Annotated in this window: 95 protein-coding genes and 1 tRNA gene (1 of these 96 running past the window's edge); 62 read left to right on the top strand and 34 right to left on the bottom strand. The window is 71.1% G+C overall.

What is annotated here, in order from left to right:
* The 5 genes from M1E25_RS12625 to M1E25_RS12605 all read left to right on the top strand — a co-directional run.
* Positions 1-1,745, top strand: partial view of a cation-translocating P-type ATPase gene (locus M1E25_RS12625; RefSeq protein ID WP_251414299.1) — the 3' portion only. It extends 1,015 nt beyond the left edge of the window; the window shows 1,745 of its 2,760 coding nt (coding positions 1,016-2,760); its start codon lies off the left edge, out of view; its stop codon occupies positions 1,743-1,745.
* 187 nt (positions 1,746-1,932) lie between these two features.
* The gene (locus M1E25_RS12620; RefSeq protein WP_251414297.1) at positions 1,933-3,021 is read left to right on the top strand and encodes a LacI family DNA-binding transcriptional regulator; all 1,089 of its coding nucleotides are present in this window, start codon (positions 1,933-1,935) and stop codon (positions 3,019-3,021) included.
* A gap of 87 nt (positions 3,022-3,108) precedes the next feature.
* Positions 3,109-4,431, top strand: coding sequence for an MFS transporter (locus tag M1E25_RS12615; RefSeq protein ID WP_251414294.1), 1,323 nt, complete (start codon positions 3,109-3,111; stop codon positions 4,429-4,431).
* Positions 4,428-5,486: a ketopantoate reductase family protein gene (locus M1E25_RS12610; RefSeq protein ID WP_251414292.1), complete on the top strand. Its 1,059-nt coding sequence runs from the start codon at positions 4,428-4,430 to the stop codon at positions 5,484-5,486. Before M1E25_RS12615 ends, M1E25_RS12610 begins: the two co-directional genes overlap by 4 nt.
* Positions 5,479-6,405: a beta-keto acid cleavage family enzyme gene (locus M1E25_RS12605; protein WP_251414290.1), complete on the top strand. Its 927-nt coding sequence runs from the start codon at positions 5,479-5,481 to the stop codon at positions 6,403-6,405. The genes M1E25_RS12610 and M1E25_RS12605 overlap by 8 nt, the downstream gene beginning before the upstream one ends.
* A 134-nt stretch (positions 6,406-6,539) precedes the next feature.
* Here the strand turns inward: M1E25_RS12605 and M1E25_RS12600 are convergent, their stop codons facing one another.
* Positions 6,540-8,021: a condensation domain-containing protein gene (locus tag M1E25_RS12600; RefSeq protein WP_251414288.1), complete on the bottom strand. Its 1,482-nt coding sequence runs from the start codon at positions 8,019-8,021 to the stop codon at positions 6,540-6,542.
* A gap of 746 nt (positions 8,022-8,767) precedes the next feature.
* Between M1E25_RS12600 and M1E25_RS12595 the strand changes: the two genes are divergently transcribed.
* Positions 8,768-9,064 carry a GYD domain-containing protein gene (locus M1E25_RS12595; protein WP_251414285.1) on the top strand — a complete coding sequence of 99 codons (297 nt, stop codon included), beginning with the start codon at positions 8,768-8,770 and terminating at the stop codon, positions 9,062-9,064.
* A gap of 82 nt (positions 9,065-9,146) precedes the next feature.
* Here M1E25_RS12595 and M1E25_RS12590 read toward each other — a convergent pair whose 3' ends face one another.
* Positions 9,147-10,211, bottom strand: coding sequence for a hypothetical protein (locus M1E25_RS12590; RefSeq protein ID WP_251414283.1), 1,065 nt, complete (start codon positions 10,209-10,211; stop codon positions 9,147-9,149).
* Between the two features lie 544 nt (positions 10,212-10,755).
* Here M1E25_RS12590 and M1E25_RS12585 point away from each other — a divergent pair.
* Entirely contained in the window at positions 10,756-11,127 is a 372-nt protein-coding gene (locus tag M1E25_RS12585) for a VOC family protein (RefSeq protein WP_251414281.1), read from the top strand.
* Positions 11,128-11,278: 151 nt separating this feature from the next.
* Here M1E25_RS12585 and M1E25_RS12580 read toward each other — a convergent pair.
* Positions 11,279-11,350 (bottom strand) — tRNA-Arg (locus M1E25_RS12580).
* A gap of 496 nt (positions 11,351-11,846) precedes the next feature.
* On the opposite strand from M1E25_RS12580, the gene M1E25_RS12575 reads away from it, so the two are divergent.
* The 25 genes from M1E25_RS12575 to M1E25_RS12455 all read left to right on the top strand — a co-directional run bounded on the left by M1E25_RS12575 (position 11,847) and on the right by M1E25_RS12455 (position 38,528).
* Complete coding sequence (locus M1E25_RS12575) at positions 11,847-12,398, top strand: response regulator (protein ID WP_251414279.1); 552 nt, start codon at positions 11,847-11,849, stop codon at positions 12,396-12,398.
* A gap of 153 nt (positions 12,399-12,551) precedes the next feature.
* Positions 12,552-13,748, top strand: coding sequence for an ArgS-related anticodon-binding protein NrtL (nrtL, locus tag M1E25_RS12570; protein WP_251414277.1), 1,197 nt, complete (start codon positions 12,552-12,554; stop codon positions 13,746-13,748).
* Between the two features lie 14 nt (positions 13,749-13,762).
* Positions 13,763-15,154: a diaminopimelate decarboxylase gene (lysA, locus tag M1E25_RS12565; RefSeq protein ID WP_251414275.1), complete on the top strand. Its 1,392-nt coding sequence runs from the start codon at positions 13,763-13,765 to the stop codon at positions 15,152-15,154.
* A gap of 165 nt (positions 15,155-15,319) precedes the next feature.
* The gene (locus M1E25_RS12560; RefSeq protein WP_251414273.1) at positions 15,320-16,666 is read left to right on the top strand and encodes a homoserine dehydrogenase; all 1,347 of its coding nucleotides are present in this window, start codon (positions 15,320-15,322) and stop codon (positions 16,664-16,666) included.
* 5 nt (positions 16,667-16,671) lie between these two features.
* Positions 16,672-17,778 (top strand): threonine synthase, encoded by a 1,107-nt coding sequence (thrC, locus tag M1E25_RS12555; RefSeq protein WP_251414271.1) that lies wholly within the window; start codon positions 16,672-16,674, stop codon positions 17,776-17,778.
* 234 nt (positions 17,779-18,012) lie between these two features.
* Positions 18,013-19,002 carry a homoserine kinase gene (gene thrB / locus M1E25_RS12550; protein WP_251414268.1) on the top strand — a complete coding sequence of 330 codons (990 nt, stop codon included), beginning with the start codon at positions 18,013-18,015 and terminating at the stop codon, positions 19,000-19,002.
* 357 nt (positions 19,003-19,359) lie between these two features.
* Positions 19,360-21,345: a transcription termination factor Rho gene (gene rho, locus M1E25_RS12545; protein WP_251414265.1), complete on the top strand. Its 1,986-nt coding sequence runs from the start codon at positions 19,360-19,362 to the stop codon at positions 21,343-21,345.
* A gap of 386 nt (positions 21,346-21,731) precedes the next feature.
* Entirely contained in the window at positions 21,732-22,874 is a 1,143-nt protein-coding gene (locus M1E25_RS12540) for an LCP family protein (RefSeq protein ID WP_251414261.1), read from the top strand.
* Between the two features lie 123 nt (positions 22,875-22,997).
* Positions 22,998-23,222, top strand: coding sequence for a 50S ribosomal protein L31 (rpmE, locus tag M1E25_RS12535; RefSeq protein WP_251414258.1), 225 nt, complete (start codon positions 22,998-23,000; stop codon positions 23,220-23,222).
* Between the two features lie 135 nt (positions 23,223-23,357).
* A complete protein-coding gene (gene prfA, locus M1E25_RS12530; RefSeq protein ID WP_251414255.1) occupies positions 23,358-24,437 on the top strand; it encodes a peptide chain release factor 1 in 1,080 nt (359 codons plus the stop codon).
* A gap of 71 nt (positions 24,438-24,508) precedes the next feature.
* Positions 24,509-25,354 (top strand): peptide chain release factor N(5)-glutamine methyltransferase, encoded by an 846-nt coding sequence (gene prmC, locus M1E25_RS12525; protein ID WP_251414252.1) that lies wholly within the window; start codon positions 24,509-24,511, stop codon positions 25,352-25,354.
* A gap of 103 nt (positions 25,355-25,457) precedes the next feature.
* Positions 25,458-26,105, top strand: coding sequence for an L-threonylcarbamoyladenylate synthase (locus M1E25_RS12520; RefSeq protein WP_251414248.1), 648 nt, complete (start codon positions 25,458-25,460; stop codon positions 26,103-26,105).
* Between the two features lie 163 nt (positions 26,106-26,268).
* Entirely contained in the window at positions 26,269-26,862 is a 594-nt protein-coding gene (locus tag M1E25_RS12515; RefSeq protein ID WP_251414336.1) for an arsenate reductase/protein-tyrosine-phosphatase family protein, read from the top strand.
* A gap of 108 nt (positions 26,863-26,970) precedes the next feature.
* Positions 26,971-28,299, top strand: coding sequence for a serine hydroxymethyltransferase (gene glyA / locus M1E25_RS12510; protein WP_251414234.1), 1,329 nt, complete (start codon positions 26,971-26,973; stop codon positions 28,297-28,299).
* 216 nt (positions 28,300-28,515) lie between these two features.
* Positions 28,516-29,847: an MraY family glycosyltransferase gene (locus tag M1E25_RS12505; protein ID WP_251414231.1), complete on the top strand. Its 1,332-nt coding sequence runs from the start codon at positions 28,516-28,518 to the stop codon at positions 29,845-29,847.
* A gap of 258 nt (positions 29,848-30,105) precedes the next feature.
* Complete coding sequence (locus M1E25_RS12500) at positions 30,106-30,543, top strand: Cg1360 family ATP-synthase-associated protein (protein WP_251414229.1); 438 nt, start codon at positions 30,106-30,108, stop codon at positions 30,541-30,543.
* A gap of 258 nt (positions 30,544-30,801) precedes the next feature.
* A complete protein-coding gene (atpB, locus tag M1E25_RS12495) occupies positions 30,802-31,611 on the top strand; it encodes a F0F1 ATP synthase subunit A (protein WP_251414227.1) in 810 nt (269 codons plus the stop codon).
* Between the two features lie 74 nt (positions 31,612-31,685).
* A complete protein-coding gene (gene atpE, locus M1E25_RS12490; protein WP_251414225.1) occupies positions 31,686-31,922 on the top strand; it encodes an ATP synthase F0 subunit C in 237 nt (78 codons plus the stop codon).
* Positions 31,923-31,962: 40 nt separating this feature from the next.
* Positions 31,963-32,514 carry a F0F1 ATP synthase subunit B gene (locus M1E25_RS12485; RefSeq protein WP_251414215.1) on the top strand — a complete coding sequence of 184 codons (552 nt, stop codon included), beginning with the start codon at positions 31,963-31,965 and terminating at the stop codon, positions 32,512-32,514.
* Complete coding sequence (locus M1E25_RS12480) at positions 32,511-33,326, top strand: F0F1 ATP synthase subunit delta (protein ID WP_251414213.1); 816 nt, start codon at positions 32,511-32,513, stop codon at positions 33,324-33,326. The genes M1E25_RS12485 and M1E25_RS12480 overlap by 4 nt, the downstream gene beginning before the upstream one ends.
* A gap of 131 nt (positions 33,327-33,457) precedes the next feature.
* On the top strand, positions 33,458-35,029 hold the full coding sequence (gene atpA / locus M1E25_RS12475) for a F0F1 ATP synthase subunit alpha (protein ID WP_251414211.1): 1,572 nt from the start codon (positions 33,458-33,460) through the stop codon (positions 35,027-35,029).
* Positions 35,030-35,031: 2 nt separating this feature from the next.
* Positions 35,032-35,949 carry a F0F1 ATP synthase subunit gamma gene (locus M1E25_RS12470; RefSeq protein WP_251414208.1) on the top strand — a complete coding sequence of 306 codons (918 nt, stop codon included), beginning with the start codon at positions 35,032-35,034 and terminating at the stop codon, positions 35,947-35,949.
* Positions 35,950-35,953: 4 nt separating this feature from the next.
* Positions 35,954-37,408: a F0F1 ATP synthase subunit beta gene (atpD, locus tag M1E25_RS12465; protein WP_251414206.1), complete on the top strand. Its 1,455-nt coding sequence runs from the start codon at positions 35,954-35,956 to the stop codon at positions 37,406-37,408.
* 123 nt (positions 37,409-37,531) lie between these two features.
* Positions 37,532-37,909 (top strand): F0F1 ATP synthase subunit epsilon, encoded by a 378-nt coding sequence (locus M1E25_RS12460; protein WP_251414203.1) that lies wholly within the window; start codon positions 37,532-37,534, stop codon positions 37,907-37,909.
* Between the two features lie 154 nt (positions 37,910-38,063).
* The gene (locus tag M1E25_RS12455) at positions 38,064-38,528 is read left to right on the top strand and encodes a DUF2550 domain-containing protein (protein ID WP_251414334.1); all 465 of its coding nucleotides are present in this window, start codon (positions 38,064-38,066) and stop codon (positions 38,526-38,528) included.
* Positions 38,529-38,644: 116 nt separating this feature from the next.
* Here the strand turns inward: M1E25_RS12455 and M1E25_RS12450 are convergent, their stop codons facing one another.
* Positions 38,645-39,217: a cob(I)yrinic acid a,c-diamide adenosyltransferase gene (locus M1E25_RS12450; RefSeq protein ID WP_251414200.1), complete on the bottom strand. Its 573-nt coding sequence runs from the start codon at positions 39,215-39,217 to the stop codon at positions 38,645-38,647.
* Positions 39,218-39,458: 241 nt separating this feature from the next.
* On the opposite strand from M1E25_RS12450, the gene M1E25_RS12445 reads away from it, so the two are divergent.
* The 3 genes from M1E25_RS12445 to M1E25_RS12435 all read left to right on the top strand — a co-directional run bounded on the left by M1E25_RS12445 (position 39,459) and on the right by M1E25_RS12435 (position 43,552).
* Positions 39,459-40,307 carry a 3-hydroxyacyl-CoA dehydrogenase family protein gene (locus M1E25_RS12445; protein WP_251414197.1) on the top strand — a complete coding sequence of 283 codons (849 nt, stop codon included), beginning with the start codon at positions 39,459-39,461 and terminating at the stop codon, positions 40,305-40,307.
* Positions 40,308-40,441: 134 nt separating this feature from the next.
* Complete coding sequence (locus M1E25_RS12440) at positions 40,442-40,801, top strand: STAS domain-containing protein (RefSeq protein WP_251414194.1); 360 nt, start codon at positions 40,442-40,444, stop codon at positions 40,799-40,801.
* A 210-nt stretch (positions 40,802-41,011) separates the two neighbouring features.
* Positions 41,012-43,552, top strand: a complete 2,541-nt coding sequence (locus tag M1E25_RS12435) for an ATP-binding protein (RefSeq protein WP_251414192.1) — start codon at positions 41,012-41,014, stop codon at positions 43,550-43,552.
* 78 nt (positions 43,553-43,630) lie between these two features.
* Here the strand turns inward: M1E25_RS12435 and nucS are convergent, their stop codons facing one another.
* A complete protein-coding gene (gene nucS / locus M1E25_RS12430; RefSeq protein ID WP_251414189.1) occupies positions 43,631-44,293 on the bottom strand; it encodes an endonuclease NucS in 663 nt (220 codons plus the stop codon).
* 268 nt (positions 44,294-44,561) lie between these two features.
* On the opposite strand from nucS, the gene M1E25_RS12425 reads away from it, so the two are divergent.
* Positions 44,562-44,954, top strand: a complete 393-nt coding sequence (locus M1E25_RS12425; protein WP_251414185.1) for an SCO5389 family protein — start codon at positions 44,562-44,564, stop codon at positions 44,952-44,954.
* 74 nt (positions 44,955-45,028) lie between these two features.
* Here M1E25_RS12425 and M1E25_RS12420 read toward each other — a convergent pair whose 3' ends face one another.
* The gene (locus tag M1E25_RS12420; protein ID WP_251414182.1) at positions 45,029-46,057 is read right to left on the bottom strand and encodes an LLM class flavin-dependent oxidoreductase; all 1,029 of its coding nucleotides are present in this window, start codon (positions 46,055-46,057) and stop codon (positions 45,029-45,031) included.
* A 200-nt stretch (positions 46,058-46,257) separates the two neighbouring features.
* Between M1E25_RS12420 and M1E25_RS12415 the strand changes: the two genes are divergently transcribed.
* Positions 46,258-46,581, top strand: coding sequence for an Rv1322 family protein (locus tag M1E25_RS12415; RefSeq protein WP_251414179.1), 324 nt, complete (start codon positions 46,258-46,260; stop codon positions 46,579-46,581).
* 37 nt (positions 46,582-46,618) lie between these two features.
* On the opposite strand, the gene M1E25_RS12410 is transcribed toward M1E25_RS12415, so the two are convergent.
* The 8 genes from M1E25_RS12410 to mce form a co-directional block, all read right to left on the bottom strand.
* Positions 46,619-47,551, bottom strand: coding sequence for an ABC-2 transporter permease family protein (locus M1E25_RS12410; RefSeq protein WP_251414176.1), 933 nt, complete (start codon positions 47,549-47,551; stop codon positions 46,619-46,621).
* The gene (locus M1E25_RS12405) at positions 47,548-48,660 is read right to left on the bottom strand and encodes an ABC transporter ATP-binding protein (protein WP_251414174.1); all 1,113 of its coding nucleotides are present in this window, start codon (positions 48,658-48,660) and stop codon (positions 47,548-47,550) included. The genes M1E25_RS12410 and M1E25_RS12405 overlap by 4 nt, the downstream gene beginning before the upstream one ends.
* Positions 48,661-48,785: 125 nt before the next feature.
* Positions 48,786-49,562 (bottom strand): hypothetical protein, encoded by a 777-nt coding sequence (locus tag M1E25_RS12400; RefSeq protein ID WP_251414172.1) that lies wholly within the window; start codon positions 49,560-49,562, stop codon positions 48,786-48,788.
* Positions 49,563-49,656: 94 nt separating this feature from the next.
* Positions 49,657-50,424 carry an ABC transporter permease gene (locus M1E25_RS12395; RefSeq protein ID WP_251414170.1) on the bottom strand — a complete coding sequence of 256 codons (768 nt, stop codon included), beginning with the start codon at positions 50,422-50,424 and terminating at the stop codon, positions 49,657-49,659.
* 4 nt (positions 50,425-50,428) lie between these two features.
* The gene (locus M1E25_RS12390) at positions 50,429-51,454 is read right to left on the bottom strand and encodes an ATP-binding cassette domain-containing protein (RefSeq protein WP_251414168.1); all 1,026 of its coding nucleotides are present in this window, start codon (positions 51,452-51,454) and stop codon (positions 50,429-50,431) included.
* A gap of 418 nt (positions 51,455-51,872) precedes the next feature.
* Positions 51,873-52,808, bottom strand: a complete 936-nt coding sequence (locus M1E25_RS12385; protein ID WP_251414166.1) for a coiled-coil domain-containing protein — start codon at positions 52,806-52,808, stop codon at positions 51,873-51,875.
* A gap of 172 nt (positions 52,809-52,980) precedes the next feature.
* Positions 52,981-56,553 (bottom strand): polarized growth protein Scy, encoded by a 3,573-nt coding sequence (gene scy, locus M1E25_RS12380; protein ID WP_308290420.1) that lies wholly within the window; start codon positions 56,551-56,553, stop codon positions 52,981-52,983.
* Between the two features lie 271 nt (positions 56,554-56,824).
* On the bottom strand, positions 56,825-57,262 hold the full coding sequence (gene mce, locus M1E25_RS12375; protein ID WP_251414165.1) for a methylmalonyl-CoA epimerase: 438 nt from the start codon (positions 57,260-57,262) through the stop codon (positions 56,825-56,827).
* Positions 57,263-57,399: 137 nt separating this feature from the next.
* On the opposite strand from mce, the gene M1E25_RS12370 reads away from it, so the two are divergent.
* Together M1E25_RS12370 and meaB are read left to right on the top strand one after the other, a co-directional pair.
* A complete protein-coding gene (locus M1E25_RS12370; RefSeq protein WP_251414162.1) occupies positions 57,400-58,602 on the top strand; it encodes an acetyl-CoA C-acetyltransferase in 1,203 nt (400 codons plus the stop codon).
* Between the two features lie 124 nt (positions 58,603-58,726).
* Positions 58,727-59,686: a methylmalonyl Co-A mutase-associated GTPase MeaB gene (meaB, locus tag M1E25_RS12365; protein WP_251414159.1), complete on the top strand. Its 960-nt coding sequence runs from the start codon at positions 58,727-58,729 to the stop codon at positions 59,684-59,686.
* Between the two features lie 175 nt (positions 59,687-59,861).
* Here the strand turns inward: meaB and M1E25_RS12360 are convergent, their stop codons facing one another.
* From M1E25_RS12360 to M1E25_RS12345, 4 genes are all read right to left on the bottom strand, one after another.
* Positions 59,862-60,329, bottom strand: a complete 468-nt coding sequence (locus M1E25_RS12360; RefSeq protein WP_251414145.1) for a MarR family winged helix-turn-helix transcriptional regulator — start codon at positions 60,327-60,329, stop codon at positions 59,862-59,864.
* Positions 60,330-60,392: 63 nt separating this feature from the next.
* On the bottom strand, positions 60,393-61,178 hold the full coding sequence (locus M1E25_RS12355; RefSeq protein ID WP_251414136.1) for an AIM24 family protein: 786 nt from the start codon (positions 61,176-61,178) through the stop codon (positions 60,393-60,395).
* Positions 61,175-61,858, bottom strand: a complete 684-nt coding sequence (locus M1E25_RS12350) for an AIM24 family protein (protein ID WP_251414133.1) — start codon at positions 61,856-61,858, stop codon at positions 61,175-61,177. Before M1E25_RS12350 ends, M1E25_RS12355 begins: the two co-directional genes overlap by 4 nt.
* Positions 61,858-62,496, bottom strand: a complete 639-nt coding sequence (locus tag M1E25_RS12345; protein ID WP_251414131.1) for an AIM24 family protein — start codon at positions 62,494-62,496, stop codon at positions 61,858-61,860. The genes M1E25_RS12350 and M1E25_RS12345 overlap by 1 nt, the downstream gene beginning before the upstream one ends.
* Positions 62,497-62,653: 157 nt before the next feature.
* On the opposite strand from M1E25_RS12345, the gene M1E25_RS12340 reads away from it, so the two are divergent.
* A complete protein-coding gene (locus tag M1E25_RS12340) occupies positions 62,654-62,998 on the top strand; it encodes a DUF3817 domain-containing protein (protein WP_251414129.1) in 345 nt (114 codons plus the stop codon).
* Positions 62,995-63,285, top strand: coding sequence for an MTH1187 family thiamine-binding protein (locus M1E25_RS12335; protein ID WP_251414126.1), 291 nt, complete (start codon positions 62,995-62,997; stop codon positions 63,283-63,285). The genes M1E25_RS12340 and M1E25_RS12335 overlap by 4 nt, the downstream gene beginning before the upstream one ends.
* Positions 63,286-63,294: 9 nt before the next feature.
* Here M1E25_RS12335 and M1E25_RS12330 read toward each other — a convergent pair whose 3' ends face one another.
* A complete protein-coding gene (locus M1E25_RS12330; protein ID WP_251414124.1) occupies positions 63,295-64,278 on the bottom strand; it encodes an ArsR/SmtB family transcription factor in 984 nt (327 codons plus the stop codon).
* A gap of 168 nt (positions 64,279-64,446) precedes the next feature.
* Between M1E25_RS12330 and M1E25_RS12325 the strand changes: the two genes are divergently transcribed.
* The 3 genes from M1E25_RS12325 (at position 64,447) to icmA (ending at position 67,177) form a co-directional block, all read left to right on the top strand.
* Entirely contained in the window at positions 64,447-64,956 is a 510-nt protein-coding gene (locus M1E25_RS12325) for a MarR family winged helix-turn-helix transcriptional regulator (protein ID WP_251414122.1), read from the top strand.
* Between the two features lie 54 nt (positions 64,957-65,010).
* Entirely contained in the window at positions 65,011-65,349 is a 339-nt protein-coding gene (locus tag M1E25_RS12320; RefSeq protein ID WP_251414120.1) for a DUF3817 domain-containing protein, read from the top strand.
* Positions 65,350-65,476: 127 nt separating this feature from the next.
* Positions 65,477-67,177, top strand: a complete 1,701-nt coding sequence (gene icmA, locus M1E25_RS12315; protein WP_251414118.1) for a coenzyme B12-dependent isobutyryl-CoA mutase large subunit — start codon at positions 65,477-65,479, stop codon at positions 67,175-67,177.
* A gap of 79 nt (positions 67,178-67,256) precedes the next feature.
* Here the strand turns inward: icmA and M1E25_RS12310 are convergent, their stop codons facing one another.
* On the bottom strand, positions 67,257-67,904 hold the full coding sequence (locus M1E25_RS12310) for a TetR/AcrR family transcriptional regulator (RefSeq protein ID WP_251414116.1): 648 nt from the start codon (positions 67,902-67,904) through the stop codon (positions 67,257-67,259).
* Positions 67,905-68,241: 337 nt separating this feature from the next.
* On the opposite strand from M1E25_RS12310, the gene M1E25_RS12305 reads away from it, so the two are divergent.
* The 4 genes from M1E25_RS12305 to M1E25_RS12290 all read left to right on the top strand — a co-directional run bounded on the left by M1E25_RS12305 (position 68,242) and on the right by M1E25_RS12290 (position 72,220).
* The gene (locus M1E25_RS12305; RefSeq protein ID WP_251414114.1) at positions 68,242-69,195 is read left to right on the top strand and encodes a tetratricopeptide repeat protein; all 954 of its coding nucleotides are present in this window, start codon (positions 68,242-68,244) and stop codon (positions 69,193-69,195) included.
* 577 nt (positions 69,196-69,772) lie between these two features.
* Entirely contained in the window at positions 69,773-70,387 is a 615-nt protein-coding gene (locus tag M1E25_RS12300) for a DUF6230 family protein (protein WP_251414112.1), read from the top strand.
* Positions 70,388-70,521: 134 nt separating this feature from the next.
* Positions 70,522-71,061 (top strand): DUF6114 domain-containing protein, encoded by a 540-nt coding sequence (locus tag M1E25_RS12295; RefSeq protein ID WP_251414096.1) that lies wholly within the window; start codon positions 70,522-70,524, stop codon positions 71,059-71,061.
* 73 nt (positions 71,062-71,134) lie between these two features.
* The gene (locus tag M1E25_RS12290; RefSeq protein ID WP_251414093.1) at positions 71,135-72,220 is read left to right on the top strand and encodes a hydrogenase expression protein HypF; all 1,086 of its coding nucleotides are present in this window, start codon (positions 71,135-71,137) and stop codon (positions 72,218-72,220) included.
* A gap of 84 nt (positions 72,221-72,304) precedes the next feature.
* On the opposite strand, the gene pyk is transcribed toward M1E25_RS12290, so the two are convergent.
* From pyk to pta, 3 genes are read right to left on the bottom strand one after another with little or no spacing between them, the layout of a single operon-like run.
* Positions 72,305-73,738: a pyruvate kinase gene (gene pyk / locus M1E25_RS12285; protein WP_251414083.1), complete on the bottom strand. Its 1,434-nt coding sequence runs from the start codon at positions 73,736-73,738 to the stop codon at positions 72,305-72,307.
* Between the two features lie 10 nt (positions 73,739-73,748).
* Positions 73,749-74,960, bottom strand: a complete 1,212-nt coding sequence (locus tag M1E25_RS12280; RefSeq protein ID WP_251414080.1) for an acetate kinase — start codon at positions 74,958-74,960, stop codon at positions 73,749-73,751.
* A complete protein-coding gene (gene pta / locus M1E25_RS12275) occupies positions 74,957-77,071 on the bottom strand; it encodes a phosphate acetyltransferase (protein WP_251414078.1) in 2,115 nt (704 codons plus the stop codon). The genes M1E25_RS12280 and pta overlap by 4 nt, the downstream gene beginning before the upstream one ends.
* Before the next feature lie 260 nt (positions 77,072-77,331).
* On the opposite strand from pta, the gene M1E25_RS12270 reads away from it, so the two are divergent.
* The 5 genes from M1E25_RS12270 to M1E25_RS12250 all read left to right on the top strand — a co-directional run bounded on the left by M1E25_RS12270 (position 77,332) and on the right by M1E25_RS12250 (position 80,935).
* Positions 77,332-78,357: an ATP-dependent 6-phosphofructokinase gene (locus tag M1E25_RS12270; RefSeq protein WP_251414076.1), complete on the top strand. Its 1,026-nt coding sequence runs from the start codon at positions 77,332-77,334 to the stop codon at positions 78,355-78,357.
* Between the two features lie 355 nt (positions 78,358-78,712).
* Positions 78,713-78,976, top strand: a complete 264-nt coding sequence (locus M1E25_RS12265; protein ID WP_251414074.1) for a hypothetical protein — start codon at positions 78,713-78,715, stop codon at positions 78,974-78,976.
* A gap of 219 nt (positions 78,977-79,195) precedes the next feature.
* Positions 79,196-79,579, top strand: coding sequence for a hypothetical protein (locus M1E25_RS12260; protein ID WP_251414072.1), 384 nt, complete (start codon positions 79,196-79,198; stop codon positions 79,577-79,579).
* A gap of 440 nt (positions 79,580-80,019) precedes the next feature.
* Positions 80,020-80,286, top strand: a complete 267-nt coding sequence (locus M1E25_RS25905) for an IPT/TIG domain-containing protein (RefSeq protein ID WP_372500674.1) — start codon at positions 80,020-80,022, stop codon at positions 80,284-80,286.
* Complete coding sequence (locus tag M1E25_RS12250) at positions 80,210-80,935, top strand: IPT/TIG domain-containing protein (protein WP_251414070.1); 726 nt, start codon at positions 80,210-80,212, stop codon at positions 80,933-80,935. Before M1E25_RS25905 ends, M1E25_RS12250 begins: the two co-directional genes overlap by 77 nt.
* A gap of 249 nt (positions 80,936-81,184) precedes the next feature.
* Here M1E25_RS12250 and M1E25_RS12240 read toward each other — a convergent pair whose 3' ends face one another.
* Together M1E25_RS12240 and M1E25_RS12235 are read right to left on the bottom strand one after the other, a co-directional pair.
* A complete protein-coding gene (locus M1E25_RS12240; protein ID WP_251414328.1) occupies positions 81,185-81,826 on the bottom strand; it encodes a response regulator in 642 nt (213 codons plus the stop codon).
* A gap of 74 nt (positions 81,827-81,900) precedes the next feature.
* The gene (locus M1E25_RS12235) at positions 81,901-83,616 is read right to left on the bottom strand and encodes a sensor histidine kinase (RefSeq protein ID WP_251414068.1); all 1,716 of its coding nucleotides are present in this window, start codon (positions 83,614-83,616) and stop codon (positions 81,901-81,903) included.
* 161 nt (positions 83,617-83,777) lie between these two features.
* Here M1E25_RS12235 and M1E25_RS12230 point away from each other — a divergent pair, with 161 nt between their 5' ends.
* Together M1E25_RS12230 and M1E25_RS12225 are read left to right on the top strand one after the other, a co-directional pair.
* Positions 83,778-85,196 (top strand): cation:dicarboxylate symporter family transporter, encoded by a 1,419-nt coding sequence (locus M1E25_RS12230; protein ID WP_251414065.1) that lies wholly within the window; start codon positions 83,778-83,780, stop codon positions 85,194-85,196.
* Positions 85,197-85,366: 170 nt separating this feature from the next.
* Positions 85,367-87,598, top strand: coding sequence for a HelD family protein (locus M1E25_RS12225; RefSeq protein ID WP_251414062.1), 2,232 nt, complete (start codon positions 85,367-85,369; stop codon positions 87,596-87,598).
* Between the two features lie 118 nt (positions 87,599-87,716).
* Here M1E25_RS12225 and glgB read toward each other — a convergent pair whose 3' ends face one another.
* From glgB to M1E25_RS12205, 4 genes are all read right to left on the bottom strand, one after another.
* Positions 87,717-89,936 carry a 1,4-alpha-glucan branching enzyme gene (gene glgB, locus M1E25_RS12220; RefSeq protein WP_251414325.1) on the bottom strand — a complete coding sequence of 740 codons (2,220 nt, stop codon included), beginning with the start codon at positions 89,934-89,936 and terminating at the stop codon, positions 87,717-87,719.
* Between the two features lie 150 nt (positions 89,937-90,086).
* The gene (locus M1E25_RS12215) at positions 90,087-91,565 is read right to left on the bottom strand and encodes a maltokinase N-terminal cap-like domain-containing protein (protein WP_251414059.1); all 1,479 of its coding nucleotides are present in this window, start codon (positions 91,563-91,565) and stop codon (positions 90,087-90,089) included.
* 182 nt (positions 91,566-91,747) lie between these two features.
* Positions 91,748-93,457 carry a maltose alpha-D-glucosyltransferase gene (treS, locus tag M1E25_RS12210; RefSeq protein ID WP_251414057.1) on the bottom strand — a complete coding sequence of 570 codons (1,710 nt, stop codon included), beginning with the start codon at positions 93,455-93,457 and terminating at the stop codon, positions 91,748-91,750.
* A complete protein-coding gene (locus tag M1E25_RS12205) occupies positions 93,454-95,457 on the bottom strand; it encodes an alpha-1,4-glucan--maltose-1-phosphate maltosyltransferase (RefSeq protein WP_251414042.1) in 2,004 nt (667 codons plus the stop codon). The genes treS and M1E25_RS12205 overlap by 4 nt, the downstream gene beginning before the upstream one ends.
* A gap of 284 nt (positions 95,458-95,741) precedes the next feature.
* Here M1E25_RS12205 and glgP point away from each other — a divergent pair, with 284 nt between their 5' ends.
* Entirely contained in the window at positions 95,742-98,396 is a 2,655-nt protein-coding gene (gene glgP, locus M1E25_RS12200; RefSeq protein WP_251414022.1) for an alpha-glucan family phosphorylase, read from the top strand.
* Between the two features lie 137 nt (positions 98,397-98,533).
* On the opposite strand, the gene M1E25_RS12195 is transcribed toward glgP, so the two are convergent.
* Positions 98,534-100,744, bottom strand: a complete 2,211-nt coding sequence (locus tag M1E25_RS12195) for a M4 family metallopeptidase (RefSeq protein WP_251414323.1) — start codon at positions 100,742-100,744, stop codon at positions 98,534-98,536.
* A 420-nt stretch (positions 100,745-101,164) separates the two neighbouring features.
* Positions 101,165-103,384, bottom strand: coding sequence for a M4 family metallopeptidase (locus tag M1E25_RS12190; RefSeq protein WP_251414322.1), 2,220 nt, complete (start codon positions 103,382-103,384; stop codon positions 101,165-101,167).
* 517 nt (positions 103,385-103,901) lie between these two features.
* Here M1E25_RS12190 and M1E25_RS12185 point away from each other — a divergent pair.
* A complete protein-coding gene (locus M1E25_RS12185) occupies positions 103,902-104,687 on the top strand; it encodes an aspartate/glutamate racemase family protein (protein ID WP_251414019.1) in 786 nt (261 codons plus the stop codon).
* A 50-nt stretch (positions 104,688-104,737) separates the two neighbouring features.
* Here M1E25_RS12185 and M1E25_RS12180 read toward each other — a convergent pair whose 3' ends face one another.
* On the bottom strand, positions 104,738-106,591 hold the full coding sequence (locus tag M1E25_RS12180) for an ABC transporter ATP-binding protein (RefSeq protein WP_372500670.1): 1,854 nt from the start codon (positions 106,589-106,591) through the stop codon (positions 104,738-104,740).
* Positions 106,588-108,456 carry an ABC transporter ATP-binding protein gene (locus M1E25_RS12175; RefSeq protein ID WP_251414016.1) on the bottom strand — a complete coding sequence of 623 codons (1,869 nt, stop codon included), beginning with the start codon at positions 108,454-108,456 and terminating at the stop codon, positions 106,588-106,590. Before M1E25_RS12175 ends, M1E25_RS12180 begins: the two co-directional genes overlap by 4 nt.
* Positions 108,457-108,688: 232 nt before the next feature.
* On the opposite strand from M1E25_RS12175, the gene M1E25_RS12170 reads away from it, so the two are divergent.
* The 5 genes from M1E25_RS12170 to M1E25_RS12150 all read left to right on the top strand — a co-directional run bounded on the left by M1E25_RS12170 (position 108,689) and on the right by M1E25_RS12150 (position 114,598).
* Entirely contained in the window at positions 108,689-109,918 is a 1,230-nt protein-coding gene (locus M1E25_RS12170; protein WP_372500696.1) for a L,D-transpeptidase, read from the top strand.
* Between the two features lie 186 nt (positions 109,919-110,104).
* Positions 110,105-111,355, top strand: coding sequence for a L,D-transpeptidase (locus tag M1E25_RS12165; RefSeq protein WP_372500667.1), 1,251 nt, complete (start codon positions 110,105-110,107; stop codon positions 111,353-111,355).
* 84 nt (positions 111,356-111,439) lie between these two features.
* Entirely contained in the window at positions 111,440-112,207 is a 768-nt protein-coding gene (locus tag M1E25_RS12160) for an enoyl-CoA hydratase/isomerase family protein (protein WP_251414011.1), read from the top strand.
* A 186-nt stretch (positions 112,208-112,393) separates the two neighbouring features.
* Complete coding sequence (locus tag M1E25_RS12155; protein WP_251414316.1) at positions 112,394-112,900, top strand: ATP-binding protein; 507 nt, start codon at positions 112,394-112,396, stop codon at positions 112,898-112,900.
* A 528-nt stretch (positions 112,901-113,428) separates the two neighbouring features.
* Positions 113,429-114,598, top strand: a complete 1,170-nt coding sequence (locus M1E25_RS12150) for a YncE family protein (RefSeq protein WP_251414009.1) — start codon at positions 113,429-113,431, stop codon at positions 114,596-114,598.
* A 69-nt stretch (positions 114,599-114,667) separates the two neighbouring features.
* Here the strand turns inward: M1E25_RS12150 and M1E25_RS12145 are convergent, their stop codons facing one another.
* Positions 114,668-115,336 carry a GNAT family N-acetyltransferase gene (locus tag M1E25_RS12145; protein ID WP_372500694.1) on the bottom strand — a complete coding sequence of 223 codons (669 nt, stop codon included), beginning with the start codon at positions 115,334-115,336 and terminating at the stop codon, positions 114,668-114,670.
* Between the last annotated feature and the right edge of the window lie 7 nt (positions 115,337-115,343).

Genomic DNA, 115,343 nt, shown 5'->3' with positions numbered 1-115,343 from the left:
GCACGCTCACCGAGAACCGCATGCGCCCCGTGGCGGTGTGGACTCCGGCCGACCTGATCGACCTCGAGCGGCCGGGCCCCGCGACTCCGCCCGTCACCGGCCCGGCGGCCCGGGCGGCCGGCCGGATCGCCGCTGCCTGCAACAACGCACGACTGAAACCGGGCGAGGAGGCGAGCGGAGACCCCACGGAGGTGGCGGTCCTGCTCGCCGCGCAGGCACTCGGCGCGGACACGGACGTGGACGGACGCGAGGCCGGACGCCGCTGGCAGTTCCACTTCGAGCCCGAGCTGAAGCTGATGTCGACGATCGACCGGCACGGCCAGGACCTCATGGTGCACACCAAGGGCGCGCCCGAGTCCGTCCTGCCGCGCTGCACGGGGCTGTTGGACGAGCACGGCCGCCGCGTGGCGCTCGACGAGGCCGCGCGGACACGTATCACCGCACGGGTGGACGCCTTCGCCGCCGAAGGACTGCGCGTCCTGGCCCTGGCGCAACGGTCCCTTCCGGGGGGCGAGCGGCCACCGCACCGGCGGGCCGACGCCGAGCACGACCTGTGTTTCGTCGGCCTGATCGCCATGCTGGACCCCCCGCGTCCCGAAGTCGCCGAAGCCGTCGAACACTGCCGCACCGCCGGAATCCGCATCATCGTCATCACCGGTGACCATCCGCTGACCGCGGCCGCCGTCGCCCGGCGGGTCGGCATCACGGGCGAGCACCCGCGCACCGTCACCGGGGACGAACTCGACCGGCTCCACGAGCACCGGATTGCCGAGCTGGTACGGGACGAACCCGAGATCATCTTCGCCCGGGCGTCGCCGGAGGCCAAGCTGCACATCGCAGATGCCCTGCGCGACCAGGGGCACGTGGTGGCGATGACCGGCGACGGCGTCAACGACGCCCCCGCCCTGCACCGAGCGGACATCGGAGTGGCGATGGGACGTTCGGGCACCGACGTCGCCCGGGAGGCGTCGACCATGGTCCTCACCGACGACAACTTCGCCTCGATCGTCGAAGCCGTCCGGGCCGGGCGCCGCGTCTACGACAACGTCCGCAAGTTCATCACCTACATCTTCGCCCACGCCACACCCGAGGTCAGCGCGTTCCTCGTCTTCGCCGCCTCCGGCGGAGCCGTCCCGCTGCCGCTCACGATCCTCCAGATCCTCGCCTTCGACGTCGCAGGCGAGACCATGCCGGCCCTGGCGCTCAGCCGGGAGCCGGCCGAGCCCGGCCTGATGAACCGGCCGCCGCGGCCGCGCAGCGAAGGCATCATCCGCGCCCCCATGCTGGTGCGTGCCTGGTTCTTCCTCGGTGTCCTCGTGACCGCCCTGGCGATGGCCGGCTTCTTCTACGTCCTCCTCCGGGCCGGCTGGCACCCCGGGGCGCCGACCGGGCCGGGCGAGCCGCTGCACCACGCCTACCAGCAGGCCACGACCATGACCTTCCTCGGAATGATGGCCGGTCAGATCGGCACCGCGTTCGCCGTGCGCACCCAGACGGCGTCCCTGCGCTCCGTCGGCGTCCTGTCCAACCGGTACCTGCTGGCAGCCGTCGCCGGGGAACTCGTCCTCGCGGCCGTGTTCGTCTACACCCCGACGTTCCAGGAACTGCTCGGCACGGCCGCCCTCCCCGCGAGCACCCTGGCTCTGCTGCTGCCCTGTCCGTTCCTCGTGTGGGGCGCGGACGAGCTGCGCCGCCGGCTCGTGAGGTGGCACGGGGAGTGGCGGGCGGGCCGGGGCGTCCGGTAGGAGCGCCGCCCGGCCCGGTGGTCGCACAGCGGCACCGGAGGGCGGGGGGCGTTTCCCGGCCCGTCCCGAAATGCCGTACCCGGCCGCCGGGAGGGCGGACGTGATCGTCGCAACTTAACGTTGCTTATCGTTCGGCGGCTCCTTACGGTCGTGCAGCACGTCGCAAGGAGCGCAAGGAGGTGCCGCGATGAAGCCGCCGACGAAACCGGTGAAGAAGATCGGGGTGCGCGCCCTCCGCGTCTCCGCCGCCGACGTGGCGCGGGCCGCCGGGGTCTCCCCGGCCACCGTCTCCTACGTGATGAACGGCCGCCCCGGCGTCTCCACCGAGATGCGCGAGCGCATCCTGCGCATCGCGCAGGAACTGGGGCACACCGCGAGCAGCCGTGCCGACCGCCTGCGCTCGCAGCGGACCCGGGTGATCGGGCTCGTGCTCACCGACATCGCCAACCCCTTCTACACGGAGGTGGCCGCTGGCACGATCGACGCCGCCCGCCGGCAGGGGTACGAGGTCTTCCTCGCCCACACCCAGGAGGATCCGCTGACCCTGGCCGGTGTCGTCGACACGATGATCGCCCGGCAGGTCGACGGGGTGGTGCTGACCGTGCTGCACCCCGACGACGGGGAGGTGATCCGTTCCCTGCGCAGCGCGCACCTGCCGTTCGTGCAGCTCTCGCGACGCATTCCGCACCTCGAGGCGGACTTCGTCGGCATCGACGACACTGCCGCGGCGTCCGAGGTCATGGGGCACGTCCTCGACCACGGGCACACCGACATCACCGTCATCGCCGGGCCCCGCAACTCCAGCGCCTCGGCCGCCCGGGCCCAGGGGTTCTCGCGCACGGCGGAGAACCGCGGGGTCGAGCTCGTCGGCATCCACCGCATCAACACCTATCTCACCGAGGACGGGGGCCACCGTGCTGTTACCAGGATCCTTGCGGACCGCCCTCCGCCCCGGGCACTGGTCTGCGGCAGCGACGCCATCGCCGCCGGCGCGATCGGCGCCCTGCACAGCCGCGGCATCCGGGTGCCCGACGACGTCACCGTGACGGGCTTCGACGGACTCTTCCCGGACACCTCCCTGATGGGCGAACTCACCACGGTGAGCCAGCCCCGCCGGGAGATGGCCGAACTCGCGCTGGAACTGCTGATCCACCGGATCGAGGGCAGCGGCAGGGCTCACCGGACCAACATCCGCCCCCACGCGCTGCGCATCGGGACCACCTGCGGGTGTCCCGGAAGAGGGGCGAGCGCCCCCGAGTCGCACGGGCGCCCGTAACTCCCACCACGTCCTCCGCAACGTCCCGCCGCCGCGGAATGATCCGCCCCGGCCTGCCCGCCTGCCGACAAACCGATTGGACCTGCCATGTCTTCTGGCGCCGCCCCCGCGGCCCCCGCGAGCGCGGACCTGAACCGGCTGATCTTCCGCAAGCTCATGCCGCTTCTGATCGCGTCCTACATCATCGCGTTCATCGACCGAACCAACATCGGACTGGCCAAGGAACACCTCGAGGCCGATCTCGGGATCTCCGCCGCCGCGTTCGGCCTGGGCGCCGGTCTCTTCTTCGTCGCCTACGCGTCGTTCGAGGTGCCGAGCAACCTCATCATGCACCGGGTCGGGGCACGGCTCTGGATCACCCGGATCATGATCACCTGGGGCCTGCTGTCCGCGGCGATGGCCGTCGTCCAGGGTCCCGCCTCCTTCTACGTGCTGCGGGTGCTCCTCGGCTTCGCCGAAGCCGGCCTGTTCCCGGGCGTGATGCTCTACCTCACCTACTGGGTCGGGCGTGAGCAGCGGGCACGCGCGAACGGCTACTTCCTGATCGCCGTCTGCATCGCCAACATCGTCGGTGCCCCGCTCAGCGGCGCGCTCCTCGGCCTGGACGGCGTCCTCGGATGGCACGGCTGGCAGTGGATGTTCGCGATCGAGGGGATTCCCGCGCTCCTCCTGGCCTTCGTGATCTTCAAGTTCCTGCCCGACCGGCCCGCCGACGCCACCTGGCTCACCGCGGAGCAGGCCGCCGAACTGACGCGACGGCTCGAGGCCGAACAGCAGGACGGCGCCGCGGCATCCGGGACGCACTCCCTCGCCGGGGTGTTCAAGGACAAGAAGATCCTGCTGGTGATCCTCGTGTACTTCACGCACCAGATCGCGGTCTACAGCCTCACGTACTTCCTGCCCAGCATCATCGGCACGTGGGGCGAGATGTCCGACTTCACCATCGGCCTGCTCACCGCGCTGCCCTGGGTGGCGGCGGCGCTCGGCACCACGTTCCTGCCCCGGTTCGCCGACTCCCCGGCGCGTTCCAGCCGCCTCCTGGTCGGCGGCATGGCCGCGATGGCGGTCGGCCTGGTGATCGCGGCGGTTTCGTCCGCGGCGGTCGCGCTGCTCGGCTTCTGCCTGGCAGCTTCCTGTTTCTTCGTGGTGCAGTCGATCCTGTTCGCCGTGCCCGCCTCGCGGCTGGCCGGTGTCGCGCTGGCCGGCGGCCTCGCGCTGGTCAACACCCTCGGCATACTCGGCGGATTCCTCGGCCCGTTCGTAATGGGGCTCATCGAGGACAGCACGGGCAGCCCGCTGTCCGGGCTCTGGTTCGTGATCGCCCTGGTCGCGGTCGGCGCCCTGGTCAGCCTGACGCTGCGCCCTCAGGGGACGGCGCGGAAGGCCGAGACGGCGAAGGCGGGGGCATGAGCGGGCGGATCCTCGTGGTGGGGGCGGGGGCGATCGGCGGTGTGACCGCCGCGCATCTGACCCGGGCCGGGCACGAGGTCGTCGTGCTCGACGCCGACCCCGAGCACGTGGCGCTCCTGAACGAGCCAGGGCTGCTGTTCGACGAGTTCGGCAGCTGCTCGCGGGTGTTGATCCGGGCCGTCGAGAGTGCAGAACGGTTGACCGGACGCTTCGACTACGCACTGGTGACGCTCAAGTCCCTGCACCTGAAGGCCGCGTTGACACCGCTGGTCGAGGGCGATCTGGTCGAGACGTACGTGTCGCTGGGCAACGGGCTGGTGCAGGACGCCGTCGAGGAGATCGTCGGCCCGGGCCGGCTCGTCACGGGCATCGTCGAGTGGGGGGCCACCAATCTGGGGCCGGGGCACCTCCGGCAGACCACGCGGGCCCCGTTCGTCGTGGGTGAGGCCGACGGCTCGTCGTCGCGGCGTGTGAGCCGGCTGGCGGAGATCCTCGCGGACGCGGCGCCCGGCACCCGGGCTTCCCCGCAGATCAGCGGACAGGTGTGGTCGAAACTGCTGCTGAACAGCACCTTTTCCGGACTCGGAGCCGTCGGCGGCGGGCTGTACGCGGACGTCGCCGCCGATCCCGTCGGCCGCGAGGCGGCCTTCCGGCTGTGGACGGAGGGGTACGACGTGGCGACCGCCCTCGGGGTGCGGCTCGACGAGATCTTCGGTATCCATCCGTCGCAGCTGGTCGTCCGCTCCGCCGGCGATGTGCCGGCGGCGACCGCCGCCTTGGCGACCGTCATGTCCGGGGCCGCGGCCACCAAGGCGTCCATGCTGCAGGACCTCGAACGGGGCGCGCTCACCGAGGTGGACGTGATCAACGGCGGCGTGGTCGCGACCGCCCGGCGGCTCGGTCGGTCCGCCCCGCTGAACGCGGAGATCGTCACCCTTGTGCACGCGTACGAGCAGGGTGTCGGCGCTCCGGGCCCCGGCGCCTTCGCGCGGCTCGCGGCCCTCGGCGCCGGCCGCCCGGTTTCTCCGATCCCGAAGGAGCACACTCATGGATGACCAGGTCGTCATCACCTGCGCGCTGACCGGGGGCATGACCGTGCCCACGCAGAGCGAGGCCATTCCGATCACCGTCGAGCAGATCGTGGAGGAGGGTGTCCGGGCTGCCGAGGCCGGCGCGTCCGTGCTGCACGTTCACGTGCGGGAGGAGGCGACCGGGCGGCCCGTCGCCGACCTCGAGCTCTTCGACCGCGTGCTCACCGAGCTGAAGCGGAACACCGACGCGGTGCTCCAGCCGACGACCGGCGGAGGCCGCGGGATGACCGTCGAGGAGCGGGGCTCGGTGCTGACGTTCCGCCCGGAGATGGCGACGCTCAACGCGGGCAGCATCAACTTCGGGCTGTTCCCCGTGGCCGGGCGGGACCTGCCGTTCGAGCCGTGGGAGCGCGACTACCTGGAGGGGAGCCGCGACTACATCTTCAAGAACACCTTCGCCGACGTCACGTATCTGGCGCAGCTGATGGAGGAGTCGGGCACCCGGCCCGAGATCGAGGTGTACGACGTCGGCCAGCTGTACAACCTCCAGTACCTGGTGAAGGAGGGGGTGCTGCGGCCGCCGTTCAACCTTCAGTTCGTGCTCGGGGTGCTCGGGGCGAACGCCGCGGAGCCGGACCAGCTGCTGCACATGCTGCGCACGGCGCAACGGCTGTTCGGTGAGGACGCGTTCACCTGGTCCGCGGCCGGGGTCGGATATCCGGGCGAGTTCCGGATGGCCGGGCTGTCGCTGATGCTCGGCGGCAACGTCCGGGTCGGGCTGGAGGACAACCTGCGGGTGGAGCGGCGCAAGGCCGCCGGGTCCAACGCCGAGTTGGTGGAGAAGGCCGTCAGGCTGGCCGACCTGTACGACCGCCGGCCGGCGACCCCCGGCGAGGCGCGGCGTGTCCTCGGCCTCAAGGGCGCGGAGGGAGTGGCGTTCTGAGCCGCGCTCCGTGGACTCGGTGAGGGGCCGCCTGCAGCGGCAGGTCGTCACATCCGGACGAGGGCCCCGGACTCGGCGGATCGCCGAGTCCGGGGCCCTCGTCCGTCATGCAGGCGCCGGCACATCGGATCCGGTCAGCGAGCCGGGCCCGGGAGTTCGCTGATCGCCGCCTCGGTCCGGGCACGTGGCAGGCCCTCGTGGGCAACCGAGGCCGGGCCGGGCACGACCGGGCGGTTCCGCGCCACTGAGACGACGATGTCCCGCAGTTGCTCGACGTACAGGCGCATGTTCTTGTACGCGACGTCGGTGTCCGGATAGCGGCTCGCGAACTGGAGGCCCTCGTGGAGCCTGGTGATCCACACGCACACCTGGTCGCCGTACGAGACCCTGAGCAGACCGTACGCGTTCAGCTCGGCCCAGCGTTCGGAACCGGGGATGCCGCGGGCGTCGACGAACGAGACGATCGAGTAGAGGTCGGGTGACGTCGGGCGGAAGTCCGAGCCGAGCAGGCGCAGGACCCGGGCGATCGGGATGCGAGCCAGCGGCCTGTTGGCCCGAAGAGCGGAGCGCACCATCCCCATGACGCTGTCGAAGTCGAGTGCCTGCGACGTGGGGATCTCGATCGGTGCACCGCCGACGTACCACCCCACGGAGTCCAGCCACTGGGACTTGGCCCTGGTGTGGAACGGCACGACCGTCCGGTAGACGGACTGACCGCCGATCTCACGGACGATGAGGCTCGTGGCGGCCAGGACGCCGACCAGACTGCCCCCGAAGGGCCGGCAGTACGACTCGAATGCGGCGGCGTCGTCGGCGTCCACGAGCATCTCCTGCATGAGCTGCTGAGTGGGCAGCTCGCCGCCGGGGGACAGTCCGAGATCGACGGGAAAGCCCGGCAGCTTGCCGTCGCAGCGGTTGATGAACTCCCGCCAGCGGTCGACGATCGTGTGTGTGGTGTCCACCTGGTCCGCGTTCGCCCGTTCCATCCCGCAGAAGTCGACGTAACTGCCGACCGGCGTCCGCTCCACGGCTGGGCCGTCGGCGCCCGCCGCGCAGAGCTCGTGGATCTCGGCGGGGATGCGCTGGAGGGAGTAGGCGTCGACGTTGCTGTGGTCGAAGGCCATGTACACGCTCGTGCAATCGTCCCGGACGACCGCCGCGTAGATGAAGTTCGGCCAGGCGAGGGCGTCCGCCGCGACGTCGAAGCGGTCCTGCAGGTAGCGGACCAGCTCTGTTGCGTCGGAGAAGTCGCCGATCACCCTGCGCTGCAGTGACACGGCATCGGCGTCGAGAGTGAACCGGCGCATGTCGTCGCCGACCCAGCGGAAGCCGCTGCGCAGCGTCTCGTGCCGCAGTGTCCAGCTGCGCAGGGCGTTCTGCAGGACGTCCAGGCCGACCGTGCCCGGAATGTCGAATGCCGTGCCGAGCCAGGTCGGCACGAACAGGCCGTCCTCGCGCACGGATCGGGCTGTCCTGATGTGGGACTCCTGGACGTATGCCGGGGGCCGGGAGTCTTCCGGCAGGGCTGTCGCCGTCTCGACGGTCCCCGGATCGAGCGTCCACTCGACGAGCAGTCCCGGCCGAACCTCGCAGCGCTGGATGTCGGTCACGCGCACAGGGACGCCTCCACTTCGCAATTGGTGCAGAGCGGTAGAAACTGTACAGGGGGTGGGGTGGTTGCGGTCCGCGCCCGGCCGCGCGGCGGACAGGTCGTGAGGTATCAGTCGTGAACCGGTGTGTCCCCGCGGACGGTGCGAACCGGTGACGGGCGTTCACACGGGAGCCGGCGCCGGTTGCCCACGCCGCGCGGGAGGTTCGCGCCTGCGATGAGGCCCTTCGCGGTACCGGAAGGGCCCGGGGGTGCCCCGGTCGAGCTCGAAGCCGTTGGGGTGGCCGGAGTGGCCGCAGTCAACTTCGGGTGGAAAGCCGGTCGTCGGTGAACCCGGGAACCGGGTCGAGGCCGAGTGCCTGCAACTGGACTGCGCCGGCGTGGTGTTGTGGCAGCGGACGATGCCGGACCCGCTGGAATCCGCGCTCCTGTCGGCGTTCGGGCCGCAGAGGGCCGCGGCGCCCTGTCCGACCGGGACGTGCTCCGGCCCGGCGAGGGCGGACCCCGCCCTCTTGGGGAGTCCGGGCGCACGGACCACTCCCGGGCGGTGCCCCGGGCGCGGCGGTGTGGGGACTGCGCCGGGGGAGCCCCACGACGACACGGTTCCCGTCGTCGTGAGACCCCCGATCCCGTGGGCCGCCTGCCTGCCTTCGGGCCCGCAGCCACCGGTCGCGGGCGCTGCGGCGTGCCCGTCGTCCCCATGACGTCCAGAATTGACACAGGACGCGTCTTCTTCATGGGGGTGTGGCGGCCATGCCGACCTACGTCACGTTGCTGAACTGGACCGATCAGGGGATCCGGAACTTCGAGGACACCACGCAGCGCGCGGAGGCCTTCGCCGCGGCGACGCAGAAGCTCGGCGTGAAGCTCCTGGACTTCTACTGGACGGTCGGACCGTACGACCTCCTGGCCGTCGTCGAGGCGCCGGACGACGAAACCGCCACCGCGGCGCTGCTGCAGGTCGGCGCACTGGGCAACGTCCGCAGCACGACCCTGCGGGCCTTCGGCCGGGACGAGATGGCCCGCATCATCGCCAAAGCCACCGGCTGAGGCCTGCTCGGCCGGGCCGCATTCCTTGCCGCACACGGCAGCAAGCGGACCCGGACCGCCACCGGCTCTCCGAATCCGGTCACTAGGACCGCGTGGCCGTTTCGCACCCGTCGCCCGCCGCGTGCCCGCGTCGGCCGACCGGTGCACTGCGGTCGTACGGATCGATTTCCGTACCGGTAGTGTCGGTCGGCCGGTCCGTGCCGAAGGGCGGGGTGAGGTAGCCCGTGGGGGCTCCGCAGCCGCCGTTCGTCACGTGGTACTTGTACGACACGATCGAGAAGGTCCCCGGCTCGGTGACCACTTTGGCGGGATCGTCCCAGCTCAGCACCAACTCGCGCCGGAGGATCGTGCGCACGACTTCGTCGTCGCCCGCGTCCGCGCGGGTCACCGGGTAGACGAAGGTGACGTCGGCGGTCACTTGGAGCGCGCCCCGCTCGCCCTCCCGGTAGGTGATCCGGCCCCGGGTCTTGATCTCGTCGCCGACCAGGTCGGTGCGCGAGGGCTGGAAGCGGCTGAAGAGCATGAGGGGGTCGTTCCCCTCGCCCGGTGCCCGGAACGCGGTCTTCAGGAATGCCCGGACGTCCCCCTGATGCGGGTTGATCAGTGCGATCGCCCTGTCCGGGCGCTCGCCCCGCAGCACCCGGCGATCCAGGCTGGACGCCACGAGGAAGTCCCGGCTGCGTGCGAGGGCCCGTTCGACCTCCGCTGCGCTCATCCATCCGACCGCCTCGGCCCGTGGCACCGTGATCCCCGCCGCGCCGCTCGCCCAGCGCGCCGCCGGCGAACCGCGGAACGGCTCGTCGAGGGTCGGGCGCTGGGCCGGGCCCACCGGTGGCGCCTGGTCCGGACGGCCGGTCTCGGCGGCCAGGGGACGCGAGTCCGGGACGCCACTGCCGAAGAGGCCCACGATCGGCTCCGGTGCGAGCGCCAAGGCCAGCAGCACCAACGAAGCCGACAGACCGACCGCGTACCAGCCCCTGCGCTGCCTGGGCCGGGCGGGTGTGTAGGTACGCCACCCCTCCGGGGGGCCGGGCTCCGCGCGCAGCCGCTTCGCCACGTCACGGGCACGCGCCGACGGCTCCTTGGGCGCGTCAGCGACCCCTGCCACCGCATCGCGGAGGAACCGCTCCCATTCCGCGTCGGACATCGACGAACCGTTCGGCTCCGTACTCGCGCCCACCCCAAGCCCCCCTTGTCTCACAGATGATCGCGGCCTTCTCCCCAAGGTCGCGCCCGCATGATCGCACAGCCCTCCGGAGCAGGAGCGCAAGGCCGGAACTCCAGGGCGCTTCCGCGAAGTCCCGGCCCTGCCCGGAGGCGTTCCCGCACATCGATGGGGACCTTGCCGTGGCCCCGAGGGAGATCCAACGGCGGGCTCTGCGCCGCCTCCGCGTGGGAGGCCGTGTCCGTGCCGCGGTGGTTGCGCCCTATGTCCCAGGCCCCGGTAACGGTGTCGGAAGACCGGCGCCCGTTGCGCGGGGCGTGGGACCGGTCCTCGTCGGGCGGGGCGTGGGACCGGCCCTCGTCGGGCGGGCATGGGACCGGCCGGGTGATCATCGGCCCGTTCCGGGGGATGAGGTCGCGCCACCGCCGCGCGGGGCCGGGAATCCTGGTGTGTCATGGACGCCGAGGCCCGGCGGCGGCCGGAGCCGATCGGGCGGGCGCGGATCCCAGCGGGAGAGGACGTGCGCATGTTCCGTGACACGAGGGCCTACAGCGGCTTCGCCGTGGACAACCTGCAGAAGGCCAAGAACTTCTACGGCGAGACGCTGGGTCTGCGGGTGTCGGAGGACTACGGGCTGCTGCACCTGCACCTCGCAGGCGGCACGAACGTCCTCGTCTATCCGAAGGACGATCACATCCCGGCCACCTTCACCGTGCTCAACTTTCCGGTCGACGACATCGAGGCCGCAGTGGACGAGCTGTCCCGTCGTGGAGTCGATCTCGAGCGCTACTCCTGGATGAAGGCGGACGACAAGGGGATCTTCCGCGGTGGCGGGCCGTTCATCGCCTGGTTCAAGGATCCCGCGGGCAACGTCCTCTCGGTGCTTCAGGAGCGATAACGGCGCCCACTGGGCGGCATCGGGAGGACCGGCGCAACGCTCACAGGTTCCGACACAGACCCGCTCAGAGCGGCATCCGGCTGCGCATACGCGAAGACCCCGTCCTCAGCGAACTCGCTGGTGGCGGGGTCTTTGGGCACCTCATCAAGGGTGCCCCCGGCAGGATTCGAACCTGCGCACACGGCTCCGGAGGCCGTTGCTCTATCCCCTGAGCTACGGGGGCGTGTTGCCGCTGTTGTGCGGCGACGGGTAGAACCCTACCAGCTCGGCCGGGGTGCCCAGGACCGGGTTTTCCGTGCTCGGCCGCGCCCTCGCCGGGACGCTGAGGGGAGACCTCGTCGCCGTGGTTGCGAGCCTTCGTCAGGCTCGCCGTCACCGTCGGCCCGTAGCCGCCGTGCCCCGCCCGGACGCAGTCACGCGTCCGCCGCGCCGGCCGCAGCCGCCCGGCGCGCCTGAGCCGACCGGTCACCCGCAGCAGGGCGTTCCGCCCGCGCCTCAGGCCGCAGTCGGGCTGCCGCACGCCCGCAGTCCGTCACATGCCGACCGGTCACGCACAGGCGGATCGTCCCTCTCACGCAGCCGGGCCCCAGCCGGCCCCGCAGCTGATGACAAAACCACGGGACCCCGCCCGGAACCGGTGCCACCGGCGACGCGGGCACGGCGGACGGAATCAGGCAAAACCCGTACGGAGAAGGAGCCGCGCCCATACCCTCTTGTGTATGCCTGGCTTGTCGGGCCGGGTCCTTGTCGTCGACGACAGCAAGGCCATCCGGCAGCTGATCAGGGTCAACCTGGAGCTGGAGGGCTTCGAGGTCGTGACCGCGGCCGATGGTGCCGAGTGCCTGGACGTCGTCCACGCCGTCCGGCCAGACGTCATCACGCTCGACGTCGTCATGCCCCGGCTCAACGGACTCCGCACGGCCGCCCTGCTCCGCGCCGACCACCGCACCCGCGCCCTCCCCGTGGCGATCATCAGTGCCTGTCCCCTGTGCGAGGTGGAACGCGAGGAGGAGGCGGCGGTCGACGGATTCCTGGCGAAGCCCTTCGAGCCGGCCGACCTCGTCAGCCTGGTCCGCCGGCTGGCCGCGGGCGTACCCCGGCCGCGTTCCACCGGAAGGACGCGGACCACCGGAGGGGCCCGCTCCGCCGAGGGCGGCCGGTCCTCCTCCGGCCACGACGTGCCCCCCTCCGGCCGCGGCCCGTACCCCGGCTTCCCTGTCAGCGGCACCCACGTGCCGGGGCGCCGCTCCCCGGGCCGAGCCCTGCCCTGACCCGCCGAACCCTTGAACCCCGCTGCCTCTCCCGATCCCGGCCGCACCGGGTGTCCCCGGCGTGACGCTGGTCCCCGACCCGTCGGGTCCCTCCCCGTTCACCAGGTGAAACCGGTTCGCGAACCCTCCCCCCTCCTCCCATACGCTGGTCCTGTGACCCCCGCAGAGCTCTCCCGCACGGTGCTGGCCACGGTGCACCGCGCCGTGGAGGCCGGAGAGCTCTCGGCGCCGCTCCCCACGAGCGTCAAGGTCGAGCAGCCCCGCCGCCCCGGCTGCGGGGACTACGCCACCGGCATCGCCCTCCAGCTCGCCGGCCCCGCGGCCCGCCCACCCCGCACGGTCGCCGAGATCCTCCGCGCCCGTCTGGCCGCCGAGCCCGGCATCGCCGGAGTCGAGATCGCCGGCCCCGGTTTCCTCAACATCAGCCTCGACGCCGGTGCCCACAGTGGCCTGCTGGCCACCGTCCTCGCCCCGGGCCGTGCGTACGGACACGGTGACGACCTCGCCGGGACCGCCGTCGAGCTCCGCTACCCCGACGAGACCCGCGCCGCCGTCACGGCCGACGTCCTGGCCCGTATCCTCGCCGCCCTCGGCGCGGACGTCACCACCTCCGGTCCGGACCGGCCCGACCCGGCCTGGGCGGCCCTCCTCGGCGTCCGCCCCCCGGACGGTGCGGCGGCCGCTGAGGCACCGGTCCGGACGGTGCCGAGCCGCCCCGCTCGGCACCGTGAGAGCGTCCGGATCCGCCCGGTGCCCGTCCGGCTCACCGGCTCGTACGACGGCCCCGCGCGCCCCGGCGACGACTCCCACGCGGTTCACAGCAACCACCCCGGCATCGCGGCTCTCCTCGTCGACCGGCTCGGCTCCGACGCCGTCCGCTGGGCGCTCCTGCGCCCCGCCGCCCACGACCATCCGCGTATCACCGACGACCTGCTCGTCCAGCGCGAGTCGAACTCCCTGTTCCGCGTCCGTTACGCCCACGCCCGCGCCCGCGCGCTCGTCCGCAACGCCGCCGACCTCGGCGTCCCCCCCGAACCGGCGGCAACCGGTGATCCGGCAGCCGGCCGCACCGAGGGGCCCGCCGTCACCGCTCTCCTCGGTGCCCTCGCCGAGTACCCCACGGTCCTCCGGTCCGCAGCCCGGCACCGGGCGTCCGACCGTCTCGCCCGTCATCTCGTCGTGCTCGCCGACGCCTTCTTCCGGTTCCACGACACCTGCGCCGTCCTCCCGCGCGGCGAGGAGAAACCCGAGGCCGCCCACCGCGTCCGGACCGCCCTGGCCCAGGGGACCGGAACGGTGCTGGCAGGCGGCCTGCACCTGCTCGGCATCACCGCACCCGACATGCTCTGAGGAGCCAGAGAACCATGAGCCGTTCCGCCCACCCCGCCGGGCCCCGTCATGCCGACGTCCTGCCGGAGAGCCACTGGACCGCCCCGCCGGAGGACCTCAACGTCCTCGACCCGCGCGTCTGGTCGCGCACCGTCGGCCGCGGCGCCGACGGCGTCGTCACCGTCAGCGGCCTCGACGTCAACCGGCTCGCCGAGGAGTTCGGAACCCCCGCCTACATCCTCGACGAGGACGACTTCCGCGCCCGCTGCCGTGCCTGGCACGAGGCATTCGGGGGCGAGGCGGACGTCTTCTACGCGGGCAAGGCGTTCCTCTCCCGCGCCGTCGTCCGCTGGCTGAACGAGGAGGGGCTCAACCTCGACGTCTGCTCCGGAGGCGAACTCGCCACCGCCCTCGACGCCGGCATGCCCGCCGAGCGCATCGCGTTGCACGGCAACAACAAGAGCACCGAGGAGATCGAGCGGGCGATCCGCGAGGGCGTCGGGCGCATCGTCCTCGACTCCTTCCAGGAGATCGTCCGGGTCGCCCACATCGCCGACCGGCTCGGGGTGCGCCAGCGCGTCCAGATCCGGGTCACGGTCGGCGTCGAGGCGCACACCCACGAGTTCATCGCCACCGCCCACGAGGACCAGAAGTTCGGCATCGCGCTCGCCGGTGGTGAGGCCGCCGAGGCCGTGCGCCGGGTGCTGAAGCTCGACGGTCTCGAACTCATGGGCATCCACTCGCACATCGGTTCGCAGATCTTCGACATGGCCGGCTTCGAAGTGTCCGCCCGCCGCGTCGTCCAGCTGCTCACCGAGGTGCGCGACGAGCACGGCGTGGAGCTGCCCGAGATCGACCTCGGCGGCGGTCTGGGCATCGCCTACACCTCCGAGGACGACCCGCGCGAACCGAGCGAGATCGCGAAGTCCCTCGCCGAGATCGTCACCCGCGAGTGCGCGGCCGCCGGCCTGTCCGTCCCCCGGATCTCCGTCGAGCCCGGCCGCGCGATCGTCGGCCCCAGCGCGTTCACCCTCTACGAGGTGGGCACGATCAAGCCGCTCCAGGGCCTGCGCACGTACGTCAGCGTCGACGGCGGCATGTCCGACAACATCCGCACGGCCCTGTACGACGCCGAGTACAGCGTCGCCCTCGTCTCGCGCTCGTCGGACGCCGAGCCGATGCTCGCCCGCGTGGTCGGCAAGCACTGCGAGTCCGGCGACATCGTGGTGCGGGACGCCTTCCTGCCCGCCGACGTCGCCCCGGGCGACCTGATCGCCGTCCCGGCCACCGGCGCCTACTGCCGCTCGATGGCGAACAACTACAACCACGCTCTCCGGCCCCCGGTCGTGGCGGTCAGGGACGGCGCCGCCCGCGTCATCGTCCGCCGCGAGACGGAGGAGGACCTGCTGCGTCTCGATGTCGGATGAGCCGGGCAGCCCAGGGCAAAGTCTCGGCATCCGGACCGTTGACGGAAGTTGCGGTCCGGTGAGTGAGACTGGTGCACAACCAAGCAATCCCGGGGGTCGCCCCGCGGCACTGTCGCCGAGGGCCGAGGCCTCCCGGAACGTCGTCGGTGTGAGAAACGAGGTCGCATGATGCGTACGCGTCCGCTGAAAGTGGCGCTGCTGGGCTGTGGAGTGGTCGGCTCCGAGGTGGCGCGCATCATGACGACGCACGCGGACGATCTCGCGGCGCGGATCGGCGCCCCGGTCGAGCTGGCCGGAATCGCCGTCCGCCGGCCGGGCCGGGAACGCGAGGGCGTCCCGTCCGAGCTGATCACCACGGACGCGACGGCGCTGGTCAAGCGGGGAGACATCGACGTCGTCGTCGAGGTCATCGGGGGCATCGAGCCCGCCCGCTCGCTGATCACCGCCGCGTTCGAGCACGGCGCGAGCGTGGTGAGCGCCAACAAGGCGCTGCTCGCGGGCGAAGGCGCCGCGCTGCACGCCCTGGCCGAGGAGTACGACGCCGACCTCTACTACGAGGCCGCCGTGGCCGGCGCCATCCCGCTGGTCCGCCCGTTGCGCGAGTCCCTCGCCGGCGACAAGGTGAACCGGGTGCTCGGCATCGTCAACGGCACCACGAACTTCATCCTCGACCGGATGGACAGCAACAACGCCGGCTACTCCGAGGCACTCGACGAGGCCACGGCGCTCGGCTACGCGGAGGCCGACCCGACCGCCGACGTCGAGGGGTTCGACGCCGCCGCCAAGGCCGCCATCCTGGCGGGCATCGCGTTCCACACCCGGGTCCGGCTGGACGAGGTCCACCGCGAGGGCATCACCGAGGTCACGGCCGCGGACATCGCCTCCGCCAAGCGCATGGGCTGCACGGTCAAGCTGCTCGCGATCTGCGAACGCGCCGCCGACGGACGTTCCGTCACCGCCCGCGTCCACCCCGCGATGATCCCGCTCAGCCACCCGCTGGCCTCCGTGCGCGAGGCGTACAACGCGGTGTTCATCGAAGCCGAGGCAGCCGGACGGCTGATGTTCTACGGCCCGGGCGCCGGGGGCTCACCGACGGCTTCGGCCGTTCTCGGTGACCTGGTGGCGGTGTGCCGCAACAAGGTCAACGAGGCCACCGGACCGGGTGAGTCCGCGTACACGCGCCTGCCGGTGAGCCACATGGGTGAAGCCGTGACGCGCTATCACATCAGCCTCGACGTCGCGGACAAGCCCGGTGTCCTGGCCCAGGTCGCCACCGTGTTCGCCGAGCACGACGTGTCCATCGACACCGTCCGGCAGGGCAGGAACCAGAGCGGCGGCGACGCAGTCGCCTTCGAGCAAGGTGGCGGCGGGCGATGGGAGGGCGGCGAGGCGTCGCTCGTCGTCGTCACCCACCGGGCCCCCGAGGCGTCCTTGGCCGCCACGGTGGAGGCACTGCGGAATCTGGACACCGTGCGCGATGTCGCCAGCACCATGCGGGTCGAAGGGGAGTAGGGAACATGAGCAGCCCAGTTGTCGGAAGTGCGCCGGACGCGGGCGTCCGCGCCGGAAGCCACCAGTGGCACGGGGTCATCGAGGAGTACCGGGACCGGCTCCCGGTCGGCCCCGGCACCCCGGTGGTCACGCTGCGCGAGGGCGGCACGCCGCTGGTCCCGGCGCAGGTGCTGTCCGAGCGCACCGGGTGCGAGGTCCACCTCAAGGTCGAGGGGGCGAACCCGACCGGTTCGTTCAAGGACCGCGGCATGACCATGGCCATCAGCCACGCCAAGGAACAGGGCGCCAAGGCCGTCATCTGCGCCTCCACCGGCAACACCTCTGCCTCGGCGGCCGCCTACGCGGTCCGCGCCGGGATGGTCTGCGCCGTTCTCGTGCCCCAGGGCAAGATCGCGCTGGGCAAGATGGGCCAGGCGCTGGTGCACGGCGCGAGCATCCTGCAGGTCGACGGCAACTTCGACGACTGCCTGACCCTCGCCCGCGGCCTGTCCGAGAAGTATCCGGTGGCACTGGTCAACTCGGTCAACCCGTCCCGGATCGAGGGTCAGAAGACCGCGGCTTTCGAGATCGTCGACATGCTCGGAGATGCCCCCGACGTGCATGTCCTGCCGGTGGGCAACGCCGGCAACATCACCGCGTACTGGCGCGGCTACACCGAGTACGCCGCAGACGGCATCGCCGCGCGCCGCCCGCGGATGTGGGGGTTCCAGGCCTCCGGGGCCGCGCCCATCGTGCGCGGAGAGCCCGTCACCGACCCGCGCACCATCGCCACGGCCATCCGCATCGGCAACCCCGCGTCCTGGGAGTTCGCCGAGCGGGCCCGCGACGAATCGGGCGGGCTCATCGACGAGGTGACCGACCGCCAGATCCTGGCCGCGTACCGGCTGCTGGCCTCCCGGGAGGGCGTGTTCGTCGAGCCGGCGTCCGCGGCGAGCGTCGCCGGGCTGCTGAAGGCGGCCGCGGAGGGCAAGGTCGACCCGGGACAGCGCATCGTGTGCACGGTCACCGGCAACGGCCTCAAGGACCCCGACTGGGCGGTGGCCGGGGCGCCCCAGCCCGTGACGGTCCCGGTCGACGCGGACGCCGCCGCCGAGCGTCTCGGCCTGGCATAGCGGCAGGTCAGAGGGAGCACGGCGGGACGGGCGACACGCTTCGTGCGCCCGCCGTGCGCCCTGTGTCGCGGCGGAACCTTCCTTCGATAGGCTGGGAGAGACCCCCGCCGCCGAGGATTCAAGCCGGCCACGGCCGGGCAGGGCCGGGGGTGGAGCTTCCTTCAGGGCCCGTCGCAACCGCGGGAATCCGCGGGGGAGATCCCTATTCGACCGAGCAAGGAGAGTCGTCGAGAGATGGCCGGTCCCGCCTTCCGCGCCGCCGCCGTCCGAGTGCGCGTTCCTGCCACCAGTGCCAATCTCGGCCCCGGATACGACGCCTTCGGCCTGGCGCTCGGGCTCTACGACGACGTCGTGGTCCGGGTCGCCGAGTCGGGGCTGCACGTCGACATCGCGGGTGAGGGTGCCGGCACGCTGCCCCGCGACGAGAGCCATCTGCTCGTACGGTCGCTGCGCACCGCGTTCGCCCTCCTGGGCGGTCAGCCCCGCGGACTCGAGGTGGTCTGCGCCAACCGGATCCCGCACGGCCGCGGTCTGGGCTCGTCCTCGGCCGCGATCTGTGCCGGCATCATGGCAGCGCGCGCGGTGACGACAGGGGGCGCCGAGAAGCTCGACGACGCCGCTCTGCTGGGGCTCGCGACCGAGATCGAGGGGCACCCCGACAACGTCGCCGCCTGCCTCGCGGGCGGGTTCACACTCGCCTGGTCGGACGCCGGAGCCGCCCGGGCCATCCGGATGGACCCCGCACCGTCCGTCGTTCCCGTGGTGTTCGTGCCCTCGAAACCGGTGCTCACCGAAGCCGCGCGGGGGCTCCTGCCGCGCTCCGTCCCGCACGTGGACGCCGCGACGAACGCCGGACGCTCCGCCCTCCTCGTCGAGGCGCTGACGCGGCGTCCCGAACTGCTGCTTCCGGCCACGGAGGACCGGCTCCACCAGGAGTACCGGGCCCCCGCGATGCCGGAGAGCGTGGCCCTGGTGCACCGGTTGCGCGCGGACGGGATCGCCGCCGTCATCTCGGGCGCCGGGCCCACCGTCCTCGCGCTGGCGGACGAAGCCTCGGCCGACAAGGTCGCGCGCCTGGCGGGCGAGGAATGGGCCGCCAACCGACTGCCCCTTGACACCGACGGTGCGAGCGTGCTGCCGCTCGATGCCGCGCGGAGCGGCGGCACGGAGGGCGACGCGTCCCCGTCCGGCAGCGGAGCGGGGAATTCCGGTACTCCCGGATAGCGCAAGGATGATCCGTTCTCGGAGAGGGGGAATGTTTGTTGGATCCGGTAGTGTTAATGTCGAGTGGCACGAAAGCACCCCCGAGGTGCCGTGCGCGCGTCCCGTAGAGGGACCACCCCTTCTTCCGGGAGCCTCCTCGACTGCCTGAGCAGCCTGCCTGAGCAGTGACGAGCACGCTCCGGAATCGGCGCGACGGGCGTCAAGTACCACCTCTCCCCGTGCCGGAACCATCAATGATCTCTCCGCCGAACCACGGCGGACCACCGCCCCGGCCGGTCCGCACCAGGACCGCAGCCGGACAGCACAACCGGTCGCCGAGCCAGACAGGCCGACGCCCGCTCCAGGGAAGGACCCTTCGTGAGCGACACCACCGATCTGATGGGCGTGACTGCCGACAACAACGTCGGTGCAGCCTCCGCGCCCGCCACGGACGCGCCCGCCGCGCCTGCCACCGGTGCTGCCACTGGTACTGCCTCTCGGCGTCGCCGCTCCGGAACCGGCCTCGAAGGCATGGTTCTGGCCGAGCTGCAGCAGGTCGCCTCGGGCCTCGGTATCAAGGGCACCGCGCGGATGCGCAAGGGCCAGCTGATCGAGGTCATCAAGGAGAAGCAGGCCGGAGGCGGCGGCGCCCCCGCCAAGACCTCCGACAGCGTGCCCGCCGAGAGCAAGCCCAAGCGCCGCGCCGCTTCCACCGCCCGGACGGGCGAAGCGGAGCAGACCGCCGAGGGCAAGGGCGGCGCCCAGATCGACATTCCCGGTCAGCCCGCCAGCGACGAGCCCGGTGGTGAGCGCCGTCGCCGCCGTGCCACCGCGCAGGCCGGCAGCCCCGAGGGCACCGGCGACGACCGCTCCGAGGCCAAGGGCCGCAGCGAGCAGAAGAGCGACCAGAAGGGCGAGGGCGCCGGCTCCGCCCAGGACGGCGCCCAGGACAAGGGCGGTCGGGGCGACCGTCAGGACCGCGGCCAGAAGGGCGGCCGCGACCGCGGTGGCAACCAGCAGCGCGACCGTCGCGGAAAGGGCGACGACGGTGGCCAGGGCGGCGGCAACCGGCAGCAGCGCGACAACCGCGGTGGCGGCCGTCAGGACGACGACGACGACTTCGAGGGCGGCCGCCGCGGCCGGCGAGGCCGCTACCGCGACCGCCGTGGCCGCCGGGGCCGTGACGAGTTCGGCGGCGAGCCGCAGATCTCCGAGGACGACGTGCTGATCCCCGTCGCGGGCATCCTCGACATCCTCGACAACTACGCGTTCATCCGCACCTCCGGTTACCTGCCGGGGCCGAACGACGTGTACGTCTCGCTGGCACAGGTCCGCAAGAACGGCCTGCGCAAGGGCGACCACGTCACCGGTGCGGTGCGTCAGCCCAAGGAGGGCGAGCGGCGCGAGAAGTTCAACGCGCTGGTGCGCCTGGACTCCGTCAACGGCATGGCGCCCGAAAGCGGCCGCGGCCGGGCCGAGTTCGGCAAGCTGACCCCGCTCTACCCGCAGGAGCGCCTGCGGTTGGAGACCGAGCCGGGCGCGCTGACGACCCGCATCATCGACCTCGTCGCGCCCATCGGAAAGGGCCAGCGCGGTCTGATCGTGGCCCCGCCGAAGACCGGCAAGACCATGATCATGCAGGCGGTCGCCAACGCGATCACGCACAACAATCCCGAGTGCCACCTGATGGTCGTCCTCGTCGACGAGCGTCCGGAAGAGGTCACCGACATGCAGCGGTCGGTGAAGGGCGAGGTCATCTCCTCGACCTTCGACCGCCCGGCCGAGGACCACACCACGGTCGCGGAGCTCGCCATCGAGCGGGCCAAGCGCCTCGTGGAGCTGGGACACGACGTGGTCGTGCTGCTGGACTCCATCACCCGCCTGGGACGTGCGTACAACCTCGCCGCCCCCGCCTCCGGCCGCATCCTGTCCGGTGGTGTCGACTCGACCGCGCTCTACCCGCCGAAGCGGTTCTTCGGCGCGGCGCGGAACATCGAGGACGGCGGTTCGCTGACCATCCTGGCCACCGCGCTGGTCGACACCGGCTCGCGTATGGACGAGGTGATCTTCGAGGAGTTCAAGGGCACCGGCAACCTGGAGCTCAAGCTCGACCGCAAGCTCTCCGACAAGCGCATCTTCCCGGCGGTGGACGTCGACGCCTCCGGCACGCGCAAGGAGGAGATCCTGCTCGGCAACGACGAGCTCGCCATCACCTGGAAACTGCGGCGTGTTCTGCACGCGCTCGACTCGCAGCAGGCGATCGAGCTGCTCCTGGACAAGATGAAGCAGACCAAGAGCAACGCCGAGTTCCTGCTGCAGATCCAGAAGACGACGCCCACTCCGGGCAGCAACGGCAACGACTGACTCAGCAGGCGTACGCACGGCCGGGGCCCCCGTCACATCGGTGACGCGGGGCCCCGGCCGTTTCCTCTCCCGCTCCGGAACCGCGCAGACTTTACGTGAAGCACCCATTACCCGTTGTGATGAGGATTGTCCAGCCGGGCGCGCCTGCTGCTCCGGGAGGCAGTCGCCCGGACCGGATTCGCCCCTATCGGTTCCCGCATCGCCCCTCACCACAAAGCCCCACCTCAGAACGGTTCCCCCTGTCCGATCCGTTTTTCCGTGCGGGCGGATCACCGGCCCCTGAGTCGTCCCGGGGGCCCGCGCGGAGCCTCCGACCGGAAGAGTGACGCCGGCCGTGCTGACGACGCCGGCAGGGGGTACTCGGAAGGGCCGAGAGCTGAGGAGCCATGGCGGACGATCCCGGTACGGACAACACCACGGGCCGGCCCGACGGCCGAATACGCGGCGCCGGGCGGTGGCACAAGCGCGCCCCCGCCCGGCACAGGTCCCTGGTCATCAGCGCCTGGGTGGCCGCGGCGCTCCTCGTCACGGGCGGCTCCGGTTTCGGCTACCTCTGGTTCAAGCTCAACGGGAACCTCAAGGGCATCAACCTCGATGCGGCTCTCGGCCACGACCGGCCCCGGGACGTCGCCAACGGTTCCATGGACATCCTGGTCCTCGGCTCCGACACCCGGGCCGGGGACAACCGCATATACGGCCGCGCGACCGGCGCCCGCTCCGACACCGCGATGATCCTGCACATCTACCGGGGCCACCGGAAGGCGAGCCTGGTCAGCATCCCCCGGGACACCATCGTCGACCGCCCCGCCTGCGCCCGGACCGAGGGCGGCACCGCCCCGGCCGCCGAGCGGACCATGTTCAACGAGTCGTACCGCATCGGCGGACCGGCCTGCACCGTCAAGACGGTCGAGGCACTCTCCGGCATCCGCATGGACCACTACGTCGAGGTCGACTTCACCGGCTTCAAGAAGCTGATCGACCGGCTCGGCGGCGTCGAGATCGAGACCAAGGAGCCCATCAGGGACCGGGACAGCCACCTCCACCTGGAACCCGGCCGGCACAACCTCCGCGGCGAGCAGGCCCTCGGGCTGGTGCGCACCCGGCACGCCGTCGGCGACGGCAGCGACCTGGGCCGGATCCAGCTCCAGCAGGCGTTCGTCAAGGCGCTGATCAAGCGGGTCGAGGACATCGACCTGTTCGGCAACCCCGCCGAGCTCTACTCGCTTGCCGACACCGCAACCCGGAGCGTCACCACCGACTCCGACCTCGCCTCGGTGCAGGACCTCGTCGGCCTGGTGCGCAGCCTGAAAAGCATCAAGTCCGCCGACATCGACACGGTGACCATGCCGGTGGTCTACGACCCCGACGACTCGAACCGCGTGGTCCCCCTCGAGAAGCGCGCGGACCAGTTGTGGAAAGCCCTGCGGGACGACCGTCCGGTCCCCGAGTCCGCGACCGAGGGGTCGGACGCCGGCAAGGCGGACGTGTCCGACGTGGTGGGGGAGCGCTCCCCGGGCGCCCCGGAATAGTTGCGGCCGCCCCCCGGTTTTGGGAGATGTGGCCGGTCCTGGCAGACTGGACCGTCGGCCCCGGTTCACGTGACGGCACACGGCCGGTACGACCCGGAGCCCTCCCGAACCTAGGAGAATCCCTTGAAGCGCGACATCCACCCGGAGTACGTCGAGACCCAGGTCAGCTGCACCTGCGGAGCCTCGTTCACCACCCGGAGCACCGTGACCGAGGGCGCCATCCGCGCCGACGTCTGCTCCGAGTGCCACCCGTTCTACACGGGCAAGCAGAAGATCCTCGACACGGGTGGCCGTGTTGCCCGCTTCGAGGCCCGCTTCGGCAAGAAGGCCGGGTCCGCGCAGAAGTAGCGACCCGCAGGCGCCGGTTCCCGGCCGTCCCTCGAGCAGGGGCGGCCGGACCGGCGCTTTGTCGTCCGGCAGGCCGCCCACGGCCCTGCCACCCACTGTCACCACCCGCCCCCCAATCGCAAGGAACGAGTCCCGATGTTCGAGGCGGTCGAGGAACTGATCGGCGAGCACGCCGGTCTCGAGAAGCAGCTCGCCGATCCCGCAGTGCACGCGGACCAGGCGAACGCGCGCCGCCTCAACAAGCGCTACGCGGAGCTCACCCCGATCGTCACCACGTACCGGGCGTGGCGCCGGTGCGGCGACGACATCGAGACCGCCCGCGAATTCGCCGCCGACGACCCGGACTTCGCCGACGAGGTCAAGGAATTCGAAGGCCGGCGCGAGGAGCTCACCGAGAAGCTCCGGCTGCTGCTGGTTCCCCGGGACCCCAGCGACGACAAGGACGTCATCCTCGAGATCAAGGCGGGGGAGGGCGGCGACGAGTCCGCGCTGTTCGCAGGCGACCTCCTGCGCATGTACCTGCGCTACGCCGAGCGCTCCGGCTGGAAGACCGAGATCATCGAGGCCAACGAGTCGGACCTCGGCGGCTACAAGGACGTCCAGGTCGCCGTGAAGACGAAGGGCGGGGGCGGCGCGACCGAACCCGGCCAGGGCGTCTGGGCGCGGCTGAAGTACGAGGGCGGCGTGCACCGCGTGCAGCGGGTGCCCGCCACCGAGTCCCAGGGCCGCATCCACACGTCGGCAGCCGGCGTTCTGGTGCTGCCCGAGGCCGAGGACGTCGACGTCGAGATCCACGCCAACGACCTGCGGATCGACGTCTACCGTTCGTCCGGCCCCGGCGGTCAGTCGGTCAACACCACCGACTCCGCCGTGCGCATCACCCACCTGCCCACCGGCGTCGTCGCCTCCTGCCAGAACGAGAAGAGCCAGCTCCAGAACAAGGAGCAGGCCCTGCGCATCCTGCGGGCGCGCCTGCTGGCCGTCGCCCAGGAGGAGGCCGACAAGGAGGCGTCGGACGCCCGCCGCAGCCAGGTGCGCACCGTGGACCGCTCCGAGCGGATCCGGACGTACAACTTCCCGGAGAACCGCATCTCCGACCACCGCGTCGGATTCAAGGCGTACAACCTGGACCAGGTTCTGGACGGGGAACTCGATCCGGTGATCCAGGCGTGCGTCGACGCCGACTCGGCCGCCAAACTGGCTGCCGCGCAGTAGGCAGAGACCCCGGCCGTCCGGGCCGTCCCGTCAGCGAACCACCGTCCAGCAGCGCCGTGAGGAGGCATCCAGTGAACCTGCTGCTCGCCGAGGTGGCCCAGGCCACGCAGCGGCTGGCCGACGCCGGTGTGCCCTCGCCGCGCTTCGACGCGGAGGAGCTCGCCGCCTTCGTCCACAACGTCAAACGCGGCGAGCTGCACGGGGTCGCGGACTCCGACTTCGACGCCCGCTACTGGGAGGCCGTCGCCCGCCGGGAAGCGCGAGAACCCCTCCAGCACATCACCGGGCGGGCCTTCTTCCGGTACCTGGAGCTCCAGGTCGGCCCCGGCGTGTTCGTGCCGCGCCCGGAGACCGAGTCGGTCGTCGGCTGGGCCATAGACGCCGTACGCGCCATGGACGTCGTCGAGCCGCTCGTCGTCGACCTGTGCACCGGCTCCGGCGCCATCGCCCTGGCCCTCGCCCAGGAGGTGCCGCGCTCGCGGGTCCACGCCGTGGAACTCGACGAGGGGGCGCTGCGCTGGGCCCGCAAGAACGTCCAGGGCAGCCGGGTCTCGCTGCACCAGGGCGACGCCTTCAGCGCGCTGCACGAACTCGACGGCCAGGTCGACCTGGTGGTCTCCAACCCGCCGTACATCCCGCTCACGGAGTGGGAGTACGTCGCGCCCGAGGCCCGCGACCACGACCCGCAACTGGCACTCTTCTCCGGTGAGGACGGCCTCGACACCATCCGCGGGATCGAGCGCACCGCCCACCGGCTGCTGCGCCCCGGAGGAGTGGTCGTCGTCGAACACGCCGACACCCAGGGCGGCCAGGTCCCGTGGATCTTCGCCGAGGAACGGGGTTGGGCCGACGCCGCGGACCACCCGGACCTCAACAAACGCCCGAGGTTCGCGACCGCCCGAAGGGCCACCCCGTGACCCCGGTGCCCCGCGGCGCCGCCCCGGCCGCGCCCGTCACCGGATCCGTGGCCCGCCACCGACACATGACCCAGCTGGAGCCCCGCCACAGGGAGGCCCGTTAATGGCACGGCGATACGACTGCACCGACGCGACCGACCGCAGGACCGGTCTGCGCGAAGCCGCCGCCGCAGTGCGCCGCGGCGAGCTCGTCGTCCTCCCCACCGACACCGTCTACGGCATCGGTGCGGACGCGTTCAGCCCGGAGGCCGTCGGAGAGCTCCTGGAGGCCAAGGGACGTGGGCGGAGCATGCCCTCGCCCGTGCTCGTGGGCTCGCCGAACACCCTGCACGGTCTCGTCACGGACTTCTCCGAGCAGGCCTGGGAGCTCGTCGACGCGTTCTGGCCCGGTGCGCTCACCCTCGTCGCCCGGCACCAGCCGTCCCTCCAGTGGGACATCGGCGACACCCGGGGGACCGTCGCCGTCCGGATGCCCCTGCACCCGGTCGCGATCGAGCTGCTGAACGAGGTGGGCCCGATGGCCGTCTCCAGCGCCAACCTCACGGGACACCCGTCGCCGCAGGACTGCGACGCGGCGCAGGAAATGCTCGGCGACTCGGTGTCCGTCTACCTGGACGGCGGTCCGACGCCGGACAACGTGCCGTCGTCCATCGTCGACGTCACGGGGAAGATCCCGGTGCTGCTCCGCGCCGGTGCGCTCAGCGCCGAGCAACTGCGGGAGGTCGTGCCCGATCTCGAGGTGGCGCCGTGACCGGAGCGAGCGACACAAGGCAGTCACCGTGAGCCCGACCCCGGAGGGGCTCGGCATAACAGGACGTGGCACGGCTTCGGACCCGCGGGAGCGGGCTGCCGGTCCCGGACCGCGGCAGGCGGACCATCCGTGGCGCGGCGCGGGAGGTGACCACACCTTCCGGATCCTGCACGTGAGCACCGGCAACGTGTGCCGCTCGCCCATCACCGAGCGGTTGACCCGGCATGCCCTGGCGCACCGTCTCGGGGAGGCGGGGGCCGGCGGCATGCTCGTGGAGAGCGCCGGCACCTGGGGGCACGAAGGGGCGCCGATGGAGGCCCACGCGGCCACGGTTCTCACGGACTTCGGTGCGGACCCGGAGGGCTTCACCGGACGCGAACTCCTCGACGAGCACGTCATCCGCGCCGATCTGGTGCTGACCGCGACGCGCGACCACCGTGCCCAGGTGATCTCGATGGGGCACTCGGCGGGGCTGCGCACCTTCACACTCAAGGAGTTCACCCGCCTGGTGCGGGCGATAGACCCGACCACGCTGCCCGACCCGGAGCCGGCCGGTGCCGTCGTCGACCGGGCGCGGGCCCTCGTCCGGGCCGCTGCCGCGCTGCGCGGCTGGCTGCTGGCCCCGAGCCCCGAGGCCGACGAGGTCTACGACCCGTACGGCGCGCCCATCACCCTGTTCCGCAGCATCGGCGAGGAGATCCACCAGGCCCTCGACCCGGTCGTCACCGCGCTGACGGGGCTGCCCGCCCGCCGGTAGACCCCCGCGGAGCGCCGCGGGGCCGCCCCGCAGGCCGCGCGCCACCGGATGCCCGGGCCTACATTGGGTGTGTCGCCCTGAGCGCCACCCGTCCTGCCGGAGCCAGCGATGCCCGCCACCAGCCCGTCCTCCTCGGAGGCGTCCGCCGACCCGTTCCCCGCGTCTGCCGTGGCGGGTGCGACCCTCGCGGAGGGGCGCCCGGGGTGGCAGCCGGACGCCGACGTCCTGCGCCGCGAGGACCCCGAGCTCGCGGGGGTGCTGCTCGCCGAGCACGAGCGTCAGTCCCGGTGCCTCCAGCTGATCGCGGCCGAGAACTTCACCTCCCGCGCGGTCCTGACCGCCCTCGGATCCCCGCTGACCAACAAGTACGCTGAGGGATACCCCGGTGCCCGCCATCACGGCGGATGCGAGGTGGTGGATCTCGCGGAGCAGCTGGCCGCCGAACGCGCCGTCGTCCTCTTCGGCGCCGGCCACGCCAACGTCCAGCCGCACTCCGGGTCCTCGGCGGTTCTCGCCGCCTACGCCGCGCTGCTGCGTCCCGGCGACACGGTGCTGGCCATGGCGCTGCCCCAGGGCGGGCACCTCACCCACGGTTCTCCGGCGAACTTCTCCGGGCGCTGGTTCGACTTCGTCGGCTACGGCGTCGACCGGGAGACCGGTCTGATCGACCACAGGGAAGTCCGCCGGCTGGCACGCGTGCACCGCCCCAAGGCGATCGTGTGCGGATCGATCTCCTACCCGCGGCATCCCGACTACGCGGCGTTCCGCGAGATCGCCGACGACGTGGGGGCACATCTCGTCGTCGACGCATCCCATCCCATCGGGCTGGTCGCCGGGGGAGCGGCACCGAGCCCGGTGCCGTATGCCGACGTGGTGTGTGCCACCACGCACAAGGTGCTGCGGGGGCCGCGCGGCGGCATGATCCTCTGCGGATCGGAGTCGGCCACGCGGATCGACCGGGCCGTCTTCCCCTTCACCCAGGGCGGGGCGCAGATGAACTCGGTGGCGGCCAAGGCCGTGGCCTTCGCCGAGGCCGCGGGTCCGGCCTTCGCCGCGTACGCCCACCAGGTCGTCGCCAACGCCAGGACGCTGGCCGCCACCCTCGCGGACGAGGGGCTGACGATCACCACCGGCGGTACGGACACCCACATGATCACGGCCGATGTCGCGGGCACGGGACTCGACGGGCGTGCGGCCCGCGGCCGCTGTGCAGCCGCCGGGATCGCCCTGGACGTCTGCGCACTGCCGCACCACCGCGAGCCCCCGGTGGGCACCACGGGCATCCGGCTCGGTACCGCAGCCGTCACCACGCAGGGCATGCGGGAACCGGAGATGGTCCGTGTCGGTGCCCTGATCGGGGCCGTGCTGCGCGGGGAGGTCGTCACCGGTGTGGCGGCAGCCGAGCTGACCGGGGCCTTCCCGCCCTATCCCGGGTAGCCGGGGCGGGGGCGGCGGGGCCGGGCGTTGCAACCGACGGGGGGCGGTGCCTGCGTCACACGGGTGAGCACTCTTCCGTGGGGGCCCGCATCCGTGGTCCGACGTGCTCCGCCTGCCGCGGGCGGGACGACCGGACGGCGTCCGGACGGAGCCGCCGGACGGGACCTCGTCTAGGGTGTGGGCTGAGATGGCCAGCGATACCTCTGGGACAAACCCTTGCGTGAATACCTGCTGACCCTGTGCGTCACGGCAGCCGTCACCTACCTGCTGACCGGACCGGTCCGGAAGTTCGCCATCGCGGCCGGCGCCATGCCGGAGATCCGCGCGCGCGACGTCCACCGCGAACCGACACCGCGGCTGGGCGGCATCGCCATGTTCGGCGGCCTGTGTGGCGGCCTGCTCCTGGCGTCGCAGCTGACCAACGTCGGCCAGGTCTTCGAGTTGTCGAACGAGCCGCGCGCGCTGCTGTCCGGAGCGGGGCTCATCTGGCTGCTGGGCGTGCTGGACGACAAGTGGGGCGTGGACGCGCTGATCAAGCTGGGCGGTCAGATGATCGCCGCAGGTGTGATGGTGGTTCAGGGTCTGACGATCCTGTGGATCCCCATCCCGGGCGTGGGCAACGTGGCGCTCACGCAGGTGCAGGGCACGCTGCTGACGGTCGCGCTCGTGGTCATCACGATCAACGCCGTGAACTTCGTGGACGGCCTGGACGGTCTGGCCTCGGGCATGGTCTGCCTCGCCGCGGCGGCCTTCTTCATGTACGCCTACCGCATGTGGTACGGCTACGGCATCGAGGCCGCCGCCCCGGCGACGCTGTTCGCGGCCATCCTCATGGGCATGTGCCTGGGCTTCCTGCCGCACAACATGCATCCCGCGCGGATCTTCATGGGCGACTCGGGATCGATGCTGATCGGACTCGTCCTGGCGGCCGGGGCCATCTCCATCACCGGTCAGGTCGACCCGGACCAGCTCGTGCAGAGCGTCGGCTCGGAGCGCGGGGCGGTGCACTTCATGGTGCCCCTGTACATGCCGATCCTGCTTCCGCTGACGATCATCGCCGTCCCGGTCGCGGACCTGGTCCTGGCGATCGTCCGGCGGATGTGGCGGGGCCAGTCGCCGTTCGCCGCCGACCGCGGCCATCTCCACCACCGGCTGCTGGAGATCGGCCACTCCCACAGCCGTGCCGTGCTGATCATGTACTTCTGGTCGGCGCTCATCGCCTTCGGCGCCGTCGCGTACTCGGTCAACTCGGCCAGCGTGTGGATCGTCCTGGCGATCGTGTTCTTCAGTGCTGTGGGACTCGTCATGCTGCTGCTGCCACGGTTCACGCCGCGGGCCCCGCAGTGGATGGAGTCGTTCCTGCCCCCGCGCTACCGGCATTTCCGCGACGGGGAGCCCGCTGCCGGGTCCGCCGGGGCGCCCACCGGGTCGACGCCGGAGGCGGCAGCGGGGGAGCGCGTACCGGTGTCCGCCGGACCGAACGGGGCGACGGCGATCGGCGGCAGGTCCCGTTTCCGGGAGCGCAGCGGGGCCGGATCCGGGAGCTGAGTTCGGACGAAATCTCCCATACCAGACATATCGCCAGTCGTCAGCTCATCGGTGCGGGTGATCGCTCCAACGTGTGACGGTTGGCACACGATGTAGGTAAAGACCTCATCAAATAGTTTGTGATACCGTTCACGAAGCCCGGCATCGAGGGCCGCGGAGTCGCATGTGAACGGTTCCCGGATTTCGAGCCGCACGTCGGTCGGGCCTACGCTCACCGAACACCACCGCCGTGCCCCCATCTTCCCGGAGCTGCCGTTCATGCAGTCCAGTGACGCCCGCATGCTGACACGCGCTGCCGTGCCCACCGGTGCAGCCGGCGCCGTAGCCGTCGCGGTGAGCGCCCTGCTCGCCGGAGGCAAGGGTGCCGTCGGAGCAACCTTCGGCACCGTGGTCGTGGTGCTCTTCATGGGCATCGGACTGTTCGTCCTGCAGAACACGGCACGCAAGTACCCGCACCTGTTCCAGGCCATGGGGCTCATGCTCTACACGACGCAACTGCTGCTCCTGGCAATTCTGTTGGCCGTGTTCAAGAACACCACCCTGTTCGACGTGAAGGCGTTCGCCTTCTCCCTGCTCGCTGCCACCCTGGTGTGGATCGCAGCGCAGGCGCGGGCCCACATGAAGGCGAAGATGCTCTACGTGGAGCCTCGGTCCGCCGGTGGGCAGCACAGCGCGAGCGCGGGGCGGACGCCGTGAGAAGTAGGGCCGGGATAAAGGCGGACGCGCTCACCTGCTATCGTCCGGTGCCATCTGAGGCACAGCGGGCGACGACGGTTGAGCCCCCGACATGCGCGGGGTTGCGGCTGAAGCCCGGGCATCTGATGCCTGGCTGTTCGCCCGGTTCGACCAGCCGCCTCCACATTCGCAAGACCAGTCCAGTGCCGACCCGCGGTATCCCTCCGCGCCGACACATCGAGGTTGCCGTACCCATGCGCCACGTTGAAGGAGCTCGCGGTGAGTGCTGACCAGATGCTCGCCTTCGAGACCGATTGCCACATCTTCGATGGGTGCGGCTTCCCGTCTCCGGGCCTCCACTCCTTTGTCTTCGACCCGATCTTCAGCGTCGGCGGTGTCGACTTCAACAAGCCGATCCTGCTCGCGCTGCTGAGCACCCTGCTGGTCGTCGGCTTCTTCTGGGCAGCCTTCAACAAGCCGAAGGTCGTCCCCGGCAAGCTGCAGATGGTCGGCGAGGCCGGCTATGACTTCGTGCGCCGCGGCATCGTCTACGAGACGCTCGGTCAGCGCGAGGGAAAGAAGTACGTGCCCTTCATGGTCTCGCTCTTCTTCCTGGTGTGGATCATGAACCTGTGGTCGATCGTCCCGTTCGCCCAGTTCCCGGTCACCTCGATCATCGCGTTCCCCGTCGCCATGGCCCTGATCGTCTACGTCACGTGGATGACCCTGACCTTCAGGAAGCACGGATTCGGCGGCGGCCTGAAGAACATCACCGGCTATGACAAGTCGCTCGGCCCGGTCCTGCCGATGGTCGTCGTCATCGAGTTCTTCTCGAACGTTCTCGTGCGCCCCTTCACGCACGCGGTCCGGCTGTTCGCCAACATGTTCGCCGGTCACCTGCTGATCGTGATGTTCACCATCGCCAGCTGGTACCTGCTCAACGGAATCGGCATCGCCTACGCCGGGGTCTCGTTCGTGATGGTGATCGTGCTGACCGCCTTCGAGCTCTTCATCCAGGCTGTCCAGGCGTACGTGTTCGTGCTCCTGGCCTGCAACTACGTCCAGGGCGCTCTCGCCGAGCACCACTGAGCACCCGCTTCCCCGACCCATAGATGTCCGGTGGCCAACCCCCACCGGTCCGCGAAAGAGAAGGAAGAAACAGCATGTCCGCTGTGGACCTCGCCGCCGGCGTCTCCGGCTCCCTCGGCTCCATCGGCTACGGCCTCGCCGCCATCGGACCGGGCATCGGCATCGGCATCATCTTCGGCAACGGCACCCAGGCCCTCGCCCGTCAGCCCGAGGCGGCCGGTCTGATCCGCGCCAACCAGATCCTTGGTTTCGCCTTCTGTGAGGCGCTCGCCCTGATCGGCATCGTCATGCCGTTCGTGTTCGGTAAGTGATCGCGGCTTACCGACACCTTTTTCGACGAAAGGCACTGATGTGATCGCCCTGGTTCAGGTGGCGGCCGAAGCGCAGAACCCGCTTCTTCCGCCGATCCCGGAGCTCGTCATCGGCCTGGTCGCCTTCTTCATCGTCTTCGCCTTCCTGGCCAAGAAGCTCCTCCCGAACATCAACAAGGTTCTGGACGAGCGCCACGAGGCAATCGAGGGTGGAATCGAGAAGGCCGAGGCCCTTCAGGCCGAGGCTCAGGACGTGCTCGAGCAGTACAAGGCTCAGCTCGCCGAGGCCCGGCACGAGGCCGCCCGCCTGCGCCAGGAGGCGCAGGAGCAGGGCGCCGCGCTCATCGCCGAGATGCGTGTGGAAGGCCAGCGGCAGCGTGAGGAGATCATCGCTGCGGGCCACGCCCAGATCGAGGCCGACCGCAAGCAGGCCGCGCAGTCGCTGCGTCAGGACGTCGGCACGCTGGCGACGACCCTGGCCGGCAAGCTCGTCGGCGAGTCCCTCGAGGACCACGCCCGGCAGAGCCGCGTCATCGACCGCTTCCTCGACGGTCTCGAGGACAGCGCGACGAAGGCCGAGGCCGTCCGATGAACGGAGCGAGCCGCGAGGCACTGGCCTCCGCGCGCGAGCGTCTCGACGCGCTGACGGACTCTTCGTCCGTCGACGTGGGACAGCTCGCCGAGGAGCTGGCCGCCGTCACGGGGCTGCTCGACCGTGAGGTGTCGCTGCGTCGGGTCCTGACCGACCCGGCGCAGTCCGGCGAGGCGAAGGCCGAACTGGCCGGGCGCCTGCTGGGCGGCCGGGTCAGCGGGACGACCGCCGACCTGGTGTCCGGCATGGTCCGTTCGCGCTGGTCCCGGTCGCGTGACCTCGTCGACTCGCTCGAGGAGCTCGCCGACACCGCCGACCTGTCCGGTGCCCAGCGGGCCGGGACGCTCGACGAGGTCGAGGACGAGCTGTTCCGTTTCGCCCGGATCGTGGCCTCGTCCCCCGACCTGCGTTCGGCGCTGACCGAGAAGCGGGCGGGCGCGGCCGCCAAGGCCGACCTGCTGCGCGGGCTCCTCGGCGGCCGGGCGAACCCGGTCACCGAGCGCCTGATCGTGCGGCTTGTCACCCAGCCCCGAGGCCGTAGCCTGGAAGGCGGGCTCAACGCCCTCTCCAAGCTGGCTGCCGCCCGCCGTGAGCGGATGGTCGCGGTGGTCACCTCGGCGGTGCCGCTCAGCGACCGGCAGAAGCAGCGTCTCGGCGACGGTCTGGCCAGGCTGTACGGGCGCCAGGTGCACCTGAACCTGGACGTGGACCCCTCGGTCCTCGGCGGGATCATGGTCCGCATCGGCGACGAGGTCATCGACGGAACCGTCGCGGACCGCCTCGAAGAGGCGACCCGCCGCATGGCCGGCTGACCAGCCACCAACTCAACAAGTAAGAAGGCGGCCCGAGTTGGGCCGTGAGTGCTGCGAAACCACCCGGGGCCGTGCCCCGGACCCCCAGCAGTACAAGACTTCGGGCCCAACAAGGAGAGCAGGGAACCCAGATGGCGGAGCTCACGATCCGGCCGGAGGAGATCCGGGACGCGCTGGAGAACTTTGTCCAGTCGTACACGCCGGACGCGGCCTCGCGCGAGGAGGTCGGTACGGTCAGCCTTGCCGGCGACGGCATCGCCAAGGTCGAGGGCCTTCCCTCGGCCATGGCGAACGAGCTGCTGAAGTTCGAGGACGGCACCCTCGGTCTCGCCCTCAACCTCGAGGAGCGCGAGATCGGTGCGGTCGTCCTCGGCGAGTTCAGCGGCATCGAGGAAGGCCAGCCGGTCACCCGCACCGGCGAGGTCCTGTCCGTCCCCGTCGGCGAGGGCTACCTGGGTCGTGTCGTCGACCCGCTGGGTGCCCCGATCGACGGCCTCGGCGAGATCGAGACGGAAGGCCGGCGCGCCCTCGAGCTGCAGGCCCCCGGCGTCATGGCGCGCAAGTCGGTCCACGAGCCGATGGAGACGGGCCTCAAGGCCGTCGACGCGATGACCCCGATCGGCCGCGGCCAGCGTCAGCTGATCATCGGCGACCGCCAGACGGGCAAGACCGCCCTGGCGATCGACACGATCATCAACCAGCGCGACAACTGGCGCTCCGGCGACCCCGACAAGCAGGTCCGCTGCATCTACGTCGCGGTCGGCCAGAAGGGCTCCACCATCGCGTCCGTGCGCGGCGCCCTGGAGGAGGCCGGCGCCCTGGAGTACACGACGATCGTCGCGGCTCCGGCGTCCGACCCGGCCGGCTTCAAGTACCTCGCCCCGTACACCGGTTCTGCCATCGGTCAGCACTGGATGTACCAGGGCAAGCACGTCCTGATCGTCTTCGACGACCTGTCGAAGCAGGCCGACGCCTACCGCGCCGTGTCGCTGCTGCTGCGCCGCCCGCCGGGCCGTGAGGCCTACCCGGGTGACGTCTTCTACCTGCACTCCCGTCTGCTGGAGCGCTGCGCCAAGCTCTCCGACGACATGGGCAAGGGCTCGATGACCGGTCTGCCGATCGTCGAGACCAAGGCGAACGACGTGTCGGCGTTCATTCCGACCAACGTCATCTCCATCACCGACGGCCAGTGCTTCCTGGAGTCCGACCTGTTCAACGCGGGCCAGCGTCCCGCGCTGAACGTCGGTATCTCGGTTTCCCGCGTCGGTGGCTCCGCCCAGCACAAGGCCATGAAGCAGGTCTCCGGCCGGCTCCGTGTGGACCTCGCCCAGTTCCGTGAGCTCGAGGCGTTCGCCGCCTTCGGTTCCGACCTGGACGCGGCTTCCAAGTCGGCTCTGGAGCGCGGCAAGCGCATGGTCGAGCTGCTGAAGCAGGGCCAGTACGCCCCGTACTCCACGGAGAACCAGGTCGTCTCCATCTGGGCCGGCACCACCGGCAGGATGGACGAGGTGCCGGTCGAGGACATCCGCCGCTTCGAGCGGGAGCTCCTGGACTACCTGGCCCGCGAGCACAAGAGCCTGATGACCGGTATCCGCGAGGGCGGCAAGATGTCGGACGACACGCTGCAGGCGCTGGGCGACGCGATCGCGAGCTTCAAGAAGCAGTTCGAGACCGCGGACGGCAAGCTGCTGGGTGAGGGCTGAGCATGGGCGCCCAGATTCGGGTATACAAGCGCCGCATCAAATCCGTCACCGCCACCAAGAAGATCACCAAGGCGATGGAGATGATCGCCGCCTCGCGCATCGTCAAGGCGCAGCGCCAGGTGGCGGCATCGACGCCGTACTCGAGTGAGCTCACCCGCGCGGTGAAGGCAGTGGCGACCGGCTCCACCACCACGCATCCGCTCACCACCGAGGCGGAGAACCCGGTCCGCTCCGCGGTCCTGCTCGTCACGAGCGACCGCGGTCTGGCCGGCGGCTACTCCTCCAACGCCATCAAGGCCGCCGAGGCGCTCACCGAGCGTCTCCGGGCCGAGGGCAAGGAGGTCGTCCCGTACATCGTCGGCCGCAAGGGTCTGGCCTACTACAGCTTCCGTGAGCGCAAGGTCACGGAGTCGTGGACCGGCTTCACCGACAAGCCGACGTACGCGGACGCCAAGCGGATCGCCGCTCCGCTCATCGAGGCCGTCCTCACCGACACGGCCGAGGGCGGGGTCGACGAGCTGCACATCGTCTTCACGGAGTTCGTGTCGATGATGACGCAGACGCCGATCGACGACCGGCTGCTGCCGCTCAGCCTCGCCGGCTCGAAGGAGCAGGAGGACGGTGCCACCACCGAACTCCTGCCGCTGTACGACTTCGAGCCGTCGGCGGAGGACGTTCTCGACGCGCTGCTGCCGCGGTACGTGGAGAGCCGGATCTACAACGCGCTGCTGCAGGCGGCGGCCTCGGAGCACGCCGCGCGGCGTCGTGCGATGAAGTCGGCGACCGACAACGCGGAAGAGCTCATCAAGTCGCTCACGCGGCTTGCCAACGCGGCCCGCCAGGCCGACATCACCCAGGAAATCAGCGAGATCGTCGGTGGCTCCAGTGCCCTGGCCGACGCGACCGCGGGGAGTGACTGAACCTATGACCACCACTGTTGAGCCGACCGCCGCGGCGGGCGTGGCCACCGGCCGCGTCGCGCGGGTCATCGGCCCGGTCGTCGACGTGGAGTTCCCCGTCGACGCGATGCCGGAGATCTACAACGCCCTGACCGTCGAGGTCGCCGACCCGGCCGAGGAGGGCAAGCGCAAGACGCTGACCCTCGAGGTCGCGCAGCACCTCGGTGACGGCCTGGTCCGGGCCATCTCCATGCAGCCCACCGACGGCCTGGTCCGCCAGGCCCCGGTCACCGACACCGGCGACGGCATCACCGTCCCGGTCGGCGACTTCACCAAGGGCAAGGTGTTCAACACCCTCGGCGAGGTGCTGAACGTCCCCGAGGAGAACGCCAACGTCGGCGAGCGCTGGGCGATCCACCGCAAGGCCCCGGCCTTCGACCAGCTCGAGTCCAAGACCGAGATGTTCGAGACCGGCCTGAAGGTCGTCGACCTGCTGACCCCGTACGTCAAGGGCGGCAAGATCGGTCTGTTCGGCGGCGCCGGCGTCGGCAAGACCGTCCTCATCCAGGAAATGATCATGCGTGTGGCGAAGCTGCACGAGGGTGTTTCCGTGTTCGCCGGTGTCGGCGAGCGCACCCGTGAGGGCAACGACCTGATCCAGGAGATGGACGAGTCCGGCGTGCTGGACAAGACCGCGCTGGTCTTCGGTCAGATGGACGAGCCCCCGGGCACCCGTCTGCGCGTCGCCCTGGCCGGTCTGACCATGGCGGAGTACTTCCGCGATGTGCAGAAGCAGGACGTGCTGTTCTTCATCGACAACATCTTCCGCTTCACCCAGGCCGGTTCCGAGGTCTCCACGCTGCTCGGCCGCATGCCGTCCGCCGTGGGTTACCAGCCGAACCTCGCGGACGAGATGGGCCTCCTGCAGGAGCGCATCACCTCGACGCGTGGTCACTCGATCACCTCGATGCAGGCGATCTACGTCCCCGCGGACGACCTGACCGACCCGGCCCCGGCGACCACCTTCGCGCACCTCGACGCGACGACGGTGCTCTCCCGGCCGATCTCGGAGAAGGGCATCTACCCGGCGGTGGACCCGCTGGACTCGACGTCCCGGATCCTGGACCCGCGGTACATCTCGCAGGACCACTACGACTGTGCCTCCCGCGTCAAGGGGATCCTGCAGAAGTACAAGGACCTGCAGGACATCATCGCGATCCTCGGTATCGACGAGCTGGGCGAGGAGGACAAGCTGGTCGTCCACCGTGCCCGTCGCGTCGAGCGCTTCCTGTCGCAGAACACCCACGCGGCGAAGCAGTTCACCGGTCTGGACGGATCGGACGTTCCGCTGGACGAGTCGATCGCGGCCTTCAACGCGATCTGCGACGGCGAGTACGACCACTTCCCGGAGCAGGCCTTCTTCATGTGCGGTGGTCTCGACGACCTGAAGAAGAGCGCCAAGGAGCTCGGCGTCTCCTGAGCCCCGTGCTCGACGGTGTCAGGGGCGGGCCCGCCCCGCCCCTGACCCGTACGCCCGTTATTCTTTTCGTCCCAGTCCTTTTCTGGACACCTGCCACGGCAGGTGGAGACCCGAGGAGCCACGTTGGCTGCTGAGCTGCACGTCGAGCTGGTCGCCGCGGACCGCAGTGTCTGGTCCGGCGAGGCCACCCTGGTCGTCGCGCGCACCACATCGGGTGACATCGGCGTCATGCCCGGCCACCAGCCGTTGCTCGGTGTGCTGGAGTCCGGCCCGGTCACCATCCGTACGAGTGAGGGCGGCACCGTTCTCGTTGCGGTGCACGGCGGTTTCATCTCCTTCGCCGACAACAAGCTGTCGCTGCTGGCAGAGATCGCGGAGCTGGCGGACGAGATCGACGTCGCCCGCGCCGAGCGCGCCCTCGAGCGGGCGAAGGCGGAGACCGACGCGGGTGCCGAACGGCGCGCCGAGGTCCGTCTGGTCGCTGCGGCCGGCGGGCGCTGAACGCCTGATCGCCGAGCATGACGTGTCTCAGCCGCGGACCGGACTGGATTCCTCCAGGGCGGTCCGCGGCTGAGCCGGTACAAGAGGTCATACTGGTCCGGTACTCCCCCAGCCACCGCTGGGAGGTACCCCCATGGCGAGGAGGTCGGTGCAGATGGTCCTCGCACTGCTCGTGAGCGGCGTGGTCATCGGTCTCGCACTGGTGGGGCTGTTCGTCTTCGGGCTGCGCAGGAGACTGATCCAGCGCTCCGGAGGCACATTCGACTGCAGCCTGCGCTGGAACGCCCCGGAGGCCGGCTCCGCGGAGGCCGGGACCGATCCCAGCGGCAAAGGCTGGATCTACGGAGTCGCGCGCTACAGCGCGGACCGGATCGAGTGGTTCCGCGTCTTCTCCTACGCTCCCCGGCCCCGCAGGGTGCTGGAGCGCTCCGCCATCGAAGTGCTCTCCCGCCGTGCGCCCCAGGGGGAGGAGGAGCTGGCCCTGCTCTCCGACTCGGTCGTCCTGAGCTGTCTGCACCAGAACACCCGGCTCGAGTTCGCGATGAGTGACGACGCCCTCACCGGATTCCTCGCCTGGCTCGAAGCCGCCCCTCCCGGCCAGCGCGTCAACGTCGCCTGACCGGCGCGGTCCCGTGATCGGCGGGGGACCTGCGCCGCCGATCCCCCCGTGGCACCTCGGCCGCCCGTTCCGGGAAGCGCCGGCGCGGCCCCGGATGCTCCGCACGCGACTCGGCGTCAGCGTTCGCCGCCGGGGACCCAGAGCACGTCGCCGACCTCCTTGTTGGCGGTCCGGGCCAGGATGAACAGCAGGTCGGACAACCGGTTCAGATATGTTGCGGTGAGCGCGTTCATCCGCTCGCCGTGCACCTCCAGCGCTGCCCAGGTGGAGCGTTCCGCACGGCGGACGACCGTGCACGCCTGATGGAGCAGGGCCGCGCCCGGCGTGCCGCCGGGGAGGATGAAGCTGCGCAGCTTCTCGAGCTGTTCCAGGAACCGGTCGCAGTCCGCCTCGAGTTTGTCGACGTACATCTGCTCGACGCGCAGCGGCGGGTACTCGGGGTTCTCGACGACCGGGGTCGCGAGATCCGCCCCGACGTCGAACAGGTCGTTCTGGACGCGCACGAGGACCTTCACGACCTCCTCGGGCAGTGAGCCGAGTGCGACCGCAGTACCGATGACCGCGTTCGCCTCGTTGGCGTCCGCGTACGCGGCGATCCGCAGATCGGTCTTCGGTGTGCGGCTCATGTCGCCGAGAGCAGTCGTGCCGTCGTCCCCGGTGCGGGTGTAGATGCGGGTGAGATTGACCATGGTTCGAGCCTATGCCGTGCGGAGGAGGGAGTCGCCCCCGGCACCGGCGGCGGGGCGGGGGCCGGTCGGAACGAGCGGCACCCGGCGCCCTCCGGAACCCCGGACAGGGCCGAATCGGCGGTGTGTTGTGTGATGTCCGTCATCTGAGACGTGACGCGCATCTCTTCCCCGGCGCAACGGGCCGCAACGGCGCTATCGTCCGCCAAGAGCCGTAATCGGACAGGGTGTAAGGGGATTAGCAGTGGCCAGGAAGCTCGCCGTCATCGGAGCCGGACTCATGGGATCCGGTATCGCACAGGTCTCGGCCCAGGCAGGCTGGGACGTCGTCCTGCGCGATGTCACCGACGCCGCGCTCACCCGCGGCACCGACGGGATCAAGGCCTCCTACGACAAGTTCGTCTCCAAGGGCAAGCTCGCCGCGGAGGACGCGGAGGCCGCGCTGAAGCGGATCCGCGCGACGACCGACCTGGACGCGGTCGCGGACGCCGACATCGTGGTCGAAGCGGTCTTCGAGCGGATCGACGTCAAGCAGGAGATCTTCCGTTCGCTCGACGCGCTGGTGAAGGACGGGGCGGTGCTGGCCTCGAACACGTCGGCCATCCCGATCACGAAGATCGCGGCGGTGACCGGACGGCCCGACCGGGTCGTCGGAACCCACTTCTTCTCGCCGGTCCCGATGATGCAGCTCTGCGAACTCGTCCGGGGCTACAAGACGAGCGACGAAACCCTCGCCGCCGCACGGGAGTTCGCCGAGAGCGTCGGCAAGACGTGCATCGTCGTCAACCGTGACGTGGCGGGCTTCGTCACCACCCGGCTGATCGCGGCGCTGGTCGTCGAGGCGGCCAAGCTCCAGGAATCCGGCGTCGCCAGCGCCGAGGACATCGACACCGCGTGCAAGCTCGGCTTCGGTCACGCCATGGGCCCGCTCGCCACCGCAGACCTCACCGGCGTGGACATCCTGTTGCACGCCACCGAGAACATCTACACGGAGTCCCAGGACGAGAAGTTCGCCCCGCCGGAGGGCATGCGCCGGATGGTTGACGCTGGTGACATCGGCCGTAAGAGCGGGCAGGGCTTCTACAGGTACTGATCTTCCGTCACTCCCGGGCTCACCCGCCGGAGTGAATTGCGTATCGGTTCGCTCACAGACGGAAACCTTGCCGTCCGAGAGGCAGTCAGTTCGGTAGACGTTGGTAAGGCAACGCACCACCTTCGGGAGCACATATGCACATCAAGGGCGACCACGCCGAGCTGGTCGTCGGGGGCCGCCTCGACGTCCGCAGCGCTGCGGACGCCCGTGCCGTTCTGCACCACGCGGTCGACTCCGGCCGGGGCGATCTCGTGCTCGACCTGACGAACCTGGATTCCTGGGACGCCACCGGACTCGGCGTCATCATGGGTGCGCACCGGCGCGCGGGACGGGTCAACCGGCGACTCGTCCTGCGCGGTGTGCCACCCCAGTTGCAAAGGCTCCTGGTGGCCACCCGCCTGCACCGGATTCTCTCCATCGAGGGCGGTCTGACCGTCGACAACGGTGCTGCCGTCAGCAGCGGAATGGCCACGGAACGGCTGCCGCGCGTCTGAACCGGTCACCGCGTCACGATCTCCCTGAACGCAGGACGTTCGCAGAACTCGTGATGATCCGGACGGAGAAGGCCCCGCCTGTTCTGCCGGGCGCGATAACCGTCTAGGGTTCGGATCCCTGCCGCCCACCCGTGCCCCCGCGCAAAACGGAATCCGGGCAGCGGGCCGCAGACGGCACGCGACGCATCTGGGAGCTGGACCATGGACCCGATGAACCGGGCACCGGAGGAGTACGCACGGGATGGTCAGGACTCCGGAGCCCGGAGAGGCTTCGGGGGCAGCGAACGCCGGAATCTGTCGTCCGGAGACCCCATCGCCGCTTCCGCGCAGAGTGCCCCGGCGCCGGCCCGTGACCGGCTGGTGCGGATCCTCGCCGGGGACCACGTGCTGACGCTCAACCCCGTCGACGGCAGCGAAGTGGAACCCTGCCCGCCCGGCTCCCGGCCCGGAACACCGGTGCGCAGCAGCCCGGATGTCCGCGAGCGCCGGAATGCCGAGACGCGGCCGCCGTCGCCGGTCGGCCGCACCGTGCCCCACATCCCGCTGCTCGGCCGGGAAGAGGAACGGATGAGCCTCCACCGGCTGCTGTCCCAGGGCCGATCCGTGCGGGTCACCGGGCCGGCCGGCTCCGGGCGCAGCAGCCTGCTGGAAGCCGTCGCGGGGGACTGCGCGGATCTCGCCCCCGATGGTGTGGTCCGGGTCTCCGGCCGGCACCGGGCCGCCCTCGACCTGCTCCACGAACTCTTCGCACTGTTCCACGACGCGGCGGACCAACGTCCCGGGCGTGAGCGGCTGCTGGAGACCGTCCGCGGCATCGGTGCCGTCATCGTCGTCGACGACCTCGAGTTCGGCGGCAGCGCCCTCGACGAACTCCTCGACGCCGTACCCGACTGCGCGCTGCTGATATCCGCCACCCCGGACGTCCCCGCCCCCTCCGCGAACGCCCGGGTCGAGGAACTCTTCCTCACCGGCCTCAGCCGCTCGGACAGCCTTGACGTGCTCGCAAGGGCAGCCCAGCGTCCGCTGGACGGCGACGAGGCAGCCTGGGCCGCGGACCTGTGGTTCGAGTCCGAGGGCCTGCCGCTGCGCTTCCTCCAGGCCGCCGCGATCCTGCGCAACCGCGATGCGGCGCTGCCCGGCCGCAACACCTCCGAGAGCGACGAGGAGTTCTTCGCCGCCTTCGAGCCCCTCGCCGCCCTGACCCCCCTGCCCCCGCTCGCCGAGGCCGCCGCCCCGGTGGGGCTGCTCGCCGGACGGCTGAGCGAACCCGCCCGCAGCGCCCTGCGCTTCGCAGTGGCCCTGGGCGGCGAGTGCCCGGACCAGACGCATCTGCCCGCCCTGACCGGTGACGCCTACGCGGATGCGGCCCTCGGCGAACTGCTCGACTGCGGCCTGGTCACGGCGGCCGGACCCCAGTACCGGCTGGCCGCCGGTGTGCTCGCCCAACTCGAGGCGTCCGGCCACGGAACGGGCGCGGTGGAGCGGGCCCGCGCCACCGCGGACCACTACGCCCGATGGGCCGAGGACGGTTCCGTGACGCCCGGCCGCGTCGCGGCCGAGGCGAGCGTGGTCCTCGCGGCCCTCGGTGCGCTCGTGGCCGGGCGCGACCCGGTGCACGCGGCTGCCGCGGTCCGGCTCGCGCGCAGCACGGCGCCGATGTTCGCCGCCGCGCTGCAGTGGAGCGCCTGGGAGCGGGTGCTGCGGCAGGGGCAGGAGGCGGCCCGGATCTCCGGCGACGTTCCCGAAGAGGCTTATTTTCACCACGAGTTCGGCGTCCTCGCGCTGTGCAGCGGCAGCGTGGACCGGGCCCGCGCGGAGCTGGAGGCGTCCATCGCGCTGCGCGGAGCGCTCGCCGACAAGCACGGAGCGGTTGCGGGGCGTCGTGCGCTCGCGCTGGTGGAGGACCACACGCAGGGCTTCGACCACGTGACCGGGACATCGACGCCGCCCGCGGGCACCCGGGTCGGCACAGCCGCGCTCGGGCAGCCCGCCGGGGAGCGGACCGAGGCCCTGCCGACCGCCGCGGAACGTGCTGCGGCAAACCGGGCAGCAGCCATCGAGTCGCTGCGCGCGGCCCGCCGCGAGGGACCGGACTCGATCGCCGGCGGCCTTTCGGCGGCCCGCGCCGCGGACGAGTCCTCCGGACTCCGCCTGTTCGACACCCCGGCGAAGGGCGAAGCCGTCGGAGTCCCCGACGAACGGATGCCCGAACCCCTCGGGCAGCGCCCGGGGGTCCACCGCAAGCACGAGGGCCGGCACCGCAACGCCGTCGCGATCGGCGCCGGAGCACTCCTCACCGCAGTGCTCGGGACCGTCGTGGCGCTCGGCTCCTCCTCCGGCCGGGACGACGGCCGGGGCGGCCGGACGCACAACGAGCAGCCCGATGCGGGCGGCGACGCGGGTGGCGGCGACCTCTTCACCGACGACCCGTGGGCGGGTTCCGGTGACCGCGACGGGAGCGGAGGGGCAGTCGGGTCCGAGAGGCGGGAGGGAGCCGGCGCCGGCGCCCGGTCGGTGTCGGACCGTTCCCCGTCGAGCGACGACCCGGGCGGGCGTGAGCGCAAGGCGTCCCCGCGTCCGGGTACGCCCAGCGATGACCCTGGCACGCCCACCGACCGGCCCACCCAGAAGCCCAGCCACCCCAGCGACTCGCCGGAGCCCAGCGAGTCGTCGCCTTCGGAATCCGAGGACCCGGTACCCACGCCGACCTCCAGCCCCTCGGAGATCGTCGAGATACCGCTGGGGGAGTGACGCCCTGCCCGCGGCCGGATCAGCGGCCGCGGGAGCGAAGGGCGGTGTGCGCGGCGGAAACCCGGGAGGATCCGGCCGTCAGAACAGCCGCAGCTTGTCGTCCTCGATGCCGCGGAGCGCGTCGTAGTCGAGAACGGCGCAGCCGATGCCCCGGTCGGTCGCCAGAACACGTGCCTGGGGCTTGATCTCCTGAGCCGCGAAGATTCCCTTGACCGGGGCGAGATGGGGATCCCGGTTCAGCAGCTCCAGGTAGCGGGTCAGCTGCTCCACGCCGTCGATCTCGCCGCGCCGTTTGATCTCGACGGCGACCGTCGTGCCGTCCGCGTCGCGGCACAGGATGTCCACGGGGCCGATGGCGGTGGGGTATTCACGCCGAATCAGCGAGTAGCCCTCGCCGAGGGTCTCGATCCGGTCGGCGAGCAACTCCTGCAGGTGCGCCTCCACACCGTCCTTGATCAGGCCCGGATCCACGCCGAGTTCGTGCGAGGAGTCGTGGAGGATCTCCTCCATCGTGATGATGAGCTTTTCCCCGGCCTTGTTCACCACCGTCCACACCTGGTCGTCCCCCTCCTTCAGGGCGCACGGCGGGGACATCCAGTTGAGGGGTTTGTAGGCCCGGTCGTCCGCGTGGACGGACACGCTGCCGTCCGCCTTGACCAGGATGAGACGAGGGGCGGATGGGAGGTGGGCGGTGAGCCGGCCTGCGTAGTCCACGGAGCAGCGGGCAATGACGAGACGCATGGTCGGCCACGCTACTCGACCGCCGTCGCTCCACGCGATTCGCCCCGGATGAGCCCGTTCGGTAGTGGCTGGTTGTGTGTGCATTCTCCTGGTGCGACCGCGATGCCAGGAATACCGTTGCAGCGCGGAGCGGTTGTGCGCGTACGGTGCGTGACGACGGCTTCTTTTCCCTTCCCTGCCCGTGGTCGCACGATCCGGAGTCCGCGAGGTCCGCGGCCCGGACCGTGGGGCTTCAGACCCCTTGCCGGGGTCGCGAGAGGAGAACCCCATGTCGCTCGACGTCTCACCGGCCCTGCTCGAGAGGGCCGAGCGAGGCGAGGTCGATGAAGCGGAATTCATCGACTGCGTCCGGAACTCACTGCCCTATGCGTGGCAGCTGATCAGCTCTCTGGTGGCCCGGCTCGAGGTGGACGGCGGAGAGTTCGCCGACAACCAGGTTCCGCCGCCGGACGAGCAGGCACGTGGCCAGCTGCTCCGTGCCCTGGCGAGTGACGCGATACGTGGTGCACTGCAGCGTCACTTCGGGGTGCGGCTCGCGTTCCAGAACTGCCACCGCGTGGCCGCGTTCCCGCTGGATGCCTCGGCCGACGAGCGGCTGGCCCGCTTCACGTCGGTGCGCGGCCAACTGCTCAACCAGTCGCCCACACTGAGGGACTGCTGAAGTCCGGGCCGCTGCTGCTCCCCGGGAGTTGTTCCGGAAGGGGGTGCGGCAGCGGCCCGGCGACCGGCCCCGGATCAGGACAGCAGGGGGAGCACGTCCGAGCCCAGTCGCCGCACGTTCTCGACGGTGGCTGCGAGATCCCCGCTGCCCTCGGTGAGCAGCGCGAAGCGGCGGATTCCGGTCCGTTCGGCGGTTGCGGTGAGCCGGTCGGCACAGAGTTGCGGCGGTCCCACGGCGTGCAGTTCGCAGAGGAAGTCGGTGTAGTCGTGCGGATCGCGCATGCGCCGCTGCCGGCCGTCGACGGTGATGTGGGCGTTGAGTCCCGTGCGCAGCCAGCCCGGCATCGCCTTGGTCAGGCTCTCAACGGCGTCCTCGCGCCGGTCGGCGATCTGGACGACGCCCGCCGACACGTGTTCCGCGTCCGCGATCTCCTCGGGTGACCGCCCCGCCTCCCGGGCATGACGGCGCCACAGGGCGACCATTCCGGCCTTTTCCTCATCCGTACTGTGCATGCCGAGAAGCATCGGCAGGCCGCGTCCGGCGGCCAGCCGTACGGTCGCCGGCGAGGTGCAGGCGACGACCACGGGAGGGCCCTGCGGCGCTTCGGCGGACTCGGAGGGACGCGGGACCACCGCCACCTCGCGGAAGGCGAACCGCTCGCCGGCCGCGCCGACATGTCGCTCCCGCAGCCACCGCATCAGCAGATCGAGTGATTCCGGGAAGCCCCGCTCGTACGCCGCCAGCCCCGAGCCGAACACCTCCAGGTCCACCCAGGGGCCCCCGCGGCCGACCCCCAGGGTGAACCGCCCGCCGGAGGTGAGATGCAGCAGTGCCGCCTGTTCGCCGAGTGCCACGGGGTGCGCGGTCGGCAGCACGCTGACCGCCGTGCCCACCCCGATCCGCCGGGTGCGGCCCAGCAGCAGGGCGGCCAGGGTCACCGCGGACGGGCAGACGCCGTACGGCACGAAGTGGTGCTCGGCCAGCCAGAGCGCGTCCAGGCCGGCTGCCTCCGCCGTCTCGGCGGCCCGCTCGACCCGGTGCAACGCCTCGCCCGGCCCCTGGCCCGGGAACTGGGCGGCGAGTAGAAATGCTCCAACACGCACCGCTTGTGCCTCCTTGCGGCCGATGCGAAGTCCCCCTCCATGGCAACAACGCCTGACACGTGCCGAAGGCACGGCCTGCCACAGAGTTTGGCCGATTATCCGGGGAACGGACAGGGATCGGGCGTCACGGCTGTCCGGGCGTCCCGCGTAGGCTGGAACGGCTCCCGTTCCCGCCCCCGGACCGACTTGGCGAGGTTCCCGTGTCCCCGCGCCGCAACCGGCCACCCGGCCATCGCACCAGCCACCCCGTCCGTGCGGAGGGCGGCGACCGCTACGGCTTGGAACGCACCGAGACCTGGCAGGGCGAGGAGTGGGTGGTGCGGCAGATAGGGGGTGGCGCGGCGGCGAAGCACTACCGCTGCCCCGGATGCGACCAGGAGATTCCGCCGGGCGTCCCGCACGTCGTCGCCTGGGCGCGGCACCTGCCGGTGGAGGATCGCCGGCACTGGCACCGGGCCTGCTGGAACGCGAAGGACCGCCGCACCGCGCGGGTGCAGCGGTCCCGTAACGCGCCGCGCTACTGATTGCCCGGGGCAGGGCTCGGCCGGCGGGCCCCGTAGGTCATACGTCGCGCTTGGCGATCAGGGCGTACGCGCCGCCCAGCACCACCGCCGTGACGGCCGCGAGGATGCCCAGCATGTCCCAGCCGTTTCCGCTGCCGTCGCTCATCGGGATGCGGTAGAAGGACGCGAGCGCGTTGAGCGCCGAGTACTCGATGAGCTTCTCCTGCACCGGCTTCAGACTTGCGGACTGCATGAACAGCGCCAGCAGCAGCGGCATCAGGACGACACCCAGCATCGTGGTGACAGCCCCGGCCGAGTGCCGCAGCAGTGCTCCGACGGCCAGCGCCAGCAGGCCCAGCAGCGCCACGTACAGCGCGGGGCCGACCGTGGCGCCCAGCCACTCGCCGGTGGTGGCGATCAGCCGGCCGTCCTTCACCGAGTCCTCGAACCGCCCGGCGGCCTCGCCGCGCAGGAACGGAGGAACCTTCTGGTCGCCGAGTACCCACCAGTTGACGAGCGCCGTGACCGTGCACGCGACGGCGGTCGCGACGAAGGAGAGCAGGAAGAAGACGACGGCCTTGGCCGTGAGCACCCGCGAACGGCGCGGGCAGGCGGTGAAGGTGGCCCGGATCATTCCCGTGCCGTACTCGGAGCTGATCACCAGCACGCCCAGCGTGAGGACGCACACCTGGCCGAGCATGATTCCGAAGAGGCCGGGGGCCAGCAGCGGCATACCGACCCAGGCGCTGTCGTTCAGCCCCCAGGCAGTGAGCAGACCGATGCCGACGACCACGATCAGCATCACGCCCAGCGTCCACAGGGTGGAGCGGACACTGCGGATCTTCGTCCACTCGGAGCGCAGCGCGTCCCCGAAACCGGCCGGGCGGACGGGGACGGGTGCGAGGCCGCCGGGGTTGTCGTGCGTGGGGCCGTCGGCGGGTGCGGGTGCCGGGGCGGACGCCTCGGTCTGCTGCGGACGGGGGGTGCTCATCGCTGCTCGTCCTCACTGTCGCGGTGGTCGCGTGCGGTCGGGCCGGGTGCGCCTGCCGCGGCCGGCGGGTGCGCCTGCCCCGGTTGCTGAGCTCCGGCCCGATGGGCATCGGGCCGGAGCCCGGTTGCAGCCCGGCCGGCCGTCGGCGGCTCCCCGGTGACGTGGGGGACGTGCAGACCCGCCCTCGGGTCGGTCGTCGCGCGGTAGTCCACCGCCCCCTGCGTCATCCCCATGTACGCCTCCTCGAGCGACGCGTGGTGGGGGGAGAGCTCCCACAGCCGGACCTGCGCAGCGTGTGCGACGTCGCTGATCCGGGGGAGCGGGAGCCCGGTCACGCGGAAGGCGCCGTCGGGCTCGGAGTGCACCTCACCACCCGCCGCAGTGAGCGCGGCGGTCAGCTTCTCCCGCTCGCCGTCGTTCCCGTCCGGGGTCCGCACCCGTGCGAAGGACGCGGAGTTGCGCGCGATGAACTCCTGCACGCTCATGTCGGCGAGCAACTGCCCCCGCCCGATCACGATCAGATGGTCGGCGGTCAGCGCCATCTCGCTCATCAGATGACTGGAGACGAACACGGTCCGCCCCTCGGCGGCGAGCTGCTTCATGAGGTTGCGCACCCAGAGGATGCCCTCCGGGTCGAGGCCGTTGACCGGTTCGTCGAAGAGCAGCACCTGCGGGTCGCCGAGCAGGGCTGCGGCGATGCCGAGCCGTTGCCCCATGCCGAGCGAGAAGGACTTCGAGCGCTTTCCCGCCACGCCCTGCAGGCCGACGACGCCCAGGACCTCGTCCACCCGGCCGGCGGGAATCCCGGAGAGCTGGGCCAGGCACAGCAGGTGGTTGCGCGCGCTCCGGCCGCCGTGGACGGCCTTGGCGTCCAGCAACGCACCGACCTGGCGCGGGGCATTGGCCAGTTGGCGGAAGTGCAGGCCGCCGATGGTGACATGTCCGTGGGTCGGCTCGTCCAGACCCAGGATCATGCGCATCGTCGTCGACTTGCCCGAGCCGTTGGGCCCCAGGAATCCGGTGACGATGCCGGGCCGTACCCGGAACGACAGGTTGTGCACGGCCGTCTTGGCGCCGTAGCGCTTCGTCAGACCGACTGCCTCGATCATGGAAGGTCCCTTGCCGGACGGGTCGGGGCAGAGCCCCCGGTGAGGCTTAGGAGGCTACCGGCGGGTCGACGGTTCCCCGGCAGGCGGGGGTACGGGGCCCGGGCCGGGGCACCGGGGCGTGCTCGTCAGCCGTACTCCGCGAAGTCGTTCCGGGCGGGCACCCGGCCCTCCTCGCGCAGCAACCGGGTGCCCTGCTCGCGCACCGACCGGTCGGCGCCCGCCTTCGCCACCCACGCGTCCGGGCCGGGGCCGAGGAGTTCCCGCAGTCGCGCGGAGGCGCCGAGCAGCATGCTCAGCAGATCCGCCTGAGGCCCCCCGCCCGGGACGGGCCGGCCGCCGGCGTCCGCCAGCACCCCGTGCACGCTGACGTAGAGGTGGGCCGCTGCCAGCCGCTCCCCGGACGGCAGGATCATGGCGAACCGCTCGCCGGGCAGGAGCGCGCGCCGGTAGTTGGGGAACTCGCTGACGTCCACGGTGCGGAGCTGGTCGTCGTCCAGCCACGAGACGACGAACGTGGCCTCGGCGCAGGCGTCCGCGTACGGTGCGGCCGCCACGTAGCCCCCGCGGCTGATGTGCCCGGAGCAACCGAGAGCCACCCCGCTCACCCGCACCGGAACCATGGGAACCGCCCAGGGTCTCCCGGCTGCGGCGAGTTTGCGCCGCAGCCGGTCCGGCGAGGCGTTGGCCCCCACCCCGATCACCGGCCGGCGGTGTTCCGTGGTCGCCTGGCCCAGCCGGGAGAGCACGCGGTCCAGCTCCCGGCGGGGCCGGACGGCCCGCGGGCCCCTGCCGAGGACCCGCCAGGCGCGCAACGGTGCCGGCGTGGCGAGAAGTTCCAGCAGCGTCCGGTCCGTGAGCAGTGCCGGCTCCGTGAGCGCACGGCCCGGGTACGCCAGCGGCACCGGCCCGGACACCCCAGCGGGGTCGGGGAGTTCAGCACGGCGCCGGCGCACGGGTACCGTCACCCGCCGCCCGGGTGAGGAGCACGGGGCGGCTTCACGCGTCCCGCCTCCGGAGTGTCAGGAAGCCGCCGAGGAGTGCCGCCGCGACCCACGCGGCCATGATGGCCAGCCCGCCCCACGGCCCGTACGGTGCGTCGTCGGGCAGCTGCACCACCTGCATGATCTTGGTGCCGGCCTGGTCGGGCAGGTACTGGCCTACCTCCTTCGTCGCGGGCACGTTCCCGAGCACGTTGGAGATCAGGAAGAAGAACGGCATCAGGATGCCCAGCGCGAGGACAGGGCTGCGCAGCATCGCGGCGACGCCCATCGAGAACACCGCGATCAGCGTCATGTACAGGCCGCCCCCGACGACCGCGCGCAGCACCCCCGGATCGCTGATCGACGCGCGGTACGGGCCGAGCAGCGCCTGGCCCAGGAAGAAGGTCACGAAGCTGGTGGCCAGACCGATGACGAAGGCGAGCAGTGCGGCCGCAGTGATCTTGGAGGCCAGGAAGAGGCCGCGCTGCGGCACCGCGGCGAGCGATGCGCGGATCATGCCGGTGCTGTACTCGTTGGAAACGACCAGCACCCCGAAGACGATCATGGCGAGCTGTCCGAGGCCCATCCCGGCGAAACTGATGTACGTCGCGTCGAACCGCAGCTGCTCCGATGCGGACAGCTCGTCGAACCGGTTGCGCGAGAGCACACTGATCAGCCCGCCGAGCGCCGACGTCACCACGGCCGCCAGGCCCAGCGTCCACACCGTCGACCGCACCGACCGGATCTTCGTCCACTCCGACTGGAGGACCTGTGCCGCTGCCATCCGCTCAGACTCCCTCGGTGTCGTTACCGCGCCGGCGCCGCCAGTCCTCGCCCCATGCCGGCGGCCGACGGCCAGTGGCCGGGTCGGGCGCGAACACCTCCGGCCCGGGGGGCGGTTCCGCACCGGCATCGTGCGCGTGGTACTCCACCGAACCGGCCGTGAGCTGCATGAACGCCTCCTCCAGCGATGCCTGCCGTCCGGTGAGCTCGTGCAGGACGATCCGGTGCTCTGCGGCCAGTTCGCCCAGCTTCGCCGGATCGCCGGCGTCCACCCGGAAGGAACCGTCGGCGGTCACCACCGCGGTGACACCGGCGTCGCGCAGCACCTCCCGCAGCCGCTCGTGGTCCGGCGAGCGCAGCTGGACGAAGGAACGGGAGTTCCCGGCGATGAACGCGGCCATCGAGGTGTCAGCCAGCAACCTGCCCTGTCCGATGACGATCAGGTGCTCGGCGGTCAGCGCCATCTCGCTCATCAGATGGCTGGAGACGAAGACGGTACGGCCCTCGGCCGCCAGTTTCTGCATCAGATGCCGGATCCAGTGGATGCCCTCGGGATCCAGGCCGTTGACCGGTTCGTCGAACAGCAGGATCCGCGGATCCCCGAGCAGTGCGCTCGCGATGCCCAGCCGCTGGCCCATGCCGAGCGAGAAACCCTTGGCGCGCTTGGCCGCCACCGCGCCGAGACCGACCGTCTCCAGGACTTCCGCCACTCGTTGCCGCGGCAGGCCGTTGCTCTGGGCGAGACAGAGCAGATGGTTGTACGCGCTGCGCCCGCCGTGCCACGACCGGGCGTCGAGCAGGGCACCGACGGACTTCAGCGGATCCCGCAGTTCGGCGTACGGCCGCCCGTCGATGCGGACGTCACCGCTCGTCGGTCGGTCCAGACCGAGCATCATGCGCATGGTCGTCGACTTCCCGGCACCGTTGGGCCCCAGAAAACCCGTGACGACTCCCGGACGCACGACGAAGGTGAGCCGATCGACAGCAAGGGTGTCGCCGAACCGCTTCGTCAGCTCCTCGAGCTCGATCATGCGGCAACGCTAAGCGCGCCGCCATGGCCCCGCCACCCGGCGAGGACCGGGTCCCGTCTCCCGAACAGCGCCGGCCGCCGCTGGGGCGGGACTTCCGGCGTCCGGCGCGGGCAGCTGCAGGGCGGAGAGCCGTCCTCCGGGTTTTCCCCGTGCCGCAGGCAGGGGGAGGGCTGCTCGGACGTTCGACAACGCCGTCGGGTGGGCGCCTCCCGGCCGAAGGCAGGGGGGACCGCGTGCCGGAGGGCGGGGATCGCGTGCCGGGCGGGCGGAGCCGGGCCGGAGTCGGGAGACAACGCCTGAGCACCGGTGCCGGGTGTCCCGCGCCGCCCCAGGCGGCGCGGGACACCCGTTCAGGCACACACCTTCACCGGATGCCCGTTCCGAACGGATCCCGGGACGTGGCCCGGGGTCGGCCGGGTCAGCGCGTCTGCTGCGCCGGAACGCTGCGGGTGGCCGACTCGTCGTCCGGCGACCCTGCGGCGGCGACCGCGGCGCCGGTCAGCGTCGCCAACATCTCGCGGACGTTGGTCAGCTGGGCGTTGATGCTGTCGCGGCGGTTGGTGAGGGCGGCCAGCTCGCGCTCGGATTCGCTGCGGATCCGGTCGGCCTTGGCGTTGGCGTCGGCCACGATGTCCTCGGCCTGGCGCTGCGCCGTCTCCACCGTCTGCCGGGCCCGGCGCTCCGCATCGGTGCGCAGCTTCTCCGCCTCGAGGCGCAACTGCTCGGCGCGGTGCTCGATCTCCGCGAGGCGCTTCTCGGCCTTCGCCTGACGCGAGGCCAGGTCCCGCTCGGACTGCTCACGGCGCTTGGCGAGGTTCGTCTCGAAGTCTGCGGCTGCCTGCGCGGCCTTGGCGCGGGTCTCCTCGAAGAGGGAGTCCGCCTCCTCGCGCTTGGACTGGGCGTCCTTCTGGGCGTCGGCGCGCAGGACGGCGGCCTCGCCCTTGGCCTTCTCGATGATGCGGACGCCCTCGTCCTCGGCCTTCTGCTTGCGGTCGGTGGCGTAGGACTCGGCGTCGTTGCGCACCTGCTGGGCGGAGGACTCGGCGAGTTCGCGGTGCTGCTCGGCGGCCCGGCGGGCCTCCTCGCGCAGATCCTTCGCCTCTTCCTCGGCGAGGCGGAGGATCTTCTCGACCCGCGCGCCGAGACCCGCGTACGACGGTTCGGCGTCGTTGACCTGGGCCGTGGCGTTCTGCGTTTCGAGGTGGAGCTCCTCGATGCGCTTCTCCAGCGAGGTGATGCGGGAGAGCGCGCTGTCACGGTCGGCGACGAGCTTCGTGATGCGGTCGTCCACCTGCCCGCGGTCGTATCCACGCCGAACGAGCTCGAAGCCGAAGGGGGAGGAAGTGTCGCTCATGGGGTTCCTGTCGGTGAGACCGGTGAGGTGATGGGGGGAATCCTAGGGGCGGGGACGGCGTGTCATCGAGTCAATGCCCTTTTGATCTGGAGAATGACCCCCCTTTTGGGTGGTCATCGGTCCGTATCCCTCGCTTTCAGGCGGCCGAATCAGGGCATCGGGCGCGCATTGACTACCCATCCGACTGGTTACCACCCGAACGAGTCGATCCCGCTGATGCCTTGACGCCGTTGTCCTTGCCCCCGGCACCGGGCACCTCGAACGACTCCAGCGCCTCCAGAACGTCCTGGACCCGGGAGATCTCGGCGTTGATGTCCTCGCGGCGGCGCACGAGAACCTCCAGCTCACGCTTGCCCTCCTCGATGGTGCGCTCCGCCTCCCTGGCGGCGTCGTCCCGCAGCTTCTCGGCCTCCTTGACCGCCTCGGCCCGCGTCTGATCGGCCTCGCGGAGCACCGCCGCCCGCTTCTGCTCCGTCTCCTTGAGGAGGCCCTCGGCCTTCTTCACCGCGGCGATCCGCACCCTGCCGGCCTCGCTGTTGGCCTCGGAGACGAGCTCCTTTGCCTTCTCCTCGGCCTCCGCCAGCTGCTCGTTCGCGGCTTTGACCAGCTTGTCCACCCGCTCGCCCGCGGACTTGAGCGCCTCCGACGTCTCCCGGCGGGCCCGCTCGTGCAGTTCCTCGACCTCGGCCTCGATCCGGGCCCGCAGCCCCTCGGCGCGCTCCCGGATGGCGGTGGCGTCGCGACGGGCCTCGGTCAGCAGGGTGTCGGCGTCCGTGCGGGACCGCTCGACCCGGGCGTTGCTGTCGTTCGTGGCCTCCGTGATGATCCGCTCCGCCTCCTTGCGGGCGGCTCCGACCATCGCGTCCGCCTGCTCCTCGGCAGCGGTGGCCGCCTGGAGTGCCTCCTCCTGCGCCTGGGCGATGAGCTGGTCCGCCTGCTCGGCCGCGTCGTTGCGGCGCTTCGCGGCGTCCTCCCGCGCCCGGTCGCGAATCTCGTCCGCCGCCGCCAGGGTGCGCTCCGCCTCCTCCGCGGCCTCCCGCCGGCCGGATTCGGCCTCGGCGACGATCCGGTCCGCCTCCTGGGTGGCCTCCGCGATCAGCCGGTCGGCCTGCTCGGCCGCCTCGCTGCGACGCCGGTTGGCATCCTCGCGGGCCTCCGCGCGCAGCCGGTCCGCCTCCTCGATCGCCTCGGAGACCGTGCGTTCGGCCAGTGCCCGTGCCGCCTCGGTCTCGTTCTGGGCCTCGCTGCGCAGCCGGGTCGCGTCCTCGGACGCCCGCTCGCGCTCCTCGTATGCGTCCCGGCGGACCCGGTCGGCCTCCTCCTGAGCCTCCTCGCGGGTACGCGCCGCGGCGTGCTCCGCCGCCGACCGCAGCCCGGAGATCTCCGCCTCGGCCTGCTCGTGAAGCCCGGTCACCGAGTCCCGCACCTGCTGGGCCGTCTGCTCGGCGGCGCCGACCAGTTCGCCCGACCGCCGCTCCGCCTCCTCGACCAGACGCTGTGCCTCGGTCTGGGCCTCCTCCACCCGCTTGCGGGCGGAGGCAAGCAGCTCGTCGCTCTGCTCGCGGGCGCTGGTGCGCTCCTGGTGCGCCTCCTCGCGGGCGGAACCGAGCAGTTCCTCGGCCTCGCGCCGACGACGGGCGGCCTCCTCCTGGGCCGCCTCCAGGGCTTCCGAGGCCTCCGCGCCGATGCGCTCGGCACCGGTCTTGGCCTCCTCCCGCATCCGGTCGGCCGATTCCTTGGCCGCGGTGCGCAGCTGTTCGGCCTCGGTGGCCGCGTCGCTGCGCAGCCGCACGGCGACTGCCTCGCCCTCGGCCCGGGAGGCGGAGGCGTCCGAGGCCGCCTCGTCGCGCAGCCGGTCCGCCTCCTCCTCGGCCTGGTGGAGCTGGGTCCGGATCCGCTCGGCGGCCTCGGCCCGCAGCCGCTCCGCCTCCTCGGAGGCCTCGCGCCGCAGTTGCTCGGCCTCGGACCGTGCCTCGGTCAGGGACTCCTCGGCCGTCGTGAGCTTCTTCTCGGCCTCGTCGTGCAGCCGCTCGAGCTCGTCCGCGGCCTCCTCGCGTCGGTCGCGCGCGGCCTTCTCGGCCTCCTCGCGCAGCTGCTTGGCCTCCTCGACCGCCTCGTCGGCTGTGCGCTGCGCCTGGGTGAAGGCGTCGTTGCGCAGTTCCTCGGCCTCGGTCCGAGCGCGCTCCAGTGCCTCCTCGGCCTGCCGGCGCAGCGAGGTCGCCCGCTCGATGGCCTCGGTGCGGACCCGCTCGCTCTCGCTGGTCGCCCCGGAGCGCAGCTCGTCCGCGTCGGCCTTCGCCTTGGACAGCAGCGTCTCGGCCTTCTTGGCGGCCTCCTCGATCTGCTGCACCGCTTCCCGGCGGGCCTCGCCGCGGATGCGCTCGCCCTCCGCGACGGCCTCCGAGCGCAGTTGCTCCGCCTCGCCGCGCAGCCGCCGGGCCTCCTCCTGGAGTTCGACGGTCCTGGCCCGGTACTCCTTGGTGTCGTCCTTGGCCGCGCCCTTGACCTGCTCGGCCGCATCGGCGGCCTCAGAGCTCAGCCGGTCGGCCTCCGCCTGCGCCTCGCGCCGGATGCGCTCGGCCTCCTCGGCCGCCGCCCGGGTCGTGGCCTTGGCGTCCTCCGCGGCCTTGGTGAGCACCTCTTCGGCGTTGCGGGCCGCTTCGGCGAGCTGCGCCGCGGAGTCCTCGGCCGCCTTGGTGCGCGCGGTCTCCTGGGCCTCGGCGAGCACGCGCTCCGCCTGGGCCTTGGCGTCGTTGCGCAGTTCCTCGGCCTCGGCCTTGAGGGATTCGGCCTCCTTGGTGGCCTCGCCGACGAGCCGGGCGATCTCGGCCTTGGCGGTGCGCATCCGCTGCTCGTTGGCGGATTCGGCCGCCGAGATCTGCTTGCTCGCCTTCGCCGCGGCCTCTTCCCGCAGCCGGTCGGCCTCCGCCTGCGCCTCGCGCAGCGCCTCCTCCGCCTCGCGCATGCGCTGTTCGGCGCCCCGCGTGGTCTCGGCGGCGAGGCGGCGTGCGTGTTCCGACTCGTGCGCGGCGGACGTCCGCAGCTGTTCGGCGTGGTCGGTGGCCTCCTGGGCCTGGTTGGAGGCGGCGTTGAGGAGCCGTTCGGCGTCCGTGCGGGCCCGCCGCAGCAGGGCGTCGGCCTCGGCGCGGGCGGCAGCGGCCTCGGATCCGAGGCGCTCCCGGGTCTGTTCGGTCAGCCGGTGGGCCTCGGCCCGCGCGGCGGCCAGGGCCTGCTCGGCCTCCGCCCGGGTCTCCTCCATCAGGCGGCGGGCCTGGGAGTCGGCGCGGGCGCGCAGTTGCTCGGCCCAGGCGACGTTCTCGTTGACGTGCGACTCGACGGTCTGTCGGCGCTCGGCCAGCTCCTCGTCCAGGCGCCGGCGGCGGGCCACTGCCTCGGCGTGCAGCTCCGCCTCGAGCCGGGCCTGGCGTTCCGCCTGGTCCTGGAGGAGCCGCTGGGTCTGGGCACGGGCCTCGCGGAGTTCGCGCTCGGCGTCCGCGCGCAGCTGGTCGGCCTGGATCTGCGCGTTGCGCAGCAGTTGTTCGGCCTGGTGACTGATGTTGTCGTAAGCAGGCCGCGTCGCGAGGTTGCGGCGCGCCTCGTGCAACTTGGCGCGCAGAACCTCGACCTGGTATCCGAGGTCGTCGGCGTGCTGGACGGCCTTCTCCCGCTCGGTCTTCAGCCGCTCCATCTCGGCTTCGAACTTCGAGAGGTGGTCGTCAGCCTCGTAGCGGTCGTAGCCCCGCACTGCGCGGTCCCATCCGTCCCCTGGTTGCGTCGACACCGGCGCGGCTCCTGCCCGTCCAGGCGCCGGCCCGGTCTCCGATCAGCACTGCCCTTCTCCGGTACGTGCCCATCTCGAGAATGGTGTCAGATCATCGGCGGGGCATGGGCCGCAGCCCCCGACCCGCGTCCGCCGATGCGTCACTCTACCGGCCGCAGGAGGCGATGGTCAGGGGCTGTTGCCGTCAGAAGCTGCTGTCCCGCTCCTGTTCGGGGCCGAGTCGCACAGCAGCTTCTCAGTGCTGCCCGGACGGGTCCGCGGCGGTGACGAGTTCGGTGAGCACGCCGTGGCAGTCCTTGGGGTGCAGGAAGGTGATCCGCGAGCCCATGGAACCGGTTCGGGGCTCGTCGTAGAGGACCCGGACTCCCTTGTCGCGGATGGCGCCGGCGTCGGCGTCGACGTCGGCGGTGCCGAAGGCGATGTGGTGGACGCCTTCGCCGTTCTTGGCCAGCCACTTGCCCACGGCGGAGTCCTCTCGGGTGGGCTCGAGGAGCTGCAGGTAGGAGGCGCCGCCGTCGGACGTCTCGTTGATCTTGAGCATGGCCTCGCGCACCCCCTGCTCCTCGTTGATCTCGGTGTGGAACACCTCGAAGCCGTACGTGGCACGGTAGAACTCGACAGTCCTGTCGAGGTCGAAGCAGGCGATCCCGATGTGGTCGATGCGCGTCAGCATGGGCCCAGTCCACGCTCTCACGCACGATTACGCAACGTGCGCGCCGTCACACCGGTTCGGCGGTGACCGCAGGCGGCACTGCTCAGTACATTGCTGATAACCCTCGTTAACTTCTTCTCGCACGAAGGGGCCGCACCATGACTGGTACGACCGGCACCACCTCCGTGATCGTCGCCGGAGCCCGCACGCCGATGGGGCGACTGCTCGGGTCCTTGCGCTCGTTCTCCGGAGCCGACCTCGGCGCAGCGGCCATCAAGGCCGCACTCGACCGGGCGGGCATCGGCGGGGACCAGGTCCAATACGTGATCATGGGCCAGGTCCTCCAGGCCGGCGCCGGCCAGATCCCGGCCCGCCAGGCGGCCGTCAAGGCCGGCATCCCGATGAACGTGCCTGCGCTGACCGTCAACAAGGTCTGCCTGTCCGGGCTGGACGCGATCGCGCTGGCCGACCAGCTGATCCGTGCGGGTGAGTTCGACGTGGTCGTCGCCGGCGGACAGGAGTCGATGACCAACGCCCCGCACCTGCTGCCCAAGTCCCGCGAGGGCTTCAAGTACGGCGCCGTCGAGATGCTCGACGCCATGGCGCACGACGGACTGACCGACTCGTTCGAGAACGTCGCCATGGGTGAGTCGACCGAGAAGCACAACACGCGCCTCGGCATCGACCGGAGCTCGCAGGACGAGATCGCCGCGCTGTCCCACCAGCGCGCCGCCGCCGCCCAGAAGAACGGTCTGTTCGAAGCCGAGATCACGCCGGTGGAGATCCCGCAGCGCAAGGGCGAGCCGGTCGTCTTCGCCAAGGACGAGGGCATCCGTGCCGAGACCACGGCCGAGTCGCTCGGCCGGCTGCGGCCCGCGTTCGCCAAGGACGGCACGATCACGGCGGGGTCGTCGTCGCAGATCTCGGACGGTGCCGCCGCCGTCGTCGTGATGAGCAAGGCCAAGGCCGAGGAACTGGGCCTCGAGTGGATCGCCGAGATCGGCGGGCACGGGAACGTCGCCGGTCCCGACAACTCGCTGCAGTCGCAGCCGTCCAACGCGATCCGGCACGCGCTGGACAAAGCGGGGCTGGGCGTCGACGACCTCGATCTGATCGAGATCAACGAGGCGTTCGCGGCCGTGGCGGTGCAGTCAATGAAGGACCTCGGCGTGACGTCCGAAAAGGTGAACGTCAACGGTGGCGCCATCGCCCTCGGCCACCCGATCGGCATGTCCGGCGCCCGCATCGTGCTGCACCTCGCGCTCGAACTGAAGCGGCGCGGGGGCGGCGTGGGCGCGGCGGCGCTCTGCGGTGGCGGCGGTCAGGGCGACGCCCTGATCGTCCGGGTGCCGAAGAAGTAACCGGGGGGCGCGGGCGGCCGCGTTCCGGCTGTGACCGGACGGCCGGTCACAGCCGGAGGCGTGGGCCGCCCCGCGGGCGGGACATACGACAACCGAACGCATGAATTCGAGGAGCGCGGCAGTCATGGCGGTAGACGTCTCCGAGCTGGTGGAGCAGGCGCGGCAGGGCCGGCCTCGCGCCGTGGCCCGGCTGATCTCGCTGGTGGAGGGGGCGTCTCCGCAGCTGCGCGACGTCATGGCGGCGCTCGCACCGCTGACCGGGAACGCGTACGTCGTCGGGCTGACGGGTTCACCGGGCGTGGGCAAGTCCACGTCCACCTCGGCGCTCGTCTCCGCGTACCGGCGGATCGGCAAGCGGGTCGGTGTGCTGGCGGTCGACCCGTCCTCCCCGTTCTCGGGCGGGGCGCTGCTCGGCGACCGGGTCCGCATGAGCGAGCACGCCTCCGACCCCGGTGTCTACATCCGCTCGATGGCCACCCGCGGACACCTCGGTGGTCTGGCGTGGGCGGCCCCGCAGGCCATCCGGGTGCTGGATGCAGCCGGGTGCGACGTGGTGCTGGTGGAGACCGTCGGCGTGGGCCAGTCGGAGGTCGAGATCGCTTCTCAGGCCGACACCAGCGTGGTGCTGCTCGCCCCCGGTATGGGCGACGGGATCCAGGCCGCCAAGGCCGGAATCCTGGAGATCGGCGATCTGTACGTCGTCAACAAGGCCGACCGGGACGGTGCCGACGCGACCGCCCGGGAGCTGAACCACATGCTCTCGCTCGGCGATGCCCGCGGCCCCGGGGAGTGGCGTCCGCCCATCGTCAAGTGCGTGGCCGCGCGCGGCGAGGGCATCGACGAGGTGGTCGAGGCACTGGAGAAGCACCGTGCGTGGATGGAGGAGCGGGGTGTGCTGCAGGAGCGGCGGACGCAGCGCGCCGCCCGCGAGGTGGAGACCATCGCGGTGACCACGCTGCGCGAGCGGATCGGCGATCTGCACGGAGACCGCAGGCTCGGTGCCCTGGCCGAGCGGATCGTCGGGGGGACGCTCGATCCGTACGCCGCTGCGGACGAGTTGGTCGCGGGGCTCACCGAGAGCTGACTGCCACCGGCCGCCACCGGAGGTCGGACCAGGGGCACCCCCGATGCCCGGCATCGGGGGTGCCCCTGTGCTGTGGTGCGCCGCCGGGCCCCGCCGACGGCAGGGTGTCCTCCCGGTGCGGCGGTCCGGCCGGTGCGGCGGTCCGGCCGGGGCTCCTGGGGCGGGACGGGCTGCGTCAGCCGCTTCCGCGCTGCGTCCGCAGATGCTGCGCGACGGGTTCCAGCGAGGCGCGCAGGGCGGCCAGCTGCTCGGGCGACAGCAGGTCGATGAAGTGGTTGCGTACCGATGCGACGTGGTGCGGCGCCACCTTCTGCATCGTCTCGCGACCCTGGTCGGTGAGGACGGCGTAGAGACCGCGCCGGTCCGACTCGCAGTGCTCCCGGCGCACCAGGTCGGCGTTCTCGAGGCGGGTGATCTGGTGGGAGAGCCGGCTCTTGGACTGGAGCGTGGCCGCCGCGAGGTCGCTCATCCGCATCCGCCGCGCGTCGGACTCGGACAGGTTGACCAGGATCTCGTAGTCGTTGATGGTCAGGCCGAAGGGCTGCAGGTCCTTCTCGAGTTGGTGCATGAGCAGCCTGTTGACGTCCAGATGCGTGCGCCAGGCGCACTGCTCGTCGTCACTCAGCCAGCGCGTGGTCTCCATGGGATGATTCTACCCAACCAGTTGAATTTTTGATCAGTTCTTTTCTCTCGCAGGCCGGTCCGCTCAGAGGCCGAAGCGCCGCTGGAGATCGCCCAGCGAGCCCGGCAGCTGCGGCACCCCGTGCTGCCCCGCCCCTCCGCCGGGGACACCGGCCTGCTGGGGCACCGCCCCGGTTTCGGCCACCGGCATCAGCTGCTCCGACGACTGGATCAGGACCTGCCCGGCGCCGACGAACTCGAACTGGTGCTCCTCGCCGGAGGCGCCCCCGATGCCCGTCATCGCCCGCAGCCCGCCCATGACACCGCGCAGGTACTGGTGGTCGTAGTGGTGGCACGGCGACGGGCAGTCCGCCCAGCCCACCAGCGCCTGGGGATCGACCCGGACCGGCGGCTCGGCGAACACCACCGGCCCGTTGGACGCCGCCACGAACTTGCCCGTCCCGATCAGGGTGAGGAAGCCCGGGATGATCGACTGCTTCAGCGAGAGGCCCGGCTGGAAGGCCAGCAGGTTGCCCGACCGGATGGTGAGGTTGCCCTCCTCCAGATCGTAGGAGTTCACGTCGAAGGCGCGGTCGGCGAGCAGCATCTTGCCCCGGCCCTCGGCCACCACCCAGTCCGAGGCGTGCAGCGGGGAGTGGAAGTTGCCGGCGACCAGCCGGTCGAAGCGGCCGTGGCCGATGCCGTCGAAATCGATCCTGCCGTAGTAGGCGATCATCTTGCCCTTCTGCAGGAACCACTGGCCGTCCAGGTCCACGCAGAAGGTGTAGGGGTTGACGTTGTCGTCCGACGGCAGCGTGTGCGGGTCGTGCACGTCGGGCCCGCCGTGGCCCTGCACGGGATGGGTGCTCAAAGCTTCTCCTCCGATGCCTGGACGTAGACGGAGCCGTTGCCCGAGAGCTCCAGCTGGAACGCCTCGCCGGAGCCGCGCCCCACCATGTCGCGCCAGCCGAGTGCGGTCGAGAGGCTGTTGCGGACGTCCCCGCGATGCGCGACGTAGGCCTGCGGGTCGACGTGCACGGGGCGCTCCGGCCTGATCGGCAGCTCGAGCAGCCCGCCGTGCGCCATCACCGCGACCGAACCGTGGCCCTGCAGCGTGGTGGTGAACAGTCCCTGGCCGGTGACCTGCCCGCGCACCATGCCCATCACGCCGCCCTGCGCCCCGAGGAACACCGTGCTCTGCCGGAGGGTGCCCTCGAATGCCAGCAGCCGGTCGGCCTCGACGTACAGCGTGTGCCCCGCCGGTTCGATCACCGAGACGTGGTGTCCGCCGTGTCCGAACATCACCGTCCCGCACGGGGTCTCCCCAGGGCCGCCGGGCCCGAGGGGAACCTCGACGGTCATCAGGGGCGTGTGCTCGCCGGCGATCCGGCGGCCGATCATCGAGGCCAGGCCGCCCTGACCGCCCTGGACGTCGGGTGTGAACGACACGGGGCCGCGGTAGGCGAGCATCGCGCCGCGCTGGCTGAACACGGTCCGGCCGGGCCGGATCTCGGCCTCGACCACCTTGGAGTTGATCTCACGGAAGGGCATCAGACGTCACCGCCGACCGTGTTGCGCTCGCTCGGCTGGACGTAGACGAGCCCCTCGCCCTCGAAGCGGATCTGGAAGGCCTCGCCGGAGCCCTCGCCGATCAGCGTCCGGAAGTTCACCCCGGACTGGAACGACTGCCGCAGCCCGTGGGTGTGCGCGACGTACGCTCCGGGGTCGACCTGCAGCGGGTACTGCTCGCTGACCCGCAGCACCACGGCCGGGCCGTCCGACAGCAGTGCGGCCTGCCCGGTGCCCTCGACCGTGGTGGTGAACAGGCCGTTGCCCTGCGCGCCGCCGCGCAGGCCGGTGAAGGACGTGCCGGTGCGGAGCCCGCCGTCGGTGCACAGCAGATTGCTGGCCTCCACGTACAGTTTCTGCCCGTTCAGCGACACCAGACTGATCTCGCTCGCCCGGTCGGCGAACCAGCAGGTGCCGTGGCCTTTCACCTCCATGACCTCCATCTGTTCGCCGGTGAGCCTGCGGGTCACCATCCCGCGCAGGCCCTCACCGCCTCCGGACATCTTCTTGAACGCCATCCGTCCGTCGTAGGCGATCATCGCGCCGTTCTTTGCCTTGACGCCGTCGCCGGACATGTCGACGGCGAGTACCTTGCTGCCGTGAAGTCGGAACTGAGCCACGTCCCAGACCGTATCCGGACGGTGTGGGCGGACGCAGCGCCTCCGCTCCGAACCGACCCCGGGATCCGCCGTACCCGGGCGGCTGTCAGAATGAGAACCGGCTTGTGCAACGCTTCACAAGCCGCTGAACCACTCGACACACACGCCTGAGGTGCCCGTGGACATCACGACAGCCAACGCCATCCGCCGCCTGCGCCTGGTCTCCACCCCCGAGGCGGTCTCCTTCCTCCTGCTGCTGGTCAGCTCGGTGCTCAAGCGCACGACCGACTTCAACCCGGTGCCCGTCATGGGCGCGGTCCACGGATTGCTCTTCGTCCTCTACGTGCTCTTCCTGCTCGACGCCTGGAACCGCGCGAAGTGGCCCCTGAAGACCGCCGGGCTCTACTTCGCCCTGGCCGTCCTCCCGGCCGGCGGCTTCCTCGCCGAGCGCATGTTGCGCCGTGAGGCCGAGGAGCGGGTGACCGCCGCCCGCGGCCGCACCGAAGAGGTGGCCGGCGCGTGATCGTCGCGTTCTCCGTCACCCCGCTCGGCGTCGGCGAGGACGTGGGGGAGTACGTGGCCGACGCCGTCCGCGTGGTCCGCGAGTCCGGGCTGCCCCACCGCACGGACGCCATGTTCACCTCCGTCGAAGGTGAGTGGGACGAGGTCATGGACGTCGTCCGCCGGGCCGTCGCCGCGGTGGAGGCGCGCGCCCCGCGGGTCTCCCTCGTCCTCAAGGCGGACATCCGGCCCGGAGTCACCGACGGCCTCACGAGCAAGGTCGAGGCGGTCGAGCGCCACCTCGCCTGACCGCCCGGGTCAGCCGGCCGCGAGCGCGATGCCGAGCGGGGTGCGCTCGTACAGCACCTGGTGACCGCAGCGCTGCGAGGTCAGCAGCCCGGAGTCCCGCAGCGCCGAGAGGTGCGCCGAGACGGACGACGGCGCGAGTTGCAGCCGCTGGGCGAGCGCGGTGGTGGTCGACGGTTCCGCCAGTGCCGTGAGCACGGCCGCGCGTCCCTTGCCCAGCAGCCGGGCCAGCGACTCGGGGACGCCCTCGCCGTGCGGGTGCGTCCACAGCGCGGCGGTCCCGCGCGCCGGGTAGAGCAGGCTCGGCGGGCCGGGCCCGTCGAACCCGCAGACGACATCGGGGCGGGCGAACACGCTCGGCACCAGCAGCAGGCCCCGGCCGTCGGCCGGCAGGCTGCGCTCCTGCGGGGATTCCACGGTCAGCTCGCCGCCGGACCAGGTGACGGCGGGGTGCAGGCCGTCGAACAGTCGGGACGGACCGCCGTCGGCGAGCCGCCGCGCATGGAAGGCGGCATCGGCCTCGAGCAGGTCGCGCAGCCGGGGCCAGTGCGGCTCCAGCACGGCCCGCCAGGCGAGTCCGGTCAGATCGGCGACGTCCCGTACCGTCCGTGCCGGATCGTTCAGCAGGGCCCGGCCCTGCGGTGTGTCCGCGCCGCCCGGGGTGCAGGCGAGTGTCGCGGCGAGGTCGTCGTGCGCAGTCTGCGGGTCGGTCGCCCGCACCCGCTCGAGCTCCTCTTCGATCGGCGGGTACGGACCGTCCGGCGCCGGGCGCAGGAAGCCCGGCGCCCGTCCGGCCCGGGGCATCAGCAGCCACAGGACCGAGAGGTCCAGTCCCGCCGCCGCGTGCCGGATCCGCCGCAGCCACGGCAGGTGGTGGCCGTGCCGGTGGGGACGGTCGAGGGTCCGTACGGCCTCCAGGGTCTCCCAGAGCGCGGAGACGGCGAACCGGCACGCACCGGAGCCCTCCTCGTCGTCGAAACGCAGGCGGAGCGGCATGACGGCGTTCTCCCCTCCCGGCCGACTTTCGCCCTCGGCCGAAATGATCGGGACGGCCACAGCCCTACCCAGGCCCGTGGGCGGGTACGCACCCCGCCGGACGCGGGCGGTGGACCGCACTGCGGACGGGGCGGCGGCACCCTGCGCGGGGCCGATAGGGTCGACGGCGTGCCGAAGCCGCTCAGCCTTCCCTTCGACCCGATCGCCCGCGCCGACGAACTCTGGAAGCAGAGATGGGGCTCCGTGCCGTCGATGGCGGCCATCACTTCGATCATGCGGGCGCACCAGATCCTGCTCGGCCAGGTCGACGCGGTCGTCAAGCCGTACGGGCTGACCTTCGCCCGCTACGAGGCGCTGGTCCTGCTCACCTTCAGCAAGTCCGGCGAGCTGCCGATGTCGAAGATCGGCGAGCGGCTGATGGTCCACCCGACCTCCGTCACCAACACCGTGGACCGGCTGGTGCGCTCGGGGCTGGTCGCCAAGCGCCCCAATCCCAACGACGGCCGCGGGACACTTGCCTCGATCACCGGGAAGGGCCGGGAGGTCGTCGAGGCCGCCACCCGCGACCTCATGGAGATGGAGTTCGGGCTCTCCGCGTACGGGGAGGACGAGTGCCGGGAGATCTTCGACCTGCTGCGTCCGTTGCGCATCGCAGCGGCGGACTTCGACGCGGGCTGACATCCGTCCCGGCCGCCCGGAGCGTCACCCGGACGGCCCGTTACCCTCGGGGCCATGAAGAAGAGCATCCTGACCCGGTACCGGGCGCTGGCCCTCATCACCGGTGTGCTGCTGGTCCTGCTGACGATCGGCATGATCGCCAAGTACCTGCTGAAGATCGACGGGGCTGCGGAGTTCACCAGTGCCGTGGGCATCGCGCACGGCTGGCTGTACGTGCTCTACCTGGTCTTCGCCTTCGACCTCGGCTCCAAGGCGAAGTGGCCGTTCGGCAAGCTGGCCTGGGTGCTGCTGGCCGGCACGGTCCCGACCGCTGCCTTCTTCGTCGAGCGCAGGGTCACCGCCGAGGTGCAGCCCCTGATCGAAGGTGTGGAGCCCGCTCCCGCCAAGGCCTGAGGCCCCTCGGAGACGGCCCTGCGGGGGGCGGCGCCGCGCCGTGGCGCGCCTCCACCGCTGTCCGGTCGTGCGGTCGTGCACGGTCTGCCGTCGACAATTAGTTGGACGTCCTAGTAAATTTGTCCGCATGGACGCCGACGCCATTGATGAGGGCCGCCGCCGCTGGCAGGCCCGCTACGACAAGGCCCGCAAGCGGGACGCCGACTTCACCACGCTCTCGGGCGACCCCGTCGATCCGATCTACGGACCGCCCGAGGGCAGCTCCGTTCCGGGGTTCGAGCGGATCGGATGGCCCGGTGAGTACCCTTTCACCCGGGGGCTCCACGCCACCGGCTATCGCGGGCGCACCTGGACGATCCGCCAGTTCGCGGGCTTCGGCAACGCCGAGCAGACCAACGAGCGCTACAAGATGATCCTCGAGGCCGGGGGCGGCGGGCTCTCGGTCGCCTTCGACATGCCCACGCTGATGGGCCGCGACTCCGACGACCCACGTTCCCTCGGCGAGGTCGGGCACTGCGGAGTCGCGATCGACTCGGCAGCCGACATGGAGGTCCTGTTCAAGGACATCCCGCTCGGCGACGTCACCACCTCGATGACCATCTCCGGCCCGGCCGTCCCGGTCTTCTGCATGTACCTCGTCGCCGCCGAGCGCCAGGGCATTGATCCGTCGGTGCTCAACGGCACGCTGCAGACGGACATCTTCAAGGAGTACATCGCGCAGAAGGAGTGGCTCTTCCAGCCCGAGCCGCACCTGCGCCTGATCGGCGACCTGATGGAGCACTGCGCGAGCTCCATCCCCGCCTACAAGCCGCTCTCCGTCTCCGGCTACCACATCCGCGAGGCCGGGGCGACGGCCGCCCAGGAACTGGCCTACACGCTCGCCGACGGCTTCGGTTACGTCGAACTCGGGCTCTCGCGCGGGCTGGACGTGGACGTCTTCGCCCCCGGCCTCTCCTTCTTCTTCGACGCTCACCTCGACTTCTTCGAGGAGATCGCCAAGTTCCGCGCCGCGCGCAGGATCTGGGCCCGCTGGATGCGCGACGTCTACGGCGCCCGGAGCGACAAGGCCCAGTGGCTGCGCTTCCACACCCAGACCGCCGGCGTCTCGCTCACCGCTCAGCAGCCGTACAACAATGTCGTCCGGACTGCGGTCGAGGCGCTGTCGGCTGTGCTCGGCGGAACCAACTCGCTGCACACCAACGCGCTGGACGAGACCCTGGCGCTGCCGAGCGAGCAGGCCGCGGAGATCGCGCTGCGCACCCAGCAGGTCCTCATGGAGGAGACCGGGGTGGCCAACGTGGCCGACCCGCTGGGAGGTTCGTGGTACGTCGAGGCGCTGACCGACCGGATCGAGGCCGACGCAGAGAAGATCTTCGATCAGATCAAGGAACGCGGCCGCCGGGCCGTCCCGAACGGCGAGCACCCCATCGGCCCGATCACCTCCGGCATCCTGCGCGGCATCGAGGACGGCTGGTTCACCGGCGAGATCGCCGAATCCGCCTTCCAGTACCAGCAGGCCCTGGAAAAGGACGAGAAGAAGGTCGTCGGCGTCAACTGTGCGAAGGGATCGGTCACCGGGGATCTGGAGATCCTCCGCGTCAGCCACGAGGTCGAGCGCGAGCAGGTCCGGATGCTGGCCGACCGCAAGGGCAAGCGCGACGAGGACCGGGTCCGCAGCACGCTCGACGCGATGCTCGCGGCGGCCCGGGACGGCAGCAACATGATCGGTCCGATGCTCGAGGCCGTGCGGGCCGAAGCGACGCTCGGCGAGATCTGCGGGGTCCTGCGCGACGAGTGGGGCGTCTACACCGAGCCGGCAGGTTTCTGAGCAGGACACCGGGCACCGGCCGACGGGCCCGCCCTCCGCAGCACGCAACCGGCGTGCGCGGGCGGTGGGCCCGTCCGCGTCAGGGGGCGGACGTGAGGCCGGCCAGCAGCAGGGTGGTGAACTCCCGAGCCCAGCCGGCGTCCACGCGCTCCCCGCTGACCAGGGTCCGGTGCACCACGGCGCCGGCGATGACGTCGTAGATCAGGTCGACGTGGTGTGCCGCTGCCGCGCGCCCGTCCTCCCCGTCGGCGTCGGGGGGCAGTTCGCCCCGGGCCTGGGCGCGTTCCCGGCCCATGATCACCAGGCGCTTCTGCCGGTCCACGACGGCGGAGCGGATACGGCCCCGCAGGGCCTCGTCACGGGTGGCCTCCGAGACCACGGCCATCAGGGCGGTCTTGGTCTCGGGGCGTTCGAGCAGTGCGGCGAACTGCTGGATCACGCCTTCGACATCGGCCCGCAGGCTGCCTCGGTCGGGCAGTTCCAGACGCTCGTCGAACAGGGCGGCCACGGCGTCCACGACGAGTGCGCTCTTGCCGTTCCAGCGGCGGTAGAGCGTCGTCTTGGCGACGCCCGCACGTGCCGCGACGTCGCCCAGGGTCAGCTTGCCCCAGCCCAGTTCGACCAGCGCGGCCCGGGTCGCCTCGAGGATCGCCCGGTCGGCTTCCGCGCTGCGCGGACGGCCGGTGCGTCCGTGCTGTGCGGACGACGAGGGTTCGGAGCGGGACATGGCGGGGACCATACCCGCGGCGGGACGGGGCGGCAGCCGCCGCGCCGCCGTGATGGGGATCACGGCCGTGCGCCCTGCCGGGACTTGTGGAGCAGGGGGGAGGAAAAGTTACGCTACGACTCGTAGCGAAATAGTGGCAGCCACGACCACGCAGGCCCGGGTGGGGACCCGGGCGCCTTCCAGGGGCCTTCGGGCCGTCCCGGAATCACCGTCCGCTCCAGCGTCCCGCGAACCGGCGATGGCCCTGGAGCGTCTGGTTCGCAGCAGCGTCCGGTGGATGCCGGGTCGCTGTGGACGTGTTTTTCCGATCGCGGCACGAACGGGGGAAGATGGAGCCATGCAGCCACGGAACATGTCCATGAGCGGAGTCGTCGATCTCGCCGCGGTGAAGGCCGCCGGGGAAGCGAAGCAGAAGGCCGAGCAGGCTCGACGTCAGGGTGGCCGGCCCGCGCCGGGAGCGGCGTTGGTGGTCGACGTCGACGAGGCGGGCTTCGAGCAGCAGGTGCTCCAGCGCTCCAACGAGGTCCCGGTCGTCATCGACTTCTGGGCTGAGTGGTGCGAGCCCTGCAAGCAGCTCAGCCCCCTGCTCGAACGGCTCGCCGCGGAGTACGCGGGCCGCTTCATTCTGGCCAAGGTCGACGTCGACGCGAACCAGACGCTCTTCCAGCAGTTCGGCGTTCAGGGGATTCCGGCGGTCTTCGCGGTGATCGCCGGCCAGGCCCTGCCGCTGTTCCAGGGGGCCAGCCCGGAGCCGCAGATCCGTCAGGTCCTCGACCAGCTGATCCAGGTCGCCGAGGAGCGATTCGGGATCGTCGGCGCCCCCGTCGAGCCGGGTGCCGCTGCGGGGGACGCGCCGGTGTCCGAGCCGCAGGGCCCGAATGATCCGGCTCTCGCAGCGGCCCACGCGGCGCTCGACGCGGGTGACCTCGGCGGCGCGGTGCAGGCCTATCGCAACGTGCTGTCGGACGAACCCGCCAACGTCGAGGCGAAACTGGGTCTCGCCCAGGCCGAGCTGCTGCAACGGGTGCAGGGCATGGACGCGCAGCAGGTGCGCAAGGCGGCGGCGGACGTGCCGGGTGACGTTCAGGCGCAGATTTCCGCTGCCGACCTCGATCTCGTGGGCGGTCACGTCGAGGACGCGTTCGCCCGGCTGATCGAAACGGTTCAGCGGACAGCGGGTGACGACCGCGAAGCGGCACGGGTGCGGCTGCTGGAACTGTTCGAGGTGATCGGTGCGGACGATCCCAGGGTCACGCGTGCCCGGGGCGCTCTGGCGCGTGTCCTCTTCTGAGCGGGTCCCGTTTTTGACGCTCTGAACCCTTCAGCGGCCGTGTTTTGCCAAAGTTTGGTAATCGCGGCCGCTGTTACTTGCAGTAAGTGGGTCTGGCCGTGTTGTCCTGCTATGCCCCGCCATCTCCTGTTGTTTCGGGCGTGAACGCGACAACCCTCAGTGGTCGGCCGAGATTCGCCCGTCGGCTTTCGGTTATCTGTCCGTTACTCGGCAGTAACGAGCCCCTTGTGCCGCAGCGTGGAATGGACCACGATCTCTCAAGCTCGGTTCCACCCCCCATCGCGCGGCAACCAGTCGCTGCGGCGGGTCGTGGGTCCCCACCGGGCAGGCCGGCGGCCGGGTCCGCCGCGCCTTGGACAGGGGGGTCTCTGCCCCATGGCAGGGCCTGTCCGGGTTGCGCGAGAGCGTGGCCAGTGGTTGTCGCTCGGGGGTGATCGCCGGTTGTTCATTCGGACGCGAACAGCGCCTCGGACGACGACGGCGCTCTCCTTCCCGAGGGCGTAGCACTTCTCCCATCCCAGGTACGGGACGGCTCGACCGCCCGTCCGGAGATGTACGTCCGAGAAGGAGGAAAGTCATGGAGTCCCTGGCTCGTGGCGGGACCAGATGGAAGCGGTTCGCCGTCGTCATGGTGCCGAGCGTCGCTGCTACCGCCGCGATCGGTGTCGCCCTCTCGCAGGGTGCGCTGGCCGCGTCGTTCAGCGTCTCAGGCCAGAAGTTCAAGGTCACGGCCGACCGTCTCGACGGCACCGGCTTTGTCCAGTACGGCGCCATCGATGCCCAGCACGGCGGCAAGAAGATTCCCGTCGCGGTCTCGGCGTTCAGCAACGCCAAGATCAAGGGTCTGTGCCAGTCGGTCGTCGTCCCGACGCCGATCGGCGACGTGTCGATGAAGCTGTCCGCGGGCAATGGCGGCACCCCGGTCGAGGCCAAGAACCTCTACATCGACCTGGACCAGCTGGACGCCGACGCGACGTTCCGCAACATCAACATCGGTGTCGCGGCCGGCGACTCGACCAAGGGTCCCGGGATCAAGAAGGGTGACGGCGCCGACCCCGGCTCCTTCGCCCAGGAAGCCGACTCGGCCACGCTGACCGGCGTGAAGCAGACCGCGTGGGCGACCAGCGCGGGCACCTTCAAGCTCTCTGGCCTCAAGATGGGGGTCAAGATGGGCAAGCACGAGTGCTACTGATGCACTGATGGTGGGTGGGGGGTGGCGACACCCCTCACCCACTCAGCGCCATCCGGGTGTGCACGCCGGCCCGCGGTGGACACAGTGAACGATTTTCGATCGTCCAGATCGCCAGCCCCAGGGAGCTGTTTTCCATGAATGCCGAGTCGCCGGAGGCGCAGGGCCGGGTCGGTCAGTGGCGCCAGTCCTTCCGGAAGTGGCGCTGGGAGCGCCCCTACTGGGCGGGACAGCTGACGCTTCTGGCCGGGCTGCCGATCGCGTACCTCCCCTACGCCAACCTCACCGTGGGTCAGCTGACCCTGCGGATGGCCACCACTGCCGGAGCGGGTTCGCTGATCATCGGCGTGCTGCTGATGACCCTCGGGCTGACCATGTGGTATCAGCAGGCGGTCCGCGTCTTCGCGGGCGTCGCCTCGATCCTGCTGGCTCTGGTTGCTCTGGTCGTCTCCAACTTCGGAGGCTTCATGGTGGGCTTCCTCCTCGCACTCATCGGCGGAGGTCTGGCCCTGTCCTGGGCTCCCGACGCGAAACCGGTGGACACGAGCGTGAGCAACGACTCCACCGAGGATGTGCTTCGGGAGTCCGACGATGACCGTCAGACCGCCGCAAAGCCGGACTTCTTCGACGGCTTCGCGGCCAACCGAGCCACGAATGGGAGGCACCGTGCTGGGTGATGAGGCTCAGCTCGAGGGCGAGAGCCAGCGCCGCGCAAGAGGCGGGCCGCGTCACGCGGCTCCGAGAAGGTCGATGCTGACCCGTCTGCAGATGCCTGCGGGCAAGGCCGTGGCCCTCGCGGCCATGCCGACGGCCATGCTCATGGGCATGGGTCTCACTCCTCAGTTGGCACAGGCCGACACGCAGTCCAAGAACGGCTTCAAGCCGGGCCCCTGTGTGTCGCAGCCCGACGAGGCCGACGAAGCCGACGCCAAGGCCAAGGCCAAGGAGAAGGCCGAGGAGGAGAAGAAGGCCGAGGAGTCGGCCACCGACAAGGACGCGGAGCCGAAGCCGTCGGCGTCCGCGGACAAGTCCTCTGCGGACACGCAGGACGACTCCGCCGAGGCCGAGGCCCCGAGCTCGTCGGACAGTGATTCCGACGCGATCGACCCCCTGGGGGTCGGGAGCCTGCTCGGTGGTGTTCTGGGCGGCGGCGAGAAGGAGTCCGAGGCGCCGGAGCCCGAGCCGGAGCCCAAGGCGAGCGAGAGCACCAAGGACTCGGCAGCGGACAGTGTCACCGACACGGTGGGCAAGGTGACCGGATCGGTCTCCGACACCGTGAAGGAGACCACGGAGAAGGCCACCGACACGGTCGGCCGGACCACCGGAGGCGACGACGCCGGTGCAGAGGGCTATCCCTGCCCGGAGTTCGACGCCGACCTGTTCGACAACGCCGAGTACGAGGACACCTCGAGCCGCCTGCCCAACCAGCCGTGGCAGTTGGAGAGCAGCATGCTGTCCCTCCACGGACTGGACTTCAAGGGCATAGTGAAGGTCCGGACCCACGACGGCTCGCTGAAGAAGGTCCTCAAGTTCACGGCCAAGGGCGTGGACATCAAGGACCTGCACCAGATGGTCGAGGGCCCGGGCGGCACCACGATGCACGTGGAGGCCCGCAAGGGCAGCACCTCCACCATTCGTCAGGGCACCGTCACGATGTACACCGAGGAGCTCCGGGGCAACCTGTTCGGGATCATTCCGATCGTGTTCAGCCCCAAGATGCCTCCGCCGCTGAACATCAAGGAAGTGTTCTTCACCAACGCGAAGGTGAAGCAGGCCGGGCAGTTCGGTGGGGCTCTCACCGTGCCGGGCATCCACTCCTACGGTGCGCCGGGCTGATCGGACGCGTGATCAACGGCCGGTGGGCCGCCCCCGAGGACCGGGGGCGGCCCACCGGCCGTTGCGCTGTCCCTGCGCGGGGTGTCAGGAGCCCGAGCCCGCGGTGCCCAGGTGGTGGACCCGGACCATGTTGGTGGTGCCGGGGACGCCGGGGGGCGAACCCGCCGTGATGATCATGATGTCGTCCTCGTTGTAGCGGTTGAGTTTCAGCAGCTCGGCGTCCACCAGGTCGACCATGGCATCCGTGTTCTCCACGTGCGGCACGACGAACGTCTCCACGCCCCAGCTGAGCGCCAGCTGGTTGCGGGTCGAGGCGTCGGTGGTGAAGGCCAGGATGGGCTGCTGCGCCCGGTAACGGCACAGCCGGCGTGCGGTGTCACCGGACTTGGTGAACGCCACCAGCGACTTGGCCCCCAGGAAGTCGGCGATCTCGCAGGCGGCGCGCGCCACCGAACCGCCCTGCGTACGGGGCTTCTTGCCCGGGACCAGCGGCTGCAGACCGCGCGAGAGCAGCTCCTGCTCGGCGGCCTCGACGATGCGGGACATCGTCTTGACCGTCTCGATCGGGAACTTGCCGACCGAGGACTCGGCGGAGAGCATCACCGCGTCCGTGCCGTCCAGGATGGCGTTCGCGACGTCGGATGCCTCCGCACGGGTGGGCCGCGAGGAGTTGATCATCGACTCCATCATCTGCGTGGCGACGATCACCGGCTTGGCGTTGCGCCGGCACATCTCGATGAGCCGCTTCTGGACCATCGGGACCTTCTCGAGCGGGTATTCCACCGCGAGGTCGCCGCGGGCCACCATGACGCCGTCGAATGCCGCCACGATCTCGTCGATGTTGGCCACCGCCTGCGGCTTCTCGACCTTGGCGATGACCGGGACCCGGTGGCCCACCTCATCCATGATCCGGTGCACGTCGCGGACGTCCGCGGCGTCCCGCACGAAGGACAGCGCGACCATGTCGCAGCCCAGCCCCAGGGCGAAGCGCAGGTCGTCGATGTCCTTCTCGGACAGCGCCGGCACGTTCACGGCCACACCCGGGAGGTTGATCCCCTTGTGGTCGGAGATCACGCCGCCCTCGATGACGATGCAGCGCACCCGGGGCCCGTCGACCTCGACGACCTGGAGCGCCACGGCTCCGTCATTGATGAGGATGCTCTCGCCCTTGGACACGTCGCGCGGCAGGCCCTTGTACGTGGTGCCGCAGATGGTGCGGTCGCCGGGGACGTCCTCCGTGGTGATGGTGAACTCGTCGCCGCGCACCAGCTCCACCGGGCCCTCGGCGAAGGTCTCCAGCCGGATCTTCGGCCCCTGGAGGTCGACCAGGACACCGACGGCGCGTCCGGTCTCCTCGGAGGCCTTGCGGACGCGGTGGTACCGCTCTTCGTGCTCGGGGTGGGACCCGTGGCTCATGTTGAAGCGGGCCACGTTCATACCGGCCTCGATCAGCGACTTCAGTTGGTCGTAGGTGTCGACGGCGGGGCCCAGGGTGCAGACGATTTTGGAACGGCGCATGGAAACGATCCTATCGATATTTGTTTCGGAGCGGAATATTCCAGTCGGAGGGTGCCTGGGCGGCATCGGTGACCAGGGCGTACGCCTGGTCGGCGATCTCCAGTTCCTCGTCGGTGGGGATCACGGCGACGGCGACGCGGCTGTTCCCGGAGGAGACGAGCCGCGACGCGGAACCGCGCACGGCGTTGCGGACCGGGTCGACCTCGACGCCGAGGCCCTCGAGTCCGCGCAGCGCCGCCTCGCGCACGGCGGCCGAGTTCTCGCCGACCCCGGCGGTGAAGGCGATCGCGTCCACCCGGCCGAGCACGGCCGTGTAAGCGCCCACGTACTTGCGCAGCCGGTGCACATAGACGTCGAAGGCGAGTTGTGCGGCGCGGTCGCCCTCGGCCATCCGCCGCCCGATCTCCCGCATGTCGTTGTCGCCGCACAGGCCGAGCAGTCCGCTGCGCTTGTTGAGCAGGGTGTCGATCTCGTCCGTGGACATCCCGCCCACCCGCGCCAGATGGAAGATCACGGCCGGGTCCAGGTCGCCGGACCGGGTGCCCATCACCAGGCCCTCGAGCGGGGTGAGACCCATGGACGTCTCCACGCAGACGCCGCCGCTGACGGCGGAAGCACTGGCCCCGTTGCCCAGGTGCAGCACGATGGTGTTCGTCTCGCCGGGTTCCCGCTCCAGCAGGCGCGCGGCGGCCCGGGAGACGTACGCGTGCGAGGTGCCGTGGAAGCCGTAGCGGCGCACCCCGTAGGCGTCCGCGGTGGCTGTGTCGATCGCGTAACGGGCTGCGTGTTCGGGCATCGTCGAGTGGAACGCGGTGTCGAACACGGCGACCTGCGGCAGGTCGGGACGCATCCGCCGGGCCACCTTGATGCCCGTGATGTTCGCGGGGTTGTGCAGCGGCGCGAGGGGCACCAGCTTCTCCACCTCCGCCACAACGTCGTCGGTGATCAGGGTCGGTTCGGTGAACCGGGTTCCGCCGTGCACCACCCGGTGGCCCACCGCAACGAGGGCGGGGGAGTCCAGTCCTGCTCCCTGCGCGGCCAGCTCGTCCGCGACGATCTTCAGCGCGGCGGCGTGGTCCGCCACCTCCCCCTCGCCGATCCGCTCGACGATGCCGGAGGCCGGACGGGACCCGTCGGCCATGTCGAGCAGCTGGTACTTCACCGACGAGGAGCCGGAGTTGAGGACGAGGACGCGGGTGGCCGCGGGGTCCGGGTCAGTCACGGGGTGGGTGCTTCCTGTGTCGGGGGCGGTGCGGCGCCGGGCCGCTCGCCCTGGGCCTGGATGGCCGTGATGGCCACGGTGTTGACGATGTCCTGGACCAGCGCGCCGCGGGACAGGTCGTTGACCGGCTTGCGCAGCCCCTGCAGTACGGGACCGACCGCGACCGCCCCCGCCGAACGCTGGACCGCCTTGTACGTGTTGTTGCCCGTGTTCAGGTCCGGGAAGACCAGCACGGTGGCATTGCCGGCCACCTGCGAGTCCGGGAGCTTTGTCGCGGCGACGGCGGCGTCCACGGCCGCGTCGTACTGGATGGGGCCCTCGACCAGCAAATCCGGGCGCCGTTCGCGTACCAGCGCGGTCGCCCGGCGCACCTTGTCGACGTCGGCGCCCGAACCGGAGGACCCGGTCGAGTAGGACAGCATCGCGATGCGCGGCTCCACCCCGAACTGGGCCGCCGTCGCCGCCGACTGGATGGCGATGTCGGCCAGTTGCTCGGCGTTCGGGTCCGGGTTGACCGCGCAGTCACCGTAGACCAGCACCCGGTCGGCGAGGCACATGAAGAACACCGAGCTGACGATCTCGGCCTCGGGCGAGGTCTTGATGATCTCGAACGCCGGGCGGATCGTCGCGGCCGTGGAGTGGACCGCACCCGAGACCATGCCGTCGGCCAGCCCCTCCTGGACCATGAGGGTGCCGAAGTACGACACGTCGGCCACCACGTCGTGGGCCAGTTCCACCGACATGCCCTTGTGGGCACGCAGCTTCGCGTAGAGCTCGGCGAAACGCTCCCGCAGCGGGGAGGCGACCGGATCGATGAGGTGGGCCCCTTCGAGCGAGATGCCGAGCTCCGCGGCCCGCTTGCGGACCACCTCCTCGTCGCCGAGCAGGGTGAGTTCGCAGACGTCGCGCCGCAGCAGGACGTCGGCGGCGCGCAGCACCCGCTCCTCCGAGCCCTCGGGGAGCACGACGCGGCGGCGTCCGGATCGCGAGCGTTCGATCAGCTCGTGCTCGAACATCATCGGCGTGACGCGGCCCGAGCGGGCGAGTGAGATGCGATGGGTGAGTTCGCCGGTGTCGACGTGGCGGTCGAACAGGCCGAGCGCGGTCTCCGCCTTGCGCGGCGACGTGGCGTTCAGCTTGCCCTCCAGGGCGAACAGCTCGCCGGCGGTGGGGAAGCTGCCGCCGGCGACCGAGACCACCGGGGTGCCCGGCGCGAGCCGGGAGGCGAGCGCCATGATGTCCGGCCCCGGTCGCTCGTCGAGGGTGAGGAGCACGCCCGCGATGGGCGGCGCGCCGGCGGTGTGCGCGGCGAGGGCGCCGATGATCAGGTCCGCGCGGTCCCCGGGCGTCACGACGAGACAGCCCTCGGTCAGCGCCGGCAGGAACGCCGGGAGCATCGCGCCGCCGAAGACGAAGTCCCGTACGTCCCGGGCCAGGCCGGAGGCGTCGCCGAGCAGCACGGTGGCCCCGAGCGCGGAGACGACCTGCTGCACGGTCGGGGCGGACAGCGATGCGTCCTCGGGCAGGACGTAGCAGGGGACCGGGAGCCGCTGCGACAGCCAGTCCTCCGCACCGGACCGTTCGCCGGGGTCGACCCGGTTGACGATCACGGCGATCACGTCGCAGCCCAGGGCGGCGTAGGCGCTGTAGGCGTTGCGGACCTCGGCGCGCACCGACTCCCCGGACTGCTTCTGCCCGCCGACGACCGGCAGCACGGACGCGCCGAACTCGTTCGCCAGGCGCCCGTTGAGACTGATCTCGGCGGGGAGGCTGGTGTCCGCGAAGTCGCTGCCGAGGACCAGCACGAACTCGTACTCGCGGGCCACCCGGTGAAAGCCCTCGACCAGCCGGGAGACGAGCTCGTCCTCGCCGCGCTCGGCCAGCATCGCGGCGGCCTCGTCGATGCGCATCCCGTACACGGTCTCCGGGGACTGGGTGAGCCGGTAGCGGGCCCGGAGCAGGTCGGCCATGTGGTCCCGGCCCCGGTGGGCGAGCGGGCGGTACACCCCGACCCGGTCGACATGCCTGGTCAGGAGTTCCATGACGCCCAGCTCGACGACCTGGCGTCCGTCCCCCCGCTCGATCCCGGTCACGTACACGCTGTGCGTCACCCGTGCTCCTTCGCTCCTCGGCCGGCGTCCGTCCCGTTCCCCGTTCGGTTGCAGCCGCTCGGACGGGTACCCGGTGGCGTTTTCCGAACACATTCGGGCGCAATGGGCCTGACCCCTTGACATTACCTGCCGTGATGGGTAAGGCGCCCGCGCTGGGGTGGCCGACGGGGAGGCGGGGCGGTCGTGAAAGAATCGAACTGGCTCACCTCTACCTCCCGTGTGCTCAACGCGGGGAAAACACGAGCAGGAGACACAGCACGATGCGCATCGGAGTCCTCACCGCAGGCGGCGACTGCCCGGGTCTCAACGCTGTCATCCGGTCCGTCGTTCACCGGGCGCTGGTCGGCCACGGCGACGAGGTCATCGGGTTCGAGGACGGCTTCCGGGGCCTCCTCGAGCGCCGGTACCGGAAGCTGGACCTCGACTCGGTCAGCGGCATCCTCGCCCGCGGCGGCACGATCCTCGGCTCGTCCCGGCTGGAGCGGGCGCGGCTGTCCGAGGCCACCGACAACGCCGAGGAGCTCAGCCGGGAGCTGGGCCTGGACGCGCTCGTCCCGATCGGCGGCGAAGGCACCCTCACGGCCGCCCGGATGCTGTCCGACGCCGGGATGCCGGTCGTGGGAGTCCCGAAGACCATTGACAACGACATCTCCTCCACCGACCGCACCTTCGGCTTCGACACCGCGGTCGGCGTCGCGACCGAGGCCATCGACCGGCTCAAGACCACCGCGGAGTCGCACCAGCGGGTCATGGTCGTCGAGGTCATGGGCCGGCACGCGGGCTGGATCGCGCTGGAGTCGGGCATGGCCGGCGGCGCGCACGGGATCTGCCTGCCGGAACGGGAGTTCCAGGTGGACGACCTGTGCCGGATGGTCGAGGAGCGCTTCGCCCGCGGCAAGAAGTTCGCCGTGGTCTGTGTCGCAGAGGGTGCCCATCCGGCGCCCGGCTCGATGGACTACCAGAAGGGCGAGATCGACCCGTACGGACACGAGCGCTTCGCCGGCATCGGCAACCGCCTCGCCGTCGAACTCGAGCACCGGCTGGGCAAGGAGGCCCGGCCCGTCATCCTCGGCCACGTCCAGCGCGGCGGCACTCCGACCGCGTACGACCGCGTGCTGGCCACCCGCTTCGGCTGGCATGCCGTCGAGGCAGTGCACCGCGGCGAGTTCGGCATGATGACCGCCCTCCACGGGACCGACATCGACATGGTGCCGCTCGCCGAGGCCGTCACCGAACTCAAGCGGGTCCCGGAATCCCGCATGGACGAGGCCGAGTCCGTCTTCTGATCCGATCATCGCGGGCAGGGCGCCTCCCGGGTTCGGCAACGCGCCGGAGCCGGCCGGAGTCCCACCGGTGTCCACCCCGCCGCGGCTGCGTGTCGGCGGCGGGTTGCGTCAACATCGGCTGACGGCTGTGCAGTTGCCCGAACGAACATTCTCCGACAATACGACGTAGAGCAACTGTGGTTTCCCGCCGACGGGTTGAATTGCGCTTTCCGTTTTCCGAAGCGATTGAGCCGACGGGGTGGAATTGTGGAACTGCGCCGCCACGCCCCGCGTATGCGCCCTGAATTCCCGCGTCTCGGCGGCATACTCGCGGTGTTCTCCCATCCGGGGGAGAATGGAGATTGGAGAAGAACACATGCGTACTTCCCTGAAGCTCTCGGTCATCGCCATCGCGGCTGCTTCCGTGATCGGCGGCTCGGCTGCCGCGGCCACCGCTTCCGAGCGCTCCTACGAGCGTTCCAACGACCAGACCAACGTCTGTGGCAACAGCGCGCAGGAGGCCCGTGCCAGCCGCGGCGGCGAGAACGACCAGAGCTACCGCGCCGCGGTCCTCTGCCAGAGCGGCAAGGTGAACCGTTACGTCTCGGTCGTCTGGGCCCCGCAGTGGTCGTTGATGTGAGAATTCTGACCCGATGAAAAACGGAGGGGCGCACCGCGACGGTGCGCCCCTCCATTTTTCATTCCCGGTGAGAATGGCCGGATTGACCGTGCCGGTCTCCCGGAAATTTCCCGGCAGCCAGACGGGTGATGGACGGTGACTCCATGCCCTTGACGCCCGTTGACCGTGTGTCGCCCGTCTTGCAGGGGCGGATGCCAACGTGACAAGAGGAGTTCAGGCATGAAGGCTGTCAAGAGGATCGTCGTTGTCGGGGCCACGGCGGGGCTGATCCTGGCCGGTGCCGGTGCTGCAGCTGCCAACGACGGCCACAGCCACGGTAAGTGGGAGAAGAAGCACAGCAAGCACGACAAGAACCACCACAAGTACGGCAAGAAGCACGGCAAGAAGCACGGCAAGCACGGTGACACTCTCGTGTTCGTCAACAAGAACACGGGCGCTCAGGGGATCACCTCCCGCAACTCCGGCCTCGGTGCCGGTGACGTGATCCAGGCCGACCTCATCGAGCTCAACCACTTCCAGTTCTGCAACAACAGCGGCGGCATCCTGGCCGCCCAGAACGCGTCGATCAACAACAGCTGCGCGAACGCCCCGCAGATCGACTGATCCCCGCGTCGAATGCAGGGGTCGTGCAGAAACGCCTCTGCTGTAGCGACCCGAGCCCCTGGCCCCGCGCCAGGGGCTCGGTCCGTCTGCGAAGCCCGTTCGGCGAGCCGTGAAGCCGGAGCCTGCTGTCGGCGGACTCCGCTCCTGCGCCGAACCGGGCCGTGCCCGTCGCGCGCGTGGTTCCCCGAAAAGCACACAAGCGCCAGGAGTGAGCCCTCGTTTCACCTCTGGGCGCTCCGCCGAACGAGTTGATCCGTCCTCCGAATCCTTGTCGCGGCTTTCGTCCCGGTGGGTTATGCGAGAGCCCCGGCCGGTACACGTGCGGTCCGCCGCAGCCGAGCCGGGCCCATCGGTGCACGAGCGGCCCCGCGGCCGCCCCGCGATCGGCAGCAGCCGGGGTGTCACGGTGCCGTCGTGCACTCCGAGCGAGGAGGAACCTCATGCCCATATCCCTGAGTCAGGGGTCAACCGGTGGGGGCACGCTGGTGACCATCACCGGGACCAACCTCTCCGGTACGACGGCGGTCCGTTTCGGCACGAAACTCGCCACCGACGTCACCAACGTGTCGCACCTATGTCGGGGCGCCGACGGCTCCCGTCCTGTCGTCGGCGGATCCGGCACAGGGGCCCGTGGCCGGCGGGAACACCGTTGTCCTGACCGGGAGCGGATTCCCGGGCACGACCGTCGTGCTGTTCGGGGGCAATGACGCCACGAGCTTCACCGTGGACTCCCCGACCCGGATCACGTCGGTGGCGCCGGCGGGGCCGGCCGGGGCCGCGGCGGTCAGGGTCGTCACGCCCGGCGGGGTCAGTGATCCGGTCACCTACTTCTACACGACGGCTCCGGTGCTGTCCTCGGTCGCGCCGAGCCGGGGACCGGTGGCCGGGAGCGCCACCGTGGTGCTGACCGGGACGGGTCTGACCGTGGTCCAGTCCGTGCTGTTCGGGAACACCGCAGCCACGGGCCTCGCGGTGGAGTCCTCCACCCGGATGACGGCGGTGACGCCGCCGGGGCCGCCCGGGGGCGGCACGGTGCAGGTCACCGCGGTCTCGCCGGCCGGAACCGGCGGCCCGGTCCCGTACACCTATGTGGCCGGGCCGGTGGTGACATCGGCGGTGCCGTCGCAGGGGCCGCTCCACGGAGGAACTCCCGTGACGCTGAAGGGCAGTGGCCTGACGACCACCACAGCCGTCCGGTTCGGGACCGAGCCGGCGGGGTTCACCGTGGAGTCCGACAGCAGCGTCGTGGCGACGGCGCCGCCCGGCGTGGCAGGTCCGGTGCCGGTCACCGTGTCCACACCAAGTGGTACGAGCGCCCCGGTGGTGTTCACGCGGGTCGCGCCCCCGAGCGTATGAGGTCCGGACTTCCCGGCGCCGGGCGGCAACAGCGCAGGCAGCGGCGTACGAGCGCGATGCGGTGGCACCGTACCCGGCACCGGCCCCGCCGTTCCCGGTTCAGCCGTTGACCGCGTTGCCCGGGGCGAAAGCGCCACCGAGGCGCCGGGACATGAGGGCGTACAGCAGCGTCACCGGCGTGGAGCAAAGGATCGAGAACAGCCGGTCAATCCCTGTGGAGAACCTGAACGGCGTTCGCCGACAACGTTGTTAAGGCGCCGTTCCGGGCTGCCTGCCGCCCCGGCGCCAGCGGTAGCACAGCTCCGGCCGCCCGACCTGCCCGTACTGGGGGCTGCGCTCCGCGCGGCCGGTGTCCACCAGGTGTTCCAGGTAGCGGCGGGCGGTGATCCGGGAAATCCCGGCCGCGGCACCCGCCTCACTGGCCGTCAGGCCCTCCCCGCGTGCGTCACGCAGCACCAGGGTCACCGCCTCGAGCGTCGGGGCGCTCAACCCCTTGGGCAGGGCTGCCGGCCGGGGAGCCCTCAGCGCGGAGAGCGCCCGGTCCACCTCGTCCTGCCCGCTGGCCTCGCCCGCCGTCGCACGGAAGTCGGCGTAACGCAGCAGCCGGTCCCGCAGGGTCGGGTAGGTGAACGGCTTGAGGACGTACTGGACGACGCCCAGCGACACCCCGTCGCGGACCATGGCCAGATCACGGGCGGAGGTCACGGCGATCACGTCGGCCGAGTTGCCGGCGGCCCGCAGGGACCGTACGAGCTGCAGTCCGTGCCCGTCCGGCAGGTACAGATCGAGCAGCAGCAGATCCACCGGCGCGCGCTCCAGCGCGCGTTTCGCCTCCGCACCGGAGTGAGCGGTGGCGGTGACGACGAAGCCGGGCACCCGCTCCACGTACATCCGGTGGGCGTCGGCGGCGACCGGGTCGTCCTCGACGACGAGAACCCTGATGCGGTTCGTGCCGTCGCCCGCGGTCACGCGGCGCCCCCCGGCGCCAGTGGCAGTCGCACGGTGAACTCGGCCCCGCCGTCGGCCGACTGCCCTATCCGGACCGTGCCGCCGTTGCGGCGCACGGCCTGGCTCACCAGCGCCAGCCCGAGCCCGCGGCCGGGCCCGGAATCGTCCGCGCCCGAGCCGTCGATGCCGGAACCGTCCGCGTCCGAGCCGCATCCGACGGCGGCCACGGCCTTCGTGGTCCAGCCGCGGCGGAACACCTCCTCGGCCGCGGACGGGTCGACGCCGGGTCCGTTGTCCCCGACGCGCAGGACCAGCTCCCCGCCGGCTGTCCTGGCGGTCACCGTCACCCGGGGGCGGGGGACCGGCGCATGCTCGCCGGCCGGCTCCGTACCGCGGTCGTCGCGGCGCCGGGCGTGGCCCACGGCCGCCTCCACCGCGTTGTCGGTCAGATTGCCCAGCACGGTCACCAGATCCTGCCCCGGCAGGGTGTCGGGCAGGACTCCGTCGTCGATCCGGCTCTCCGGGGACAGCACCAGCTCCGCTCCGCGCTCGCTCGCCTGTGCCGCCTTGCCCAGCAGCAGGGCGGCCAGCACCGGCTCGGCGACCGCCGCCACCACCTGGTCGGTCAGTGCCTGGGCCAGTTCCAGCTCGGAGGTCGCGAACTCCACCGCCTCGTCCGCCCTCCCGAGCTCGATCAGCGAGACCACGGTGTGCAGCCGGTTCGCGGCCTCGTGCGCCTGGGAGCGGAGTGCCTCGGTGAAGCCGCGAACCGAGTCCAGTTCGCCGGCCAGCGCCTGCAAAGCGGTGTGGTCGCGCAGGGTGACCACGGTGCCGGGCCGGTCGCCGCCGGACAGTGGGGAAGTGTTGAGCACCACCACGCGGTCGGCGGTTGCGTGCATCTCGTCAACCCGCGGGGCAGGGTCCAGCAGCGCCGCAATGAGCGGTGCGGGCTGCTCCAGCTCGGTCACCGGGCAGCCGACGGCGTCCTCGTCCAGGCCGAGCAGTTCCTTGCCGCCGTCGTTCACCAGCACGATCCGCCGCTGCCCGTCGAGCATCAGCAGTCCCTCGCGCACCGCGTGGAGCGCGGCCTCGTGGTAGACGCGCATCCGTCCCAGGTCGGTGGCGTTCATGCCACGGGTGTGGTGGCGCAGCCGGGCGTTGACCGCATAGGTACCGACGCCGCCCACGGTGAGGGCACAGAGCGCGACCAGAACGAGCCCGACGACCTGCCCCCGCACCTGCGCGCTGATCCGGTCGACGGTGATACCCGCGCTCACCAGGGCCACGATCCGCCCGCGGTCGCGTACCGGGGTGACGACGCGCACCGACGGGCCGAGCGTCCCCGTGTAGGTCTCGGTGAAGGTGCGGCCGCGCTGCGCGGGGCCGGTGTGCCCGACGAACTCCTCCCCGATCCGCTCGGGATCGGGGTGCGTCCAGCGCATCCGGTCCGGGCTCATGATCGTGACGAACGCGACCCCGGTGTCCCGGCGAACCCGCTCGGCGTACGGCTGGAGCCGGGCGGAGGGATCGGCCGAGCGGACCGCGGCGACGACGGAGGGCGACACGGCGACCGAGCGGGCCGTTGCGGTGGCCTGGCGCCGGGCCGAGTCCTCCGCCTGCCGGCGGTCGGTGACGTGGGCGAACAGCGCGCATCCGATCACCACGAAGGTCACCAGCACCACCTGGATGGCGAAGAGCTGACCCGCCAGGCTGCGGGGACGGGGGCTGCGCATGGCGTCCAGTCTGCCTGGCTCGTCATGGATGGCCGAAAAGGACCTGTGAACGTAATGACCAGAAGGGTGACGGCGGTCACGCGGTAGTGCATATTCGCCGGGACGCAAACCAGGGATTACGCGCACGTGAGCCGCACGTCGTGCCAGGACAGGAGGCAGCAGTGGCTGCGCAGACCTCGCCCGCCGGGCAGGGGCCGGGAACGGCTCCGGAGCCGGCCCCGGCCAAGAAGCGGGACCGGACGCATTACCTCTATCTCGCCGTGATCGGCGCGGTGCTGCTCGGCATCGCGGTCGGTTTCGCCGCGCCCGGCTTCGCCGTGGAGCTGAAGCCGCTCGGCGAAGGGTTCGTGAACCTGATCAAGATGATGATCTCCCCGATCATCTTCTGCACGATCGTGCTCGGTGTGGGATCGGTCCGCAAGGCCGCCAAGGTCGGCGCCGTAGGTGGCCTCGCACTCGGCTACTTCATGGTCATGTCGACCGTCGCACTGGCCATCGGGCTGGTCGTCGGCAACATTCTCGAGCCCGGTTCCGGACTCCAGCTGACCGACGAGGTGCGCGGCGCCGGAGCGGCCGAGGCCAAGGGCGTCAGCGAGTCGACCGCCGACTTCCTGCTGGGAGTCATCCCGAAGACGCTGGTCTCGGCGTTCACCGAGGGCGAGGTGCTGCAGACGCTGCTCGTCGCGCTGCTCATCGGCTTCGCGCTGCAGGCCATGGGCCGTGCCGGGGAGCCCGTGCTGCGTGGCATCGAGCACATTCAGCGGCTGGTCTTCCGCGTTCTCGCCATGATCATGTGGGTGGCCCCGGTCGGCGCCTTCGGTGCCATGGCCGCCGTGGTCGGCGAGACGGGTCTCGACGCGCTCAAGTCGCTCGCCGTCATCATGATCGGCTTCTACATCACCTGTCTGCTGTTCGTGGTCGTGGTGCTGGGCGCCCTGCTGCGGGTGGTGGCCGGGGTGAACCTGTTCAGCCTGCTGAAGTACCTGGCCCGGGAGTTCCTGCTGATCGTGTCGACCTCGTCGTCCGAGTCGGCGCTGCCGCGCCTGATCGCGAAGATGGAGCACCTCGGCATCAGCAAGCCGGTCGTCGGAATCACCGTTCCGACGGGTTACTCCTTCAACCTCGACGGCACCGCGATCTACCTGACCATGGCCTCGCTGTTCGTGGCCGAGGCGATGGGCGACCCGCTGTCCATCGGTCAGCAGATCTCGCTGCTCGTGTTCATGATCGTCGCTTCGAAGGGCGCGGCGGGTGTCACCGGCGCCGGCCTGGCCACCCTTGCCGGCGGCCTCCAGTCGCACCGGCCCGAGCTGGTCGACGGCGTCGGCCTGATCGTCGGCATCGACCGCTTCATGAGCGAGGCCCGCGCCCTGACCAACTTCGCGGGCAACGCGGTGGCCACCGTGCTGGTCGGCACCTGGACCAAGGAGATCGACAAGGAGCGGGCCGCCGAGGTGCTGGCCGGCCGGATTCCCTTCGACGAGAGCTCCCTCCAGGACGACGCGAAGCAGTCGCCCTCCGACAGCGGCGTTCCGGAGCAGCGCACCGGCCACGGTGCGAAGGAGCCCTCCGGCGTCTGACCGGGACCCGGAACGCACGAGAAATCCCCCGGCTGTTTGACAGCCGGGGGATTTCTCTGCGTATATTCATTGTTTCGCGTCGTTTTGCATACGAGATTCGCGACGAACAATGAAGTCATTCTATCCGGGTGGGAGTTCACTTGTCAAAAGCGCCTGTATTCACGGATTCCATGGACGGAGAATTCCGTCGTGAGCAGGAATTCATCGACCGCGTCCACCGCCGGGTCGACGACCTCTGCGAGCGGACGCGGGAGTCGGTGGACGAGGCGCTGGCGCCGGTCGGCAACGGCCGTCAGGCCCTGCTGGAACGGGACGTGCGCGTCGCCGAATCGACCGGTCTGCTGGCCGCCCTCGAGGCTGTCGACGGCTCCCTCTGCTTCGGCCGCATCGACACCTCGGCCGGCCCCGTCCACCACATCGGAAGAATCGGCGTCCGGGACGACGACGCGGACGCCACCCCTCTCCTGATCGACTGGCGCGCCCCGGTAGCCCGTCCGTTCTATTCCGCCACCGGTCACACACCGCTGGGACTGCGCCGCCGACGCCACATCACCACCGAGGGACGCCGTGTCACCGCACTGAACGACGAGATCCTCGACCTCGCAGACCCCGCCCGGACCGGGCACGAGGACCCTTCCGGCGACGCCGTCCTGCTCGCCGCCCTCGACGAGGCCCGCACCGGCCGGATGCACGACATCGTCCGGACCATCCAGGCCGGGCAGGACCGTCTCATCCGCGCCCCGCACAGCGGCGTCCTCGTCGTCGAGGGCGGACCGGGCACCGGGAAGACCGCGGTGGCCCTGCACCGGGCCGCGTACCTGCTGTACGAGCACCGGGAGCTGCTTGCCCGCCGGGCCGTACTGATCGTCGGCCCCAACCCGGCGTTCCTGGGATACATCGCCGAGGTGCTGCCCTCGCTCGGCGAGGTGGGCGTCCTCGCCCTGACCCCGGGCGAGCTGTTTCCCGGCGCCCGCGCCACCGCGGAGGACTCTCCGCGCGCCGCCGCCGTCAAGGGCCGGGCGGAGATGGCCGACGTGCTCGCCGCCGTGGTGCGCGACCACCAGACGCTTCCCGACCCGGCGCTGACGATCGTCCACGACCGGGAGGCGCTGGTCCTCGATGCCGACCTGGTCCGCGTCTGCCGCGACCACGCCCGCGCGACCCGGCTGCCCCACAACGAGGCGCGCGAACACTTCGAAGGGCGCCTCCTCAACGTCCTCACCGACATGCTCGCCGAGCGCATCGGCACCGACCCCTTCGACGGCTCCCAGCTGCTCGACGCGAGCGACGTCACCTCCCTGCGCGACGAACTCGGAGCCAACCCCGAGGTGCACGGCGCCGTCGACCTGCTGTGGCCGCGTCTCACCCCGCAGCGTCTGGTCGCCGCCTTCCTGGCGGATCCGACCCACCTCGCCGAGGAGGACGCGGACGCAGTCCGCCGCTCCGGCCGCGCCTGGACCCCCGCCGACATCCCGCTGCTCGACGAGGCCGCCGAACTGCTCGGCCAGGACGACCGGGCAGCCCTCGCCGCCGCCGAGCGTGAGCGTCTGGAACGGGTCGCCTACGCCCAGGGCGTGCTGGACATCTCCTACGCCTCCCGGACCCAGGAGTTCGAGGACCGCGACGATGAGGACTCGGAAGTGCTGGGCGCGCACGACCTGGTCGACGCCGACCGGATGGCCGAGCGGCACGAGGAGGCCGATCACCGCACGGCCGCCGAACGGGCGGCCGGGGACCGTACCTGGGCCTTCGGCCACATCGTCGTGGACGAGGCACAGGAGCTCTCGCCGATGACGTGGCGGCTGCTGATGCGCCGCTGCCCGACCCGCTCGATGACCCTCGTCGGCGACCCCGCCCAGGCCGCCGAGCCGGGAGCGGCCGGGTCCTGGGAGATGATCCTCCGTCCGTACGTCGGAGACCGGTGGGAGCACAGCCGACTGGACGTCAACTACCGCACCCCGTCCGAGGTGATGGATCTGGCGACGGCCGTGATCCGTGCCGAGTGCCCGGACGTCGAGCCGCCGCGCTCGGTGCGCTCCACCGGGGAACACCCGCGCGCCCACGCGGCCGAGCCCGGTGGACTGGCCCACGCGGTCGCCGAGCGGGTCTCCGCCGAGACGCCCGACGAGGGCAGGCTGGCCGTGATCGCCCCGCGGGAGCTGCACCCCGACCTCGCCGCAGTCCTGCCGGACGTGCGGGCCGGTGCGGAACCCGACCTGAGCCGACCGGTGGTGCTGCTCGATTCTCGGCAGGCCAAGGGCCTGGAGTTCGACGTGGTGATCGTGGTCGAGCCGTCCCGCTACGGGACGGGCGACCTGTATGTGGCGCTGACCCGGGCCACCCGCCGGCTCGCCGTCGTGCACGCCGAACCACTGCCCGTCGCGCTGGCCGCGGGGCTGTGACCGAGGAGAGTCCTAGCCGCTGATGCTGTGCGCGGCTCCGGCTCCGGCGCACCGACCGCCCGGAGCGGACCCGGGCCGGGGAGCCGTCATGCTCGGGACAGCCGGCTGTCCGTCATGCTCAGGACGGCCGCAGCCAGACGGTCGCCAGGGGCGGCAGGACGACCGTGAGGCTCGCAGGCCGTCCGTGCCAGGGCTGGGGCTCCGCCTTCACCGGCCCCCGGTTGCCCACCCCGCTGCCGCCGTAGCCGGTCGCGTCCGTATTGAGCACCTCTTCCCAGCCCGCGTACTCCTCGGGCACCCCGAGCCGGTAGTCCGCGCGCGCGACGGGGGAGAAGTTGCTGACACACAGCATCGGCGAGCCGTCCGCGTCGTACCGCAGGAAGGCGAAGACGTTGTCCTCGGCCGCATCGGCCTCCACCCACGCGAACCCGCCCGGGTCGGTGTCCCGCTGCCACAGCGCGGGCGTCGCGGCATAGGTCCGGTTCAGTTCGCGGACGAGGTTCTGCACCCCGCGGTGGTCGCCCGCCGAATGGTGGGCGTCCTCCAGCAGCCACCACTCGGGCCCGTGCACCTCGGACCATTCGGATCCCTGTACGAACTCCTGTCCCATGAACAGCAGTTGCTTGCCTGGATGCGCCCACATGAAACCCAGGTACGCGCGGTGGGTCGCGCGCCGCTGCCACCAGTCGCCCGGCATCTTGGAGACCAGCGCACCCTTGCCGTGCACCACCTCGTCGTGGGAGATCGGCAGCACGTAGTTCTCGCTGTACGCGTAGACCATGGCGAACGTCATCTCGTGGTGGTGGAACCTCCGGTGCACCGGGTCCCTGGCCAGGTAGCCCAACGAGTCGTGCATCCAGCCCATGTTCCACTTCAGGCTGAAGCCGAGTCCGCCGACGCCCTGCGGCCCGACATGGTGAGTGGCGCGGGTGACGCCGTCCCAGGCCGTGGACTCCTCGGCGACGGTCACCACCCCCGGGCAGCGCCGGTGGACGGTGGCGTTCATCTCCTGGAGGAAGGCGACGGCGTCCGGGTTCTCCCGTCCGCCGTGCTCGTTGGGGCTCCACTCGCCGTCCTCGCGTGAGTAGTCGAGGTACAGCATCGAGGCGACGGCGTCGACGCGCAGCCCGTCGATGTGGAACTCCTCGCACCAGTAGACGGCATTCGCCACCAGGAAGTTGCGGACCTCCGTGCGGCCGTAGTCGAACTCCAGCGTGCCCCAGTCGGGGTGTTCCGCCCGCTGCGGGTCCGGATGCTCGTACAGCGGGGTGCCGTCGAACCGGGCGAGTGCCCAGTCGTCCTTGGGGAAGTGGGCCGGCACCCAGTCGAGGAGGACACCGATGCCCGCCCGGTGCAGCGCGTCGACCAGGAAGCGGAAGTCGTCCGGGGCGCCCAGCCGGGCGGTCGGCGCGTAGTACGAGGTCACCTGGTAGCCCCAGGAGCCGCCGTAGGGGTGCTCGGCCACCGGCATCAGCTCGACATGGGTGAAACCCAGGTCCCGGACGTACGCCGGCAGCTGCTCGGCGAGCTGCCGGTATGTCAGCCCGGGCCGCCAGGAGGGCAGATGGACCTCGTACACGGAGAACGGCGCCTCGTGGACGGCCGGTGCGCCGCGGTGCGCCATCCACTGCGCGTCCTGCCAGCGGTGGTGCGCCGCCGTCACCACCGACGCGGTGGCAGGCGGGCACTCGGTGGCGCGCGCCATCGGATCGGCGCGCAGGGTGCGGCTGCCGTCCGGGCCGGTGATCTCGAACTTGTAGCGGGCGCCCTGGCCGATCCCGGGCAGGAACAGCTCCCAGACGCCGGACCGGCCGAGCGAACGCAGCGGGAAGGCCGTGCCGTCCCAGTGGCAGAAGTCCCCGGCCACACGCACGCCGCGTGCGTTCGGGGCCCACACGGTGAACCGCGTGCCGGGGACGCCCTGGTGGGACATCGGGTGCGCGCCCAGCACCCGCCAGAGTTCCTCGTGACGGCCCTCACCGATCAGGTGCAGATCGAGTTCGCCCACCGCGGGCAGGAAGCGGTAGGGGTCCTCGACCTCGTACGTGTCGACCGGCTGTGCGCCGTCCGGAGTGCCGCGCCCCGCACCGTCCCCGCCGAACGGGTACGCCACCCGGAGCCGGTAGCCGGGAACGTTCTCGAGCGGGAGCAGCCCCGAGAAGAGGCCGTCGCCGTCCGGGTTCAGCTCGGTGCGCAGTTCCGGATCTCCGGCCACGACCGTGACGGACACCGCGAAGGGCCTCAGCACCCGGAAGCAGACACCGCCCTCGACCGGGTGTGCGCCGAGCAGGGCGTGCGGGTCGTGATGCGTACCGTCGAGCAGCCGGCGCCGGTCGATGGGGTCCGGCGGGGGCGCGGGGCGCGCGTGGTCGCCGCCGGGGTGCGGAGCCGCCCCCGGTCGGCCCACGGTGCCGGAAGCGGCGGGGGTTCTCCGGCCGTTGGCCGGGAGCGGGGACGGCGGGCGAGCGGTCACGGGAGGTTCCTCCGGTCAGGGGCGAGGAGCGGCGCGGACGGCCGGTGCTCCGGCGGCGAGCCGGCGGACCGCCGCCAGGGGGACGGGAAGCCAGTCCGGCCGGTGACGGGCCTCGTACACGACTTCGTAGACGGCCTTGTCGGTCTCATAGGCGCGCAGCAGTTCGGGCTCGTCGCGGGGGTCGGTGCCCGCTGCCTCGGCGTAGCCGTCGCAGTAGGCCGCCCGGCCGCGCCGGGCCCACTCCTGCGACCACTGCTGCTCGTCCGGTGAGTCCCCGTGCGTCCGGGCCGCGTAGTCGAACGAGCGCAGCATCCCGGCGATGTCGCGGGCCACGGGGTGCAGCCTGCGGCGTTCGCCGATCGGCCGGGCCGGTTCGCCCTCGAAGTCGATGATCGACCAGCGGCCGTCCGGGGCGCTGCGGAGCGTCTGGCCGAGATGGAGGTCGCCGTGCATGCGCTGGGCGGCCCAAGTGTGTCCGCGGCGGCCGAGGTCGGCGAACGCGTCGAACGCGGCGTGCAGGCCCTCCCGGTACGGGGCGAGCGCGGGAACGAGCGCCGTCGCCGTCTCCAGCCGGGCCTTCATGCCCCGCGCGATCACCTCGGTCTGCGGACCGCGCAGCAGCGAGACGGGCAGGGCCGCGGCGAGCGCCGTGTGCACTTCGGCGGTGGCGCGGCCCAGGGCGCGGGCCGGGCCGGTGAAGGGGCGCCGCGTGGCCAGGGACTCGAGCGCGAGCTGCCAGCCGTCGGCCGAGCGGCTGAGGAAGGGCTGGAGGATGCCGAGGGTCATGGTTCCGGCGCCGGTGCCGGTCTCGAACCAGGCCGTGGGGTGGGGGACCCGGTTGCACTCGGCGCGGGCGAGCGCGAGCGGCAGTTCCAGCTCCGGGTTGGTGCCCGGGCCCACCCGGCGGAACACTTTCAGGATGTGCGAATCCCCATAGATCACCGAGGAGTTGGACTGCTCCGCGGTGACCGGCCGGGGGGCGAGCCGGGAGGGGATGGAAGTGGCCGGCCGGCGGACGAAGCGGAGCGAGCCGGTGCTGCCCGGGATCCGCAGACGTTCCAGGAGGAGGCCCGCCAGCCGGGGATCGTGCAGGGCCTCGTAGACGGTCCGTCCGCGCAGCGGCCCGACGGACGGGCTGCCGATCAGGGCCGGGGCGAGATGCGCAGGCAGGACCGGGCGGACGCCGAGCAGGAGTTGGTAGCAGTCGGCGTCCCCGGGGCGGCCGGGGTCCGGACCCGGTTGTTCCGCGCGGACCAGGAGGTGGAGGAGGCCGGGGAAGGCGGCGGCTCCCGGGCAGGGCAGGAGTTCCGTCGCGGACAGCAGGGAGAGGGCGGTGACGGGCCGGTCCTTGCCGGCGAACCACCGCTGCCGCGGGAGCCACGACCGCAGCAGGGGCGCGAGCGAGGGGAGGAGAGCGGGGTCCGGCGGGCGGGTGCGGAGGGAGGGCACGGCCGAGCCGGCTGTCGCGTTCTCACGGGTCGGGCCCTCCGGCATGACGTCGAGTCCTTTCGCGGGCCGGTCGTGCAGGTGACATGCGTGATGTGTGCGGTGTGCGCGGAACCTACCGGCCACCCGGACCGGTGCGAACCGCCCCCGCCGGGGGCGGGGGCGGCGGCGGGCGAGGATCGTCCGTACCGGTGATCCGGTTGGGCCACTCGGTGTGCGGATCGTCCGGCTCAGACCGGGCTCGTGCCCGGCCGGTGGAGACGGAACCAGTAGAAACCGTGGCCCGCCAGGGTGAGCAGGTACGGCAGCTCGCCGACGGCCGGGAACCGGACCCCGCCGGTGAGTTCGACTAGGTGGCGCCCGGCGAAGGCCCGGAGGTCCAGTTCGGTCGGCTGGGCGAAGCGGGAGAAGTTGTGCACGCAGAGCACGAGGTCGTCGCCGTACTCCCGCAGAAAGGCCAGCACCGCCGGGTTGCTGGACGGCAGTTCCGTGTACGTGCCCAGTCCGAACGCCGGGTTCTCCTTGCGGATCCGGATCATGCGGCGGGTCCAGTGCAGCAGCGAGCTCGGTGAACTCATCGCCGCTTCCACGTTCGTGACCTGGTAACCGTGCACCGGGTCCATGATCGCCGGCAGGAAGAGCCGGCCGGGATCGCAGGACGAGAAACCCGCGTTGCGGTCCGGTGTCCACTGCATCGGGGTGCGGACGGCGTCCCGGTCGCCGAGCCAGATGTTGTCGCCCATGCCGATCTCGTCGCCGTAGTAGAGGATCGGCGAGCCCGGCAGTGACAACAGCAGGGCGGTGAACAGCTCGATCTGGTTGCGGTCGTTGTCGAGCAACGGGGCCAGCCGGCGGCGGATGCCGATGTTGGCGCGCATCCGCGGATCCCTGGCGTACTCCGCGTACATGTAGTCGCGTTCCTCGTCGGTGACCATCTCGAGGGTCAGCTCGTCGTGGTTGCGCAGGAAGATGCCCCACTGGCAGCCCGACGGGATGGGCGGGGTCTTGGCCAGGATCTCCGAGACCGGGTAGCGGGACTCGCGCCGCACGGCCATGAAGATGCGGGGCATCACCGGGAAGTGGAACGCCATGTGGCACTCGTCGCCGCCCTCGGTGAAGTCGCCGAAGTAGTCGACGACGTCCTCCGGCCACTGGTTGGCCTCGGCGAGCAGCACCGTGTCCGGGTAGTTGGCGTCGATCTCGGCGCGGACCCGCTTGAGCAGTTCGTGCGTGCGCGGCAGGTTCTCGCAGTTGGTGCCCTCCTCGGCGAACAGGTAGGGCACGGCGTCCAGCCGGAAGCCGTCGATACCCAGGTCCAGCCAGAAGCGCAGCGCCGAGATCACCTCCTCCTGGACCGCGGGGTTCTCGAAGTTGAGGTCCGGCTGGTGGGAGAAGAAGCGGTGCCAGTAGTACTGCTGGCGGACCGGGTCGAAGGTCCAGTTGGAGGTCTCGGTGTCGACGAAGATGATCCGGGCGTCCTGGTACTGCTTGTCGTCGTCGGCCCAGACGTAGTAGTCGCCGTACGGCCCCGCGGGGTCCCGGCGGGACTCCTGGAACCACCGGTGCTGGTCGCTGGTGTGGTTCATGACGAAGTCGATGATGACCCGCATGCCGCGCTGGTGGGCCGAGTCGACGAACTCCACGAAGTCCGCGAGGTCCCCGAAGTCGGGCAGGACCGCGGTGTAGTCCGAGACGTCGTAGCCGCCGTCGCGCAGCGGCGAGGAGAAGAACGGGGGCAGCCAGAGACAGTCCACCCCGAGCCACTGCAGATAGTCGAGTTTGGCCGTGAGGCCCCTCAGGTCGCCGATGCCGTCGCCGTTGCTGTCCTGGAAGGACCGCACCAGCACCTCGTAGAAGACGGCGCGTTTGAACCAGTCGGGATCGCGGTCACGGGCGGGTGTGTCCTCGAAGGTGTCGTGGACGGGCTCGTTGACGATCATGAGACGGGTGACCCTCCGATCGGTGGAGACGGTCGCAGGGTGAGGATGTGCGCGGGGGCGGGCGCCCGCCCCGGATCGAGACGCACATAGTTGGCCCTGCCCCAGTGGTAGGTCTCGCCGGTGAGCTCGTCGCGCACCGGGAAGGCGCAGTCCCGGCCCCTTCCCAGTTCCGCCAGGTCGAGCGAGACCGTGGCCTCCTGGGCGTGGTGCGGGTCGAGGCTGACGACCGTGACGACGACATCCGCACCGTCGTCGCCGCCGCGCTTCGAGTACGCGATGACGGCGTCGTTGTCGGTGGCGTGGAAGTGCAGGTCGCGCAGCTGCTGCAGCGCCGGATGCCGGCGCCGGATGCCGTTGAGCGCGGTGATGAGCGGAGCGATCGAGGCGCCCGCACGCTCCGCCTCCTCCCAGTCCCGGGGCCGCAGTTCGTACTTCTCCGAGTTCAGGTACTCTTCCGAGCCCTGCCGCTCGGGCGTGTTCTCGCACAGCTCGTAGCCCGCGTACATGCCCCACGACGGGGAGAGGGTGGCCGCCAGCACCGCCCGGATCCCGAACGCGGGACGGCCGCCCTGCTGCAGATAGGCGTGCAGGATGTCCGGGGTGTTCACGAACAGGTTGGGACGCATGTACGCCGCGGCCTCGCCGGTGAGCTCGGTGAGGTACTCGGTGAGCTCCTGCTTGGTGGTGCGCCAGGTGAAGTAGGTGTACGACTGCTGGAAGCCGATCGTGGCGAGCGCGTGCATCATCGCGGGCCGGGTGAAGGCCTCGGCGAGGAACACGATGTCGGGATCGGTCCGATTGACCTGCGAGATCACCCGCTCCCAGAACACCACCGGCTTGGTGTGCGGGTTGTCGACCCGGAAGATCCGCACCCCGAGGTCGGCCCAGAAGCGCAGCAGCCGCACCGTCTCCCGCACGATGCCCGGCATGTCCGCGTCGAAGGCGATCGGGAGGATGTCCTGGTACTGCTTCGGCGGGTTCTCCGCGTGGGCGATCGTGCCGTCGGCGCGGTGCCGGAACCAGGCCGGGTGCTTCTCCACCCAGGGGTGGTCGGGGGAGGCCTGGAGCGCGAAGTCCAGGGCCACCTCGATGTCCAGGGCGCGGGCCCGGTCCACGAAGCGGGAGAAGTCCTCGAGCGTGCCGAGGCCGGGATGGACCGCATCGTGGCCGCCCTCCGGCGAGCCGATCGCCCAGGGGCATCCCACATCGTGCGGACCCGCGGTCAGCGTATTGCCCGGGCCCTTGCGGTGGGCGGCGCCGATGGGGTGGACCGGCGGCAGGTACACCACGTCGAAACCCATGGCCGCAATGGCCGGGAGCCGTTCGGCGGCCGTCCGGAAGGTGCCGCTGACCGGCGGGCGCCCGGGCTCCAGGACGGCGCCCTCGGACCTGGGGAACATCTCGTACCACGACCCGTAGAGCGCGCGCCGGCGTTCCACCAGCAGCGGCACCGGCCGGGAGGGGGTGACCAGTTCGCGCAGCGGATGGCGTTCCAGGACGCGGATGACCTCGGGCGTGAGCGCCGCGGCCAGCCGGGCGGTCGCCGGGCGGCTCTCGTCGCGCATCAGCGCGACCGCCTCCAGGACGGTGCCGCGGCCGTCGGCCTCGGGCACCCCGGTGCCGGCCCGCTCGTACAGGTCCGCACCCTCGTCGAGGACCAGGGCGGTTTCGATGCCCTCGGGGATCTTGATCCCGGCGGCGTGCCGCCAGGTGGCGACCGGATCGCTCCACGCCTCGACGGCGTACGTCCACAGGCCCTGGACGCCGGTGGTGACACGGGCACCCCAGCGGTCCGTGCCCGGGGCCAGTTCGCGCATCGGAGTCCACGGCCCGGGCGTCCCGGACGGATCCAGCAGCACCACATTGGCCCCGACGGCCTCGTGCCTCTCCCGGAACACGGTGGCGCTGATCTCGAGACTCTCGCCGACGACGGCCTTGGTGGGTCTGCGGCCGCAGTCGACGAGCGGGCGGACGTCCAGGACGGGAATGCGTCCGATCATGGGATCACCTGGAGGCTTGGCAGATTGTGCCATCAGAGGCTTGGGGGCCCTTTGTATCTTCTCGACCGGTCACCCTCCGGGCGCCCGCCGCACTGCCGCCCGCCGCTTTCACCCAGGTGGGCGCGGCGAACGCCCGCGGCAGACGGCACGCGGAAGCGGCAGTCCCGACAGCGGCGCGGACTGTGCCGCCCGTCCACGGGAGCCTGGCCCGTTCGGGCGCATGCCGTAGCGCCCGGCAGTGCGCCGGACAGTGGTGCCGGGGAGCGCGGCTAACGTTTCGCCGGGTGAAGGCCATTCGTCGATTCAGCGTGCGCCCCGTCCTTCCGGAACCCCTACGACCGCTCGGCGACCTGGCGCGCAACCTGCGCTGGTCCTGGCACGCCGAGACCCGAGACCTCTTCGAGGCCGTCGACCCCGACGGCTGGCGGCGCTCCGGCGGCGACCCCGTGCGCCTGCTCGGTACCGTCGGCGCCCGCCGGCTCGCCGCACTCGCCGGGGACCGGCGGTTCCTGTCCCGGCTCGCCTCCGCTGCCGGCAACCTCGACCGCTATCTGACCGGACGGCGCTGGTACCAGGGCGCCGGCCCCGGTCTCCCGGCCGCCGTCGCCTACTTCTCGCCCGAGTTCGGCATCACCGCCGCCCTGCCGCAGTACTCCGGTGGGCTCGGGATCCTCGCCGGCGACCACCTCAAGGCGGCCAGCGACCTCGGCGTCCCCCTCATCGGAGTCGGCCTGCTCTACCGCCACGGCTACTTCACCCAGTCCCTGTCCCGCGACGGCTGGCAGCAGGAGCACTACCCGCTGCTCGACCCCGACGAGCTGCCGCTCACCCTGCTGCGGGGGACGGACGGCCGCCCTGCCGTCGTGTCCCTGGCCCTGCCCGGCGGCCGGTCGCTGCACGCCCGCATCTGGCAGGCGCAGGTCGGACGGGTCCCGCTGCTGCTCCTCGACTCGGATGCCGACGACAACGACCGCAGCGGACGGGACGTCACCGACCGGCTGTACGGCGGCAGCAGCGAGCACCGGCTGCACCAGGAGATGCTGCTGGGGATCGGTGGCGTCCGCGCGGTGCGCGCCTACTGCGCCCTCACCGGCCACCCCGAACCCGAGGTCTTCCACACCAACGAGGGCCACGCCGGCTTTCTCGGCCTCGAACGCATCCGGGAACTCCAGAACCGGGGACTCGACCACGGCGCCGCGCTCGAAACGGTACGGGCCGGCACCGTGTTCACCACCCACACCCCCGTCGCCGCGGGCATCGACCGGTTCGAACGCGAGCTCGTCGCCCGCCACTTCGGCGACGGCGGCGAAATGCCCGGCGTCGACGTCGCGCGCATCCTCGCCCTCGGCACCGAGGACTACCCGGGCGGCGAGCCGGCCCTGTTCAACATGGCGGTGATGGGTCTGCGGCTCGCCCAGCGGGCCAACGGGGTCTCCACCCTGCACGGCTGCGTCAGCCGGGAGATGTTCGCCGGGCTGTGGCCCGGGTTCGACCCGGACGAAGTGCCGATCACGTCCGTCACCAACGGGGTGCACGCCCCCACCTGGGTGGCTCCGGAGGTGTTCCGGCTCGGAGCGCAGCGGATCGGCGCGGACCGTGCCGAGGAAGCCCTCTCCGTCGGGTCCTCGCCCCGGTGGGATGCCGTCGCCGACGTCCCGGACACCGACATCTGGGAGCTGCGCCGCCTGTTGCGGGAGCACCTCGTCACGGAGGTGCGGGCGCGGCTCCGCCGCTCGTGGCGGCAGCGCGGCGCCGGTGAGGCCGAACTCGGCTGGATCGACGGCGTCCTCGATCCGGGCGTCCTCACCATCGGCTTCGCCCGCCGCGTCCCCTCGTACAAGCGGCTCACCCTCATGCTGAAGGACCCGGACCGGCTGACCCGGCTGCTCCTGCACCCGGAGCACCCGGTGCAGATCGTCGTCGCGGGCAAGGCGCACCCGGCGGACGACGGTGGCAAGCAGCTGATCCGGGAGCTGGTGCGGTTCGCCGACGACCCGCGGGTGCGGCATCGGATCGTGTTCCTGCCCGACTACGGCATGGCCGTGGCCCAGAGGCTCTATCCGGGCTGCGACGTGTGGCTCAACAATCCGCTGCGGCCGCTCGAGGCCTGCGGCACCTCCGGGATGAAGGCGGCCCTCAACGGCTGCCTCAACCTCTCGGTGCGGGACGGCTGGTGGGACGAGTGGTACGACCCGGACTTCGGCTGGTCCATCCCCACGGCGGACGGCGAGGGCGTCGACGAGGAACGCCGCGACGACCTGGAGGCGAACGCCCTCTACGAACTCCTCGAGCAGCGGGTCGCGCCGCGCTTCTACGACCGGGGCGCCGACGGTCTGCCCGGACGGTGGATCGAGATGGTGCGCCAGACCCTGGTCCGGCTCGGGCCCAGGGTCGTCGCCGGGAGGATGGTCCGTGAGTACGTGGAGCGCCTGTACGCCCCGGCGGCCGCAGCCCGTCGGGAACTCGATCCGGCGGCCGCCGCGGAACTGGCCGGGTGGAAGGCCCGGGTACGGGAGTCCTGGCCGCAGGTCGCGGTCGGTCACGTGGAGACGGGGGCAGCCGGTGAGCCCGTCGGGAACACGGAACTCGGCTCGACACTGACCGTGTCGGCCCGGGTCTCGCTCGGCGGTCTCACTCCGGGCGACGTCGAGGTGCAGGTCGTCTCGGGACGGGTGGCCCCGCTGCACGGTCCGGAAGAGCCGGCGGAGGGGGACCGGATCGCCGATCCGGTCACCGCGGCGCTGAAGCCGGCGAGCGGGCCGGACACCGAGGGGCTGTGGCTGTACGAGGGCCCCCTGGCGCTGGACCGCACCGGCGCCTTCGGCTGCACCGTGCGGATCCTGCCCGCCCACCGGCTGCTGTCCTCCGGCGCCGAGCTGGGACTGATGGCCGTACCACCGTCGGGCGCTGCGGCGACGGCCGGCGTACTGATGCGCTGACCCGGCCTCACGCGGCAGGACGTGGAGGGGCGGTGCCCGGGGAAATCCTGGCGACTCCCCCGGGCACCGCCCGGTCGGTGGGCGGGTGGGGTGCGCGGTCCGCGCACCTCACCCGCCGTGGAACGGCCGGCCCTCGGTCAGAAGGTCAGCTTCCAGCTGTTGATGTAGCCCGTGTCGCCGCTGTAGACGTCCTGGACGCGGAGCTTCCAGGTGCCGCTCGCGGTCTCCGACGAGGCGTTGACGGTGTAGGTCGCCTTCACGTCCGGGTCCCAGTCCCAGATGTCCGAGTTCTTCAGGCGGTAGGCCGTGCCGTCGGGGGCGAGCAGGTCCACGACCAGGTCACCGCGGTAGCTGTGGACGATGTCCACGTCCACCTCGAGGGCGCTGGGGGCGCTCCCGGTGCGGTTGACGTTGATCGACGAGGTGACCGCGGCGCCCGCGTCCGGGATCGAGACGTCCGTGGTGTTCTCGAAGACGTTCGAACCCGTGGTGTTGATCGTCCAGGTGAAGGACGCCGTGCCGGTCTTGCTCGCCGAGTCCCGCACGGTGACCACGGTGCTGCTGGTGCCCACGGCGGTGGGTGTGCCCGAGATCAGGCCGGTCGAGGAGTTGATCGACATGCCGGCCGGCAGCCCGGTGGCGGAGTAGGTCAGGGCGCCCGCGTTGCTGCTGCTGGCCTGGATCTGCAGGCTCGCGGCCGTGTTGACCTTGCTGGTCTGGTTGCCCGGGTTGACGACCGTGACTCCGTCGACGATCCGGCTGCCCACATTGACGCCGGCCCAGGCGTTGGCCACCGCGTTGTACGTCGCGGTGCCCTGGCCGAACAGGTCGGCTGCGGCCTGGAGGGTCGCCGTACGGGCCCCGGCGTAATTGGTGTTCGAGGTCATGTACGTGGTCAGGGCCCGGAACCAGATCTTCTCGGCGTTGGCCCGGCCGATGCCGGTGACCGGCAGGCCGTCCGACGTGGGGCTGTCGTAGCTGACGCCGTTGACGGTCTTGGCGCCGCTGCCCTCGGAGAGCATGTAGAAGAAGTGGTTCGCGATGCCGGACGAGTAGTGCACGTCGACGTTGCCGACACCCGAGTACCAGTAGTCCTTGGACGCGCCGTCCTTGCTCGGCTTGTCCATGTAGCGCAGCGGGGTGCCGTCGCCGTTGATGTCGATCTTCTCGCCGACGAGGTAGTCGCCCACGTCCTGGGCGTTGTCGGCGTTGAACTCGACGGCGGCGGCGAAGATGTCGGAGGTGGCCTCGTTGAGGCCGCCGGACTCGCCGCTGTAGACGAGGTCGGCGGTGGCCGAGGTGACGCCGTGGGTCATCTCGTGCGCGGCGACGTCGATCGAGGTGAGCGGGTGGGTGTTGCCCGAGCCGTCACCGTAGGTCATGCAGAAGCAGGAGTCGTCCCAGAAGGCGTTGACGTAGTTGTTGCCGTAGTGGACGCGCGAGTAGGCGCCGACGCCGTCACCGCGGATGCCGCTGCGACCGTGCACGTTCTTGTAGTAGTCCCAGGTCAGGGCAGCGCCGTAGTGTGCGTCCACGCCCGCGGTCTGGAGGTTCGAGGCAGTGCCGTCGCCCCAGGTGTCGTCCGGGTCGGAGAACAGCGTCCCGGTGCCCGACGTGCCGTGGTTGAGGTTGTATGTCTTGTGGCTGCCGCGGGCGGTGTCGGTCATGGTGTACGACGGGGCGGTGCCGATCGTCACCTGGCCGGTGTACATGCTGTTGCCGATGCCGGTCTTGATCGCCTCGTAGTCGAACAGCTTCTTGCCGGTGCGTGCGTCGGTGACGACGTGCAGTTCACTGGGCGTGCCGTCGTGCTGGAGCCCGCCGACGACGGTCTCCCAGGCCAGGACGGGCTTGCCCTGCGCAGCCCAGATCACCTTGCGGGGCGCCTTCTCGGCCGCGATCTTCTTCGAGCCCTCGGCCTTGGCCGCCCTGACCGCCGACTTCTCCGCCGCGGCCCGGCTGACGGCCGCCTTCGTGGTCGCCGGCGTCAGACGGGCCTTGAACGCCTTCGTGACGCCTTTGCGGGCACCGTTCCCGGTCTCGTGGACGACCATGTCGCCGCCCAGGACCGGCAGGCCGTCGTAGGTGCGTTCGTAGCGGGTGTGCACGGTGCCGTCCGCGTCCTTGGCGACGTCGCGGACAACAAGCCGCTCCTTGGCGCCCAGACCGAGTTCCTCGGCCGCCTCGGCCTTGGTGGCGTTGGCGTCCTTGAGCAGCTCGGCCCGCTGCGAGGGGGACAGCTTGACGGGCAGCGCACCGGAGCGCGGCTGGGCCTGGATCTTCGACGTGCCGTCCGCCTGCGCCGGTCCGGCGGTCGCGGGGCCGGCCTGGACGCCGACGGCGAGCATGGCTGCGGCGGTCACCAGGGCGCCGGCCGATGTGGCGCGGCGGGCACGCCTCGAGGGATGGGATCTCACGCAGACTCCTTCTGCTGCGGCCGCGCGGTCGGACGCGACCCGGGGGGACCGGACGGCTGGGTGGACCGTCCGGGCAGAGCAGGCAGTGCGCTGCGGGGGGAGGAGGTGCCGAGGTGCGGACCGGAGGACGGGAGAGGGGCTGTGGGGGCCGCGCTCCGGTCGAGGGAAGACTGTCAGCTGCCGGGCCGGATGTCAGGAGCGCATCAACAAGTTGGCCGAGATGCGTCCGTTGACAGTGCGACAGGATCCGCATTCCGGAACGCCGCTGCCCGGGACCGACGGGGTCCCGGGCAGCGGCATGCGGTGTCCGGCCGCTTCGCACCGGCCGGGTGCGGGCCTGCGGTGTCCGGATCAGAAGGTGAGCTTCCAGCTGTTCAGGGTGCCCACGTCGGCCGAGGCGTTGTCCCGGACCTTGAGCGTCCAGGTGCCGTTGGCGGTCTCCGTGAAGGCGTTGACCGTGAAGGTCTCCTTCACGTTGTCCGCGGAGTTGCCGGCCTCACGGGCCAGCAGGTGGTGCACGGCACCGCTCGGGGCGACCAGGTCGATCGTCAGGTCACCGCGCCAGGTGTGCGTGATGTCGACGGCGACCTTCAGCTCGGAAGGAGCGTTCCCCTTGACGCCCGAGACGGCGATGGGCGAGGAGACGGCGTCACCGCGGTCCGGGATGGCGATCGGGGTGGAGTTCTCGAACGTCACGCCCAGCACCTTGCTCACCTGCCAGGCGAAGGTGGTGTCCGCCTTCTTGCCCGCCTGGTCGGTGACGACGACTGTCACGTTCTGCGACCCCGACTTGGCCGGGGTTCCGGAGATGAGACCGGTGGAGCTGTTGATGCGCAGCCCCCTGGGCAGCCGCACGGCGCTGTAGCGCAGCGGCCCCGGGGTGTTGCTGGTCGCCTCGATCTGCAGGCTGTCCGGGACGCCGACGGTCGCGGTCTGGTCGCCCGGCGGGATCAGGTCGACCCCGTCCACGATCGGACGGCCGACATTGACGCCGGCCCAGGCGTTGGCCACCTCGTTGTACGTCGGGCTGCTCTGGCCGAACAGGTCGGCTGCGGCCTGGAGGGTCGCCGTACGGGCTCCGGCGTAGTCGGTGTTCGACGTCATCCGCTCGGTCAGCGCCTTGAACCAGATCTTCTCGGCGTTGGCCCGGCCGATGCCGGTGACCGGCAGGTCGTTCCAGGTGGGGCTGTTGTAGTCGACGCCGTTGACGGTCTTGGCGCCGCTGCCCTCGGAGAGCAGGTAGAAGAAGTGGTTGGCGACACCGGAGGAGTAGTGGACGTCGACCCCGCCGAGGCCGTCGTACCAGTAGTCCTTGGACGCGCCGTCCTTACTGGGCTCGTCCATGTAGCGCAGCGGGGTGCCGTCACCGAAGATGTCGATCTTCTCGCCGACGAGGTAGTCGCCCACGTCCTGGGCGTTGTCGGCGTTGAACTCGACGGCGGCGGCGAAGATGTCGGAGGTGGCCTCGTTGAGGCCGCCGGACTCGCCGCTGTAGACGAGGTCGGCGGTGGCCGAGGTGACGCCGTGGGTCATCTCGTGCGCGGCGACGTCGATCGAGGTGAGCGGGTGGGTGTTCGCATCGCCGTCACCGTAGGTCATGCAGAAGCAGGAGTCCTGCCAGAAGGCGTTGACGTAGTTGTTGCCGTAGTGGACGCGCGAGTAGGCGCCGACGCCGTCACCGCGGATGCCGCTGCGACCGTGCACGTTCTTGTAGTAGTCCCAGGTGAGAGCCGCGCCGTAGTGTGCGTCCACGCCCGCGGTCTGCGCGTTGCCCGCAGTTCCGTCGCCCCAGGTGTCGTCCGGGTCGGAGAACAGCGTCCCGGTGCCGGACGAGCCGTGGTTGAGGTCGTAGGTCTTGTGGTCCCCGCGGGCGGTGTCGGTCATGGTGTACGACGGGGCGGTGCCGGCGGTCCCGATGGCGACCTGGCCGGTGTACATGCTGTTGCCGATACCCGTCTTGACGGCTTCGTAGGAGTAGAGCTCCTTGCCGGAGTCCGCGTCGGTGACGACGTGCAGTTCACTGGGCGTGCCGTCGTGCTGGAGCCCGCCGACGACGGTCTCCCAGGCCAGGACGGGCTTGCCCTGCGCGGCCCAGATCACCTTGCGGGGCGCCTTCTCGGCCGCGATCTTCTTCGAGCCCTCGGCCTTGGCCGCCCTGACCGCCGACTTCTCCGCCGAGGAGGAGGCGAAGCCGGCCCTCGTGTCCGCCACCCGGACCTCCGCCCTGGTGGCCTTGCTGACGCCGGAGGTCGTCCCGCTCGCCTCACGGTGCACCACGAGGTCGCCGCCGAGCACGGGCAGCCCGTCGTAGGTGCGCTCGTAGCGGGTGTGCGTGGTGCCGTCCGCGTTCTTGACGACGTCGCGGACGACGAGCTTCTCCTTCGCGCCCAGCCCGAGCTCTTCGGCGGTCTCGGCCCGGGTGGCGTTGGCGTCCTTGAGCAGCTCGGCCCGTTGCGCGGGGGACAGCTTCACGGGCAGTGCGCCGGAGCGCGGCCGGGCGTGGTCGGACTTGCCGGCCACCTGGGCGGTGCCGGCGGTCGCGGGGCCGGCCTGGACGCCGACGGCGAGCATGGCTGCGGCGGCCACCAGGACGCCGGCCGACGTGGCGCGGCGGGCACGCCTCGAGGGATGGGATCTCACGCAGGACTCCTTCTGCTGTGGCACCGCGCGGTCGGACGCGGGCCGGGACGACCCGGGCAAGCCCTCGGGGCGGGTCCGGGTGGAGCAGGCAGTGCGCTGCGGGGGGAAGGAGGTGCTCGGAACGGACCGGTGGGCGGAAACGACTGTGGGGGCCGCACGCCGGTCGACGGAAGAGTGTCACGGATTGCCGCGAAGGTCAGCCGTGCGACGGCAAGTTGGCCGGGATGGACCCGTTGACAGCCCGGCGGCACGGTTGCCGGGACCGGGTCCGGACAACCGCGGGTGCGCGGTACGCCGCCGGGAGCCTCCGCGCGCCCGGCCGGGTGACGTCCGCCGCCGCCTCACGCGCGCTCCCGCGCCGCGCATGTGAGGGTGGGCGGACCGGCTCGCCGTGCGCCGCCCTCGCGCGCCCGGTGGGTTCAGCCACGAAGAGGCACGAGGACGCGCCATGGTTGCTGCGCAGGACACCCGGCGAATCTGGTACCAGAGCTTCACCGATCCGGACGTGGACGCTCCGTACTTCTCCCGGCTGACGGGGCGGATCCGCGACGTGGCCGGCCCCGGTTTCGACGTCGTCGCCCACGGGATCTCCCCCGGGGACCGCCATCTGCACCCGTTGAGCGAGATGCGGTGCGCCGTGCAGACGGTGCGCAACGCCATCAGGGCCGAACGTGAGGGCTACGAGGCTTTCGTGATCGGCCATTTCCCGGAGCCGGGGCTGGCCGAGGCGCGCGCCGCTGTCGACATCCCGGTGATCGGGCTGGGGGAGTCGGCCATGCTGCACGCGTGCACCCTGGGGCGCCGGATCGGACTGGTCACCATCAGCCCGGTGTTCGTTCCGGATCACCAGGAGCAGATCGTGCGGTACGGGCTCGAGCGCCGTGTGGTCGCAGTTCGGGCCGTCGAGACGCAGGTCGCCGACTACAACCGGGCATTCACCGATCCCGAGGCGTACCGGCGCCTCAAGGAGGAGTTCTCGTACCAGGTCGAACCCCTGCTGGAACTCGGGGTGGACGTCATCATCCCGTCCGGGGGCTACCCGATGATGGTGTTCGGCCGCGAGCACGGCTTCGAGGTCGGCGGCGCCCTGGTGCTCGACGGGCTGCCCGTGGCCGTGCTCGCCGCGGAGACGGCGATCAGGCTGCGCCGGCTGAACGGCACCGGGGCGAGCCGTACACCCGGTCAGGCACTGCCCTCCACCGAGGCGGTGGAGGAGTTCCTCGCCTCCCACTGAGCCTGCGGGCGTGTGCCGGGGCCGCCCCCGTGCGGGACGGCCCGGTCCGGTCAGACCAGGCTGTCCCGCCACGCCTGGTGCAGCCGCGCGAAGCGCCCGCTGCCCGCGACGAGCTCCTGCGGGGTGCCGTCCTCGACGATCCGGCCGTCCGACATCACCAGCACCCGGTCGGCGATCTCCACCGTGGACAGACGGTGGGCGATCACGACCGCCGTACGCCCTTGCAGCACGGTGTCCATGGCGCGCTGCACCGCCCGCTCACCGGGGATGTCCAGCGACGACGTCGCCTCGTCGAGGATCAGCACCCCGGGGTCGGCGAGCAGGGCCCGTGCGAAGGCAACCAACTGGCGCTGACCGGCGGAGATCCGGCCGCCCCGCTTGCGCACATCGGTGTCGTAGCCGTCGGGCAGCGCGGCGATGAAGTCGTGCGCGCCGATCGCCTTCGCGGCCGCCTCGATCTCGTCGCGGGTGGCGTCGGGGCGGCCGATCGAGATGTTCTCCGCCACGGTGCCGGAGAACAGGAACGCCTCCTGCGTCACCATCACCACACCGCGCCGCAACTCGGAGGTGGCGAGATCACGCAGATCGACACCGTCCAGCAGCACCCGCCCGCCCGTGGGGTCGTAGAACCGGGCCAGCACCTTCACCAGCGTCGACTTGCCGGCTCCGGTCGTGCCGACGACCGCGGTCGTCCTTCCGGCCGGCAGCGTCAGGTCGAAGCGGGGCAGCACCTCCGCGCCTGTCCGGTAGGCGAACGAGACGCCCTCGAACACGACCTCGCGGCCAGGCGCTCGAGCCGGACGCGGGGGCAGCGGCCGCGGACAGGCCGGTTCCGGGACGGACGGACGCTGTGCCAGCAGGCCGGCGATCTTCTCCAGTGAGGCAGCTGCCGACTGGTAGGAGTTGAGGAACATGCCCAGCCGGTCGATCGGATCGTAGAGCCGCCGGAGATACAGCACCGCCGCGGCCAGCACTCCGAGCGCGAGCCCGCCCGACGCCACCCGGTAAGCACCCCACAGCACGATGGCCGCCACCGCCGTGTTCGCGATCAGCCGGGACGACACCACGTAGCGGGCCATCTCCAGGATCGCGTCGCCGTTGACCCGCTCGTGCCGCCCGTTGAGCTCATCGAAGTGCGCGTCGTTGGCGCGCTCGCGCCGGAACGCCTGCACCGGGCGGATGCCGTTCATCGTCTCGGTGAACTTCACGATCACCGCAGCGATGGCCGTGGACCGCTTGCTGTACACCCGGGCGGACCGGCGCTGGAAGGACCGCACCATGCGCTGCAGCGGGACGAACGAGACGAGCGCCGCGGCCCCCAGGCCCCAGTCGAGGTAGAACAGCAGGCCGGTGATGTACACGATCGACAGGCAGACCGCGAGCAGTTCTTCCAGGCCCTCGTTGAGGAGTTCGCGCAGCGACTCGACGTCGGTCGTCGCGCGAGAGATCAGCCGGCCGGAGGTGTACTGCTCGTGGAAGTCCAGGCTCAGTACCTGGGCATGACGGAAGATCCGGTCCCGCAGGTCGAGCAGCACGTCCTGGCTGACCCGGGCGGAACTGCGCACGAAGGCGTACTGGAGCCCTCCGGATGCCAGCGCGCACAGCGCGTACCCGGCGGCCACCGCGGCCAACGGCCCGTACACCCCGGAACGCAGGGCCGGGACCGCGCGGTCGATGGCGAACGCGACGAGCAACGGCCCGGCCTGCACGGCGCCCTGCTGAAGCAGCAGAAGCACCGCGGCGACCAGGACCCGACCACGTCGGGGAGAGAGCAGCGAACCGAGCAGAGCCCGGGAGGCCCCGGGCGGAGCGGGCAGGGTGTCCTGGTCCGCCGGGACCTCGGGCGGCGGGGGCTCCGGCCGGCCGTCCTCCTCCACCGGCAGTCCGGTGGGTGCAGTGGTCATCGCGCCGGTCTCCCCTCGTGTCCGTGCGCCGGGCGCACCGTCGGAGCGTCGGCCGGGAGGAGGGCGGACGGACCGTGACCCTCCTGCGGGCTTCCGGACATCAGCGTCCGGTACTCCGCACTGGTGTGCAGCAGTTCGTGGTGGGTGCCCACGGCGCTGATCCGGCCACCGGACAGCAGGGCCACCCGGTCCGCGAGCAGGACGGTGGACGGTCGGTGGGCCACGACGAGGGCGGTCGTCGTGGCCAGCACCTCGCGCAGGGCCGCCTCGACCAGGGCCTCGGTGTGCACGTCGAGGGCGGACAGCGGGTCGTCGAGTACGAGGAAGCGGGGCCCGCCCACGACCGCCCGCGCGAGGGCGAGGCGCTGGCGCTGGCCGCCCGACAGGCTGAGCCCCTGCTCGCCCACCTCGGTCGCGGCGCCGGCGGGGAGGTTGCGCACGAAGCCGGCCTGAGCGACGCCCAGGGCCCGGTCGAGTTCGGCCGGCCCGCCGCCCTCCATGCCCATCAGTACGTTCTCCGCGGCGGTCGCGGAGAAGAGAGTGGGTTCCTCGAAGGCGACGGCCACCAGTTCGCGCAACCGGGCGCGGGTCAGCCCGGTGATGTCCGCACCGTCCAGGGTGATCCGCCCGCGGGTGGTCTCGTGCAGCCGGGGGACGAGTGCCGTCAGCGTCGTCTTGCCGCTGCCCGTGGCGCCGACCAGGGCCAGTGTCTCGCCGTGCCGGATGTGCAGATCGACGCCGCGCAGCACGGGCGGTACGTCGGCGGGGGAGTCGGGGTAGGCGAATTCCACGCCTTCGAACCGGAGTCCGTCCTCCCGGACGGACTCGGTGCGGGGTGCGGAGGCGCGGGCGTCCCCCTGCGCGGCCTCGGGTTCGTCCATCACCTCGAAGAAGCGGTCGGTTGCCGTCGCCGAGTCGTTGCTCATGGCGATGAGGAACCCGATCGACTCCACCGGCCAGCGCAGCGCGAGGGCGGTGGAGAGGAAGGCGACGAGCGTACCCGCGGACAGGGTCCCGTCGGCCACCTGCAGCGTCCCGAGCACCAGGGCGGCCCCGATCGCCAGCTCCGGCAGCGCCATGATGAGGGCCCACAGCCCGGCGAGCAGACGCGCCTTGCGCAGCTCCGTGCTGCGCAGGCTCCGCGAGAGCGTGGCGAAGGCCCGGGCCTGGCTGCGGTTGCGCCCGAAGCCCTTGATGATGCGGATGCCGAGCACGCCCTCCTCGACGACCGTCGTCAGATCACCCACCTGGTCCTGTGCGGTGCGGGCGACCTTGGAGTACTTCGTCTCGAACAGCGAGCACAGGACGACCAGCGGGATCACCGGTGCGAGCAGCACCAGGCCGAGCAGCCAGTCCTGGAGCAGCAGGATGACGAACCCGACGGCGATGGTCGTTCCGTTGACCAGGAGGAAGGTCAGCGGGAACGCCAGGAACATGCGCACCAGCTGAAGGTCCGTGGTGGCCCGGGAGAGCAACTGGCCCGACGGCCACCGGTCGTGGAACGACACCGGGAGCCGCTGGAGCCGCCGGTAGAAGGCGGAGCGCATCGCGGCCTCGACCCCGGCGAGGGGGCGCGCCACGAGCCAGCGGCGGAAACCGAACAGCACGGCCTCCAGCACCCCGAGGCCCAGAAGCAGCGCGCCGCCCAGCCACACCCCGCCGGGGTCCCGCCCCGCGACCGGACCGTCGACCAGCCACTTCAGCACGAGTGGGATGACAAGGCTCAGGCACGAGGCGATCACAGCCACGAAGGCTGCCGTGAACAGCCGTACCCGTACCGGCCGGACATACGGCCACAGGCGCAGCAGCGACCGCACGACCGAGCGGGGGCGCTCTTGGCTGGGGGAATCGGCTGAGGCAGACATCAGCAGCGAGACTACGTTTCGGGGCTGACAACGCCCACCGTTTTTCCTGCGTCCGGCCGATACCGCACCGGGGCTCCCCGGACGGTCCGCCGAGCCGGACGGCCGCTCGCCGGGCCGGAAGTCCGCCCCGTGCCCCGTGCTGCGGACGAGAGGGAAGGACACGGGCCGTTCCGCCCGAACCGGTGGTTCCCGTCCCACCATGGGGCGTACCCCAACGTTTCCCCGGCCGCGGATGATCGTTGGGTTCGGCGTGAGACAGGTAGTCAGGCGCGCGGTGCGCGCAGCGGCGGGAGTGCTCGTCGCATCCGTGTTCGTGACGCTGGCGGGGTGCGATGCGGGCGGTTCCGGGGCCGACGACAAGGGCGCGGGCCCGGCCGGCATCAGGATCCGTCCGGCCGACGGGGAGCGGGGCGTACGGGGCACGGACCCGGTCGAGGTCACCGTCGCCTCCGGCCGGCTGGAGCGGGTGCGGCTGGTACGCAGCGGCGACGCACTGAACCGCCCCGTGCCCGGAACGTTCAGCTCCGGCGGGCAGCGGTGGCGGTCGACGGCGGAACGGTTGCGGGGCGGCAGCCGCTATGCCGTGGACGTGGTGGCCGTCGACCGCAGCGGCCGGCGGTCCGCGCATCATTCGACCTTCACCACGCGGGTGCCGGTGCACCGGTTCATCGGCTTCTTCAAGCCGGAGCACCGCTCGACGGTCGGAACGGGCACCATCGTGTCCCTGGAGTTCACCCACCCGGTCACGGACCGGGTGGCCGTCGAGCGGGCGATCCGGGTCCGCGCGCTGCCGGCCGTCCCGGTGGCGGCCCACTGGTTCGGCCCGCGGCGGCTCGACTTCCGGCCGCGGACGTACTGGGCGCCGGGCACCCGGGTCACCATGACCCTGCGGCTGCGCGGGGTGAAGGCGGCGCCGGGGGCGTTCGGGATCCAGTCGAAGACGGTGCAGTTCACCATCGGGCGCAGCCAGGTCAGTACGGTCGACGCGGCCGCCCATCTGATGCGGGTGCGGCGCGACGGCCGGCAGCTGACCGTCATCCCGATCACCGCCGGCCGGCGCGAAACCCCCACCTACAACGGAAAGATGGTGGTGATGGAGCGGTACGACGTGACCCGGATGGACGGGGACACGGTCGGATTCGGCGGGGAGTACGACATCCCGGACGTGCCGCACGCCATGCGACTGACCAGGTCCGGCACGTTCCTGCACGGCAACTACTGGGCCCCGGAGCGGATTTTCGGCTCGGACAACACCAGCCACGGGTGCATCGGGCTCCACGACGTACGCGGTGGCGGTGGATCGCAGTTGCCCACGCCCGCCGCCTGGTTCTACGCCAACTCGATGGTGGGCGACGTGATCGAGGTGGTCAACAGCAACGACCGGACGGTCGCTCCCGACAACGGCTACGGCGGCTGGAACATGTCCTGGGAGGACTGGAAGGCGGGTTCGGCACTGGACTGATCCCACGAATTCCCCCTTCCACAGGTCGACTTGGGACTGATCCGTGACAATCGCGGGGATCTCTCTGTCACGACCGTGTGATTGGCTTGAGAGGGCGCTGCCGTGCGCCGGGGCAGCCTTCCTCCCAGTGGGAACGGGAGGGCGGAACGCGGTCCGTCGACGCGGGCCGTGCGAGGGGAGAGTCGTGTGAACATGCAGCCGATATCGGGGACACCGGGCTGGTGGCGTTGTCGGCGGGGCAGCAGGACCGGGGCGGCCCTGCTGATCGGGGCCGTATTGCTGGGGGTCACAGCGTGCGGAGGCGGTGCGGATGCCGCCGACGGCAGTGGCAGGAACGGGGGCAAGGGGGGCGAGGTCGACACCCGTCCGTCCAGGGCCGAGCTGAAGATCGCACCCAAGGACGGGGCCAAGGGGGTGGACACCTCCGGCGAGTTCGAGGTGACCGTCACGAAGGGTCGGCTGACGTCCGTCGAGGTCGCGGACTCCGACGGCAAGGCCGTCGACGGGAGGATCACCAAGGGCGGCACCGTCTGGAAGCCGAGCCGTCATCTGCAGACCTCGACCAAGTACACCGTGGATGCCGTGGCGAAGGACGCCGACGGCCGCCGGGCGGCCGAGCACGCGAGCTTCACCACGCTGGACCCGAAGGCCACGTTCATCGGTTACTTCACGCCGGAGGACGGTTCCGAGGTCGGCGTCGGCATGCCGGTGTCGATCCGCTTCAGCCGGGGCATCACCGACCCCGGCGCGGTGGAGAAGGGCATCGAGGTGACGGCCTCGCCCTCGGTGCCGATCGAGGGGCACTGGTTCGGCAACGACCGGCTGGACTTCCGTCCCGAGGAGTACTGGAAGCCCGGTACGAAGGTGACGCTCAAGCTGGCGCTGGACGGCGTCGAGGGCCGCCCCGGCGTCTACGGCAAGCAGGCGAAGACGGTGAAGTTCACCATCGGGCGCAGCCAGGTCAGCGTGGTCGACGCCAAGTCGAAGAAGATGACCGTCGAGCGCGACGGCAAGGTCATCAAGAAGATCCCCATCACATCCGGCTCGCCGTCGAACCCCACGTACAACGGGCAGATGGTGATCAGCGAGAAGTACCGGGTCACCCGCATGAACGGCGAGACGGTCGGCTTCGACGACGAGTACGACATCAAGGACGTGCCGCACGCCATGCGGCTCAGCACGTCCGGCACGTTCATCCACGGCAACTACTGGGCGGGCCAGTGGACGTTCGGACGCCAGAACGCCAGCCACGGCTGCGTGGGCCTGTTCGATGCGCGCGGCGGCGGGGACAAGTCCACGCCGGCCGCCTGGTTCTTCCGCAACTCGATGATCGGCGACGTGGTCGAAGTGAAGAACTCCAAGGACAAGAAGATCCAGCCCGACAACGGACTCAACGGCTGGAACATGGACTGGGACGAGTGGAAGGCCGATCAGTAGGTCGGCCGACCGCGAACGGGACCGGGTGCGGTGTGACCGAGCGCACCCGGTCCCGTTCGGGTTGACGACCGTTAACCTGCGGGCATGACTGTGCATCTTGAGGTCGCTGAAGGCGTCGGCACGATCCGGCTGGACCGGCCGCCGATGAACGCGCTGGACATCGCCGTCCAGGACCGGCTGCGGGAGCTCGCCGAGGAGGTGAGCCGGCGGGAGGACGTCCGCGCCGTCGTGCTGTGGGGCGGAGAGAAGGTGTTCGCCGCCGGTGCGGACATCAAGGAGATGCAGGCCATGGACCATGCGGCCATGGTGGCCCGGTCCCGGGCCCTGCAGGACTCCTTCACCGCCATCGCCCGGATCCCCAAGCCCGTGGTCGCTGCGGTCACCGGCTACGCTCTCGGCGGGGGCTGCGAGTTGGCACTCTGCGCCGACATCCGCATCGCCGCCGAGGACGCGAAGCTCGGGCAGCCGGAGATCCTGCTCGGGCTCATCCCGGGAGCCGGCGGCACCCAGCGGCTGTCCCGTCTCATCGGCCCGTCGAAGGCCAAGGACCTGATCTTCACGGGCCGCATGGTGAAGGCGGACGAGGCCCTCTCGCTCGGTCTCGTCGACCGGGTCGTCCCGGCCGCGGACGTGTACCCGCAGGCGCACGCCTGGGCGGCGAAGCTCGCCCAGGGGCCCGCGATCGCGCTGCGCGCCGCGAAGGAGTCGGTGGACGCCGGTCTGGAGACCGACATCGAGACCGGCCTCGCCGTCGAACGCAACTGGTTCGCCGGGCTGTTCGCCACCGAGGACCGTGAGATCGGCATGCGGAGCTTCGTCGAGGACGGGCCCGGGAAGGCCAAGTTCCGCTGACGCCTGCGCGATGTCCTCCCGCTCCCCGGCTCCGGCTGCGGGGGCGGGGGCGGGAGGACACAACCGGGACGAGGGTTCCCCGGATGCGACGACGGGACTGCACGTGTGCAGAGGCCGTTGAAGTCACTGTGTGCGCCCGGGGTGAGGATTGAGTGGTTCCGCCCTCGGGGTGTCCTTCGGACGGCCATCATGGGGGACATGTCGGGCCTCGAGGGAGTGGAGCAGCCGTGGCGGGCCGCAGCTGCACGCGGCGGGCTGTGTCCCAGCGACGAACAGGCGATGAAGCTGCTCGAGCTCCACGGCAACCCGTCGGTCGCCGAGGTCTGTCTGCCGTCCCGCCCCGAATCGGCCGGTGTGGCACGGCGGTTGACGCACTCCGTCACCCTGCGCCTGTGGGCGCTCCCTCCCCAGACGGCGGACAGCGCCGTGCTGCTCGTCTCCGAACTCGTCGGCAACGCGGTACGCCATACCGGGGCACGTGTCTTCGGCCTGCGCATGCTGCGCCGCCGGGGCTGGATCCGGATCGAGGTCCGCGACCCGTCCCGGGGGCTTCCGTGCCTGATGCCCGTGCAGGAAATGGACACGAGCGGCCGGGGGGTCTTCCTGGTCGACAAGCTCTCCGACCGGTGGGGTGTGGATCTGCTGCCCCGCGGCAAGCGGACCTGGTTCGAGATGCGGGTCGCCGACCGCTGATCCGGCCGGACGCTCGGTACGCGAGGAGGCCTGTGGCCCGTCCGGTCGTGACGGGCCACAGGCCTCCTCGCGCATGGCGCCGCCGGAACGGAAGGGGGGGTGTTCGGCAGCGTGCGCCCGCGAACTGCCTGGTCAGGGCCGCTCGCGTCGTTGACTATTGCAGCCGCCTCGCAGCTCCGACAAAGCGACACCGTGCTCGTACGAGGGCAAACGATGACAGGCCGGTACTGCGTTCGGAGGTGAGATGGGCCACCCGCCCCGGCAGTGCGTGACTGTCGCGGGGGTGCGACTCGGTGCATGCGGGCCGGGTGCCGCGACGACGGGCCAAGGACACGCAAAATGAGCAAACGGGGCAATGGCGGGGATGACTCGTTCGCTGTCCTTGAATGACTGTGGCCCTGCCGACGCCGAGCCGAGGCGCCGGCACCGGCCGGCCCGTACTGCGGGGAGCGGTCGCCGCGCCGATCGCGATCCCGACGACCCCACCGCCGCGGATGCGGGCGGTGACGACGACGGAGCTGCGAACCGATGAGAACCACCGCTGTCCGCACCGCCGCACTCTTCACCGCCCTCCTCGGCCTCGCCACCGCCTGCTCGCACCCGTCCGGCGAGCAGAAGCGGCCCCCGGCCACCCGCACCGCCAGTCCCCGCGCCGCCGCGGCCCCGGCCGGCCTCCCGGGCATGCCGCCGCTCCTCGATCCGCAGGACGTGTACGCGGCCGACCGGCCGAACCGGCTCTCGCCCGTGGTCGAGGACTTCCCGCCGCGCGTCTACGTGCCCAACTCCAACTCCGGCACGGTGTCGGTCATCGACCCCGCGAAGTTCAAGGTGGTCGCGACGATCCCGGTGGGGGAACAGCCCCAGCATGTCGTGCCGTCCTGGGACCTGAAGACCCTGTGGGTCAACAACAACCGCGGCCACACGCTCACCCCCATCGACCCGGCCACCGGAAAGGCCGGCAAGCCGGTCGAGGTCCACGACCCGTACAACCTGTACTTCACCCCCAACGGGAAGTACGCGATCGTCATGGCGTCGCTGGACCGGGAGCTGGTCTTCCGCGATCCGCACACCATGAAGGTGAGGAAGACCGTCCCGGTCTCCTGCTACGGCGTGAACCACGCCGACTTCTCCGCCGACGGCCGCTACTTCATCGTCTCCTGCGAGTTCTCCGGCGAACTGCTGAAGGTCGACACCGAGAAGATGAAGGTCGTCGGGCAGCGGCGGCTTCCGTTCGAGGGCGCCATGCCGCAGGACGTGAAGCTCTCGCCGGACGGTGACACCTGGTACGTCGCCGACATGATGGCCCACGGCGTGTGGGTACTCGACGGCGACAAGTTCACCGAACCCCGGCTGCTGCGGACCGGGCGCGGCGCCCACGGGCTCTACGTCAGCCGTGACTCGAAGTGGATGTACATCACCAACCGCGGCGAGGGGACCGTCTCGGTGCTCGACTTCCGGACCGGCGAACTCGACCGGAAGTGGCGCCTGCCGGGCGGGGGCAGCCCCGACATGGGGGGGCTGTCCAGTGACGGCAAGGTGCTGTGGCTGTCGGGACGCTACAACGCGGAGGTCTACGCGCTCGACACCCGCAACGGTGAGCTGCTCGCCCGCATCCCGGTGGGCAGCGGGCCGCACGGACTGGCCGTCTACCCCCAGCCCGGCCGGTACTCGCTCGGCCACACCGGCGTCTTCCGCTGACCGGCGGGGCGAGCGCTGCGGGACGTCGCGCCCCCGCGCCGGACAGGACCCGCCCGGGCGGCGAGGACATCAGTGATCCGGAACCGTGAACAGCACTTCTGCACCCACCGGTCGGTATCCGGCCGCCTGGAACGCGCGGACACTCGCCGCGTTGCCCACCGCCTGCTGGGCCCACACCGGGCCCCCGTCCGGCACCAGATGACGAGCGGCCCGTGCGAGGCGGCGGCCGAGCCCCCGCCCCCGTGCGCTCCCCCCGACCTCGATCGCCGCCTCCCAGCGGCCGGCCACTCCGCGCCCCAGGGCCAGGACGCCGCCCTCGGCCGTCCAGACGCGTACGTCGTCGCGGTGCCGCCGGGCCCGCACCACCCGTGGATGCGACGCATCACCGATCTCCTTCAGGGCCGTCTCGGGTGGCCCGGGGAGGGCGTGAGCCACCGTCAGCAGGTCGACGCAGCCGGCCGGGCGCCCGGTGCGGGCCGTCATGGCGGCGAGGAACCCGGGGGAGAGGGCCGCACCGAGCGGGTCGGTGTCCACCGCGCCCAGGGCCGTCCGGATCCACCCCGGATCCTCGTCGGTGAAGATCACGGCATGCGCCGTCAGTCCCAGGACCCCGGCCTCGCGCGGGGACGGCTGGGCGACGACGGTCGTCCCGCCGTCGGCCGGCGGGAAGCGTCCCCCCGCCGCCTCGCTCAGCAACTCCGCCAACTCGTCCACGTCGCACTCCTGTTCATCCCACACTCCTTGC

It is taken from the genome of Streptomyces meridianus (assembly GCF_023703325.1).
GTDB lineage: Bacteria > Actinomycetota > Actinomycetes > Streptomycetales > Streptomycetaceae > Streptomyces > Streptomyces meridianus.
Note: the sequence above shows the minus strand (reverse complement) of the source record. Positions and strands in the feature narration are given on the sequence as shown.

Coding starts and splice junctions, on each gene's coding strand:
- M1E25_RS12620 (WP_251414297.1), top strand. CDS start 1,933: ATGAAGCCGCCGACGAAACCGGTGAAGAAGATCGGGGTGCGCGCCCTC.
- M1E25_RS12615 (WP_251414294.1), top strand. CDS start 3,109: ATGTCTTCTGGCGCCGCCCCCGCGGCCCCCGCGAGCGCGGACCTGAAC.
- M1E25_RS12610 (WP_251414292.1), top strand. CDS start 4,428: ATGAGCGGGCGGATCCTCGTGGTGGGGGCGGGGGCGATCGGCGGTGTG.
- M1E25_RS12605 (WP_251414290.1), top strand. CDS start 5,479: ATGGATGACCAGGTCGTCATCACCTGCGCGCTGACCGGGGGCATGACC.
- M1E25_RS12595 (WP_251414285.1), top strand. CDS start 8,768: ATGCCGACCTACGTCACGTTGCTGAACTGGACCGATCAGGGGATCCGG.
- M1E25_RS12590 (WP_251414283.1), bottom strand. CDS start 10,211: ATGTCCGACGCGGAATGGGAGCGGTTCCTCCGCGATGCGGTGGCAGGG.
- M1E25_RS12585 (WP_251414281.1), top strand. CDS start 10,756: ATGTTCCGTGACACGAGGGCCTACAGCGGCTTCGCCGTGGACAACCTG.
- M1E25_RS12575 (WP_251414279.1), top strand. CDS start 11,847: ATGCCTGGCTTGTCGGGCCGGGTCCTTGTCGTCGACGACAGCAAGGCC.
- lysA (WP_251414275.1), top strand. CDS start 13,763: ATGAGCCGTTCCGCCCACCCCGCCGGGCCCCGTCATGCCGACGTCCTG.
- M1E25_RS12560 (WP_251414273.1), top strand. CDS start 15,320: ATGATGCGTACGCGTCCGCTGAAAGTGGCGCTGCTGGGCTGTGGAGTG.
- thrC (WP_251414271.1), top strand. CDS start 16,672: ATGAGCAGCCCAGTTGTCGGAAGTGCGCCGGACGCGGGCGTCCGCGCC.
- thrB (WP_251414268.1), top strand. CDS start 18,013: ATGGCCGGTCCCGCCTTCCGCGCCGCCGCCGTCCGAGTGCGCGTTCCT.
- M1E25_RS12540 (WP_251414261.1), top strand. CDS start 21,732: ATGGCGGACGATCCCGGTACGGACAACACCACGGGCCGGCCCGACGGC.
- prfA (WP_251414255.1), top strand. CDS start 23,358: ATGTTCGAGGCGGTCGAGGAACTGATCGGCGAGCACGCCGGTCTCGAG.
- M1E25_RS12520 (WP_251414248.1), top strand. CDS start 25,458: ATGGCACGGCGATACGACTGCACCGACGCGACCGACCGCAGGACCGGT.
- glyA (WP_251414234.1), top strand. CDS start 26,971: ATGCCCGCCACCAGCCCGTCCTCCTCGGAGGCGTCCGCCGACCCGTTC.
- M1E25_RS12500 (WP_251414229.1), top strand. CDS start 30,106: ATGCAGTCCAGTGACGCCCGCATGCTGACACGCGCTGCCGTGCCCACC.
- atpE (WP_251414225.1), top strand. CDS start 31,686: ATGTCCGCTGTGGACCTCGCCGCCGGCGTCTCCGGCTCCCTCGGCTCC.
- M1E25_RS12480 (WP_251414213.1), top strand. CDS start 32,511: ATGAACGGAGCGAGCCGCGAGGCACTGGCCTCCGCGCGCGAGCGTCTC.
- atpA (WP_251414211.1), top strand. CDS start 33,458: ATGGCGGAGCTCACGATCCGGCCGGAGGAGATCCGGGACGCGCTGGAG.
- M1E25_RS12470 (WP_251414208.1), top strand. CDS start 35,032: ATGGGCGCCCAGATTCGGGTATACAAGCGCCGCATCAAATCCGTCACC.
- atpD (WP_251414206.1), top strand. CDS start 35,954: ATGACCACCACTGTTGAGCCGACCGCCGCGGCGGGCGTGGCCACCGGC.
- M1E25_RS12455 (WP_251414334.1), top strand. CDS start 38,064: ATGGTCCTCGCACTGCTCGTGAGCGGCGTGGTCATCGGTCTCGCACTG.
- M1E25_RS12450 (WP_251414200.1), bottom strand. CDS start 39,217: ATGGTCAATCTCACCCGCATCTACACCCGCACCGGGGACGACGGCACG.
- M1E25_RS12440 (WP_251414194.1), top strand. CDS start 40,442: ATGCACATCAAGGGCGACCACGCCGAGCTGGTCGTCGGGGGCCGCCTC.
- M1E25_RS12435 (WP_251414192.1), top strand. CDS start 41,012: ATGAACCGGGCACCGGAGGAGTACGCACGGGATGGTCAGGACTCCGGA.
- nucS (WP_251414189.1), bottom strand. CDS start 44,293: ATGCGTCTCGTCATTGCCCGCTGCTCCGTGGACTACGCAGGCCGGCTC.
- M1E25_RS12425 (WP_251414185.1), top strand. CDS start 44,562: ATGTCGCTCGACGTCTCACCGGCCCTGCTCGAGAGGGCCGAGCGAGGC.
- M1E25_RS12410 (WP_251414176.1), bottom strand. CDS start 47,551: ATGAGCACCCCCCGTCCGCAGCAGACCGAGGCGTCCGCCCCGGCACCC.
- M1E25_RS12405 (WP_251414174.1), bottom strand. CDS start 48,660: ATGATCGAGGCAGTCGGTCTGACGAAGCGCTACGGCGCCAAGACGGCC.
- M1E25_RS12395 (WP_251414170.1), bottom strand. CDS start 50,424: ATGGCAGCGGCACAGGTCCTCCAGTCGGAGTGGACGAAGATCCGGTCG.
- M1E25_RS12390 (WP_251414168.1), bottom strand. CDS start 51,454: ATGATCGAGCTCGAGGAGCTGACGAAGCGGTTCGGCGACACCCTTGCT.
- M1E25_RS12385 (WP_251414166.1), bottom strand. CDS start 52,808: ATGAGCGACACTTCCTCCCCCTTCGGCTTCGAGCTCGTTCGGCGTGGA.
- mce (WP_251414165.1), bottom strand. CDS start 57,262: ATGCTGACGCGCATCGACCACATCGGGATCGCCTGCTTCGACCTCGAC.
- M1E25_RS12370 (WP_251414162.1), top strand. CDS start 57,400: ATGACTGGTACGACCGGCACCACCTCCGTGATCGTCGCCGGAGCCCGC.
- meaB (WP_251414159.1), top strand. CDS start 58,727: ATGGCGGTAGACGTCTCCGAGCTGGTGGAGCAGGCGCGGCAGGGCCGG.
- M1E25_RS12360 (WP_251414145.1), bottom strand. CDS start 60,329: ATGGAGACCACGCGCTGGCTGAGTGACGACGAGCAGTGCGCCTGGCGC.
- M1E25_RS12350 (WP_251414133.1), bottom strand. CDS start 61,858: ATGCCCTTCCGTGAGATCAACTCCAAGGTGGTCGAGGCCGAGATCCGG.
- M1E25_RS12330 (WP_251414124.1), bottom strand. CDS start 64,278: ATGCCGCTCCGCCTGCGTTTCGACGACGAGGAGGGCTCCGGTGCGTGC.
- M1E25_RS12320 (WP_251414120.1), top strand. CDS start 65,011: ATGAAGAAGAGCATCCTGACCCGGTACCGGGCGCTGGCCCTCATCACC.
- icmA (WP_251414118.1), top strand. CDS start 65,477: ATGGACGCCGACGCCATTGATGAGGGCCGCCGCCGCTGGCAGGCCCGC.
- M1E25_RS12310 (WP_251414116.1), bottom strand. CDS start 67,904: ATGTCCCGCTCCGAACCCTCGTCGTCCGCACAGCACGGACGCACCGGC.
- M1E25_RS12305 (WP_251414114.1), top strand. CDS start 68,242: ATGCAGCCACGGAACATGTCCATGAGCGGAGTCGTCGATCTCGCCGCG.
- M1E25_RS12300 (WP_251414112.1), top strand. CDS start 69,773: ATGGAGTCCCTGGCTCGTGGCGGGACCAGATGGAAGCGGTTCGCCGTC.
- M1E25_RS12295 (WP_251414096.1), top strand. CDS start 70,522: ATGAATGCCGAGTCGCCGGAGGCGCAGGGCCGGGTCGGTCAGTGGCGC.
- M1E25_RS12290 (WP_251414093.1), top strand. CDS start 71,135: ATGCTGACCCGTCTGCAGATGCCTGCGGGCAAGGCCGTGGCCCTCGCG.
- pyk (WP_251414083.1), bottom strand. CDS start 73,738: ATGCGCCGTTCCAAAATCGTCTGCACCCTGGGCCCCGCCGTCGACACC.
- M1E25_RS12270 (WP_251414076.1), top strand. CDS start 77,332: ATGCGCATCGGAGTCCTCACCGCAGGCGGCGACTGCCCGGGTCTCAAC.
- M1E25_RS12265 (WP_251414074.1), top strand. CDS start 78,713: ATGCGTACTTCCCTGAAGCTCTCGGTCATCGCCATCGCGGCTGCTTCC.
- M1E25_RS12260 (WP_251414072.1), top strand. CDS start 79,196: ATGAAGGCTGTCAAGAGGATCGTCGTTGTCGGGGCCACGGCGGGGCTG.
- M1E25_RS25905 (WP_372500674.1), top strand. CDS start 80,020: ATGCCCATATCCCTGAGTCAGGGGTCAACCGGTGGGGGCACGCTGGTG.
- M1E25_RS12240 (WP_251414328.1), bottom strand. CDS start 81,826: ATGTACGTGGAGCGGGTGCCCGGCTTCGTCGTCACCGCCACCGCTCAC.
- M1E25_RS12235 (WP_251414068.1), bottom strand. CDS start 83,616: ATGCGCAGCCCCCGTCCCCGCAGCCTGGCGGGTCAGCTCTTCGCCATC.
- M1E25_RS12225 (WP_251414062.1), top strand. CDS start 85,367: ATGGACGGAGAATTCCGTCGTGAGCAGGAATTCATCGACCGCGTCCAC.
- M1E25_RS12215 (WP_251414059.1), bottom strand. CDS start 91,565: ATGCCGGAGGGCCCGACCCGTGAGAACGCGACAGCCGGCTCGGCCGTG.
- treS (WP_251414057.1), bottom strand. CDS start 93,457: ATGATCGTCAACGAGCCCGTCCACGACACCTTCGAGGACACACCCGCC.
- M1E25_RS12205 (WP_251414042.1), bottom strand. CDS start 95,457: ATGATCGGACGCATTCCCGTCCTGGACGTCCGCCCGCTCGTCGACTGC.
- M1E25_RS12195 (WP_251414323.1), bottom strand. CDS start 100,744: ATGCTCGCCGTCGGCGTCCAGGCCGGCCCCGCGACCGCCGGACCGGCG.
- M1E25_RS12190 (WP_251414322.1), bottom strand. CDS start 103,384: ATGCTCGCCGTCGGCGTCCAGGCCGGCCCCGCGACCGCCGGCACCGCC.
- M1E25_RS12185 (WP_251414019.1), top strand. CDS start 103,902: ATGGTTGCTGCGCAGGACACCCGGCGAATCTGGTACCAGAGCTTCACC.
- M1E25_RS12180 (WP_372500670.1), bottom strand. CDS start 106,591: ATGACCACTGCACCCACCGGACTGCCGGTGGAGGAGGACGGCCGGCCG.
- M1E25_RS12175 (WP_251414016.1), bottom strand. CDS start 108,456: ATGTCTGCCTCAGCCGATTCCCCCAGCCAAGAGCGCCCCCGCTCGGTC.
- M1E25_RS12170 (WP_372500696.1), top strand. CDS start 108,689: ATGATCGTTGGGTTCGGCGTGAGACAGGTAGTCAGGCGCGCGGTGCGC.
- M1E25_RS12160 (WP_251414011.1), top strand. CDS start 111,440: ATGACTGTGCATCTTGAGGTCGCTGAAGGCGTCGGCACGATCCGGCTG.
- M1E25_RS12150 (WP_251414009.1), top strand. CDS start 113,429: ATGAGAACCACCGCTGTCCGCACCGCCGCACTCTTCACCGCCCTCCTC.